95 protein-coding genes, 38 pseudogenes and 3 other annotated features (1 of these 136 running past the window's edge) are annotated in these 115,343 nt (G+C 36.0%); of the genes and pseudogenes, 38 read left to right on the forward strand and 95 right to left on the reverse strand.

The annotated features are described in order from the left end of the window. The 4 genes and pseudogenes from FTU75_RS13630 to FTU75_RS13645 all read left to right on the forward strand — a co-directional run. Positions 1 to 5,862: cadherin-like domain-containing protein (locus FTU75_RS13630; RefSeq protein WP_180116201.1), on the forward strand; the 5,862-nt coding region annotated here is incomplete at its 5' end. A 304-nt stretch (positions 5,863 to 6,166) separates the two neighbouring features. Beyond that, positions 6,167 to 7,400 (forward strand): annotated as a pseudogene (locus tag FTU75_RS13635) (IS3 family transposase). Next, positions 6,442 to 6,558, forward strand: a sequence feature (AL1L pseudoknot). (Overlaps the previous pseudogene by 117 nt.) A gap of 102 nt (positions 7,401 to 7,502) precedes the next feature. After that, positions 7,503 to 8,297, forward strand: a complete 795-nt coding sequence (locus FTU75_RS13640; RefSeq protein ID WP_180109922.1) for a tetratricopeptide repeat protein — start codon at positions 7,503 to 7,505, stop codon at positions 8,295 to 8,297. A gap of 93 nt (positions 8,298 to 8,390) precedes the next feature. Continuing rightward, positions 8,391 to 8,914 (forward strand): annotated as a pseudogene (locus tag FTU75_RS13645) (helix-turn-helix domain-containing protein); the annotation flags it as partial. A gap of 6 nt (positions 8,915 to 8,920) precedes the next feature. Here the strand turns inward: FTU75_RS13645 and FTU75_RS13650 are convergent. The 4 genes and pseudogenes from FTU75_RS13650 to FTU75_RS18610 all read right to left on the reverse strand — a co-directional run bounded on the left by FTU75_RS13650 (position 8,921) and on the right by FTU75_RS18610 (position 10,926). Then, positions 8,921 to 9,890 (reverse strand): annotated as a pseudogene (locus tag FTU75_RS13650) (IS481 family transposase). Between the two features lie 46 nt (positions 9,891 to 9,936). After that, a complete protein-coding gene (locus FTU75_RS18485; protein ID WP_257223786.1) occupies positions 9,937 to 10,095 on the reverse strand; it encodes a hypothetical protein in 159 nt (52 codons plus the stop codon). A gap of 203 nt (positions 10,096 to 10,298) precedes the next feature. Then, the gene (locus FTU75_RS13660; protein WP_180109923.1) at positions 10,299 to 10,622 is read right to left on the reverse strand and encodes a DNA-binding transcriptional regulator; all 324 of its coding nucleotides are present in this window, start codon (positions 10,620 to 10,622) and stop codon (positions 10,299 to 10,301) included. Then, positions 10,603 to 10,926 (reverse strand): annotated as a pseudogene (locus tag FTU75_RS18610) (transcriptional regulator). Before FTU75_RS18610 ends, FTU75_RS13660 begins: the two are co-directional and overlap by 20 nt. 231 nt (positions 10,927 to 11,157) lie before the next feature. Between FTU75_RS18610 and FTU75_RS13665 the strand changes: the two are divergent. The 3 genes and pseudogenes from FTU75_RS13665 to FTU75_RS13675 form a co-directional block, all read left to right on the forward strand. Then, positions 11,158 to 11,534 (forward strand): annotated as a pseudogene (locus FTU75_RS13665) (transposase); the annotation flags it as partial. 13 nt (positions 11,535 to 11,547) lie between these two features. After that, entirely contained in the window at positions 11,548 to 12,066 is a 519-nt protein-coding gene (locus tag FTU75_RS13670; protein ID WP_257223798.1) for an acetamidase/formamidase family protein, read from the forward strand. Beyond that, positions 12,062 to 12,154: pseudogene (locus FTU75_RS13675) on the forward strand (IS3 family transposase); the annotation flags it as partial. The gene FTU75_RS13670 and the pseudogene FTU75_RS13675, both read left to right, overlap by 5 nt. Before the next feature lie 44 nt (positions 12,155 to 12,198). Here the strand turns inward: FTU75_RS13675 and FTU75_RS13680 are convergent. Together FTU75_RS13680 and FTU75_RS13685 are read right to left on the reverse strand one after the other, a co-directional pair. After that, entirely contained in the window at positions 12,199 to 13,461 is a 1,263-nt protein-coding gene (locus FTU75_RS13680; RefSeq protein WP_227591938.1) for a type II toxin-antitoxin system HipA family toxin, read from the reverse strand. Further along, on the reverse strand, positions 13,451 to 13,789 hold the full coding sequence (locus FTU75_RS13685) for a helix-turn-helix domain-containing protein (RefSeq protein WP_111886070.1): 339 nt from the start codon (positions 13,787 to 13,789) through the stop codon (positions 13,451 to 13,453). The genes FTU75_RS13680 and FTU75_RS13685 overlap by 11 nt, the downstream gene beginning before the upstream one ends. A gap of 458 nt (positions 13,790 to 14,247) precedes the next feature. Here FTU75_RS13685 and FTU75_RS13690 point away from each other — a divergent pair. After that, positions 14,248 to 15,421 (forward strand): annotated as a pseudogene (locus FTU75_RS13690) (IS3 family transposase). On the opposite strand, the gene FTU75_RS18490 reads toward FTU75_RS13690, so the two are convergent. Both FTU75_RS18490 and FTU75_RS18495 read right to left on the reverse strand, forming a co-directional pair. Further along, positions 15,389 to 15,964 (reverse strand): hypothetical protein, encoded by a 576-nt coding sequence (locus FTU75_RS18490; protein WP_227591939.1) that lies wholly within the window; start codon positions 15,962 to 15,964, stop codon positions 15,389 to 15,391. The pseudogene FTU75_RS13690 and the gene FTU75_RS18490 overlap by 33 nt on opposite strands. A 200-nt stretch (positions 15,965 to 16,164) precedes the next feature. Next, positions 16,165 to 16,389, reverse strand: a complete 225-nt coding sequence (locus tag FTU75_RS18495) for a hypothetical protein (RefSeq protein WP_227591940.1) — start codon at positions 16,387 to 16,389, stop codon at positions 16,165 to 16,167. 73 nt (positions 16,390 to 16,462) lie between these two features. Between FTU75_RS18495 and FTU75_RS13700 the strand changes: the two genes are divergently transcribed. Both FTU75_RS13700 and FTU75_RS13705 read left to right on the forward strand, forming a co-directional pair. Further along, complete coding sequence (locus tag FTU75_RS13700; protein WP_180109925.1) at positions 16,463 to 16,873, forward strand: hypothetical protein; 411 nt, start codon at positions 16,463 to 16,465, stop codon at positions 16,871 to 16,873. Further along, entirely contained in the window at positions 16,870 to 17,388 is a 519-nt protein-coding gene (locus FTU75_RS13705) for a hypothetical protein (RefSeq protein ID WP_227591941.1), read from the forward strand. The genes FTU75_RS13700 and FTU75_RS13705 overlap by 4 nt, the downstream gene beginning before the upstream one ends. Before the next feature lie 137 nt (positions 17,389 to 17,525). On the opposite strand, the gene FTU75_RS13710 is transcribed toward FTU75_RS13705, so the two are convergent. The 5 genes from FTU75_RS13710 to FTU75_RS13730 all read right to left on the reverse strand — a co-directional run bounded on the left by FTU75_RS13710 (position 17,526) and on the right by FTU75_RS13730 (position 20,917). Next, entirely contained in the window at positions 17,526 to 18,785 is a 1,260-nt protein-coding gene (locus tag FTU75_RS13710; RefSeq protein WP_180108329.1) for a type II toxin-antitoxin system HipA family toxin, read from the reverse strand. A 4-nt stretch (positions 18,786 to 18,789) separates the two neighbouring features. Next, the gene (locus FTU75_RS13715; protein WP_111886029.1) at positions 18,790 to 19,092 is read right to left on the reverse strand and encodes a helix-turn-helix domain-containing protein; all 303 of its coding nucleotides are present in this window, start codon (positions 19,090 to 19,092) and stop codon (positions 18,790 to 18,792) included. 318 nt (positions 19,093 to 19,410) lie between these two features. Further along, positions 19,411 to 19,671 (reverse strand): helix-turn-helix domain-containing protein, encoded by a 261-nt coding sequence (locus FTU75_RS13720; protein ID WP_180036186.1) that lies wholly within the window; start codon positions 19,669 to 19,671, stop codon positions 19,411 to 19,413. A 417-nt stretch (positions 19,672 to 20,088) separates the two neighbouring features. Beyond that, positions 20,089 to 20,565 (reverse strand): hypothetical protein, encoded by a 477-nt coding sequence (locus tag FTU75_RS13725; protein WP_180109926.1) that lies wholly within the window; start codon positions 20,563 to 20,565, stop codon positions 20,089 to 20,091. Between the two features lie 85 nt (positions 20,566 to 20,650). Further along, positions 20,651 to 20,917 carry a hypothetical protein gene (locus FTU75_RS13730; protein WP_180109927.1) on the reverse strand — a complete coding sequence of 89 codons (267 nt, stop codon included), beginning with the start codon at positions 20,915 to 20,917 and terminating at the stop codon, positions 20,651 to 20,653. Between the two features lie 186 nt (positions 20,918 to 21,103). On the opposite strand from FTU75_RS13730, the gene FTU75_RS13735 reads away from it, so the two are divergent. Next, entirely contained in the window at positions 21,104 to 21,247 is a 144-nt protein-coding gene (locus FTU75_RS13735) for a toxin C-terminal domain-containing protein (protein WP_180109928.1), read from the forward strand. 5 nt (positions 21,248 to 21,252) lie between these two features. Continuing rightward, the gene (locus FTU75_RS13740; RefSeq protein ID WP_180109929.1) at positions 21,253 to 21,648 is read left to right on the forward strand and encodes an Imm41 family immunity protein; all 396 of its coding nucleotides are present in this window, start codon (positions 21,253 to 21,255) and stop codon (positions 21,646 to 21,648) included. Between the two features lie 55 nt (positions 21,649 to 21,703). Here FTU75_RS13740 and FTU75_RS13745 read toward each other — a convergent pair whose 3' ends face one another. The 6 genes from FTU75_RS13745 to FTU75_RS13770 all read right to left on the reverse strand — a co-directional run bounded on the left by FTU75_RS13745 (position 21,704) and on the right by FTU75_RS13770 (position 24,649). Further along, complete coding sequence (locus tag FTU75_RS13745) at positions 21,704 to 22,018, reverse strand: BrnA antitoxin family protein (protein ID WP_070155399.1); 315 nt, start codon at positions 22,016 to 22,018, stop codon at positions 21,704 to 21,706. After that, the gene (locus FTU75_RS13750) at positions 22,005 to 22,292 is read right to left on the reverse strand and encodes a BrnT family toxin (protein WP_092818268.1); all 288 of its coding nucleotides are present in this window, start codon (positions 22,290 to 22,292) and stop codon (positions 22,005 to 22,007) included. The genes FTU75_RS13745 and FTU75_RS13750 overlap by 14 nt, the downstream gene beginning before the upstream one ends. A 229-nt stretch (positions 22,293 to 22,521) precedes the next feature. Then, complete coding sequence (locus FTU75_RS13755) at positions 22,522 to 23,025, reverse strand: hypothetical protein (protein ID WP_016803256.1); 504 nt, start codon at positions 23,023 to 23,025, stop codon at positions 22,522 to 22,524. Between the two features lies 1 nt (position 23,026). Continuing rightward, complete coding sequence (locus tag FTU75_RS13760) at positions 23,027 to 23,650, reverse strand: hypothetical protein (RefSeq protein WP_180109930.1); 624 nt, start codon at positions 23,648 to 23,650, stop codon at positions 23,027 to 23,029. 5 nt (positions 23,651 to 23,655) lie between these two features. Beyond that, positions 23,656 to 24,207: a PAAR domain-containing protein gene (locus FTU75_RS13765; protein ID WP_180109931.1), complete on the reverse strand. Its 552-nt coding sequence runs from the start codon at positions 24,205 to 24,207 to the stop codon at positions 23,656 to 23,658. After that, complete coding sequence (locus FTU75_RS13770) at positions 24,200 to 24,649, reverse strand: PAAR domain-containing protein (RefSeq protein WP_078426712.1); 450 nt, start codon at positions 24,647 to 24,649, stop codon at positions 24,200 to 24,202. Before FTU75_RS13770 ends, FTU75_RS13765 begins: the two co-directional genes overlap by 8 nt. 224 nt (positions 24,650 to 24,873) lie before the next feature. Between FTU75_RS13770 and FTU75_RS13775 the strand changes: the two are divergent. Further along, positions 24,874 to 25,365, forward strand: a pseudogene (locus FTU75_RS13775) (helix-turn-helix domain-containing protein); the annotation flags it as partial. Here FTU75_RS13775 and FTU75_RS13780 read toward each other — a convergent pair. The 10 genes and pseudogenes from FTU75_RS13780 to FTU75_RS13825 form a co-directional block, all read right to left on the reverse strand. Further along, positions 25,319 to 25,477: pseudogene (locus tag FTU75_RS13780) on the reverse strand (IS5/IS1182 family transposase); the annotation flags it as partial. The pseudogenes FTU75_RS13775 and FTU75_RS13780 sit on opposite strands and share 47 nt — an antisense overlap. A 697-nt stretch (positions 25,478 to 26,174) precedes the next feature. Continuing rightward, a complete protein-coding gene (locus tag FTU75_RS13785; RefSeq protein WP_180109932.1) occupies positions 26,175 to 26,618 on the reverse strand; it encodes a hypothetical protein in 444 nt (147 codons plus the stop codon). Beyond that, on the reverse strand, positions 26,618 to 26,905 hold the full coding sequence (locus FTU75_RS13790; RefSeq protein ID WP_227591931.1) for a hypothetical protein: 288 nt from the start codon (positions 26,903 to 26,905) through the stop codon (positions 26,618 to 26,620). Before FTU75_RS13790 ends, FTU75_RS13785 begins: the two co-directional genes overlap by 1 nt. A gap of 71 nt (positions 26,906 to 26,976) precedes the next feature. Next, a complete protein-coding gene (locus FTU75_RS13795) occupies positions 26,977 to 27,408 on the reverse strand; it encodes a hypothetical protein (RefSeq protein ID WP_180109933.1) in 432 nt (143 codons plus the stop codon). After that, entirely contained in the window at positions 27,401 to 27,646 is a 246-nt protein-coding gene (locus FTU75_RS13800; RefSeq protein WP_227591932.1) for a hypothetical protein, read from the reverse strand. The genes FTU75_RS13795 and FTU75_RS13800 overlap by 8 nt, the downstream gene beginning before the upstream one ends. Positions 27,647 to 27,749: 103 nt before the next feature. Beyond that, complete coding sequence (locus FTU75_RS13805; protein WP_180109934.1) at positions 27,750 to 28,169, reverse strand: hypothetical protein; 420 nt, start codon at positions 28,167 to 28,169, stop codon at positions 27,750 to 27,752. Between the two features lie 2 nt (positions 28,170 to 28,171). Further along, on the reverse strand, positions 28,172 to 28,609 hold the full coding sequence (locus tag FTU75_RS13810; RefSeq protein WP_180109920.1) for a hypothetical protein: 438 nt from the start codon (positions 28,607 to 28,609) through the stop codon (positions 28,172 to 28,174). A gap of 47 nt (positions 28,610 to 28,656) precedes the next feature. Continuing rightward, positions 28,657 to 28,992: pseudogene (locus FTU75_RS13815) on the reverse strand (transposase); the annotation flags it as partial. Between the two features lie 119 nt (positions 28,993 to 29,111). Continuing rightward, positions 29,112 to 30,047, reverse strand: coding sequence for a hypothetical protein (locus FTU75_RS13820; protein WP_180109935.1), 936 nt, complete (start codon positions 30,045 to 30,047; stop codon positions 29,112 to 29,114). 364 nt (positions 30,048 to 30,411) lie between these two features. Then, the gene (locus FTU75_RS13825; RefSeq protein WP_180109936.1) at positions 30,412 to 30,618 is read right to left on the reverse strand and encodes a hypothetical protein; all 207 of its coding nucleotides are present in this window, start codon (positions 30,616 to 30,618) and stop codon (positions 30,412 to 30,414) included. Positions 30,619 to 30,878: 260 nt separating this feature from the next. Here FTU75_RS13825 and FTU75_RS13830 point away from each other — a divergent pair. Together FTU75_RS13830 and FTU75_RS13835 are read left to right on the forward strand one after the other, a co-directional pair. Beyond that, positions 30,879 to 31,755 (forward strand): annotated as a pseudogene (locus tag FTU75_RS13830) (IS5 family transposase). Next, positions 31,749 to 32,375 (forward strand): hypothetical protein, encoded by a 627-nt coding sequence (locus FTU75_RS13835; protein ID WP_180116203.1) that lies wholly within the window; start codon positions 31,749 to 31,751, stop codon positions 32,373 to 32,375. Before FTU75_RS13830 ends, FTU75_RS13835 begins: the two are co-directional and overlap by 7 nt. A 270-nt stretch (positions 32,376 to 32,645) precedes the next feature. Here the strand turns inward: FTU75_RS13835 and FTU75_RS13840 are convergent, their stop codons facing one another. The 7 genes and pseudogenes from FTU75_RS13840 to FTU75_RS18500 form a co-directional block, all read right to left on the reverse strand. Beyond that, positions 32,646 to 32,948: a hypothetical protein gene (locus FTU75_RS13840; RefSeq protein ID WP_180109938.1), complete on the reverse strand. Its 303-nt coding sequence runs from the start codon at positions 32,946 to 32,948 to the stop codon at positions 32,646 to 32,648. Positions 32,949 to 33,792: 844 nt separating this feature from the next. Next, positions 33,793 to 34,856 (reverse strand): annotated as a pseudogene (locus FTU75_RS13845) (IS3 family transposase); the annotation flags it as partial. Continuing rightward, positions 34,609 to 34,726: a sequence feature (AL1L pseudoknot), on the reverse strand. Its footprint overlaps the pseudogene before it by 118 nt. A gap of 226 nt (positions 34,857 to 35,082) precedes the next feature. Beyond that, on the reverse strand, positions 35,083 to 36,447 hold the full coding sequence (locus tag FTU75_RS13850) for an NAD(P)-binding domain-containing protein (protein ID WP_180036244.1): 1,365 nt from the start codon (positions 36,445 to 36,447) through the stop codon (positions 35,083 to 35,085). Between the two features lie 512 nt (positions 36,448 to 36,959). Then, entirely contained in the window at positions 36,960 to 37,445 is a 486-nt protein-coding gene (locus tag FTU75_RS13855; protein ID WP_180109939.1) for a tetratricopeptide repeat protein, read from the reverse strand. A gap of 121 nt (positions 37,446 to 37,566) precedes the next feature. After that, a complete protein-coding gene (locus FTU75_RS13860; protein ID WP_180116213.1) occupies positions 37,567 to 38,565 on the reverse strand; it encodes a hypothetical protein in 999 nt (332 codons plus the stop codon). After that, entirely contained in the window at positions 38,546 to 39,565 is a 1,020-nt protein-coding gene (locus tag FTU75_RS13865) for a DUF6708 domain-containing protein (protein ID WP_180109940.1), read from the reverse strand. Before FTU75_RS13865 ends, FTU75_RS13860 begins: the two co-directional genes overlap by 20 nt. Before the next feature lie 13 nt (positions 39,566 to 39,578). Next, complete coding sequence (locus FTU75_RS18500; RefSeq protein ID WP_227591933.1) at positions 39,579 to 39,887, reverse strand: hypothetical protein; 309 nt, start codon at positions 39,885 to 39,887, stop codon at positions 39,579 to 39,581. A 615-nt stretch (positions 39,888 to 40,502) separates the two neighbouring features. Between FTU75_RS18500 and FTU75_RS13875 the strand changes: the two genes are divergently transcribed. Continuing rightward, positions 40,503 to 41,453, forward strand: coding sequence for an SUMF1/EgtB/PvdO family nonheme iron enzyme (locus tag FTU75_RS13875; protein WP_218948105.1), 951 nt, complete (start codon positions 40,503 to 40,505; stop codon positions 41,451 to 41,453). A 20-nt stretch (positions 41,454 to 41,473) separates the two neighbouring features. On the opposite strand, the gene FTU75_RS13880 is transcribed toward FTU75_RS13875, so the two are convergent. After that, positions 41,474 to 41,860 carry a hypothetical protein gene (locus FTU75_RS13880; RefSeq protein ID WP_180116204.1) on the reverse strand — a complete coding sequence of 129 codons (387 nt, stop codon included), beginning with the start codon at positions 41,858 to 41,860 and terminating at the stop codon, positions 41,474 to 41,476. Positions 41,861 to 42,177: 317 nt separating this feature from the next. Here FTU75_RS13880 and FTU75_RS13885 point away from each other — a divergent pair. Continuing rightward, positions 42,178 to 42,546, forward strand: a pseudogene (locus FTU75_RS13885) (SUMF1/EgtB/PvdO family nonheme iron enzyme); the annotation flags it as partial. Positions 42,547 to 42,721: 175 nt separating this feature from the next. On the opposite strand, the pseudogene FTU75_RS13890 reads toward FTU75_RS13885, so the two are convergent. From FTU75_RS13890 to FTU75_RS13955, 14 genes and pseudogenes are all read right to left on the reverse strand, one after another. Next, a pseudogene (locus FTU75_RS13890) lies at positions 42,722 to 43,666 on the reverse strand (IS5 family transposase). A gap of 374 nt (positions 43,667 to 44,040) precedes the next feature. Further along, positions 44,041 to 44,481 (reverse strand): hypothetical protein, encoded by a 441-nt coding sequence (locus FTU75_RS13895; RefSeq protein ID WP_180109942.1) that lies wholly within the window; start codon positions 44,479 to 44,481, stop codon positions 44,041 to 44,043. Further along, on the reverse strand, positions 44,465 to 44,905 hold the full coding sequence (locus FTU75_RS13900; protein ID WP_180109943.1) for a hypothetical protein: 441 nt from the start codon (positions 44,903 to 44,905) through the stop codon (positions 44,465 to 44,467). Before FTU75_RS13900 ends, FTU75_RS13895 begins: the two co-directional genes overlap by 17 nt. Then, positions 44,902 to 45,348 carry a hypothetical protein gene (locus tag FTU75_RS13905; RefSeq protein WP_001031991.1) on the reverse strand — a complete coding sequence of 149 codons (447 nt, stop codon included), beginning with the start codon at positions 45,346 to 45,348 and terminating at the stop codon, positions 44,902 to 44,904. Before FTU75_RS13905 ends, FTU75_RS13900 begins: the two co-directional genes overlap by 4 nt. After that, the gene (locus FTU75_RS13910) at positions 45,341 to 45,724 is read right to left on the reverse strand and encodes a hypothetical protein (RefSeq protein ID WP_180109944.1); all 384 of its coding nucleotides are present in this window, start codon (positions 45,722 to 45,724) and stop codon (positions 45,341 to 45,343) included. The genes FTU75_RS13905 and FTU75_RS13910 overlap by 8 nt, the downstream gene beginning before the upstream one ends. A 40-nt stretch (positions 45,725 to 45,764) precedes the next feature. After that, positions 45,765 to 46,148, reverse strand: a complete 384-nt coding sequence (locus FTU75_RS13915) for a hypothetical protein (RefSeq protein WP_373685878.1) — start codon at positions 46,146 to 46,148, stop codon at positions 45,765 to 45,767. 40 nt (positions 46,149 to 46,188) lie between these two features. Beyond that, positions 46,189 to 46,620, reverse strand: coding sequence for a hypothetical protein (locus tag FTU75_RS13920; RefSeq protein ID WP_180036255.1), 432 nt, complete (start codon positions 46,618 to 46,620; stop codon positions 46,189 to 46,191). A 2-nt stretch (positions 46,621 to 46,622) separates the two neighbouring features. Then, positions 46,623 to 47,519 carry an RHS repeat-associated core domain-containing protein gene (locus tag FTU75_RS13925; RefSeq protein WP_373685879.1) on the reverse strand — a complete coding sequence of 299 codons (897 nt, stop codon included), beginning with the start codon at positions 47,517 to 47,519 and terminating at the stop codon, positions 46,623 to 46,625. Beyond that, positions 47,499 to 47,576: pseudogene (locus FTU75_RS18695) on the reverse strand (RHS domain-containing protein); the annotation flags it as partial. The gene FTU75_RS13925 and the pseudogene FTU75_RS18695, both read right to left, overlap by 21 nt. Positions 47,577 to 47,712: 136 nt before the next feature. Next, positions 47,713 to 47,970 (reverse strand): hypothetical protein, encoded by a 258-nt coding sequence (locus FTU75_RS13930; protein ID WP_180036256.1) that lies wholly within the window; start codon positions 47,968 to 47,970, stop codon positions 47,713 to 47,715. Positions 47,971 to 48,060: 90 nt separating this feature from the next. Continuing rightward, positions 48,061 to 48,393, reverse strand: a complete 333-nt coding sequence (locus FTU75_RS13935) for a hypothetical protein (protein WP_180036257.1) — start codon at positions 48,391 to 48,393, stop codon at positions 48,061 to 48,063. 369 nt (positions 48,394 to 48,762) lie between these two features. Then, positions 48,763 to 49,885 (reverse strand): annotated as a pseudogene (locus FTU75_RS13945) (RHS repeat domain-containing protein); the annotation flags it as partial. Positions 49,886 to 49,945: 60 nt separating this feature from the next. Then, positions 49,946 to 50,770 carry a tetratricopeptide repeat protein gene (locus FTU75_RS13950; RefSeq protein ID WP_180109946.1) on the reverse strand — a complete coding sequence of 275 codons (825 nt, stop codon included), beginning with the start codon at positions 50,768 to 50,770 and terminating at the stop codon, positions 49,946 to 49,948. A 100-nt stretch (positions 50,771 to 50,870) separates the two neighbouring features. Continuing rightward, complete coding sequence (locus FTU75_RS13955) at positions 50,871 to 51,818, reverse strand: IS5 family transposase (RefSeq protein WP_180036260.1); 948 nt, start codon at positions 51,816 to 51,818, stop codon at positions 50,871 to 50,873. A 12-nt stretch (positions 51,819 to 51,830) separates the two neighbouring features. Here FTU75_RS13955 and FTU75_RS13960 point away from each other — a divergent pair, with 12 nt between their 5' ends. Further along, on the forward strand, positions 51,831 to 52,421 hold the full coding sequence (locus FTU75_RS13960; protein ID WP_306669724.1) for an SUMF1/EgtB/PvdO family nonheme iron enzyme: 591 nt from the start codon (positions 51,831 to 51,833) through the stop codon (positions 52,419 to 52,421). A 467-nt stretch (positions 52,422 to 52,888) separates the two neighbouring features. Here the strand turns inward: FTU75_RS13960 and FTU75_RS13965 are convergent, their stop codons facing one another. Both FTU75_RS13965 and FTU75_RS13970 read right to left on the reverse strand, forming a co-directional pair. Further along, positions 52,889 to 53,332 (reverse strand): hypothetical protein, encoded by a 444-nt coding sequence (locus tag FTU75_RS13965; RefSeq protein ID WP_180109947.1) that lies wholly within the window; start codon positions 53,330 to 53,332, stop codon positions 52,889 to 52,891. 53 nt (positions 53,333 to 53,385) lie between these two features. Further along, positions 53,386 to 53,811, reverse strand: a complete 426-nt coding sequence (locus FTU75_RS13970) for a hypothetical protein (protein ID WP_180036304.1) — start codon at positions 53,809 to 53,811, stop codon at positions 53,386 to 53,388. A 253-nt stretch (positions 53,812 to 54,064) separates the two neighbouring features. Here FTU75_RS13970 and FTU75_RS13975 point away from each other — a divergent pair. Further along, positions 54,065 to 55,011, forward strand: a pseudogene (locus FTU75_RS13975) (IS5 family transposase). 225 nt (positions 55,012 to 55,236) lie between these two features. On the opposite strand, the gene FTU75_RS13980 reads toward FTU75_RS13975, so the two are convergent. Further along, entirely contained in the window at positions 55,237 to 55,614 is a 378-nt protein-coding gene (locus tag FTU75_RS13980) for a hypothetical protein (protein ID WP_180116205.1), read from the reverse strand. A 255-nt stretch (positions 55,615 to 55,869) separates the two neighbouring features. On the opposite strand from FTU75_RS13980, the pseudogene FTU75_RS13985 reads away from it, so the two are divergent. Next, positions 55,870 to 56,817: pseudogene (locus tag FTU75_RS13985) on the forward strand (IS5 family transposase). 149 nt (positions 56,818 to 56,966) lie between these two features. Here FTU75_RS13985 and FTU75_RS13990 read toward each other — a convergent pair. Both FTU75_RS13990 and FTU75_RS13995 read right to left on the reverse strand, forming a co-directional pair. Further along, positions 56,967 to 57,422, reverse strand: a complete 456-nt coding sequence (locus FTU75_RS13990) for a hypothetical protein (RefSeq protein ID WP_180036300.1) — start codon at positions 57,420 to 57,422, stop codon at positions 56,967 to 56,969. 7 nt (positions 57,423 to 57,429) lie between these two features. Further along, positions 57,430 to 57,810 carry a hypothetical protein gene (locus FTU75_RS13995; RefSeq protein ID WP_180036299.1) on the reverse strand — a complete coding sequence of 127 codons (381 nt, stop codon included), beginning with the start codon at positions 57,808 to 57,810 and terminating at the stop codon, positions 57,430 to 57,432. 41 nt (positions 57,811 to 57,851) lie between these two features. Between FTU75_RS13995 and FTU75_RS14000 the strand changes: the two are divergent. After that, positions 57,852 to 58,800 (forward strand): annotated as a pseudogene (locus FTU75_RS14000) (IS5 family transposase). On the opposite strand, the gene FTU75_RS14005 reads toward FTU75_RS14000, so the two are convergent. The 4 genes and pseudogenes from FTU75_RS14005 to FTU75_RS14020 form a co-directional block, all read right to left on the reverse strand. Beyond that, positions 58,750 to 59,010: a hypothetical protein gene (locus FTU75_RS14005; protein WP_180109948.1), complete on the reverse strand. Its 261-nt coding sequence runs from the start codon at positions 59,008 to 59,010 to the stop codon at positions 58,750 to 58,752. The pseudogene FTU75_RS14000 and the gene FTU75_RS14005 overlap by 51 nt on opposite strands. Positions 59,011 to 59,111: 101 nt before the next feature. Beyond that, on the reverse strand, positions 59,112 to 59,249 hold the full coding sequence (locus FTU75_RS14010; protein ID WP_180036297.1) for a hypothetical protein: 138 nt from the start codon (positions 59,247 to 59,249) through the stop codon (positions 59,112 to 59,114). Between the two features lie 99 nt (positions 59,250 to 59,348). Then, positions 59,349 to 59,687: a hypothetical protein gene (locus FTU75_RS14015; protein ID WP_180036296.1), complete on the reverse strand. Its 339-nt coding sequence runs from the start codon at positions 59,685 to 59,687 to the stop codon at positions 59,349 to 59,351. A 492-nt stretch (positions 59,688 to 60,179) separates the two neighbouring features. Beyond that, a pseudogene (locus FTU75_RS14020) lies at positions 60,180 to 60,401 on the reverse strand (RHS repeat-associated core domain-containing protein); the annotation flags it as partial. 507 nt (positions 60,402 to 60,908) lie between these two features. Here FTU75_RS14020 and FTU75_RS14025 point away from each other — a divergent pair. Continuing rightward, positions 60,909 to 61,857: pseudogene (locus FTU75_RS14025) on the forward strand (IS5 family transposase). A gap of 66 nt (positions 61,858 to 61,923) precedes the next feature. Here FTU75_RS14025 and FTU75_RS14030 read toward each other — a convergent pair. The 4 genes and pseudogenes from FTU75_RS14030 to FTU75_RS18505 all read right to left on the reverse strand — a co-directional run. Next, positions 61,924 to 62,427, reverse strand: coding sequence for a tetratricopeptide repeat protein (locus tag FTU75_RS14030; protein ID WP_180036306.1), 504 nt, complete (start codon positions 62,425 to 62,427; stop codon positions 61,924 to 61,926). Between the two features lie 604 nt (positions 62,428 to 63,031). Beyond that, positions 63,032 to 63,775 carry a tetratricopeptide repeat protein gene (locus FTU75_RS14035; RefSeq protein ID WP_180109949.1) on the reverse strand — a complete coding sequence of 248 codons (744 nt, stop codon included), beginning with the start codon at positions 63,773 to 63,775 and terminating at the stop codon, positions 63,032 to 63,034. Between the two features lie 43 nt (positions 63,776 to 63,818). Continuing rightward, a complete protein-coding gene (locus tag FTU75_RS14040) occupies positions 63,819 to 64,697 on the reverse strand; it encodes a tetratricopeptide repeat protein (RefSeq protein ID WP_163146125.1) in 879 nt (292 codons plus the stop codon). A 606-nt stretch (positions 64,698 to 65,303) separates the two neighbouring features. Further along, positions 65,304 to 66,014, reverse strand: a pseudogene (locus FTU75_RS18505) (RHS repeat domain-containing protein); the annotation flags it as partial. Positions 66,015 to 66,025: 11 nt separating this feature from the next. Between FTU75_RS18505 and FTU75_RS14050 the strand changes: the two are divergent. Beyond that, positions 66,026 to 66,355: pseudogene (locus FTU75_RS14050) on the forward strand (transposase); the annotation flags it as partial. A 60-nt stretch (positions 66,356 to 66,415) separates the two neighbouring features. Here the strand turns inward: FTU75_RS14050 and FTU75_RS14055 are convergent. From FTU75_RS14055 to FTU75_RS14090, 9 genes and pseudogenes are all read right to left on the reverse strand, one after another. Next, entirely contained in the window at positions 66,416 to 66,877 is a 462-nt protein-coding gene (locus FTU75_RS14055; RefSeq protein WP_180036286.1) for a hypothetical protein, read from the reverse strand. Next, complete coding sequence (locus FTU75_RS18510) at positions 66,877 to 67,401, reverse strand: tlde1 domain-containing protein (protein ID WP_227591947.1); 525 nt, start codon at positions 67,399 to 67,401, stop codon at positions 66,877 to 66,879. The genes FTU75_RS14055 and FTU75_RS18510 overlap by 1 nt, the downstream gene beginning before the upstream one ends. Beyond that, positions 67,393 to 69,330: pseudogene (locus FTU75_RS14060) on the reverse strand (RHS repeat-associated core domain-containing protein); the annotation flags it as partial. The gene FTU75_RS18510 and the pseudogene FTU75_RS14060, both read right to left, overlap by 9 nt. A gap of 101 nt (positions 69,331 to 69,431) precedes the next feature. After that, positions 69,432 to 70,280 carry a tetratricopeptide repeat protein gene (locus FTU75_RS14065; RefSeq protein ID WP_180036288.1) on the reverse strand — a complete coding sequence of 283 codons (849 nt, stop codon included), beginning with the start codon at positions 70,278 to 70,280 and terminating at the stop codon, positions 69,432 to 69,434. Positions 70,281 to 70,932: 652 nt separating this feature from the next. Beyond that, positions 70,933 to 71,693, reverse strand: a pseudogene (locus FTU75_RS14070) (RHS repeat domain-containing protein); the annotation flags it as partial. Positions 71,694 to 71,739: 46 nt separating this feature from the next. Beyond that, positions 71,740 to 72,018 carry a hypothetical protein gene (locus FTU75_RS14075; RefSeq protein ID WP_180036263.1) on the reverse strand — a complete coding sequence of 93 codons (279 nt, stop codon included), beginning with the start codon at positions 72,016 to 72,018 and terminating at the stop codon, positions 71,740 to 71,742. Between the two features lie 18 nt (positions 72,019 to 72,036). Then, positions 72,037 to 75,717 (reverse strand): annotated as a pseudogene (locus FTU75_RS14080) (RHS repeat-associated core domain-containing protein); the annotation flags it as partial. Between the two features lie 77 nt (positions 75,718 to 75,794). Beyond that, positions 75,795 to 77,018 carry a hypothetical protein gene (locus FTU75_RS14085; protein WP_180109951.1) on the reverse strand — a complete coding sequence of 408 codons (1,224 nt, stop codon included), beginning with the start codon at positions 77,016 to 77,018 and terminating at the stop codon, positions 75,795 to 75,797. A 66-nt stretch (positions 77,019 to 77,084) separates the two neighbouring features. Continuing rightward, the gene (locus tag FTU75_RS14090; RefSeq protein ID WP_180109952.1) at positions 77,085 to 77,981 is read right to left on the reverse strand and encodes a hypothetical protein; all 897 of its coding nucleotides are present in this window, start codon (positions 77,979 to 77,981) and stop codon (positions 77,085 to 77,087) included. 251 nt (positions 77,982 to 78,232) lie between these two features. On the opposite strand from FTU75_RS14090, the pseudogene FTU75_RS14095 reads away from it, so the two are divergent. Further along, positions 78,233 to 78,748: pseudogene (locus FTU75_RS14095) on the forward strand (transposase); the annotation flags it as partial. Positions 78,749 to 78,989: 241 nt separating this feature from the next. Here the strand turns inward: FTU75_RS14095 and FTU75_RS14100 are convergent. The 5 genes and pseudogenes from FTU75_RS14100 to FTU75_RS14115 all read right to left on the reverse strand — a co-directional run bounded on the left by FTU75_RS14100 (position 78,990) and on the right by FTU75_RS14115 (position 85,082). Next, positions 78,990 to 80,480 carry a hypothetical protein gene (locus FTU75_RS14100; RefSeq protein ID WP_180109953.1) on the reverse strand — a complete coding sequence of 497 codons (1,491 nt, stop codon included), beginning with the start codon at positions 80,478 to 80,480 and terminating at the stop codon, positions 78,990 to 78,992. An 8-nt stretch (positions 80,481 to 80,488) separates the two neighbouring features. Beyond that, the gene (locus FTU75_RS14105) at positions 80,489 to 82,906 is read right to left on the reverse strand and encodes a DUF2345 domain-containing protein (protein WP_373685876.1); all 2,418 of its coding nucleotides are present in this window, start codon (positions 82,904 to 82,906) and stop codon (positions 80,489 to 80,491) included. 30 nt (positions 82,907 to 82,936) lie between these two features. Beyond that, positions 82,937 to 83,149: pseudogene (locus tag FTU75_RS18515) on the reverse strand (IS5/IS1182 family transposase); the annotation flags it as partial. A gap of 233 nt (positions 83,150 to 83,382) precedes the next feature. Then, entirely contained in the window at positions 83,383 to 84,294 is a 912-nt protein-coding gene (locus FTU75_RS14110; RefSeq protein ID WP_180109956.1) for a ParB/RepB/Spo0J family partition protein, read from the reverse strand. 11 nt (positions 84,295 to 84,305) lie between these two features. Further along, the gene (locus FTU75_RS14115; protein WP_130075507.1) at positions 84,306 to 85,082 is read right to left on the reverse strand and encodes a ParA family protein; all 777 of its coding nucleotides are present in this window, start codon (positions 85,080 to 85,082) and stop codon (positions 84,306 to 84,308) included. A 942-nt stretch (positions 85,083 to 86,024) separates the two neighbouring features. Between FTU75_RS14115 and FTU75_RS14120 the strand changes: the two genes are divergently transcribed. Beyond that, positions 86,025 to 87,203 carry a replication initiation protein gene (locus FTU75_RS14120; RefSeq protein WP_104442428.1) on the forward strand — a complete coding sequence of 393 codons (1,179 nt, stop codon included), beginning with the start codon at positions 86,025 to 86,027 and terminating at the stop codon, positions 87,201 to 87,203. 481 nt (positions 87,204 to 87,684) lie between these two features. Here the strand turns inward: FTU75_RS14120 and FTU75_RS14125 are convergent. After that, a pseudogene (locus FTU75_RS14125) lies at positions 87,685 to 88,855 on the reverse strand (IS3 family transposase). A 252-nt stretch (positions 88,856 to 89,107) separates the two neighbouring features. Here FTU75_RS14125 and FTU75_RS14130 point away from each other — a divergent pair. Then, a complete protein-coding gene (locus FTU75_RS14130; RefSeq protein WP_180109957.1) occupies positions 89,108 to 89,404 on the forward strand; it encodes a hypothetical protein in 297 nt (98 codons plus the stop codon). Next, positions 89,404 to 90,054, forward strand: a complete 651-nt coding sequence (locus tag FTU75_RS14135) for a DUF1911 domain-containing protein (RefSeq protein WP_257223789.1) — start codon at positions 89,404 to 89,406, stop codon at positions 90,052 to 90,054. Before FTU75_RS14130 ends, FTU75_RS14135 begins: the two co-directional genes overlap by 1 nt. 57 nt (positions 90,055 to 90,111) lie before the next feature. Here the strand turns inward: FTU75_RS14135 and FTU75_RS14140 are convergent. The 5 pseudogenes from FTU75_RS14140 to FTU75_RS18705 all read right to left on the reverse strand — a co-directional run. Then, positions 90,112 to 90,408: pseudogene (locus FTU75_RS14140) on the reverse strand (IS30 family transposase); the annotation flags it as partial. Positions 90,409 to 90,417: 9 nt separating this feature from the next. Further along, positions 90,418 to 90,907 (reverse strand): annotated as a pseudogene (locus tag FTU75_RS14145) (IS5 family transposase); the annotation flags it as partial. 34 nt (positions 90,908 to 90,941) lie between these two features. Beyond that, positions 90,942 to 92,283, reverse strand: a pseudogene (locus FTU75_RS18700) (IS3 family transposase). Next, positions 91,892 to 92,008, reverse strand: a sequence feature (AL1L pseudoknot). (Overlaps the previous pseudogene by 117 nt.) A 50-nt stretch (positions 92,284 to 92,333) precedes the next feature. Further along, positions 92,334 to 92,567: pseudogene (locus tag FTU75_RS14160) on the reverse strand (IS982 family transposase); the annotation flags it as partial. Between the two features lie 212 nt (positions 92,568 to 92,779). Beyond that, positions 92,780 to 92,869: pseudogene (locus FTU75_RS18705) on the reverse strand (IS1 family transposase); the annotation flags it as partial. A 599-nt stretch (positions 92,870 to 93,468) separates the two neighbouring features. Between FTU75_RS18705 and FTU75_RS14165 the strand changes: the two are divergent. From FTU75_RS14165 to FTU75_RS18710, 6 genes and pseudogenes are all read left to right on the forward strand, one after another. Continuing rightward, positions 93,469 to 94,374, forward strand: a pseudogene (locus tag FTU75_RS14165) (BapA prefix-like domain-containing protein); the annotation flags it as partial. A gap of 240 nt (positions 94,375 to 94,614) precedes the next feature. Continuing rightward, on the forward strand, positions 94,615 to 95,073 hold the full coding sequence (locus tag FTU75_RS14170) for a hypothetical protein (RefSeq protein WP_019383657.1): 459 nt from the start codon (positions 94,615 to 94,617) through the stop codon (positions 95,071 to 95,073). 4 nt (positions 95,074 to 95,077) lie between these two features. Next, positions 95,078 to 97,423 carry a hypothetical protein gene (locus FTU75_RS14175; protein WP_227591935.1) on the forward strand — a complete coding sequence of 782 codons (2,346 nt, stop codon included), beginning with the start codon at positions 95,078 to 95,080 and terminating at the stop codon, positions 97,421 to 97,423. After that, complete coding sequence (locus FTU75_RS14180) at positions 97,420 to 100,587, forward strand: site-specific integrase (protein ID WP_180109960.1); 3,168 nt, start codon at positions 97,420 to 97,422, stop codon at positions 100,585 to 100,587. Before FTU75_RS14175 ends, FTU75_RS14180 begins: the two co-directional genes overlap by 4 nt. Before the next feature lie 161 nt (positions 100,588 to 100,748). Continuing rightward, positions 100,749 to 101,082 (forward strand): annotated as a pseudogene (locus FTU75_RS14185) (class I SAM-dependent methyltransferase); the annotation flags it as partial. Next, complete coding sequence (locus FTU75_RS18710; RefSeq protein WP_373685880.1) at positions 101,024 to 101,251, forward strand: hypothetical protein; 228 nt, start codon at positions 101,024 to 101,026, stop codon at positions 101,249 to 101,251. The pseudogene FTU75_RS14185 and the gene FTU75_RS18710, both read left to right, overlap by 59 nt. On the opposite strand, the gene FTU75_RS14190 is transcribed toward FTU75_RS18710, so the two are convergent. The 3 genes from FTU75_RS14190 to FTU75_RS14200 form a co-directional block, all read right to left on the reverse strand. Next, positions 101,248 to 101,736 carry a GNAT family N-acetyltransferase gene (locus tag FTU75_RS14190; RefSeq protein ID WP_180109961.1) on the reverse strand — a complete coding sequence of 163 codons (489 nt, stop codon included), beginning with the start codon at positions 101,734 to 101,736 and terminating at the stop codon, positions 101,248 to 101,250. The genes FTU75_RS18710 and FTU75_RS14190 overlap by 4 nt on opposite strands. Further along, positions 101,726 to 101,992 carry a DUF1778 domain-containing protein gene (locus FTU75_RS14195; RefSeq protein WP_026094019.1) on the reverse strand — a complete coding sequence of 89 codons (267 nt, stop codon included), beginning with the start codon at positions 101,990 to 101,992 and terminating at the stop codon, positions 101,726 to 101,728. Before FTU75_RS14195 ends, FTU75_RS14190 begins: the two co-directional genes overlap by 11 nt. Before the next feature lie 188 nt (positions 101,993 to 102,180). Then, positions 102,181 to 103,398 carry an RNA-guided endonuclease TnpB family protein gene (locus FTU75_RS14200; RefSeq protein ID WP_180109962.1) on the reverse strand — a complete coding sequence of 406 codons (1,218 nt, stop codon included), beginning with the start codon at positions 103,396 to 103,398 and terminating at the stop codon, positions 102,181 to 102,183. Between the two features lie 39 nt (positions 103,399 to 103,437). Between FTU75_RS14200 and tnpA the strand changes: the two genes are divergently transcribed. Further along, a complete protein-coding gene (tnpA, locus tag FTU75_RS18715) occupies positions 103,438 to 103,836 on the forward strand; it encodes an IS200/IS605 family transposase (RefSeq protein WP_152873595.1) in 399 nt (132 codons plus the stop codon). Positions 103,837 to 103,951: 115 nt separating this feature from the next. On the opposite strand, the gene FTU75_RS14210 is transcribed toward tnpA, so the two are convergent. Beyond that, positions 103,952 to 104,701 (reverse strand): metallophosphoesterase, encoded by a 750-nt coding sequence (locus tag FTU75_RS14210; RefSeq protein WP_019383650.1) that lies wholly within the window; start codon positions 104,699 to 104,701, stop codon positions 103,952 to 103,954. 581 nt (positions 104,702 to 105,282) lie between these two features. On the opposite strand from FTU75_RS14210, the gene FTU75_RS14215 reads away from it, so the two are divergent. The 4 genes from FTU75_RS14215 (at position 105,283) to FTU75_RS14230 (ending at position 109,612) form a co-directional block, all read left to right on the forward strand. Beyond that, the gene (locus tag FTU75_RS14215; RefSeq protein WP_180109963.1) at positions 105,283 to 106,917 is read left to right on the forward strand and encodes an HNH endonuclease; all 1,635 of its coding nucleotides are present in this window, start codon (positions 105,283 to 105,285) and stop codon (positions 106,915 to 106,917) included. Between the two features lie 79 nt (positions 106,918 to 106,996). Next, on the forward strand, positions 106,997 to 107,581 hold the full coding sequence (locus tag FTU75_RS14220; RefSeq protein WP_180109964.1) for a class I SAM-dependent methyltransferase: 585 nt from the start codon (positions 106,997 to 106,999) through the stop codon (positions 107,579 to 107,581). Continuing rightward, positions 107,574 to 108,581 carry an HNH endonuclease domain-containing protein gene (locus tag FTU75_RS14225; RefSeq protein WP_180109965.1) on the forward strand — a complete coding sequence of 336 codons (1,008 nt, stop codon included), beginning with the start codon at positions 107,574 to 107,576 and terminating at the stop codon, positions 108,579 to 108,581. Before FTU75_RS14220 ends, FTU75_RS14225 begins: the two co-directional genes overlap by 8 nt. Positions 108,582 to 108,598: 17 nt before the next feature. Further along, complete coding sequence (locus FTU75_RS14230; protein WP_180109966.1) at positions 108,599 to 109,612, forward strand: competence protein CoiA family protein; 1,014 nt, start codon at positions 108,599 to 108,601, stop codon at positions 109,610 to 109,612. Positions 109,613 to 109,942: 330 nt separating this feature from the next. Here FTU75_RS14230 and FTU75_RS14235 read toward each other — a convergent pair. The 7 genes and pseudogenes from FTU75_RS14235 to FTU75_RS14275 all read right to left on the reverse strand — a co-directional run. After that, positions 109,943 to 110,874, reverse strand: a pseudogene (locus FTU75_RS14235) (IS5 family transposase). A 49-nt stretch (positions 110,875 to 110,923) separates the two neighbouring features. Beyond that, a pseudogene (locus tag FTU75_RS18520) lies at positions 110,924 to 112,144 on the reverse strand (IS3 family transposase); the annotation flags it as partial. 15 nt (positions 112,145 to 112,159) lie between these two features. Continuing rightward, entirely contained in the window at positions 112,160 to 112,813 is a 654-nt protein-coding gene (locus FTU75_RS14255) for a 3-oxoacid CoA-transferase subunit B (RefSeq protein ID WP_180037005.1), read from the reverse strand. A gap of 21 nt (positions 112,814 to 112,834) precedes the next feature. Then, positions 112,835 to 113,503: a 3-oxoacid CoA-transferase subunit A gene (locus FTU75_RS14260; RefSeq protein ID WP_180102730.1), complete on the reverse strand. Its 669-nt coding sequence runs from the start codon at positions 113,501 to 113,503 to the stop codon at positions 112,835 to 112,837. 139 nt (positions 113,504 to 113,642) lie between these two features. Further along, the gene (gene catA / locus FTU75_RS14265) at positions 113,643 to 114,563 is read right to left on the reverse strand and encodes a catechol 1,2-dioxygenase (RefSeq protein ID WP_180109969.1); all 921 of its coding nucleotides are present in this window, start codon (positions 114,561 to 114,563) and stop codon (positions 113,643 to 113,645) included. Between the two features lie 125 nt (positions 114,564 to 114,688). Further along, a complete protein-coding gene (gene catC, locus FTU75_RS14270) occupies positions 114,689 to 114,979 on the reverse strand; it encodes a muconolactone Delta-isomerase (protein WP_180079175.1) in 291 nt (96 codons plus the stop codon). 30 nt (positions 114,980 to 115,009) lie between these two features. Further along, positions 115,010 to 115,343, reverse strand: the final stretch of a protein-coding gene (locus FTU75_RS14275) for a muconate/chloromuconate family cycloisomerase (RefSeq protein WP_180037009.1). Its footprint extends 776 nt past the window's final position; only the last 334 of its 1,110 coding nucleotides appear in the window; its start codon lies off the right edge, out of view; it ends in the stop codon at positions 115,010 to 115,012.

Below are 115,343 nucleotides of genomic sequence, written 5' to 3' on the forward strand. Positions count from 1 at the left end.
ATTACAAAAGCCGAAGCCGATGGTGCGATCAATCCGACCGAACACAAAGCCATGCTTGATGCGCTTAAAACCGCACAAGATGCCAAAGAAGTCGCTGCTGAAGAAGTTGGTAAGCTTAAAGACAGCTTGATTAAGACTGAGCTTAAAGGTCGCCTAGAAGACCTGAAAGATCCAAACATCCCAGCGATTAACGATGCGGACAGCAACGGCACACCGGATGACTTTGATACAGCACAAGAATTATTAAATGAAGCACAAGCTGCAGTGACAGCGGCTGAGAATAAGTTAATCACTGCGCTTGAAGACGATGAATTGACTGAAACTGAAGTTGCTGCACTTGAAAAAGCGATTGCTGAGGCAAAAACTAAGTTAAATTCGGCGGTTGAAGCGATTAATAAACTTCCAGTAGGTACAGCGAAAGAGGGCTTAGAGTCACAAGCTAAAAATATTCAAGATCGATTGGATGTGACGGATGCATCAACCTCTGTTGTAGTGGCTGAGCAAGCTTATGCAGATGCGGAGACAGCTATTGCAAATGCGAAACAAAATGGTTTGACACCAACTCAAAAAGCTGAACTTGAGCAAGCTGTAAAAAATGCAGAAAGCTTAAAAGCAATAGCTCAAGATAAAGTTGATGGTTTAGCTCCAGGTGCACAACCAGAACTTCAAGAGCGCTTAGATGACTTATCTAAACTAGATATTCCAGTAAATCTGAATATATCTCAGTTAACGCCTGTAGATACGGATGAAATGGCGGACGGTGAAGCAGATCGGCTGATTGTCAAAGGTCAAACCAGTGAAGCAAACACCACGGTTATCATTAAAGATCACGCTGGTGAAGAAATTTATCGCGGTCAAACTGATGCAAATGGTGAGTTCTCATTCACAGTTGATACCACGAAGGTTCAAGCGGGCAATCAAGTTCAAATTGAATTGGTTGGAGAGCAAGGCTCACTTGCAAATACTACAGCAACAGTGGGTGACTTAGAGTTTGTAGATGATACAGCGCCATCAACACCAACTGTGACAATTGGAAGCAATGCTGATGCATTTATTAATGCGACAGATATTGATGAAAATGGTCAGGTTACAGTCACAGTCACATTGCCAAGTGATGGTTCTGTGCGTGCAGGAGATACATTAACGATTAATGGTGAGGATCAAATCTTAACTGCTGAACAAGTTGCGGCTGGGAAAGTACAAGTCCAATTTACAACACCAAGTGAAGATAAGACATTAGCGTTATCGGTCAGCTTAACAGACCAAGCGGGTAACATTTCTAAGATTGTTAGTGCTACAGCAGTGGTTGATACTTTTGCAGATATCAAAATTACAGATTTTGCTGAAGATAATCTTGTACAGTGGAGTGAAAAAATAGAAGGTTTCACCATTAAAGGCACTGTCGATGGTGTGTCTGAAGGTGCAACTGTGACCTTAACTTTCAAAGATGCTCAAGGTCAGCCAATTCTTGGTGAAGATGGTGCACCAATCATGGTAACTGCGACAGTGAACGCAGAGAAAGGTTGGACAGCTGAAATTTCATCTGAGGTCTCTAAACAGCTGAAAGATGGTCAAGTTCATGCAAAAGTGACGGATACCGCAGGTAATATCGCCCAATCAACCCAAGATTATACTCTGGCTGCACCACCAAAGTCTGTGATTGAAATTACAGGCTACTATGACAATATCGGTAGTGTTTATAATAAAGTGACAGACACAGGTATCGCTGCAGATGGTCAAGGTAAACTAACAGGGAAAATTACTAATAAGTTTGGTCAGGTGATAGAGTTTGAAGAGTCTTCAGGTTCTAATGATCTTTCAGGTATTGGTGAAATAACTTTTAATACAGATGGTTCATGGGTTTTGAATATTGCGGACATTCAAGAGCAACTAGACAGTTCTAATGCGCCATTACATGCAACCTTTACTCTTAAAGATACATTAGGTCACAGCTATCAAATACAGTTCTCTGTTCGTAAGGATGTTGATTTTGCAACTACAGGTAAAGTCAGTGTTACAACGACGACAGTAAGTCTTGTTGATAAAGAGGTGGTTGAGAGTGATGGCGAGACTCACACCCAGCTTACCAATGATGTCTTAGGCGAGCTGACTGGTAAAGTCGATTTAGCATTAGTGCAAAATGGTAAAGCTACTATTCGCCTCTATGTCAATAAGTTTAATACATCTGACACAGAGTCTTCGGTCGAGCCGTATCCAAATGGTGCGGATGTTGAGGTAAATGTTGAAGCAGATGGTACGTGGAGACTGACGGAAGCGGACTTGCAAAAAGTCTTAAATGAAATTTGGGCAGCAGATGAATTACGTGAAGATAATATTTATATTCAGGTTAAAGTTTACGACCCGGTCACTGGAAAGTTAAGTGAGGTTACTGACAAGTACACCTTTAAGACAGACATCACACCGCCAGAGGCGACCAATGTTGGCTTTGATGCAAGTCATGGCGAGCATGGCCAGGTGACGGCTTTAATCACCAAGTCAGGCGAAACTTCTGCCGAAACAGGTAATATTGTCACGGTATTGTACGATGGTAAAATCGTGGGTACAGGTGTAGTAGGTGAAGATGCACTTGGATTTAATGGTTACTTAGATATTAAAGTGAGTCTTGATCAAGCTATTGAAAACTATGATCCACTTAAGTTACAAGTGTTTGTTGAGGACAGTGCGGGTAATGTTGGTGTCAATAATGGTAAGACGCTTAACCCAGAGTTGAGCTTAGCCACTCCTGAAGTAACAGCTTATGTAGACAATGTTATTGGCGGTATTGTTGGAAATATTGCCAATGGTGGTATAACCAATGATGCACAAGGGGTGATCAAAGGTACAATTGACCTTGGAACAGATGGTTTAGTCAGCCAAATTTGGGTGTATTTACATAACATTAACACCCCAATTAAGATTGATATTCCACAGGGTGCAACGGGTGTTTATGAATGGAATGTACCATCTGATCAACTTTCTGCTGCAGTGACCACTGGTAAGTTGGTAGGTAACGTTAAAGTTACCGCAAAAGCTTATAATGATGAAACTGGCTTGCTCAGTGATGCATCAAATGAGTTCAACTTTACAGTCGATACTACACCGCCAGTGATTGAAAATATCGTTGTCAGCAACCAAATGGCAGCGGATGGTTCGGTTGCAAGCACCATAATGACAGTAAAAGTCAATGCGGATGCACAACAGGTGTATACAACGCTTGATGGGGTGAAATACACTGCGGTTGCAACAGGTGTTGCAGGTGAATATAAATTAACACTTCCTGCGCTAGCGAAAGGTAAAACACTTGATATCTATGCTGAAGATGCTGCAGGTAACGTTGTGGTTTCAAAACAGTCTGGTCTAAACAACCAACCGACTGCGCCAGGCACGTCTTTCAATATCAAAGAAGATCAATCGATCATCTTGACACAGGCAGATTTACTGAAAAATGCCAAAGATATTGATGGCGATAGTTTGAGTGTGACTGCAGTGACTCTGGCAGACCCAAGTATGGGTAAAATTGTAGCCAATGCAGATGGTACATGGACATTCACACCAAAAGAGCATTTTGCGCATGCCAATACTACGGATGCTATTGTGCTGAACTACACAGTTTCTGATGGTACGCAGCAGATATCGACTACAGCAAAAGTTAATGTTGAAGCAGTAGCTGATGGTGCAAACATTATCTTAAATGCCAATATTTGGGATAACTCAAGCACAGGTGGTACAGCTGGTTCAGGTGTTGCATTAAAACCAGCACCTGCTTCAACAGGTCTAATTTTTAAACAATATAATGGCCTGAGCTTAAGTAATAGTAGTAAACCTACGTTTGATTCAAGCCGACTTGAAGGTTTACTCGACACTGCTAAGGTAAATAGCACTGGACGTGCCAACGAGTTTGCAGGCAACTTTAGTGGTAGTAGTGTTGCTAGTTCAAGATTTGACGCTGTGTCTTATACGGGCTTAATTTACCTAGAAGCTGGGCGTGAGTATAGCTTTGAAGGTTATGCCGATGATGCAATGCATATTGAGCTTGGAGGTAAAGTTCTAGCACAAACTACTGGTGACGCCTATGGCGACTATCATCCGACCATTATTGGCGGAGATGGTAAAGGTACCATTAATATCAGCAGTTTTGTACCTGAAAAAACCGGCTTTTATACTTTTGAAGCTTATTTTGCCAATCTAAATCGTGGAGGTAAATATAACATTAGCGTTCTAGAAAAAGGCAAAGGACAAAGTTGGGATCAGGCAACATCGAAACTATTGACTTCTGAAAACTACAAACTTTATGGTAGTGCCGAAGAGTTACTGACTTTAGGTGCGGACGTGGGTGGTTTTGTAAGCAACACGACTGGTAAACCTGATGGGGGTTACTTCTCTGCTGAAGCGGTTGATAATGGTATGCAAGACACACCAATCAAGTTATCGGGTATCCAGATTGATTTGATTGATAAAGATGGATCTGAAACGTTAACAGCACTTGAGCTCAGTGGAATTCCAGTTGGTATTACCATCACCGATGGTGTACATACCTTTACTGCTAAAGCGGGTCAAACAGGTTTGAGTATTAAAGACTGGAATTTGAATAACCTCAGCTTAATACCAAGCAAAGGCTTTACTGGTAAGATTAACTTATCTATTTCAGCAACTACGACTGAAAGTAGTAATTCGCACAGTAAGACCACAACTAAAGCGTTGGAAGTAGAAGTACTTGACTTTAATAAAGCAACGACAGGCTTAGACAAAGATATCAAAAATACAGATAACTTGTTTCAGAATGGAACTGCTGCTAATGACCTTGTTGGTCATAAGCTGACCGCAACTGTCAAAGGCGAAACAGGTTCAGGTACTCCATGGTCATTGCAATATCATAATGACAAACCAAATACTTCAATTACTAAAGTGGTGATTGATCTAAGTGGTTCTAAAACTTCTGATGTGCATTTTGGTGCTGCCAATACTGGACGCTTAGATACTGATAAACAAGGTAATCAGTTTAAGTCAGATAGCCCGAGTCATAAAGCTATTATTAATAATAGTATGGTGCAAAGTTACGAGATTAAACGTAAAGGCACAAATGCAGATCGACCAGAACTCTTAGAAATTGACTTTAAGGCTGGGCAGTTTACTGTAGGTAAAGAGTTTAATTTTGCTGCTGATACAGATAATAGTTCTTTCTGGTTTTCTAGAAATGACAGTTATGCCAGTGATATGAAAGGCTCCACAATTACGGTTTACTTCAGTAATGGCACGAGTCAAACCATGACCTATTCAGGTTCAGGTAATGGTTCATCAAGTGTTTCACAGGCGGTAGATGGTATCGGTTATCAATACTACAACGGTGGTGCAGGTGATGACACGATCTTTGGAACGACTTTAGATGATTACTTGGTGGGAGGTGATGGTAATGACTTTATTGCTGGTGGTGCCGGTAATGACTATCTGCTGGGTGGTGCCGGTAACGATATCCTCTATGGTGGTGCAGGCAATGATACTTTCGTTGGTGGTTTAGGTAGTGATACTGCAGTCTATGATGTTTTAGTTGCTGCCGATGCGACTGCTGGCAATGGTACCGATACATGGAATGATTTTACCGTTGGTAAGATTGGAGCGAATGTCAATGCCGATAAGATTGAGTTTAGCCAAGGATTCTTCCAAGGATTACTGGATGTCAATCAAGGCGATATCGGGCAGTACATTAAAGTCGAAGATGTGAATGGCACAGCGACGGTGAAAGTGGACCGTGATGGTGCTGCAGGTACGCATGATTGGGCAAACCTATTGGTACTTGAAGGGCATAAAGCTGCCGATGTAAATTTACAAACTTTATTAGATAATCAACAGATTATTATTGGATAAAGTGAATTGAATCCATGCCTCGGCATGGGTACAATAAAAAGCTGGTTGGTTGCAACCAGCTTTTTTTATTTTAAGAGTGTGATATTGTTTTTCTATCTCTTATTGAATATTTTGCAGCGAATGATAATACTATAGGATGAGATACCTAAAGTTTGTATCATTACATTTTATTCGAGTTTTCGAGGCGTTCTATGTCCCTGCTGCGAAGGTGGTTTGATCCAATTCGTTCCAAATGGTATTACAAGCAACTACAGTGAACCGTACCGGGTTTGTCGGAGACCAAGCTTTCTGAGAGAATGTCCCGATGAAAAAAGTAAAATATACCCCCGAAATTAGAGAAAGAGCGGTTCAATTACTAATTGAATCCGAAAAAGATTATCCATCGAATTGGGCTGCAATCACTGCTATTGCGCCTAAGATAGGTTGTACTCCTGAAACACTACGTGTTTGGTATCAAAAATATTTAGATCAACAAAATCCTATCAAAGTACAACAGGCATCAGATCAAGAAAAAATGAAGCAGATGGAACGTGAAATCAAAGAATTAAAGCGTACCAATGAAATTCTACGTAAAGCAGCTGCTTTTTTCGCCCAGGCGGAGCTCGACCGCCCACACAAATAATAGTGGATTTCATCCATAGCAATAAAGACTTATATGGTGTTGATGCGATTTGTAGGATTTTACCGATCGCAGCTTCAACCTATTACCGAACTTTAGATCTCGCGGACAATCCAGAACATCGAGCGAAACGTGCTCTGCATGATTTACATCATGCAGAGCAAATTAAACGTATTTGGAAGGAAAGTTTGGGCCGATATGGTGTTCGTAAAGTTTGGCAACAACTGAGACATGAAGGCTATGTGATAGCACGCTGTACCGTAGTTCGCTTGATGCGAAAGCTAGATATACAAGGTGTTTGGCGTGGTAAGAATAAACAAACCACCCGTAGCCGAGAGGATCAAAAACAAGCAGATGATTTAGTGAAACGTAATTTTAGTGCTGATCGACCTGACCCTTGCGAAGCAGTGCTTCTCAGGTCAGTGACTTTACGTATATTCAAACCAAGTCAGATTGGGTGTATACCGCATTTATTATTGATGTGTTTTCACGAGCAATTGTTGGATGGAAAGTATCGACACGCATGAATACAGATATGGTACTTGATGAATTAGAACAAGCTTTGCATGATTGAGGTATGCCAAAGAATGTAATTCATCATTCAGACAGAGGTTTGCAATACCTCTCTATTCGCTACACCAATCGTCTAGAAGCAGCAAATTTACGAGCGTCAGTCGGTACGACCGGTGATTCGTACGATAATGCTTTGGCTGAAACGGTAAATGGCTTATACAAAACAGAGGTGATTGAATATTTAAAAGCAGATTGGCAAGGTTTAGCGGATGTACAACTTGCGACACTAAATTGGGTAGATTGGTTTAACAAAAAGCGTGTACACAGTGCACTGGGTTATGTATCGCCTTTTGAGTTTGAAGCAATGTACTATGATAAGATTAATCCGTTAGGTCACGTGGCCTAACTTAAATAAAAATGTCTCCGACAAACCCGGTACGGTTCAATTTTGGTGGCTATTCACTATGCTAGAATGGCATATAAATTATTCTGACTAAGTGAATGAAAAATGAATGTAAAAAAAACAGCTTTTTTTTTAGTATTTTTGAGTTTACTTGGTCTTAATAGTTGTACAAAGACTGTACCTCAGAAAGAAAAAAATCTTGTTAAATCAGAGTCTTTATATAAACAAGGTCAAAAATATTTTTTAGGTGATGGTGTAGAACAAAACTATCAAAAAGCTTTGGAATATTTTGAAAAAGCTGCAAATGAAGATTCTGTAGTTGCTCAAAATGATTTAGCAGGTATGTACTTCAAAGGAATAGGTACACAAAAAAATGAAGCTAAAGCTTATTATTGGTTTAATGAAGCATGTAAATTAAATTCTTCTGAAGCTCAGTATAATTTAGGTGTAATGTATGACAATGGATATTATGTAGATAAAGATCGAACAAAAGCTTTAGATTATTATAACTTATCTGCAAAACAAGGATATGCTCGGGCTCAATTCAGCCTCGCTAATGCATATCTTGATGGAAATGGTATTGAAAAAGATATCAATAAGGCCATTAGCTTGTATACCGATGCGGCTAAACAAAATTTACCAGATGCTCAATACAATTTAGCCAACATATATGAAGAAGGAGCTATAGTTCCAAGAGATGAAAAAAAAGCGCTCGATCTTTATATACAAGCAGCAAACCAGAATTTTCCTATAGCTCAAAATAATTTGGGTTATATGTATGCGAATACCTATAATGATCTAGAAAAAGCAAAATATTGGTTTCAACGGGCATTTGAGAATGGTTATAGAGATGCTGGGGATGCACTAAAAAAAATAGAATCAATATCTAATTTGTATTAGTTCAGATTTGATCGTACATTCTTCTTGAAAAAGAGAAAGTTACCCGTTTTGATAAAGGTGTCGAAATCTTAATCAAATAAAGGTAACTTTCTTATGTTGCATACTAACAATCAAATCATTAAACACAAAGTAGAGGTCTGCTCAATTTAGCTAAAGAGCTTCAGAATGTATCCAGAGCATGCAAAGTGATGGGTGTTTCAAGAGATACATTTTATCGCTATCAAGAGTTAGTGAAGTCTGGTGATATTGACGCACTGATCAATAAATCCCGTCGAGTACCAAATTTAAAAAACCGTGTAGATGATGCTACTGAACAGGCTGTTATTGATTTCGCAATTCAATATCCCGCATATGGTCAGCACCATACTAGTAATGAATTACGCAAGAAGGGTGTATTCGTTTCAGGGAGTGGGGTTCGCTCTATATGGCTTCGTCATGATTTAGAAAACTTTAAGAAGCGTTTAAAAGCACTTGAGGCTAAAGTGGCACAGGATGGTATTGAATTAAATGATTAGCAGATTGCGGCACTTGAACGTAAGCATGAGGATGACGTTGCTTGTGGTGAAATCGAAACAGCTCATCCAGGCTATTTAGGCACACAAGACACCTTTTATGTGTATGATTCATAGAGATCGTTTCAATTTAGCGATCTCTAAATCCATTTTGTAATTGGCATGTTTAATCCGTTCATTGGATGGGTTGTATTGCTTCAGAACCTCGTCTGAGAAAGGAGTTTCTTCACATAATTCAAAGTACCTTTCCATCGGTATTTTACCTTTCAAAGCTGAATGTGGTCTCATCCAGTTATAGTAATGCTGCAATTCGGCTAGCTTGTCTTGGATAGCTTCAGAATTAATATCTACAGTAGCGTAGAACTCAGATTTATCAGTCTTTTGTGAGCGCTCTACTTTGTGATTCAGATGAGGTTAACCTGGTTTATTTGGCCTAAATTTTATCCCATGCTGCATCATTTTTTTCTGTACTTTTTCAGCAAAGAATTCCCGCCCTCGATCGGTCTGTATTCGCTGTATGGGAAAAGGCATTTCTTCAATTACGCAATCTAAAAAGTCGAGAGTATTCGCTGCTGTTCGGTGTTTATATATCCTTAAAACGCGATATCGTGTGTAGTCATCGATAGATGTATACTGATATAGCCCAGGACCCAGTTTACAGGTATCCATTTGAATTCTATCGTCTGGTAATGGGCGTTCATAACGAATAAAATCTGCTTTACGACGAAATTTTTATTGGTTTGGCTTGATGGGAGGATAGTACTTTATGGATAGACGCTAAGGACAGCGAGACTCCGTGCAGCCTCATCAATTCTGTTTGCAAACGTCGGGCACCAAGATTTCTGGCTGAACGTATTTCTAATATTTAGACTTCTAGCTCAGCACTGATTTTAGTATTTGGCGATTTTAAGGGACGTCTACTCTGGCTACTTAACCCATCAATACCTTGCTCAGAATATCGTTTCCACCACTTGCGTAACGTTGGTCTGGAAATGCCACATCTCCGACAGACTAGGCCAGCATCATTGGTCTCTTCAAATAATTTAACCCATACGAGTCTTTGTTGAATTTCTCTGTTCATAGACACCCATTAGATTGAAATGATGTCTATGAATCACCCCCCTAAACTAAGGCTGATCGGCAATCAATTCACATTGGTTAATGAGCTTAATCAAAGTGTTTTGCACATATTCTTCAAACTCAATACCTTGTTCTTCCGATATTTTTTCAATTTTTTTAAGAACATCACTATCTAATTCAAATTCTATTTTCTCTGATGTTTCCATTAGTAAATCATAGTTATTTTCGACCATTTTTTGAACATTTCTTCTAAGTTGTTTCTCGATGATACTTTGAAAGATAGTCGTAAAGAGCTATTAATAATTTCAACATGAGTATATCCAATATATTCAGTCAATTTTCCTACAAATCCTAAATGCTTCATAATCATGCTCAAATATACTGAAAGGAAATAGCTCTCTACTAATAGCTATGTAAATTTAGCTAAACTTTCCTTTACAAACGTTGGATCAACAATAAATAACCTAATTAATGATGTTGCTGCACCAGAAGGTCTTCTCACACCTTGTTCCCAAGATTCTAATGTACGTTTGGAAACACCAAGGAGCTTAGCAAACTGTTCTTGTGTCAGCTGTGCCTTTCTACGTGCTAAAGCTACATCTGTTTCAGTAATTACTGTTCTTTTTGCAGCATTATTTGCCAACATATCATCGATGCCTTGTAAGATTTCAGCCTCAATATCTCTTGTTGCTTCAAAGGCTTCTAGTTCTTTTTCAGTCATTAAACGAGTCATTTAATTTCTCCACGAATACTTGAAGGGTTTTCTTACTAAGTTGTACCGTTTGCTTTTTACTGTACAAGGTTAATAACCAAATCTCTCCATTCGTTAAACGATTAAAGTAGATGACTCTGACACCACCACTTTTGCCTCGACCACCGCTAGTCCATCTGATCTTACGAATGCCACCCGAATTAGGTTCGACATCCCCGGCCTCAGGATTTAATGCCAAGAATGTTTTAAATTCCTCATATTCTTCCTGAGTTCAATAAACAAGACAGTATTTGGTAAATAAAGGGGTTTCACATATTGTATACATTGCTTGTGTTTATACTACCTTGTAGTAGTTTATTTTATACTACTTTGTGGTACTTTTAAATATGAATGTGTAATTCGTAGGATGAAAGATGATATATTATTTTACAGAAGAGCCCTTCTAGGTAGTGTTATCTAGGAGGAAAAATGAAAAAACTGAAACTGATCCTAGCCAAAATAATGGACAGTACTTCCCTCTAAAGATAACGTAACGTTAACTTTGGAGATACAAGAAATGGCCAAACGTTTTAGTCCTGAATTTAAACAGCAAGCAATTGATTATGCACTTTCAAACTCACACGAGTCAGTAGCTGCAATCTCCCAGAAATTAGGTGTGGGTTATTCAACATTAGATAAATGAATTCGTGAAACCAATCCGGCAGGTTCAAGCAAACGTCAACTTTCACCAGAACAACAGCGGATCCTAGAATTAGAGAAAGAAGTCAAACAGCTCAGGAAAGCCAATGACATCTTAAAAAAAGCGCATGTGTACTTTCTGACAGATCATGCCAAGAAAAGTACACGGTAATTCAAGATCTAGCTGTGAATGGAGTCACTGTATCTTCTGTCTGTAAATGCCTGGGTGTCAGCACTTCAGGCTATTATGCCTGGGGTTGCTGCGCATATGCGTCCATTCCTCGGAAATATTAGTACGACACCTTCACGTGACTTACCAGACTCTCAAAACTGCCACGACTTTGGTCAGTATTTGATTGATGCACCGCATAAATTCGGAATGACTGATGAAGAACTTATCGCAGCCAAAACAGACGGTCACATGGATACCAATTCGATTCATCCAGGCTGTATTTTGATTTGTCCTGTGAAAGTACCAGGTGCAGGTGTCTACATGGGGGATATGCATGCGCAACAAGGCAATGGTGAAATTGCAGGACATGCCATGGACGTTTCAGGCGAAACAGAATTACAAGTAGAAGTGATTAAAGGCTTAACAATTGACGGCCCAATTTTACTTCAAGCACCAGATGACTTACCACCAATGGCACATCCATTTACCAAGGAAGAGCGTGAAAAAGTGAAAGCTTTAGGTGCGCGTTGGGGACAAACTGAGATTGAGGAAAGTGCTCCAATCACATTTATGGGAACAGGTAAGAACCTCAATGATGCAACGGACAATTCATGATTACATCCATTATTATAATCATGAAAGAATACAACTAAATTTAAAAGGATTGAGCCTTGTTCAATTCAGAACTCAATCCTGTTGTTAACTAAACTGTCCAAGATTTGGGGTTCAGTTCAAATGGGCGGTTTTTTAGTTGCCTAGATTGTAGTAATGGTCCAGTTGTCTCATTTGGTAGTCGCTCATTTCAGCATCCTTAAAGAATTCATCTCTTGACTCAAGTACATCTCGAACATCCTTTATGATCTCTTTTGCCTGAAACTCGGTTAACCCAAAGGCATTGCAGCGACTCAATAGATTTTGCGCCGTTCCGATTCGGCCTTCTTCTCCCACGGCGATCGCATGTTCTTTTGGGTAAGATGCGCGAGATCCGTGCGGTAGAACATCAAATAGAGGGCTGAGTGAATAATGATGATTTTTCATGTCATGCATTAAGAAGCCATGGTTTTTTAAATGATCATCTGTATTACTGATCATCACATTCAAGACCATGCGCTTATATAGCTCTAATTGATTGCTGATTGCGTCATGGCAAATTTGACTGCAGATCTTAGACAAATGCATATAAGACATCTTTAAGTCGTCTACGCGCACTTTACGAATGTTCATAAGGCTGTGTGCGCTGATGTAGTGTTTCTTTCGCTCAGGGCAGTTACGATCAAAGCGCTCAACAAGCAAAATAGGGTTGCCTTCAACTTCTTCAAGCTCGACATTGCTGACATTCAAACCTAAAGCTTGCGCCATCTTCATTGATGCATATTCAACTTTTGCATTATCAAAGAGGTCATCGGATTTATTGAATTTCGCAATCCACTCAATGCCTTTGTGCTGTACGACCACTTTAGGTCGCGCACCCCCCATTGATGACCCATGGTGAATGAGTTTTGATAAATAATTATCGGTCATCATGCTGATCATGTTCGGGTCTTGGTGCTGATCAACTGCTTTAGATAATTTTAAGTAAGCCTGTAAGTCAGAGAATTTAACAAAGGATTCTTTGCCAACGGTTTTGACCGCTTTAGAAGACAAACTCGCCACTAAGCACCCAACTGCATTACCACGTGCCGCAATAAGCCATTCAATTTGATTGAGTGGTACGCGAGTGTGCTGGGTTAACGTAAGCTTACGACCCCAATTGTCGGGCGTAGCATCTGCAAGTACGCCAAAGCCATCTTTAGCTGCAGTGGTGTACGCCGTGTTGGGTGTAATAAATGGTAGGTTAATTGGATCAAGCTCAAATGAGTTATTGAGATCCAAATAGCTCTTACCATAAATAAAATTATAGATTGAATCTTTGAGCGCATATTGAGCAACAACTTGCGGCGTATCGCCTGTATCCAAAAAAATGTAGCAGCTCTTAATTTCTTCTTGCATGGATAGGTTTTTAGAAGTCATCACTCATATCCTCTGATTTATTATTAGCGCGGACTCGAACTTTTTTGGTAGCGAGTGCTTTTCCAACTTCGTCATTTTGTGGGTTCGCAATACTAAGCAAACTGTCTTCCAAGCCAAATACAACGAGAATGGAAATAAGATTTTTTAGGTTAGAGCTGGGTTTGCCGCTTTCAAGTCGTGAGATTGTCTTTTCATCCACATGCACACGGTTAGCCAATTCGCTAATCGTCATATTCCGGTTCATGCGTGCTGTTTTAATGTTACTCCCGATCTGAACTAACAGATCTTCAACACCCTCAAGCATAAAATCACTTGCTGCTCTTTTCATGAAAAATCTCCTCAATACGGTCATTATATACCGATTAACCGACTTAAGCAGTGTTTTATGGGTGTTTTTAAATTATATTTGTAAGAGATTTTAAGCTCTTGAGCCTATTTGCAGGGTTGGTGCATAATTTAAATTGACTTGAGAGGAAGTGCGCTGTGTAAGTGTGAGAAATAAAAGAAAGGTAAAGTAATGGATCAACCGAAAATTCTTTTGGAAATGGAGCAATTTTGTGAAACTAATAGCAATGTAAGGTTAATGCTCAGGGAAGTAAGTCGTTATCCTTTAGGTGAATGCGTCATGGAACGTATGTCATTAAAAACGCAGGCCATACAGCGCATAGATGACATGGTAATGTTTCATAGGTTTGCAATGTCTGTACATAAACAGTGATCTTAGCCAAAATAATGGACAGTACTTCCCTCTAAAGATAACGTAACGTTAACTTTGGAGATGTAAAAATGGCTAAACGCTTTAGTCCAGAATTTAAACAGCAAGCAATTGATTATGCGCTTTCAAACTCACACGAGTCTGTAGCTGCAATCGCCCAGAAATTAGGTGTGGGTTATTCAACATTAGATAAATGGATTCGTGAAGCTAACCCAACAGGTTCAAGTAAACGTCAACTCTCACCAGAACAACAGCCCATTCTAGATTTAGAGAAAGAGGTCAAACAACTCAGGGAAGCCAATGACATTTTAAAAAAGGCGCATGTGTACTTCCTAACAGATCATGCCAAGAAAAGTACACGGTAATTCAAGGTCTAGCTGTGACAGAAATTAAGGTTTCATCTGCCTGTAAATGCCTAGGTGTTAGCACTTCGGGATACTATGCTTGGCGGAAGCGACAGATTTACGCTACTCAAAAATATACTGATTTAAAAGCTGTATATTGGCAACACCATGCTCGCTTAGGAGCACCTTCATTAGTTCATGACATGCATGATTTAGGTTACTGCATGAGTGAACGTACAGTTGGAAGGATGCTAAAAAAGCTTGGTTTACGCAGCAAGATTTCCCGCAAATATAAGCATACAACTGATTCAAATCATCGTTTGCCGACGGCACCGAATTTGTTAGATCGCCAGTTTACAGTCACTCGGCCAAATAGAATTTGGACGACCGACATAACGTATATTCACACCAAAGAAGGTTGGTTTTACTTATGCGTGATACTAGATTTATTTAGTCGTCGTATTGTGGGTTGGCAAACCAGCCATCGAATAGACCGTCAATTGACGTGTGATGCATTTAATTATGCAATGGCTCGTAAGGGGTATCCAATGGATGTTATGGTCCATTCTGACCAAGGCTCACAATACTGTAGTCGAGATTTTAGAGCGCTATTGTTGACGAATAACTGCATTCAAAGCATGTCTAGACGAGGCCTTGCGCAGTATACTGCTCATGGGATAATGCGGTGACGGAAAGCTTCTTTCATACATTGAAAGGTCATGTGGTACACGGGAGTGTGTTTACTACCCGAAAAGAAGCCAATGCTGTCTTGTTTGAATATATTGAGATTTACTACAATCGAATTAGACGGCATTCTGCAAATGGCTGGTTAAGCCCAGAAGCTTTTGAACAGAATTATTTCAAGAATTTAGAGGGACCGATTGTCCACGATACTGTCTAGGATCATCTCTGCATTAGTCACAATAATGTCCCAAATTTCACGCATTTTATTGGCTTTACTAGTTTTTTTCCCTTGTATGGTACTGCTTGGCTTTTGCGTATTTTGTGGTACAGCCCTTGCTTTACAACCACAATCACTTGTTTTGGGATCCGCAGATACTCGAATCATCGCAAGTTTTGTGCTACTACCTAAAAATCTTGTGTAGTTAGTCATTTGTTTTTGATCAGGAGGGTCTTTGCTGTCCAAAAACTTAATTTCGACCCAATGTAAAATATTATCAATCGTTGGCACTTTCATAATATCTTTCACCACAATGACATCAGCCCCTATTCGATGATCTCCTCCTGGGGTTTCCATAAATTTATGTCGCGGAGGATTAGCCCCTGAAACCATCAATGGTTGTTTGCTTTTTATGTCATAAATCACTTCTGCTTTAATTGGACATTTATGTTCCATCACAATATCTACCAAGGCAAAAATCACTTGTACCGCTTTTTGTCTAAGATGGCGTACCCCCCATAAACTAATCACCTTATCAGCCATGGTTTCTTTTCTTGGGGCTTTTCCTGTTACACCACCAATCTGATTGCTAAAACAGCAAACTATACAAATCACTGATTTAAATAAAATTGGTTTCTTGGTGTAAACCTCATACTACGCCCCCGACCCTTGAAGCTTGTGAAGGTGCTGTAGGTTTAGTTGAACCACTCGGTTGTGGTGTTGTTGAACCTCTTTGCTCTTTTTTAATATCCGTTGCAACTTCTGTTGCAAAAGAAAAAAATAAACTCAATCAACTCTTGGGCTATATCTGCGCCAATATCTTTCAAAAAGGTAATTAGATGTTTTTTTACCAGTTCGGTGGTAGCTTTAGCTGCCTGATTTAATAACTTTTTTAGGACATAGAGTAAAGCTCTTAATAAAAATGCAAGTACAACATAAACAGCAGCAGCAATAACTGGAGCAACCATAATTTTCTCTTATTCTTCTATTTCTAAATCAATATCATCAAATTCATCTTTTGATCCAGTCAGTGAAAAGCAAATGGCTTTATCTGGATGGTCAACAATAAATGCTCAATGCGCACCAACTGCTCGTTTTGTGATGTTTGGTTGTAATACAGCATCTGATGACAAAGTTGTTAGAGTGTTTGCTAAAGATTTATCTGAATGTTCTAATTTTCAAAATGTACAAGTATGGGGACAAACTGGACCTGCAAAACCTTCATTTTATCCAGATAAGAGAGATAGTAGTGTCTTAAGAAATATGGGAACTGGTTGGACAGTCAACACTACTTATATGGTGGCTTCTACGCCAGGTGATGGTTTTGCTGCAACTCGTGGTGTGCCACTATTTTCTCCACCTGCTCTACCCATGAAAAAATTTATCAATGGTGTATTAATAGAAACAGCATTCCAAAATCAATTTAATGATCATAGGAATAACGTAAATTGAAGAAAAAAATTGGAATTTTTATCATCCTTATAGGCCTAATTATGGTAATAGCTACTAATTTTGAAAAGAAATATGAAACTCAGATCAGTATTGACTTAGATGAAGATGTAAGGAAAGATAATTTAAAAATAATAATAAATACATATGGTTATTTACTAAATGGTTATGAGTCAAGTAAACATATTGGTCAGACAAATACGTATTTATTTTTATATAAGGATGCTCAGATTCAAGATTATAGAAATACTAAAATCAATAAATATAGTGATTATTATATCTACGCTAAATATGGAAATAAGTATGCAAAAATGAAGTATACAAACTCTTTAGTTATGGGAAATAATGTAACTTCTATAAAAATTTTTATTAAAAAATTTAATGATTTATATTACATTTCTTCAAGTAATATAACGCCCAGTATTGAAGCTATTTCAGAAAATTCCTTTAAAGACATAGATGCTTTCAAGAGTAATAAGCATGACATTAAGATGTTAGGCTATCTAGATAAGCCTTAATTATTATGTTTACCTTAAGTCGGTTTTGTTGCACAAAGATTTCATAACTATATGATTTTAAAAGTTTTGATTATTTTTTGATACAAAATTAAATTTATTTAAATCAGATGCTTACATATTTATGCAACAAAGCCTATTCAATTCAATAAATGAATATTATGCTCAATCCTATTTTGGATCATTTGCAGAGTCTCTGCTTGAATTTGTCCAGGTAATAGATCATGAGCGATATTGCTGAATCGGATTGCAACCTTACAAATAGAGCCAATAATTTCATCGACTTCTTGAGCAGAAAGTTCTGCTTCCTGAGTACCAAGTTTTACAAGAGCTTGTCGAGGAATATCCAGTGCCTCACCCATGATATCCATTTGATGATATCCACCTGGCCCTTCACAGAAAGTAACATCATAGGCAGGGGCGAGTTTCCATTGCCCATTTTGAGACATCAGAAATGAAAAGTTTTTGCAATGATCATCTCGATTATTGAAGACTACATTGAAAACAGCTCGCTTGAATGCAATTGCTTTTTCGCGAACATCATTGGTGCAAAAGTGTGCAGCGCGAAGAAAGTTACTGTAGTCTAAACTCCCTGGTGATTTAAAATCAGCTCCGGTGAAGGCAGCTAAACTTTGCATAGGGATACGCATACCATCATGGCGGTCAAATCTTTTTGATGCAAATGCGGTTAATCCATTCGGAAGAGTAAAATATTGAGTATCAGGGGTGTCAATATCACAATGACGTAAACATTCTGCATAAACAGCTTCAATTGCACAAACTTCAGGATGCTCTTGCTGAGCGGGAAATTTGATCAGCCAGGCTTCATGTTGATGTGAGCTAACTGTTGAGAATTCGTTGGTGACAGGATCACGATAGACGAGTGCTTTTGGCCTTGCACCTTGTGGTGATCCACCCATAACTAATAAATGCTGTAAAAATTCAGCACCTTCTCCTTTGAGAACTTCCTGGACTTCTTGGGCGAGTTTAAGCAGTGGAATATTTTCAGTTAATGCTAACTCAGGTGCTGAAGGTTCAAAGGATAATGCCCCCATCGCATGTGTATTAATATACGTTAGTCTTTCTAATGGCCCAATCCGTGCTGGATTGAGTCCATTTTTTTTAAATAAGCGATCCATAAGGAGCATGCCCCAACCATCGGGTAGGGCATCATATATAGGACCTGGCAATCCCATTTGATGTGCAGGAAAGTTCGTTCTTAATGGGTCACCTTTTAACGGAAGTAGGTAAGAGGAAAGTTCTAAACCTTTACTGATCGCTTCTGCACTGTATTCAAAGGCGATTAATGGTCGACCTGTGATTGCGGTTGAGGAGACCAGTGTACCCCAAAGCCAATATTCACCCCATCCATTGTAGTAAACATTAAGTTTTTTGAGCATGGATTTATTTCCTTTTGATACGTTGGCGAGCCGTATTGCTCTCATAGCGGAGAATGTCATCTACACTGTTTAAATGAGGTTTAAAGAGTTCCTCTAATTCTTTTAATCGACCCAGTACCATGGCAACGCGTACTAAATTTTCAAATGAAACATTTCGACCAGCTTCCAAATTAGATACTGTATTTACACCAATACCAGCACGTGTAGCGACGTCTGCCTGAGTCATTTCCAGATAAAGTCGTTCCTTACGAAGCCTTTCACATAATAAAGTAACAACTTCTTCAGGTTTTTTGAATATTAAATCCATAATATTGGGTCTTATGTCTATATATGTGTATTAAACCACAAAATAATGGAGTTATAAAATAAACCGACTTAGTCGGTAAGGAGGGTACTTTATTGGCCTGATTAGATCCTATTAGATTAAAGAAGTCTAATTAGACATTTACAATCTAATAGAGTCTAACAACTTGCTTTAAGCTCAATCAGTTTCGCGTGGTGTCGCGAGGAACCGTGATTTGCTATCAGTTCAATCTGGAATATCTGACACAAGTGGTCTGGAGTAATGAGGTCGATGGGCAGCTCTTTGCCTTTCTTGATACCTTATTCAGTACCGATTTACAATTTATTCATCATCTTCCGCAAACATTGCTTCAATTTCATCCCAGTGCGGAAATTTATACTTGTTTTTATTCACTTCAAATTGCAGGCCTACTGCATTAAGTATAGATTCAAATATGCTAAATGAGCCTGTAAAGTGGCCATTTTCTATCTCTGAAATTGTTGTTTTATTAACGTTCGTTTTTTCTGAAAGATTTTTCTGTGTATAGCCCAGAGCTTTTCTTGCCAAACGTATTTCTTTACCTATTTCTTCTCTTGAAGCCATATCAATTCTAACCCTAGAAATTTGTTCGCTATATAGCAAACTTTTATAGTGATTTTTGAATACCTTTGAATTTATAGGGTTCGATGTTGCCTTAAATTATTTGAATAGAGCTCATATGTGTATAGGATTTTTAATCCTTTAGAATTAGGCTAGCCTGTCTCTTGATGTAAAATCAATAATACTTGGACATCTATTCTTGTTTTATCTGGACATTTTTTTCTGCTTTAGGGTTAAATGAAACTACACAAAGATGTGGAACTTTGATTAAAGAACAGGCGTGGAACAGTAAAATTCAACAAAAAAGCCGTTCCAGTGCGCTGTTTACTGGAACGGCTTTAGTTAAGATATTGATAATTATAGGAAAATTCAAGCATTTCGTATAACGCGTATTATGTTAATTTAGCTTACTCTATGACATTATTCAGGAATATTAACCAAACTAAAATCCTCTAATTTTGTTTGTTCATTAAAAATATGGCTATTAAATTTATATGATTCTTTTAACCTAAATTTTTTTGTATGCTCTGTTTTATTGCTATTATGGTATTGATTATATTTAAAAAAAATATCACCATCTTTTTCATATGGATAAATTAAAACCTCACTACTTCTATCGTTATTACCTCTTATTGAATATTCATCTTCAATAAAATAAATATTTTCTCCAGAAATATAAGCAAATTTATTATTCTTTTTGACAAATATCTCATACATTTTAAAATCATATTTATTATTTAGTGGATAATAGATACCATTTCTTAGTAGTGTAAACATATGATTCTTATTTGAATTAATGTTGTTCATATCATTAATTTTTCTAATATTTATTTGAATCTCTTTATCTATATGATGATCAGTTAAAATTTTAAAACTAAGTGTAGGCTCTGTGTTCATAGTTTTTTGTATCCTATTCCAAATAAATACGCTAGAAAAAATTAATAAGATTATAAAAATCAATGGATAAATTATTTTTTTCATTTTATCTTCTTAATATAGCCTTTGGTTTGGGATCATAATTAAAAAAAGATTGATCTTTTTCATAGAGTAAGTTTCCATTCTTATAAAATCTCATAGGTTCTGCTTTTACACCAAAAAAATGAGCTTGTTTACCTTTTCCTGGTTTTGAATCTACCATATAAGTATCAGCAACAGACCAAGCTAAATCGTTACTTCTAGCAAAAGACGTAATTCTTTTAGAAGGGGAAAAGGATGGAAAACTTGAAGCACTTTGTCCGCCGACTTCCACATTTAAAAAATTAGGTAAGCAAGAAATATTTTGAGCGAAACTTGGGTTATTTGCAGAGTTACATCCAAAAAAAGTGCACCTAACATTACTAGAACACCAAGGCGTTGTTGCACAAAGATTTCATAACTATATGATTTTAAAGGTTTTGATTATTTTTTGATCCAAAATTAAATTTATTTAAATCAGATGCTTACATATTTATGCAACAAAGCCGATACTACAGGACACATTGGTGGAGCTTGGAAAGAAGCAAGTAGTGTGGATGCATTAAATAGAAAAAGTACTAGAAATGGGACTTTTGATGTAAATATGAAGAAAGTTGGAGATTAAATAGCGTGTTAGAAAATTTCAATAGGAATGTTACGTTTTTAGATGACTATGATCCTAATTGTTTTATAGGTTTATGGATTGATGAATGTGTTTGGTCTGATAAGGAATACTGGAAGTTAGAAAAAGATCTTTTAAGCATCAATTATCATTATTCCAATAATGTGGCTATTCCTAGAAATATTTTGTGTGGAATAATGAGAATTACCCAGTTAATGATTATTCCAAATTGGAATGATTTTGAAATTTATAAAGAACATGAGTTGTATACACTAAATGAAGATTGGGTAGTTCCAACAATTTTTGATAGATATGAAAGATTCAAATATTTATTAGGGATTTTGTTTACAGAAGAAGTTAGCTTAGAAAAGTTAGATTTTGGTTATAATCTGAAATCTAATTAAAGTTAACATAATACACGTTATGCGAAGTCAAAAATGGGAGCTTAAGCTCCCATTTTTATTGATGATTTTTTAATTCTTTCAGCATAGCATCCCGTAAAATTTCATTCATTCGTGTTTGATAACCTTTGCCTTGTGCTTTGAACCAAGCAAGTACATCAGCATCTAACCGAATTGAAGTTTGTTGCTTCACTGGGCGGTAAAATTGATTTGGGCGTACAGCACTGCTCCAATCGGTAATTTCAGGAATATCTGATAGATCTAGCTGATCATCCGGAACCGTGCCTTTAGCAAGCAAGCGTTGAATTTCAGCATCTTGCTTCTCACTAAATTTCTCATTCAGCTCTTTGCGTGAGTATCTAACCATGCTCATATTTGTTTCGCTCCGCTTTAGTCACTTGCCTTGCACTAATGATTCGTATGATTTCACAGTCATCTTCATCAAAAATGGTGTGAGCCACCAATAACATTAGTACGCCTTTAACTCGTCCAATGGTTTGCCAACGTTCTTCACCATCGGTATGTCTGTCTTGGATTGAGATCCTTAATGGATCTTCAAAAACAAGGCTTGCAGTTTCGAAAGAGATATCATGCTTTTTCTGATTCTTTCGATTCTTAGCCTCATCCCATTCAAAATACTGTTTCATAAAAAACATTCAAATTTGTATATACAATAATGTATCACAAAATTGTATCACTCAACCCAATTGGTGTAATTTTTAGTCAAAATTATTGGCAAAACACTCCAAAACCGCTCATAAAAAAGCCGACTTGTTTCCAAGTCGGCTTTTGAACATCATCGAGCAAATAATTTATATCATAAGTTTTTGATTTTTATATGTTTCAATTTGTGCATTTCGTATAATGCCCATTATGTTAATTAATTACCTTCTCAAAATTATATGTTTTACAATCATATAAAGTATCTTTTGGTAGTTTACTATTTTCTAAATACTTCAATAAAAGTTCCTGTTTATGATTAATCCAATCAAAAGTATCTTTATCTGTAGGTAGTACCGCATTTGGATTTTTTTCTTTATATAATATTAAAAATTTGTTAATTAAGCAGTAATCATTTGCAATATGTGGTCTATATGTCATTTGTTCATTAACAGAAAATCCTTCTTTTCCTGCTTCCTCTAAGCCTTTCAGTGAAGCTATTTGAAATAAAACATGTCTAAATATAGTATCTTTTAGATCTATAGGTGTTTTTGAATCTAATTTATTAATAAGTTTCAAATTATAGGGTAAAAATGTTAGTACAACACTTGCTGAATGTTCTGCTTCCAATTGAGCAGCTTTAAGATTATCCTTATATTCATTAGCGAAACTACAGCTACTTAACTGAAAACTTAAGACTAATACCATTAATTTATTCATATTAATAACCTAATTTTTTATAGCTTTCATTCAATCCATCACCCTTATAAGTTCCATCTTTTCTAAGTAACTCTAACATTCCAGCATGATAATCTTGATTAAAAACTTTTTTATACATAGCCCTATTAATCGTTAAAGGCCCTTGATTTTCAACTAATTGCCTTGTATCTACCACAGTTTTAGCAACACTAATCTTATCTTTGACATCTAAAATTAATTGAGCAATATCATAAAACCCACCTATAGACTTAGTTGTTCTTAAAGCAAACGTATCAGACTGAAATTCTGCAACTAATTTTGCCGCGTCTTTAAGCGCATTTTGTCTCACATATTTTTGAAAATTAATATAATGTTGAGTATGAAAAGATGCTCTATACCACATTTCCTCTGGAACCTTATTCATATCATATTCGAGACCAAATCTAGCTGCTAATAAGAGTTCAATATCATTAGTAACTTCTTCCCAATATTCCTTTGCCATCATAAAGTTATATGGTCTTGCCATATAATAACCAACAACTTTAATGTAAGAATTGCACAATGGAGCTGTTAATATTTTTGTAGGATCACAGGCTTTCTGCTCAACAGGCCAATCTACATTTTTTCCATTTATATATTGAGCCATTATATTTAATCCATTGGTGGTAGAGGTTTTGAAAGATCATAAGTTAAGAACTGAATATCTTGTGCTCTTGATCCAGTAGTTATTTCTTTTGTGTGACCATTTTCATCAGTTTCTCCTTCAATAACATTTCCATCAGGATCAACTAATTTATAATACATATTTGCTACGGGTTTATTAGAATGCTCATCTAATAATTGATAAACCATACCATGTATTATTTCTTGATTAGTTTCGACAAAACTATTTTCAATGGGAATAATACTCGAAGCAGCAGATGAACCATAAGAAGAACCACTATCACCAACGACATGGACTTGATTAGGCATTAAAGTTGCGCCACACGTGAACTTATCACCCACATAAGCGACAGCTTTCCCATCGAAAATCACATGATCATTGCTCTTAATCAAAGTTGACCAACATTTACATTTTGGACAGGCAAATCCATCACCAGCTCGAAGAAATAGATTCCCCATTTGTGAGCTACGTGACTGAGTTGAAATTACTACTCCACCATGGTCAGTGGTTGAACCATGAATACCAGAACCTTTAGACATTCTTTGAGTCTCCAAGAGTTGGATTCATAAATCCTTCAGGAATCATTGCATCATGATATAAACGTAAAATATGTGATGTGATCGGACTATCAATGATTTCATCGCCATTTTCTAATGGTGAACCAACGAGTGCCGCGGATCGATCATGAACAGTGATAGCACTGCCAGCGCCAGAGATAATTTTTGCAGTTGAACCATCAGCATATATGGCTTCATCACCAACTAGAGCTAAAGAAATGCCTTTGACTTTATAGGTGTCGGTAGAGGCTCTTATCAACCCACCTTTTTTTGTTTTAGCTCCATTAAATGCAGCATAAAATTTGGTATACGGTTTATGATCCCAATAGAGCTGTTCTGCTTGCTGAATCTTTTGAATATCATTTTGAGAAAGTTTTTTTAACTGCTCTTCTGGCAGTTGATGTAAAAAAGTAGGGCTAGTCATGCTAGATCCAATTATTTTAATTAAGTAAAGAATAACAAAAGAAAAAGTGAAGCAAAAATTAAAAATGTAATGGTTCAAATTTCTACTAAATATGAGTCCATTTAACATAATCTATATTATACGAAATTCTTCTGTTAGAACCCAATCAAAGTATCTATATCCTCACCAATAAAAATGTCTAGTTTATGATGGTTTTACCATCATGGACTGGATATGAAATATGGATGCTGATCACTATGTCTGACAAAGAAATTCAACGCCTTGCTGTTCTACAAGACGTTCGAGATCACCGTATTACTCAAGTCCGTGCTGCTGAAATCCTTAATCTTTCAACCCGTCAAATTACCCGGTTATTACACAAGCTCAATCAAGATGGTGTTTCAGGTATGGCTCATGCTAGTCGTGGTCAACCTGGTCATCGTCGCCATGATGACTTGTTAAAATCAAAGTGCCTCTCCATTATTTCTGAACATCTGTTGGGATTTGGGCCGACCTTGGCTCATGAGAAACTCAGCAGTATGTTTGCTCTAGATATTCCTGTAGAAACGCTACGTCGCTGGATGACAGCCAATGAGCTTTGGATCCCGAGATCTAAGCGCCTTAAACGCCCATACCAGCCACGCTATAATCGTGATTGCTTCGGTGAGCTGATCCAGATCGATGGCTCATATCATGATTGGTTTGATTTCGCCCTTGTTTGCCTTTTGATGGCGTATACCATTGCGTAGCAGGATCAAACCAAAGGGCAATATTTCCGCGACTCATGAGTGCTCGGTTATATGCGGGCCAATTGGTTGTGCGGTAGATTTTGTGTGTAGGCTTCTTCATTTGAAAATTATATCGCTGAAAAAGCCTTTACAGATAGGTTTGTGCAACAAAGCCCAATAGAACTCTAAATTTTAAAGATACTGTTCTAAAAAGTATGCAAAAAATAGGAGGAATGTACCTGAAATACCTGACATAATAACCAAATAATGTAAATGAAAGAATAAGGGATAATTTTTCAACATTTCTTTTAGTTGTGAATCAGCTATTTTGTGATATCTATCATTCCCATAAAAAGCTTTAAATGAGGTATTAAATTTTATATTTGATATTTCTCTCCAGTAAGCACTGGGAAACATACTCAAATAAAAGAAATCAAATGGTTCCATTAGTCTTTTAAATTTTCTCTCATCCTTATATATAATTTTACAAATTCCTTTTAGATAAATATTGGTATAGATATAAAGACTTATGAAGAAGATCCACAATAAAATAAAGAATAAAAGCCCGACCATTCCGATGAATGTTGTAGGTTCAGTTTTATATAACTTAATAATAAATTCTATCATTTATTTTCCATAACTTTTTCAACTAAATCGTATGATTTACCAGCATAGTGACCTGCAATCTCAGATGTACCTTTAGCGGCAATAGCAGCTCCAGCAGCAACAATACCAATAACAATTAATCCTGTTCCACCTGTCGCAAGACAATTAAATAACTAGCTTTTTTAGAAGAAACCTCGGTTTTCGATAGAACTCTAATTTTTTTTAAAATACTGATCCACAGAGTAGCCAAGAAACAAAAAGATCAAACTTAAAATTCCAGATAGCATAAATAGATAATGAAGATAAAAAAACATTGGGTAATTTTTCAAAAACTCTTTTAACTGATAATCACCTATTTTTTGATATATATTATTCCCATAGAAAGCTTTAAATGAGGTATTAAACTTTATATTTAATATCTCTTTCCAATATGCACTAGGCAAAACACTTAAATAAAAAAAATCAAATGGCTCCATTAATCTTGCAAACCGTTTCTCATCCTTATACACAATTTTGCAAATTTCTTTTAGATAAATATTAATATAGATATAAAGGCTTATTATAACCACCCATGCCACTACAATAAATAAAATACCAACTAAAATAATAAATAAACCAGGTCTATCTTTAGACATAGATAATAGAATTTCCAACATTATTTATTCCTAATTTCGTCAATATAGTCATAGGCTTCACCTACGCCATATCCTGCAATTTCACTAGCACCCTTTGTAGCCATTGCTCCTGAAGCAGCCACAATACCTATTACAATCAACCCAGTTCCACCTGTGGCGAGTCCAATCACAATAGCACTCACTACTGCTCCAGCAACCAAACCAGTACCGACTTTGGCAGTCTCAACAATCGTTGTTCTTGCTTTGTCTTCTGGCGCGGCTTCATATACATTTACACCAGAACTCACAACATCCGTAGTAATAGACACATAGCCTGCTATTTTAAGAAAAAACCGAGACATTAACTCGGTTTTAGTTTTTGATAGAGTTTCAAATCTTTTTAAAAATAATGTGCATGAATGTATGCATAAAGCATAAATAAAGTACCTAAAATACCTGACACAATGATCAAATAATGTAGATAAAAAAATACGGGATAATTTTTCAACATTTCTTTTAATTGGGAATCACCTATTTTTTGATATACATTATTCCCATAGTAAGCTTTAAATGAAGTATTAAACTTTATATTTGATATTTCTCTCCAATAGGCACTGGGCAACATACTCAAATGAAAGAAATCAAAGGGCTCCATCAATCTTGTAAATCGTTTCTCATTCTTATATAAAATTTTGCAAATTCCTTTTAGATAAATATTGCTATAAATATAAAGGCTTATGAAGAAGACCCACAACAGAATAAAGAATAAGAAACCAAAAGCAAAGAGTGCAAATATATGATCTGAAACCAATAAGTTGATAATTTTATTCATTTATACTTTCCACTTTATCATACATATATCCCGCACCAACGCCAGCAATTTCTGATGCACCTTTCGTAGCAAGTGCAGCCGATACTGCTACAATTCCAATAACAATTAATCCTGTGCCACCTGTAGCCAAACCGACAATTAATGCTGCTGTAAATGTGCCAGCAACAATTCCAGTTCCTAGCTTTGCTGTCTCAACCACTGTTGTTCTTGCTTTATCTTCAGGTGCAGCTTCATACACTTTTATGCTTGAACTCACGACATACGTAGCGATAAACACATAGTCATAAAACTTAATAAAAAGCCGAGATGTAATTATCGATCTCGGCTTTTAACACAATTATTTAACCTAGTTCAAAATAATATGACGCCAACATTAGTGACATAAATAAAATTCCAGAAAACAGAATCACATATTGTAAAATAAAAAAAACTGGGAAGCTTGTTAGTAAGCTCTTTAACTGCTCTTGATTCATTTTTAGGAAGAAATCTTTTCTATAAAGACTTTTAAACTTTATCCCTTTCTTTAAATGCAACAGCTCCCTCCAAAAAGTAGTAGGTATAAAGCTAATGTATATAAAATCAAAAGGCTCTAATGGTGCTTTGTACTTTCTTTCATTACCAAAAGCAATCCTGCAAATCCCTCCCAAATTTAAACAAACATATACATACATAACAAAGTATAGTAAAAACATCGCTATAAGGAAAAAGAATGCTAGTGCCCCCATAGGCATTTTTTGAAATACTAAAATAAGTTTATCCATTGTTATTTATCAGCCACAATGTCATACAATCCACCAGCAACATCCCCACTAATATCACCAAAAGCTTTAGATGCTCCAGCTCCCGTTAACGCTACAATCCCAATGACTATAAGTCCAGTTCCACCAGTTGCAAGACCAACAACAATAGCACTTACCACTAATCCAGCACCAATGCCTGCGGTAACTTTAGCAGTCTCAACAACCGTTGTTCTTGCTTTATCCTCAGGTGCAGCTTCATACACTTTTACGCTTGAACTCACAACATCCGCACCAATAGACACATAACCAGCTATTTTTAATTGTGTCGCAAACTTACCGATTTTACCCATTTCTTTGGCGTATTCTTTGAGTCCGCCTTTAAAGTTATTGTCTCTAACCAATGCCGATTGCTTCAACATACGGCGTATATTGGTAGTTTTAATCGACTGATCCCAACGCAAGAATTTCTTAGTTCCTTCGTTATCTAACTCCCTATACAAGTTTGCATACTTCTTTGGTAGCTGATTACAATATCAATATGCTTTTGTCTTCTACAAAGCGTGGTGTAATCTGGAGCTATCCAATTTAATCCGCAAAGTTTAATCAGACTTTGCACAAAGCCTTTGACCATTCGCAAAGACAATTTAAATAAAGATTTGATCATTAATCAGCATTGAATAGCAGTATCGGAGTAAGTTTGATTTCGTCCATGTTTGCCTTGTGATTGTGCATACCACTAGGTCTTTGGATCGAACCAAATAGTAATATTCCCACGATTAATGAGGGCTCTGTTATATGCGGGCCAATTGGTTGTGCGGTAGATTTTGTGTGTAGGCTTCTGCATTTGAAAATTATATTGCTGAAGAAGCCCTCAAGAACAGCTTTGTGCAACAAAGCCTATCAATACTCATAATTAAATAGCTTTGCTAAATAAAACTATGGATTAAAAATATCATTTAAAATTTAATTGATCCATTCTTGAGGAACTTGAGGGATTTTAGATGTTCTCACACAAAGCCTTCTAATTAAGAATTGAGGAATACCAAAAATCAAAAGATTTAAATTAAAGTCTGAAGGTAATTTCACTTGATCTGTGAAATAATCTCGCTCTGAAAATCTTAGTAGTTTAAGTCTAAACCAAGTTTCTCTTGCTATCTCTTTACGGTCAATGACATTCGGGGCATAGTAATGAATATTATTTTTTAATTTTTCTAAGTCTTCACCCGCCATATAGCGTCTAAAAAACTCCCAATGACCTTCAACCAAACTTAAGCTACGAAATCTAAATGGAAAGACGACCACTTGTTGAATGATCTCATTTTGATCAATCAGTGAAGCATTCACAGCGTATTCATGATTTTCATTAATATTTATAGAAAAATGATAATCACTCCATGGAGCTGAAATCCATTTTTTTTGGTAAGGCTCAAAATAGTGTAATTCTTGCTTTTTACGGTTAAAAATTAACGGGTAATGTGTATAGCCAAATAATTCGCGACCGAATGAAATATTAAATATTTTTATTAAAAGATAAGTACTTCCAATCAGGGCAAAAGTCCCTATTATAAGAGCAAAAGATATTTCATTTTTAAAAAGTGCATAAAATAGAAAAAAAAGTAAAGAAGAACTGATTATTAATAATATGATGGAGAACCATATAGAAAAAATTGATGGCAATCCTCTAATTTCGTCCCAAGCATCAGTACAAACTAGGTAATCATCATTAACTTGCTGGATATTAAAATATGGAATCAACTTGTTTTTTAATTTTTCTTTAGGATCTAAATTAAAATTAATCAATCCTCGTTCATTAATATAAGTTAATATCTTTGGTCTTTCATGATTAATTTTTAACCCTAGTATTAAATTCTGATTCTCATAACCATAGTTACCGCTCATAATCTTCCTTTTATTTCTTAAGATCTACTATTCTTCAATTAGAACTACTAACTTCTTCAACGGCCATTATATAATTTTTTTCAAGTTGATCTAAAGAAAATCCTGCATCAGATACCCCCCAAGCACTTTGTTCAAGCCATTGTATAAGCTGTTGCCTACGATTATAGTCAGCATAATAATCAATTCCAAAACCAACTATAATTAAAGCAACTCCCCATCCAGTCGCTCCTAACCCAGTAAACGAGCTGACATAAACGTTGTACCTTTACGTAAAAGATAAGTTGAAGCTATTAGCGAGATTCCAAATGCTCCATCAAAAATCTTGCTAGTTTTATTATTTCGATTAAAAGAAATCCAAGCATTTTTAAATTCTAAAGCAGCAAAAATGGTAGCACCACCATATAAACCAAAGCGAGCGATTCTCGTGGTCCAACCTTTTTAAATATCTTAATTTTGCTGATTCACCAACCTGCAATACTTTCATTTGAAGCTGACGGTTTAACACATCCGCAACCTTGCCAAATGTTGCCGCAATTACACCAATAAAATTAGTCCCCGTTTGTAAATTCACTTCTGTAACCATGCCTTACGTAGTGCTAAACCATCTAGATGGCCAAACACTACAAATGGGAGAGCGCTTAACCGTACGGCATAGTCATGCTCACCCAGTACAACCAATAGATTTTCCTGAAAGATTTAAAGGGGTAATTAATCCAAACTTTGACAACTCTGTCCGCTGTGTAGTAAACCAAACTAAAAAAATTATGTAGTCTCACCGGCTTTGTTGCACAAACCTATCTGTAAAGGCTTTTTCAGCGATATAATTTTCAAATGAAGAAGCCTACACACAAAATCTATCGCACAACCAATTGGCCCGCATATAACCGAGCACTCATGAGTCGCGGAAATATTGCCATTTGGTTTGATCCTGCTACGCAATGGTATGCTCCATCAAAAGGCAAACAAGGGCGAAATCAAACCTACTCCGACGCAGCTATCCAATGCTGCTTAATGATTAAATCCTTATTCCGTCTATCTTTACGTATGGTCACTGGCTTTGTGCAAAGTCTGATTAAACTTTGTGGATTAAATTGGACCGCACCAGATTACTGTACGCTTTGCAGAAGACAAAAACATATTGATATTGCGATTAATTATCAAAAAAAGCAGTGGTGGGCTTAACTTGCTGGTAGACTCTACCGGTCTAAATTTTTTAGGTGAAGGTGAATGGAAAAGGAAGAAACATGGACCTGAATATCGTCGCCAATGGCGTAAACTTCATATTGGTATAGATGCTGAAACCCTTCAAATACGCGCCATTCAACTCACTACAACTAATGTGAGTGATTCACAAGTGCTTGGTGATTTACTCGATCAGATTCCACAAGATGAGCAGATTGACTCTGTTTATACCGATGGCGCTTATGACACCAAACAATGTCGTCAGGTCATTGCAGATCGGCAAGCGCATGCGGTGATTCCACCTAGAAAAAATGCGAAACCATGGAAAGATACAAAGATCAGCTCGCTAGCGCGAAATGAATTACTTCGAACAGTTAATCTTGCGAAGCAGTGCTTCTCAAAAAAAGCAGGAACACCATATAAAGTATTTCCAACAGATCCAAGTAAATATACGAAAGAAGATCCTAAAAAATTAATTAAAGAGTATTTTCCTGCAATGAATGATTTGGATTATATAAAATGGTAACTAAACATGCTTTATTGATATTATGTTTTTTTGCACTAATGGGTTGTCATGAAAAAGATAATCCTGCTGAGAACCATCAGAAGATAAATATTATTCCTAAAATTGAGAAACTTGTTGTGACAAATGATGAATATGATAAAGAATATTTTGGATCTCTAAGAGATTGGATATCAGAAAATGATTTTTTGAAAATATCTGAGTATGTTATAAAAAAAGCAAAAGAAAATAATTTTCAGGATATTGATCCTGTTTTAGGAAAAAAAGAAAAAATGTATAGCAAGGATTTTAGCGATCCTTATATGTCTTATCATTATATTAATATTCCTAATTTACCTCAAACGGAAGTTTATTTGAAATATAAAAAAGATAATAATAAATTAACTTATATTTCTTTATCCTCTGGTGGACCAGTAAGCTTTATTTTGAAAAATTCAGATATAAATGTATTAAATGAATTAAAATTAAAACTATTGAAAAAAGAAAAGCTTAGTTCCTCAAATCAACTAGCGGAATATCAACTGAGTGACGGAACTTTAAAGTATCAGGTAGTAGCAAAAAATACCCTAGATGATACAAGCTTACCTAAAGAATTCTATAGCTTTGATATATATATAGAATAGTTGAAAATAAATTTTTGAGACTGTTCTAAATTTTGTGTAAATGCTTAATTTTAATTTATCATTAAAAGAATAATTACAAAAGGTACTTCACATAGAAAACAATATAAAGTCATTCGTAATTAAGTTGATTATTTTCAGTGGTTCTAAAGATTTCCTAAAATTAACATAATACGCGTTATACGAAAGGCCCTATTTACAGGCCTTTTAATCATCTGATTAACATAAAATCTCTTATGCGAAATCAAAAATGGGGGCCTTATAGCTCCATTTTTATTGATTTTTGCTTGATAGAGTATGAGCAATAAAAATTCCTATAGCAGCAGCTACGCTATACGTAATATAAAATTGAGTTTGAAAAAGAGCTTCTCTTGTTATTATCCAGATAATAAAAATTATTAAACTCGTAGAGATTATTGCAAGGCTAAAATTTTTATAAGGAGCTAATTTATATGATAAAAAACCATATCCTAATAAGCCAAAAATATTTAAGTAGTCTTTCCCATCTAGCAAATATACATCCATTACAACATTGACGATTAAAAACAATAAAGGAAAAAAAAGAAATTTAAACATGAATATAAAAACCTATATTTTTAAGATAGTTACAATTGGCAATTGTAGTTTAAATGAATGACATGCATTTTATAATTATCATTATTTCTTTATTTGAATTTGAGTATAGTTCTGGATTTTGTACTTCACCATCATATTTGGTTAAATATTCTCTAAAATTAACATAATACACACTATACAAAGCTCTATAAATAACATTAACCTAATGATTTAAAATAGTTTTTCAATAAAAAAGCCCGACATCCTGTCGGGCTTTTTCGTATTGGTTCGCTTGGCATGACTCCTGTCGTACCGCCGATCCTTGTGCGATTATTTATTTTTATTCTGCGGAACGTCCTGTTCTCTTATGACTTCATGATATTGAATACAAGGGATTGTGAATATCCGCAAAACCCCTAAATTCATGTGCGCTCAGGCGTACAAAATTGGTGGATTTTTATCCCAAGAGTTGTCCGCAGAAATTGGGGATTATTTCTAAACTGTGACCCTTGAGAAATCAGGAAAAAACGCAAAAAAGAATATTTTTTGATCAATTTTATTGGCTAAAAGTATCAAAATTGCTTAAAAAGAAACCGACTTGTTTCCAAGTCGGTTTTTTGTTGTTTTTCAGGGGGATGAAAATTTTTTAACTATATGAAAAACAAGGATATTTTAAAAAGCATTTCGTATAACCTCTATTATGTTAAATTAAGTATACTTGAATATTAGCGTTAGTGTATCAAGCATTAAAATTTAGCGCCTACATTCAAAGGCGCTTTTTTATTAAAACTTAATTTTTTTTCACTATAGAGGCTTTCATTAAATTTGAAGCGTACCGGGTTTGTCGGAGACATTTTTATTTAAGTTAGGCCACCTGACCTAACGGGTTAATCTTATCATAGTACATTGCTTCAAACTCAAAAGGAGGTACATAACCCAATGCGCTGTGTACACGCTTTTTGTTAAACCAATCTACCCAATTTAATGTCGCAAGTTGTACATCCGCTAAACCTTGCCAGTCTGCTTTTAAATATTCAATCACCTCTGTTTTGTATAACCCATTCACTGTTTCAGCCAAAGCGTTATCGTATGAATCACCATTTGTACCGACTGACGCTCGTAAATTTGCTGCTTCTAGACGATTGGTATAGCGACTGGAAAGATATTGCACACTTCTATCGGAATGATGAATCACATTCTTTGGCATCCCTCGATCATGCAATGCTTGCTCAAGTGCATCGAGCACCATATCTGTATTCATCCGTGTAGATACTTTCCATCCAACAATTGCTCGTGAGAACACATCAATAATAAAGGCGGTATAGACCCAGCCCGAATGAGTTTGAATATACGTAAAGTCACTCACCTGAGATACCGTCTTGGTAGTCAATCAGGTTTTGAGATTATTCGACCAATAAATAATCTCTTTGATAGGCAGTCAGATGTTTTAAAACGCCATAACACCTTGTATACCTAGCTTCTGTATCAATCGAGCAACTGTACAACGTGCGATAACATAACCTTCACGTTTCAATTGTTGCCAGACCTTAAGCACACCATATCGGCCTGAACTTTCTTTCCAAATTCGTTTAATTTGTTCAGCATGATGCTCATCATGTAGATCTCGTTTCGCTCGATGTTCTGGATTGTCAGCGAGATCTAAAGTTCGTTAATAGGTTGAAGCTGAGATCGGTAAAATCCTACAAATCGCATCAACACCGTATAACACTTTATTATTATGGATGAAATCCATCATTATTTGTGTGGGCGGTCGAGCTCCGCCTGGGCGAAAGCACGCTTTAATTCTTTAATTTCACGTTCCATTTGCTTCATTTTTTCTTGATCAGATATCTGTTGTACTTTAATAGGATTTTGCTGATCTAAATGCTTTTGATGCCAGGCACGAAGTGTTTCAGGAGTACAACCAATCTAACGGATGGCTCTAGTCCTCCTATTTTTCAAGTCAATTTCTTATCCGCGATTCGAGTTATATAGAAACTTTTTAGATGAATATTCAATCTTCTAATATTTTATTAGCAATTTTCAAATGTGATTCTGTACCTTTTAGATAAACTTACTCGTGTATATGAATTTTATCGTATAAAAATGGGAGCAAAGCTCCCATTTGACTTCTAGCTACTTTTCTAAATTTTGGCTAAATAAAATTTTTCTCTTTAGCACCTTCTGAATCTAAATAGTTCTCTAAAGAATCATCGAGAGCTTCTAACCAAGGCGTATGATGTGGTCTTGCCATTTTTCCAGTCATAACTGAACGATACGTTTTATCTCTAAATTCCATAATATTTTCTTTCTTGTGCTTTTTCCACTGCATGAAAATATTATGCACCCCATCAACGTCAAAATTAGGGTAATCTGTTTCACTAATTAAATATTTCACATATTCACCTTGGAAACGTGCTTTCTTTTCATCTGTACTTAGAGCTTTCTCTTCTAAATGCTTCTTCTCAGTATGATGTTGCATTTCCATGATATTTGGCAAAGAAATTTTACCTAATATGATATCTCTAACATACCAAGCTTGGGCATCAAACATATTGAAGGTATACCATTGATCTTGCATACCTAGATAAAATAAACGGGGATTTTTTTCCCATACCACACCTTGGTAAAGATCTAGTGGATATAAACAATTGTGTGTTCTTAAACGCAATTTATCTTCGATAAATGGGAAATGATGAAGATAACCAGTACACAAAATAATCGCATCAACTTTTGCCGAAGTACCATCTCCAAAATAAGCTTTACGTTCATCTACACGTATTAGCTGTTTTTTCTCAGACCAATTTTTCGGCCATCTAAAATCCATCGGTTTGTTACGATAACAACTATAGATTTGCTTCGCGCCATATTTGTAGCATTGTGAACCGATGTCTTCAGCCGAATAGCTACTGCCCACAAGCAGTACCGTTTTATCTGCAAATTCACGGGCATCACGAAAATCATGGGCATGTAAAATACGACCATGAAAACGATCAAAGCCTTTATATACGGGTACTTTTGGTGTCGAAAAGTGCCCTGAGGCTACAATCACATAGTCAAACTCTTCCACATAGTGTCTTTGGTTCTTGTAATCTTCTACTTCAACAGTAAATTTCTTTTTATGTTCATCGTAGCAGACATGCTGCACCGCGGTATTGAATCTGACCAAATGTTTGATCTTGGCTTTTTCCGCACGACCCTTAATATAATCCCACAACACTTCTCTTGGTGGGTAAGAGGCGATGGGCTTTTTAAAATGTTCGTCAAACGTATAATCCGCAAACTCTAATGCTTCTTTTGGCCCATTAGACCACAAGTAACGGTACATACTACTATGAACGGGCTCTCCATTTTCATCTACACCTGTACGCCAAGTATAGTTCCATTGCCCACCCCAATCACTTTGTTTTTCAAAACATATAATTTCGGGAATTTCTAGACCTTTGGCCTTTGCTGATTGGAATGCTCTTAATTGTGCCATGCCACTAGGACCTGAACCAATAATTGCTATTCTAGTCATCGCTATCTCCATTAGTTTTAATAGCTTCGCCTATCTCCAATTTTGATTTTATTTAGGATCGTAAGAATAGTTTATGTACAAACCTAAATTTATAGATTAAGGATAATCCACTCAAAATAGGATGCGAAGTAAAAAAAAATATTGTAGGCTACATTTATATTGGATATATAACATACAGAAAAGAATAAAAACTATATCATAAAAACTCATATAAAAATATAATATAAATAATAATATTAAATATAACAATTTAACTTCTAAATTTTTTTAATTTAATTTTGAATAACCTGAAGATCAGTGTAAAAAATCCTTACAATATAAAGCTTTAATGCAGAAGATTATCAAACAACGTTTCATATCCTAGAATTTTAATCGTATATTTAACATAAAATCTCTTATGCGAAATTAAAATTGTAACTCCAAAAGGCTTTGTTGCATAAATATGTAAGCATCTGATTTAAATAAATTTAATTTTGGATCAAAAAATAATCAAAACTTTTAAAATCATATAGTTATGAAATCTTTGTGCAACAAAGCCTTCCTAAAGTAAACTGAGCTTCTGAAAGTTCTTTTTTTGACGACTCCTCAAAATATTTTAATGCTTGTACATCATCCTGCTTTACGTACTTACCTTCTTTATACATAACTCCGAGGTTATACAAACCTATTTCATCATTTTTCTTCGCTGCTTTTTCAAACCAATAAAATGCTTTTTCATAATTTTGATTCACCCCTACCCCATCATAATACATACGAGCAACTTCAGTTTGAGCTTTTGAATGGCCTAGCTCAGCTGACTGCATCAGTAATGAAAAAGCTTTTTTATAATTTTTTTCCTTACCATTAAGACCTAGGTAGTAATCACCAGCTTCAACATACAACTGCTCTGAACTTTTATTATCTACATGTGTACCTTTTTGAAAATTACTTTCTTTAGTACAAGCGGCAAAAAATAGACACATTATTGTACAAAATAATATCAATCCAATTTCTTTCATACTCTTAACCTAACCTTTAATCTGCACCAGATGGGTGATTTTCTAATCCAGGATCTTTTTCAGTAGCAGTCCGATTCAGCAGTCGCCTTAAGTTCTTTATAAAAAGCCCGGGTGGGCTTTTTTATTTATCCATCATTTTAAACATCGTAAATTCAAAATTATCTTTTGCGCTGACTTCCTCTGGGCGCTCTAAATCCATTTTGTTTTTTCGTACTACATCTTCATGCCAAACGGGCAATGGTTTGATATGCAATAAAATTCTTCGTGCAACAAAGTTACACACATCAAATGGATAAGCAAATAAAGCTGGAACCCAATTATAATGATAAATGATTCGAAATGATTTCCATGTATCTCTCCAACTTTCTTTTGCACCCACGACCTTTTGACAATAGGTTAGTTGGGTAAACGGATCGATGGTACCGTACATAGGATGCGGTTTGGGGTAAAGCTCCTCTGGTCCTTTCATCATAAAATGACAAATAAAAGTCCATAAACCTTGAGTACGAAATATTCCAATCATTGGAAAGCCAATCACAAAGGTATGTTTTAGGATGCCGTCTTCGATGATATGTGCCCGAAGCTCTCGTAATGGAATGCCAGACAACCCAAAACTACTGCCCATAATATAAACTACATCTGTCCATTTCTTTTCTATATATTCTTGATCATTAATATAGAAAAAAACTTTACCTGTTTTTCTATTAAAAAGAACAGGCTTACAAATAGGTTGTTTATGATCATATTTAAAGTAAGGACGTAGAAATGCAACACAAGGAAGTCCTATTACAAAAAGTACAGCTATAAGGAAAAAAAAAGCCTCTCCTACACTAGAATTATCAAGAAAAGAAAGAATACCAATGTAGTAAAATAAAAATAAAAATAATGGAAACATTGGAATTAATAAACTTATTCCTTTTCCTAACCTTGCATAAGATTGATCAATCAATTCAATATAGTCATCATTCAATCTGATAAATGACCAATTATGATTACGTTTATATTTGGTCGTATCGTCAGGTTTGAGTAAAACATCACCTTCTTCCAACTTGGAAAAGGGAATGTTCTGTTCAAAAATATCATAACCAAAGATATGTTTTTTAATTTTCAATATCTGGATCTTTTATATACACTTTTCTTGACTTCGCATCGTAATGAAAATGCCTATTGATGTCAGCATTAACGATATAAGGATCATCCTTATCAATCGTACAATCGTTTAAAATTGATTCTGGCCACATTGGCACTTTGCAATCCCACATAGCATACACTCTTCCCCACTTCCAGAATACAGACTCTAAGATAAGGAAACGTAAATAGTAAAAGAACTTCGAACCAAAACTATTAATATCCACACGGTAATAACTAAATTCACGAGATTCTTTTTTTCCGACAATGTCATTACAAAATGTGACTTTAGAAAAAATCTTATATTCATCATTTTCTAGTGATTTTATATCTTTGGGATAAAGCTTTTCTGGCCCCTCTGCCATATAGATACAAATCATCCCCCAGAAAGACTCTAACAATTCTATTGAAGGTACAGGTGGACCAATCGCTACAGTATGTTCAATGAGTTGAGATTCTTTATTTAATATAAAACCCCAAATTTCATAATCACCTTGGAATGAATTTGGTTGAACAATACAAAATTTCATATCTTGCCAATTTCCAGATTGAAATTTTCCCTGCATATCTAAAAAATAAACACGTTGATTTTTACGATTAAAGCGAATAGGGAAATGTGTAAAGTTATTATTATCAGGTTTGTAGTTAAAAAATAAAGGATATATAACAAAAAAAATGGAACCACCGAGAAAAGCTGAAAAATAATAAATAATATTAAATCTTTCAACTGATATTTGATATATTAAAATCAAAATCATAGAAATGAGAAAGAAAAAAAGAAAATAAAGATTTTGTGCATTGAAATGCCCTTTATGTGTATAAAATTTATTTTCGACATCTAAAAAAGTACTGTTCATTTGAGTAATTGCAAACAAATGATTACAGTGTTCAGCATCAATCCTAGGACTTTGTTGTAAATTTTTTTCAGGGTTTAATTTATTTATTAGGATATTTTTTCGATATTTAGGCCATTGACCTACTGATGTTGGCATAACTCATCAACTCTTATGAAAACACTTTAGAAAAATCTTTTTGTTGCTGTGCATAGGATGTATATGGAACGCCTTTTAACCCTTCTTTATTACCAACGAAAGATAATCGAAGCCACTGCTGAAGGCTACTTTCTTTAATTTTAGCATTCCAATATAAACCACCGCGAGCAATTCTCGTGGCCCAACCTTTTAAATATCTTAATTTTGCTGATTCACCAACCTGCAATACTTTCATTTGAAGCTGACGGTCTAACACATCCGCAACGTTGCCAAATGTTGCCGCAATTACACCTATAAAATTAGTTCCCGTTTGTAAATTCACTCCTGTAACCATGCCTTACGTAGTGCTAAACCATCTAGATGGCCAAACACTACAAATGGGAGAGCGCTTAACCGTACGGCATAGTCATGCTCACCCAGTACAACCAATAGATTTTCCTGAAAGATTTAAAGGGGTAATTAATCCAAACTTTGACAACTCTGTCCGCTGAGTAGTAAACCACACTAAAAAAATTATGTAGTCTCACCCAATACAGCTATATCATGCTTGATGGAGTTGTATTTCCTGATTTTCAAATAATGCACACGTTAAATGACATTCATTCATTCCCGAGTCGAGACACAGGTTTTAAATATATTAATAATGGCATTTTACATGTTACAAAATACTTGATCTTTACGTCCAAACCACTCATGCTAATTGTCATATCAAACAAACAAGCAGTTCGAGTTGTCCAGTGTAATCCCCTTATAGATCAATATCCCCTTGGTTTCGAGTTAAGTCGAGTTTGAGATAATGCTTGCATGACCTTGATGTAAACTTAAGCTGTTAGACCTATTCAGAGTGGCTCAATAAATAACAAAAACTCTCTTTTTGAGATATTAAATTTTCTTTATTCTTTGGCAATATTTTAACAACTCTATAATTTTTAAGAATATGATCAATCAAAACCTAGCCATTATTTTACTATCAACCTTTGCTTTAAGTGCTTGTGCAAAAACCACCAACGAGACTCAAGCTCCTTCTACTCATCAAAAAAATGTTTCTCCCGAATTACAAGCACAAATTCAAAAATTGCTAGAAAAAACCAAGAAGAATATGATTTTTGTGGAAGGTGGTACTTTTATGATGGGAGATTTTGATCATTACGACAGCAAGATTGATAGCAAACCTGTTCACAAAGTAACTCTAGATAGCTTTAGCATGTCTGCTTATAAAGCCACCTATGCAGATTTAGACATATACAGTGCTGCAACCAATACACCCAAAGTGGTCTCAACTGAATCCTTATCTTCAAAAGCAAGATATCCTAACTCGTCTGCTGGTGTCTCTTGGCAAGAGGGACGAAATTATTGCCAGTGGTTAGGTATACAGCTAAAACTTGACATAGACCTCCCGACCGAAGCCCAATGGGAATATGCTGCTCGTAATAGAGGTCAAAAAATTCATTTTCCAACCAATACAGGAAAAATTGAGAATGGTGTAAATGTATGGAGTTTTGAGCAACGTATACAGTTACGTAAAAAATATAAAGCACCTAAGTCACTTATCTCTGAAGTAGGACAATACCCACCTTCAGCTCTAGGTTTTTACGACTTAATGACTGACAACTATGAATGGATGCTCGACTGGTATGCAGCAGATTATTATCAATACTCCCCAGAAAAAAATCCGCAAGGCCCTAAAGCAGGAACCAAGAAAGTTCTACGTAGCGCTAAACCTCTAGATGGCCAAACACTACAAATGGGAGAGGGTCTAACCGTACGACGTAGTCATGCTCACCCTAATCAGCCCCTCGATTTTGACGAAGAATTTAAAGGGGTAATCAATCCAAATTTTGAAAATTCTGTACGCTGTGTAGTAAACCAAACTAAAAAAATTATGTAGCCTCACCCAATACAACTCTATCAAGTTTGATAGAGTTGTATTTCCTGATCTTCAAATGGCGCTAGAATATCTAAATTTGACGCTAAAATTGCTTCATTTCCTACGTAGCCGTCCATATAATCCAATTGCTTGAATTGAATATCATCTTGATTTTTTTCAATTAAATGATTCAAAGGATAGCCTTGTATCGGTTTTGCCTGCTTACGGTATTTCAGGAAATCTTTTAACCATTGGTTCTCTCGACCACCTGCATAGTCTTGCCGCGAATTGAGCGCAATAATAATATCTTCAGCAATACTGACATATTCACCATAGTTTAAAAAGCGAATAATCTGCCCTTCAATCTTTCTCATCGCTTCTGGTGTGTGCTTATCTCCATCAGGGCTAACATGTTGAAGCACATTCATCCATTCCCCGAGTCAAGACACATGTTTTAAATATATTAATAATGGCATTTTACATGTTACAAAATACTTGATCTTTACGTCCAAACCACTCATGCTAATTGTCATATCAAACAAACAAGCAGATCGAGTTGTCCAGTGTAATCCCCCTATAGATCAATATCCCCTTGGTTTCGAGTTAAGTCGAGTTTGAGATAATGCTTGCATGACCTTATTTTACTATCTACTTTTGCTTTAAATGCTTGTGCAAAAAGTGCGAATGAGCCACAAACTCCTTCAATGGCAAGTATGAAACAGGTCGTAATGTCTGGAGTGATGAGCAAAGAGATCAAGTCAGTAAAAGTTTAAATTTTAGTGCTACTGTTCCTTTGCTAGGTCATTTCCCACCAACACCTTTGGGGTTCTACGATATGGCAACCGATAACTATGAATGGATGTCCGATTGGTTTGATCCACAGTATTATAAAAACTCACCTGAACTCAATCCACAGGGTCCTAAGTCGGGTAAATTAAAATCCGTAAGGAGTACACGTCAAGAAGGAGCAGCACAAAGTTTAGCTACGGGAGGCAGTGTTACTACGATTTATAGGGATGGAATGGAACCAAATCCTCAATCAACTAGCCCCAATATAAATCAAAATAATAGTACATCTGTGCGCTGCGCTTCCAATTCAACGAAACCTTTTTAAAGCAATAAATTTAAATTTTCCAACATCGGATGGCTTATGCCATCCGAGTTTTATCAACATCTTTGTGACTATACATAGCCACATCCAAATCCTCAATTGGTTTTGGTGCTTGTACTAAAAAACGGCTTTGTTGCACAAAGATTTGAAATGCAAAGCGCCCCTAATGGAGCCAAATTTAAGGCGTAACTTGGGTAAGTGGTCGACCTAATTCCGTAAATCTGTTAAGGACTGCTACACGTGCATGGATCTCATTCACTTGGCTATCAAAACTCCTTGCACAGAGTTTATCTCCTAATAATTTGATGCAATGCATCTTAGTTTCAACCAAACTTCGCCGATGATAGCCTGACCATTTTTTCCATAGTGTCCTGCCTAAACGTTTAATTGCTCGAAGTAATTCATTTCGCTCTAGCGAGCTACTCTTTGTATCTTTCCATGGTTTCGCATTTTTTCTAGGTGGAATCACCGCATGCCCTTGCCGATCTGCAATGACCTGGCGGCATTGCTTGGTGTCATAAGCTCCATCAGTATAAACAGAGTCAATTCGTTCATCTAAGTGAATTTGAGAAATTAAATCACCGAGCACTTGCGAATCATTCACATTGTTTGTAGTGAGTTATGTTGCACATATTTGCAGGGTTTCAGCATCTATACCAATATGCAGCTTACGCCATTGGCGACGATATTCAGGTCCATGTTTCTTGCGTTTCCATTCGCCCTCACCTATAAACTTCATGCCTGTAGAGTCTATGAGTAGTGCAGCCCATCGCTACTTTTTTGGTAGCTGATTACAATATCAATATGCTTTTGTCTTTTACAAAGCGTGGTGTAATCTGGAGCTATCCAATTTAATCCGCAATAATCAGACTTTGCACAAAGCCAGTGACCATACGTAAAGACAGACGGAATAAGGATTTAATCATTAAGCAGCATTGGATGGCTGCGTCGGAGTAGGTTTGATTTCGCCCTTGTTTGCCTTTTGATGGCGCATACCATTGCGTAGCAGGATCAAACCAAATGGCAATATTTCCGCGACTCATGAGCGCTCGGTTATATGCGGGTCAATTTTAGAATGCCGTTGACAGGTTGTACGGTAGATTTTGTGTGCAGGCTTCTTCATTTGAAAATTATATCGCTGAAAAACCCTTTACAGATAGGTTTGTGCAACAAAGCCTTTACGCCTATACAATAGGTTTCAGAACCTATTCCAGCTCCTTTATAAGTCCAACCATCTTTTCTCAATAATTCAATAATTCAATAATTCAACAATTTTAGAGGTCTTATCTGACTTTAATGGCAATTCCAAATAAGCTAATTGAGCCTCCGCACGGTTTAACGAATTAACAATTTTTACATCATTACCTACTACTTGTTTCATTTTAATCAAGAACATATATTTGTCAGCATCTTCTTTATGAGTTCGTTTATAACAACCAACTTGCAATATAAAAAAAAAGCAGAACTAGCACTGAAAATATTTTTTTCATTAGGAATTTATTCACACATATCTATTCCCCATTTATCATACATGTAAGACACACCATTCATATTATAGCCCGTTATATTTAATTCTCTTCCTTTATAGTCATAAACATTATTTGATATAGGAACAACAATATTCATTTTATTATGTAAGCCTAAACAGTAAGTATCTATGCCTTGACCATGTCCTTTTAGTACCCAACCATCCTTTTTTAACTGACTAACTACTTCATCTATCTGATTAGTATTTTTTGGTAAATCAAAAGAAGAAATTTGAACTTCTACTTTACTCAATGAGTTCACAATTTTAAGATTATCACCTAATAAAGCTTTCATTTTTACTTCAAATGGATACTTATCTGAAGGCTGCTCATATATTCTATTAGAACAACCTATTTGAATTAATAAGGAAGAAATTAATATAATTTTCAAAAAATCATTCACACAAATCATCCCCCCACTTATAGTAACGATACAAAACCGTATTAACATTATAGTTAGTTATTTTTAACTCCCCACCTTTATAATCTTTAATTTCTCCAAAAATTGGATTAACTATATTAATTTTATTATTTAGACCTAAACAATATGTATCAACTCCTTGTCCCTTCCCCTTTAATACCCATCCATCTTTCTCTAAATACTTGACTATTTTATCTAATTTTCTAGAGTCTTTAGTAAATTCAAAATAAGAAACTTGTGCTTCATATTTATTTATAGAATCTATAATTTCAAGATTATTCCCTAATAATACTTTCATTTTTTCTTCAAATGGATATTTATTAGAAGGTTGCTCATGTACTCCATTAGAACAACCTATTGGTATTAACAAAGAAAATGAAGATATTAATTTTAATAAATTTCTCATATAAATCATTTACATATATCCAAACCCGATTTATTATAACTATAAGAGACTATATCTTTATTATAATCAGTCATATATAAATCACCGCCTTTAAATGTAGTCACAGTTTTAGAAGTAGGGCTAACAATATTTATACTATTATTTACGCCTATACAATAGGTTTCAGAACCTATTCCAGCTCCTTTATAAGTCCAACCATCTTTTTTTAATAATTCAACAATTTTAGAGGTCTTATCTGACTTTAATGGCAATTCCAAATAAGCTAATTGAGCCTCCGCACGGTTTAACGAATTAACAATTTTTACATCATTACCTACTACTTGTTTCATTTTAATCAAGAACATATATTTGTCAGCATCTTCTTTATGAGTTCGTTTATAACAACCTACTTGCAATATTAAAAAAAGCAGAACTAGCACTGAAAATATTTTTTTCATTAGGAATTTATTCACACATATCATCTCCCCATTTATCATAGGAATATAAAACAGCATTCACAGAGTAATCTATTCGTTTTAATTTCCCACCTTTAAAATCATAAAGTCCACCAGAAGTTGGTATAACAACATTAATTCTATTATTTCTCCCTAAGCAATAAGTATCAACGCCCCGCCCTTTTCCTTTCAATATCCATCCATCTGTTTTTAACAGACTAATTACTTTGTCTATTTGATTAGTTTCTTGGGGTAAATCAAAAGAAGAAATTTGAACTTCTGCTTTACTCAATGAGTTCACAATTTTAAGATTATCACCTAATAAAGCTTTCATTTTTACTTCAAATGGATACTTATCTGAAGGTTGTTCATATATTTGATTAGAACAACCCATTTATATTAATGAAAAAAATATAAATATAATTTTCCAAAAATCATTCACACAAATCCTCACCCCATTTATTATAACTATAAGATATAGCATCAGAATTATAATAAGTTATATTTAGTTTACCCCCTTGATAGTCATAAACACCAATTGCAGTAGGACTAACAATATTAATACTATTATTAGCTCCTAAACAGTATGTATCTACCCCTTGTCCATGCCCCTTTAATACCCAACCATCTTTTTCCAATTGATTAATTACTTTTTTCAATTTATTAGGATCTTTTTCAAATCTAAAAGAAGAAATTTGAACTTCTGCTTTACTTAATGAGTTCACAATTTCAATATTATCGCCTAATAAAGCTTTCATTTTTACTTCAAATGGATACTTATCTGAAGGTTGTTCATATATTTGATTAGAACAACCCATTTGTATTAATGAAAAAAATATAAATATAAATTTCCACAAATCATTCACACATATCATCTCCCCATTTATCATTGGAATATAAAACAGCATTCACAGAGTAATCTGTTCGTTTTAATTTTCCACCTTTAAAATCATAAAGTCCACCAGAAGTTGGTATAACAACATTAATTCTATTATTTCTCCCTAAGCAATAAGTATCAACGCCCTGCCCTTTTCCTTTCAATACCCATCCATCTTTTTCTAATAAACTTACTATACTTTCAATTTTGTTATTATTCTTAGGTAATTCAAAATATGAAATTTGTACCTCAGCCTTTTTCAATGAATTTATAATTTCTATTTGATTACCGAGTAATTCTTTCATTTTATTTTCAAATGGATATTTATCTGAAGGTGGTTCATAAACACTACTACTACATCCGACTAATAGTAAAATAGTAACAATTCCAAAACTCAATTTATTTAATTTCATATTTAGTCCTTAATCGTTCCCGTAATAGTTCTGCCTTGCGCCTCAACACCATATCCAAAATTAAAATCTGCACCAGGTGTACCTATACCAACCTCGAAACCTTTCATAGTCTTTGAGGTAAAATATGCTTTTATCTTATCACTTACAGAACCAGAGTCTGTATCAATAGGGAGTACAACACCCACTCGCACTCCCCAAATCCCTCCACTAGCACTTCCAGCTAATCCACTTAAGAATCTATCAGTACTATTAACATCTGTATCATCAACAGGTTTATTAAAAATATAACCCGCCATACAACTTGCTGAAAATTTACCTTTTAACTTGGAAAGATCAGAAGCACCTAATTTTCGGCTACCATCAATTATCGAAATCGCGTTACGACCAATTGCTTTCGCTCCTTTTGCATCTGGCGTCGAAGCAGCGCCTACTTGAAAGACTTTACCATTATGTAAGTTCGTGATTTCTGCATACGCCAAAGGCCCCACGCCACCCGAACAATAAACATAGTCAAACAAAGGAGCAGCTTGAAGCCTACACGTTTCACCTGTTTTTAACCAACAGTCATAATTGCGATAGGCTTCATACTCTAAATTGGATGCAGCTTGCGGACTTAAACCTATGAATTGTCCACCATAAGTCGGATATAGACCAAGTGCATCCACCCATAAAGTAGGGTTCAATACGTAGGCATGATGGTTTAAACCTGCATATAAATCGATTGGGTCTTTAGTTATATATCTCGCACTATGTGGTTCATAATAACGATAGCGGTTATAGTGCAATCCTGTTTCCTGATCATAATATTGCCCTTGAAAACGTAAATTATTTTGTTCAAATGGATTATCTTGATTTACTGCTTTAATTTCTAATGCCGTTCCCCATGTGTCTTGCTTAATTTCCCATATACATTCACCTAACTCATTTGTTAAAGTCTGCGGTGTTCCAATTTGGTCACAGTGATAAAAGGAATCAGCTAAAGTTTAGCTCTATTTTTACAAGTAACTGTAGATCAAATTTATGTCTTTTGTGCAGTTAATCGGTTCCTTTATGCTTTTAAAACCGTCACACCAAGCGTTTATGTTATTAGTATTATTTTTTAGTGAACCAAGTAAAAAACATAAAAAATAGCCCTCCTATTATTCCTATACCAATGCAAGTAATGAAATATAATATTATCAAATATGTTTCCATAACTTTATCATTAATAACATCAATCAACATCCCCAAGAGGAAAGCTGATATACCTAAAACTATTCCCTTTATAAAACCTACTAGATAAGGATAATTTTCAGATTCATAATTGGATATAAAAAATGATAAAATTACTTCAACTAGAATTGTTAACATTTTATTTATCCTGCTTCTTATCATCAGAGGTGCTACTATTAATTGCTCTAGATGATGTTTGTTGTAATGCAAATTGATTTGCCCAAATTACTAATCCACCAGTATTTTTCCAGCAATGGCTGTAGGCACACCCGTTGTACCAACAAATGGAACTTTAGCTGTTTGTGCCATCGCCTCCCCCCAAGCTCCAAAAGCAGCTCCCGTACCTACGGCAACTAAAGATCTAGATCCATCCCATTGTAAACATTTACATTTATACATATCTTTTGCTTGTAAACTACTATCCACCAGTACACTACCACCAGTTGTTTTTACCACAGCCTGTCCCACTGGCGTTGCCGATATATTTTTCGCATTTTGTAAAACCGCTTTCGATAAACTCGGTATACTTTTTATTCCTTCTCGACCTACTTTTAAAACCACTGGTGCTGCCTCTTTTCCACCTACAATAGCATAAGGGGCATAACCCGCTCGGCTACTGCTCCTAGGTTATTTATTTCTCATAGCACCTTGAGCCTTTAAATCCTGAGCGAATTGCGGATCTTTAGCCAAAGGTGACATAGTATTTGGAAGTAATTTTGCTAATACTCCACCGTTACTGCTAACTCTACTATTATTGATTACAGGAAAATCATTCCTTTGACTTTCTGTAGAACTTACAGCAGGCATCTTTGCTCTTAAAATCCTCCCTCTTTCTCCATCACTTTGTATTAATTCTAGTTGAGTTTTATTATTTGATTTTTTTCTAGATTGCTGCACCATATTCTTAATTTGATTGTTGCCTTCCTCGCTGGCAGAATCAGTTAACCAAAATAATCCATTATCTTTCCCACCCATCAACCCCATCGGATCTACCCACTGATTCGGATCACTTACCTAACTACTGTTATTTTCTCCCCCAAACAAGCCTATTGGATCCTTACTCAAATACCTTGCACTATATGGCTCATAATAACGATAACGGTTATAGTGCAATCCTGTTTCACTATCGTAATATTGTCCTTGGAATCGGATATTGGTTTGTTCAAGTGAGTTTTCACTCGCTTTGATCTCTAAATAAATGCCCCATGTATCCTGTTTGATTTCCCAAACGCACTCACCTAACTCATTACTGAGTGTTTGTGGTGTACCCACTTAATCACAATGATAAAACATAACGCGTTCTAACTCTGCTTTATTCTTTCTCGTTTCTACTTTCCATACAGGGTCTTTATAGATGGAATAAGGTTCTGTTTGGAACCTTGAGTAGTCTGGTGTTTCAATTAATTTAATAAATCCTGTATAACCCGTTTGCAGCAGCGGTACAAAACTCTGCGGTTCATAGACATAATGCTTAGTGTAGTTTTCTTCAACGTCATTAGATTGCTGTGACTCCCAAATCATCAGGTCTCCGTCCCAGCCGAATAAGGTCAGGGTTTGCGCATTTTGATTTTTCTTGTATAAACGCCTTCCAAATACATCATAACCATATTCAGTCGCCTGACCATTAAGCTCACTTTGGATCAAACGGTTCAGGTTATCCCACGTCAGTTTTAATGTTTTACCTGCATGGCTGCTTTCAATCACATTGCCTTGCGCTATGCACACTTTGACTCTGTATCAAACGGCCAACCGCATCATATTGATAATTCAGCTTGCATAAATGGCTGTCGTCCACCTGCGTGAGTAGATAATTTTGATCATAATGATACTGCCGTTCCGCCTGATGCTGTACTCGCCCTAGAGTCTCTTGCTCTGGCTGAATCAACTGCGAACTGAGTAAGCCTACATCATTATAATTCTTGACTTGAATTAAACCATTTGCCAGTATCTGCGCCGTTTCACGGTGTAAATCATCACGATGGAATGCCATCATATCTTGTTGATTAAAAGTAATTCCATAGCTATGTCTTGAACTAATAATAAGGTTGGTTTTGATTTTTCAACGGGAAGAATAAGGATACTTAAGCCATCCTAACTCCTCCCATTCATAATTTTAATATTTTTCTAGTTCTGAATAGTAATTACTTTTATTCAGATCTCGATACTTATGATCACCTTTGTAAAAATCGGCTATAATTTCATATTTTCTCGGATCATCTATAAGAAGAATTATAAGATCAATATATTTTTTTGCCAAATCTATATCGTAAAATTCTGAATCTTCATATTTTGAATATAAATTTACACATCCATCATAATACTCTAATAAATAACCATATTTCTTTAATTTTTCAAAATCATTCTTAGCTTCATAAAAATTACCTTCACGTAAATTAATTTCTCCCAACCCATAATAACCATTCATAAACCCCAAGCTCACAGCCTTTTTAAAGTTAAATCTAGCAGTTGATAAACTCACAAAACCATCTTCAAATAAATATATTTCCCCTAGATTAATATAAGAACTCAAATATCCAGCTTCAATTGATAAATTGAAATATTTTATTGCCAGCTCAACATCTTTTTCGTCTTCATTATAATTATAAAAATAACCAAGCCGATAAAAAGCCTCGGGATTCCCAGCCAAAGATGCATCCTCAAAATACGATTTTGACAACTTATAATATCCATTTGAATATAATATTGCTCCCACTCCAACTTTTTCATCTACATTAAACTTATGTGAATAACTAGAAATCAAATAAAAAGCCTCTTTGGTTTTTTTTGCATGAAATAAATCATTTATTTCATATACAATTGATTCATTTTTTTTAAAATTATACATTCTAGCCTCCTCATCCAAGATATTATTTTCACCTTTAGCACCAGAAAATAATGGAATAATTAAAATAATAAAAATCAACTTAAATAAATTCATATCAATTAACCTTTCATTTGTTTTTTTTTCTTTTCTTCATCTTTCATCGGCTTTGTTGCACAAAGATGTAAAAATTAAGATTGCCCATATCTACTCAAATTTAAGGCATAACTTGGGTATGTGGTTGACCTAACTCGGTAAATTTATTTAACACGGCTATACGTGCATGGATCTCATTGACTTGGCTATTAAAGTTCCTTGCACTGAGTTTATCGCCTAATAATTTGATGCAGTGCATCTTGGTTTCCACCAAACTTCGGCGATGATAGCCTGACCATTTTTTCCATAGTGTCCTGCCTGAGAAGCACTGCTTCGCAAGATTAACAGTACGAAGTAATTCATTTCGCGCTAGCGAGCTGATCTTTGTATCTTTCCATGGTTTCGCATTTTTTCTAGGTGGAATCACCGCATGCGCTTGCCGATCTGCAATGACCTGACGACATTGTTTGGTGTCATAAGCACCATCTGTATAAACAGAGTCAATCTGCTCATCTAAGGAAATTTGATCGAGTAAATCACCAAGTACCTGTGAATCACTTACATTGTTAGTTGTAAGCTGAACTGCACGTATTTGGAGAGTTTTAGCATCTATACCAATATGTAATTTACGCCATTGACGACGATATTCAGGCTGATGTTTCTTCCTTTTCCATTCACCTTCACCTAAAAACTTTAGACCAGTAGAGTCTACGAGTAGATGGAGACCACCACTACTTTTTTGATAACTAATCGCAATATCAATATGTTTTTGTCTTCTGTAAAGCGTACTGTAATCTGGTGTGGTCCAATTTAATCCACAAAGTTTAATCAGACTTTGCACAAAGCCAGTGACCATACGTAAAGATAGACGGAATAAGGATTTAATCATTAAGCAGCATTGAATAGCAGTATCGGAGTAAGTTTGATTTCGTCCATGTTTGTCTTGTGATTGTGCATACCACTGGGTCTTAGTGTCAAACCAAATTGAAATATTTCCTCGATTTATTAATGCTCGATTATAAGAAGACCAATTGGTGGTACGATAAATTTTAGGTGCAGGCTTGTTCATTTGGAAATTATATTGTGGAATAAGCCCTTAACGATAGGTTTGTGCAACAAAGCCGATTATTGTCAATGGTTAGGTAAGCAAGTCGGCATTCCTATGAATTTACCTACTGAAGCCCAATGGGAGTATGCTGCTCGAAATAAAGGACAATATATAATTTCCACCACAGATAATGGGAAGTATGAAGTGGGTCGTAATGTTTGGAGTGATGAGCAAAGAGATCAAGTCAGTAAAAGTTTAAATTTTAGTGCTATTGTTCCTTTGCTAGGTCATTTCCCAACAACACCCTTAGGGTTCTACGATATGGCAACTGATAACCATGAATGGATGTCTAATTGGTTTGACCCACAGTATTACAAAAATTCACCTGAACTCAATCCACAGGGGCCAAAGTCTGGATTATTAAAATCCGTAAGGAGTACACATCAAGAAGGAGCAGCACAAAGTTTAGCATTAGGAGGTGCAGCAACCACTATTTATAGAAGAGGAAAGGAACCAAATCCTCAATACGAAAAAGGTGATGACAGTATAGATTATATTAACATTAATAACAGCACATCCGTGCGCTGTGCTTCAAACTCACCGAAACCTTTTCCTAAGCCATAAGTTTAGATTTTCGAATGTTGGATGGCTTATGCCATCCAAGTTTGATTAACATCTTCGTGACTTATACATATCCAAATCTAACTCTTCGATTGGTTTTGGTGCTTGTACTAAAAAACTTTCAGGTTTTTCTAAGCCTTCAGCTATTTGTATTTGTCTAAACTCAGGCGAGTCAATACAATGCTTATGACTTTAATGCAGGCTTGGGTGGTAGTCCGATTCAGCAGTTGTCTTGATTTATATTAAAAAAGCCATGAGGGGCTTTTTATTTCATTCTTTATCAAATTTGTAATTAAGACCACTAAAAAAATAAAATCTTTTCAATGTAAATTCCCAGAATATTAATACCATCAAGATTATGGCATATATCGAAAGATTTGACTTAATACCAGACATCATTTCACCAGCATAAAATTCAAATGGTGAATTAATGACTATAAAATACGGTCCAATAAAAAGCATATATGAAACTATAGCCATTTGTGAAAAAAGACTACCCCCCAAACTTTTCCATTTTTTTCTTCAAAATCAGCAGAATAACCATCTAAATTACCATCCACAACAAAATTATCATTTTTATATTTTTTCTGCATTTTTTTTATCTTACTTAAACTTAATAATATATCCAGTATAAAAAACAAGAACATATATTTTAAAATGGCTACCCAACCATTATTTAAAGTTAAATATACAGCACCTAGCATTAACAATGAAATCATAAAAATAATTAAATATAGAAAAATAAAATATTTATTATTGTAATTTAAATGACCAAAAAACCAAAAAACACAAATAGTTAAAATGCCTAGAAAAAGAATCCAAAAATAACCATAATAAAGATAAGACCAAAATGGCAACAGAAGGAATGCTACGGTTGCTAAAAGGGATTTATTAATTAATTCAAATTTTTTCATTACAATCTTAATTCAAAATAAAACCAAAATTATACCTTTCAAAAAAAACATAATTAAATATCACATATCTTTTTATTAAATGGAATTGTAATCAATTCCTTGTTTTTTAAATTAACATATTTATACTCATACACAATATCCAAATTAGATAAGATAGCAATTGATTCACAAATTTCATCTATCTTTGGCTTAGAATAATAATATTTCCTCATATCAGCCGCCTGATAATCACTAATACTTTCAAATGAAACCATGTAAATATAGGTTAATTTATTATCAGAAAATTTAAAATCCACCCATCTAGTATAATTATCTACATTCACAGGTAGTTTATTCTTCTGTTCACCAACATACTCTCTTACTAACTTTAACTCATTTTGTACCTCTTTTCGATCAACATCAACACCGTTCACAACCTTATTTTCAACACACGCGCTAAATTGAAGACCAATAAGAATAAGCATTATTACTTTATTCACAACATTTAAACCTTTTGAATTTTTTCCCAAACACACCATCTTTAATAAAACCTAATAAACACCAATTCAAAATATAATATGCCCCAGATATAGAAAATAAAAAACAATTCCTTTTAACAACCCATTAAGTGTAAAATATATCCTCAAACTTAATCATGCAATCAACTCCCTTAAATTTCTTAATTTTTTATGTTACTATGGCTTTGTTGCACAAACCTATCGTTAAGGGCTTATTCCACAATATAATTTCCAAATGAACAAGCCTGCACCTAAAATTTATCGTACCACCAATTGGTCTTCTTATAATCGAGCATTAATAAATCGAGGAAATATTTCAATTTGGTTTGACACTAAGACTCAATGGTATGCTCCATCAAAAGGCAAACAAGGGCGAAATCAAACCTACTCCGACGCAGCTATCCAATGCTGCTTAATGATTAAATCCTTATTCCGTCTATCTTTACGTATGGTCACTGGCTTTGTGCAAAGTCTGATTAAACTTTGTGGATTAAATTGGACCGCACCAGATTACAGTACGCTTTGCAGAAGACAAAAACATATTGATATTGCGATTAATTATCAAAAAAGCAGTGGTGGGCTTAACTTGCTGGTAGACTCTACCGGTCTAAATTTTTTAGGTGAAGGTGAATGGAAAAGGAAGAAACATGGACCTGAATATCGTCGCCAATGGCGTAAACTTCATATTGGTATAGATGATGAAACCCTTCAAATACGCGCCATTCAACTCACTACAAATAATGTGAGTGATTCACAAGTGCTTGGTGATTTACTCGATCAGATTCCACAAGATGAGCAGATTGACTCTGTTTATACCGATGGCGCTTATGACACCAAGCAATGCCGTCAGGTCATTGCAGATCGGCAAGCGCATGCGGTATTCCACCTAGAAAAAATGCGAAACCATGGAAAGATACAAAGATCAGCTCGCTAGCGCGAAATGAATTACTTCGTACTGTTAATCTTGCGAAGCAGTGCTTCTCAGGCAGGACATTATGGAAAAAATGGTCCGGCTATCATTGCCGAAGTTTGGTCGAAACTAAGATGCATTGCATCAAATTATTGGGGGATAAACTCAGTGCAAGAAAATTTGATAACCAAGTCAATGAAATTCATACACGTGTAGCAGTCCTCAACAGATTTACGGAATTAGGTCGACCACTTACCCAAGTTACGCCTTAAATTTGGCTTAATTAGGGGCGCTTTACCTTTCAAATCTTTGTGCAATAAATCCTATGCACCATCATAATTATTATTCTTTAAAAGCTCACAATATTTAGAAAATTTTTTATATTTTTTAAATATACCTATAGATAGAATTTAACGTAGACACTCCAAATTCAAATCTAAGAAATAAAAAAACGATAAAAAAAATCCATTTATACTGCAATTAACCCCAAAATATAATTAATCAAAAAACAAGTATGTAAGAGAAATTAAAAACAATAAGACACTCGAAACAAAAATAATAAAGTTAGATTTTATAAAACTGTAATTTTTTTCTAAGAAAAAAATTATCTCGCCTTTATTAAAACCCTCTAGCAAAAGACTATCCTCAACCAATGGAAGTGATTGATTTTTTTTATACTTTAAATTATATTGAACAAATAAAGCATAAAAAAAGGCCTGAATTTCAAATAATTCATAAATATCATATTCATTATTTTTCGGAGGGAAAATTTTCTCAATAAAACAATTCTTTTTAATAAATTTTAAAAAATTTATATAACTAAATATAAAAAACAATACAAACGTTAAAAAAATACCAAGATATATAAAATTCATTTACACAACCCCATTCCTTTATATAAAGCTTTATCGACTAGAAGAGATCCACCTACTGCTCCTCCCATGCCTAAAACTGTCATTAATACCTGCCCCGCTCTAGCATATGGATTTATGCTAACGGCCATATAAAGGACTCTACCTGTAAATGTCCCAGCAGCTCCACCAACAAGTGCGGCTTCAACTTTAGCAGTTTCTACAGGCTTTGTTGCACAAACCTATCTGTAAAGGCTTTTTCAGCGATATAATTTTCAAATGAAGAAGCCTACACACAAAATCTATCGCACAACCAATTGGCCCGCATATAACCGAGCACTCATGAGTCGCGGAAATATTGCCATTTGGTTTGATCCTGCTACGCAATGGTATGCTCCATCAAAAGGCAAACAAGGGCGAAATCAAACCTACTCCGACGCAGCTATCCAATGCTGCTTAATGATTAAATCCTTATTCCGTCTATCTTTACGTATGGTCACTGGCTTTGTGCAAAGTCTGATTAAACTTTGTGGATTAAATTAGACCGCACCAGATTACAGTACGCTTTGTAGAAGACAAAAGCATATTGATATTGCAATCAGCTACCAAAAAAGTAGCGATGGGCTGCATCTACTCATAGACTCTACAGGCATGAAGTTTCTAGGTGAGGGCGAATGGAAACGCAAGAAACATGGACCTGAATATCGTCGCCAATGGCGTAAACTTCATATTGGTATAGATGCTGAAACCCTTCAAATACGCGCCATTCAACTCACTACAAATAATGTGAGTGATTCACAAGTGCTTGGTGATTTACTCGATCAGATTCCACAAGATGAGCAGATTGACTCTGTTTATACCGATGGCGCTTATGACACCAAGCAATGCCGTCAGGTCATTGCAGATCGGCAAGCGCATGCGGTGATTCCTCCTAGAAAAAATGCGAAACCATGGAAAGATACAAAGATCAGCTCGCTAGCGCGAAATGAATTACTTCGAACGGTTAATCTTGCGAAGCAGTGCTTCTCAGGCAGGACATTATGGAAAAAATGGTCCGGCTATCATTGCCGAAGTTTGGTCGAAACTAAGATGCATTGCATCAAATTATTGGGGGATAAACTCAGTGCAAGAAAATTTGATAGCCAAGTCAATGAAATTCATGCACGTGTAGCAGTCCTCAACAGATTTACGGAATTAGGTCGACCACTTACCCAAGTTACGCCTTAAATTTGGCTCAATTAGGGGGCTTTGTATTTCAAATCTTTGTGCAACAAAGCCAGTGTAAAATATATCCTCAAACTTAATCATGCAATCAACTCCCTTAAATTTCTTAATTTTTTATGTTACTATTAAAAAACCATTAGCTAAAATTAAAATCAATCAATTGGACAACCAGTTAATTGCTTATTTCTATCAACATCTTTATAGAAAGCAACCCAAACATACACCCTATTATTATCTAAATCATCCCGGAAATAATTACCCTCCCTATCTTTTAATACCTGTTGGTTGGGATATAAAACTCTTATAGATTCATTTTTACCCCTACAAAAAACCCAATATTTATTATCTATTATGTAGTTTAAATACCATCCATTATTTAAAATTTTTTTTATTGTTTTATCAAACCTTTCATTTGAAAAATTTTTCTTTTCCAAACTTAAGGTAACCATATTATAGTATGAATTACCACTATATGATTCAACAACATAGCCATCATTAAAATTTTCTTTTAAATCTTTAGAAAACCTACCATTATATTCTTTTTCATTGGTAATGCATCCTACCTGCAGAACACTACAGAATAATATAAAAATTAATAATAATTTCATTTTAACCTCAAAAAGATTTATGCCATTGATCAAGAACATTCCCTATACTAGCCCCTTCAGGTGCCTTATTAAGAATACGTTCTATTTCTTTTGCTTCCACTTCTCTATTTATTTTTTTCAAATAGTCTACAGGAGATAAGTTTTTGTCACTTACTCCTCCGAAACTTAGATCCCATCCTGGTGTACCAATACCTAACTCAAATGCAAATGGTTGTTTTCCATTTATAGTATTCGCTACCATATCTTTATTTACAACGGTACTTCCCCCAAACTTAATTAATGCACCAGCATTTCCAGATAAAGATGCTCCTTGAATAAAGTTATCTGTAATTTCTGTGTAATTTGAGCCTTGACCATTAAATATACGCCCCATCAGGCTTTGTTGCACAAACCTATCTGTAAAGGCTTTTTCAGCGATATAATTTTTAAATGAAGAAGCCTACACACAAAATCTATCGCACAACCAATTGGCCCGCATATAACCGAGCACTCATGAGTCGCGGAAATATTGCCATTTGGTTTGATCCTGCTACGCAATGGTATGCTCCATCAAAAGGCAAACAAGGGCGAAATCAAACCTACTCCGACGCAGCTATCCAATGCTGTCTGATGATTAAATCTCTATTCCGTCTGTCTTTACGTATGGTCAGAGGCTTTGTTCAAAGTCTCATTCATCTTTATAGATTAGATTGGACAGCCCCAGATTATTCCACTATTTGTAGAAGACAAAAGCATATTGATATTGCAATTAACTATCAAAAAAGCAGTAATGGTCTCCATCTACTCGTTGATTCTACTGGCTTAAAGTTTTTAGGTGAAGGCGAATGGAAACGTAAAAAACATCAGCCTGAATATCGTCGCCAATGGGGTAAATTACATATTGGTATCGATGCTGAAACCCTTCAAATACGCGCTATTTAGCTCACAACCAACAATGTGAGTGATTCACAGGTGCTTGGTGATTTACGGGATCAGATTCCACAAGAAGAACAGATTGACTCCGTCTATACAGATGGGGCTTATGACACCAAGCAATGCCGCCAGGTAATCGCAGACCGACAAGCGCATGCGGTGATTCCACCAAGAAAAAATGCGAAACCTTGGAAAGATACAAAGACCAGCTCGCTAGAGCGAAATGAATTACTTCGAACAGTTAAACGTTTAGGCAGGACACTATGGAAAAAATGGTCAGGCTATCATCGCCGAAGTTTGGTAGAAACCAAGATGCATTGCATCAAATCTTACGAAGCAGTGCTTCTCAGGTGATTGGCTTAGTACAAGGAATTTCAAAAGCCAAGTCAATGACATGCATGCACGTGTGGCAGTATTAAATAAATTTACGGAGTTGGGCGGACCTCACACCCAAGTTGTCACTTAAATTTAGATAACTTGGGGAAAGTTTAGCTTTTGAATGTTTGTGCAACAAAGCAATTATAATCTGAAAAATTAAGCTCATTTCATTCAAATATAATGCTTCGCTTTTATTCACTTCATTTTTCAACTGACTTAAGATCTGCCCTCTTTCTATTTTATTCTTTTCACAACTACATAAGAAAAAAATTACTGTAATCATTAAGAATAATTTCATATTATAGCCCTCCAAAAGAGCGCATTAATCTAATTGCATAAAGCTCGGTATCTTTAGTATTTCCTATTAATTTACTGTGTGAAAAGTCAAAATACGTTAAACTAGGTGTGGATATAAGCTCCTGTATTTACTTGAACTTCACCACTCGAAACAGGCACATCAGCACCGACAGCAACTCCACAAGGAAAACCAAATGAATTTCCATCTAAAGTTTGATCTGTTAGATATTCTCTATTCACCTTGGAATCTAACTCAAGTTATTTTTAGCGACAGAACCAGTGAGCTAGCAGCCTAAAATTTCCTAAGTGGAAGTCTCCTGTTATTTCAGCACGCATCAATCATTTAAAATACCCCAAAGCTTTTAACTTAGGAACAAATTTTTTATTAAAATAAATTATTGAAAAACTACAAACTAATGCAAAAGAAATCAAAGTAAAAGCAAAATAAATATTGTTTTGATCAAAATATATATGGAAATCATCTACAAACTCATGAATATGAAAAAAAGGAAAAATAAAAGCAATAGCAAACAGTAAATATAATAAAGAACTAAATACCACTTTAAAAAAATGACCAAGTATACTTACTTTAATTAAAGCTTTAGCATAAAAATTTAAAATTAAAATCATATAAATCATATATAACAAGAAAAACATAGCCGTTTTAAACCAAATCATTAACTATCTCACTAATTATTTTGCACAAGATGGCAAGGTTATTTTCCCAGTACCCATTAATTCACCAGCACCTGTTATTTTACCCTCTAGTAATGCTCCTGCTAGTTTGCCTGGAGTTCGATTAATTCCAGAAGTACCCAATGGTTTATTCATCAAATCTACTCTCATATATGGAGCCCTTTGAATTACTGCCTTATTCACAGATCCTCCAATGCCACCACCAACCATAGCTCCTACTACAGCACCAGCATCATAATTACACATATTCGCAACTTCCTTCTTCGCAGCAAATAATCCCACACCTTGACCCAGCACTGAAGAAACTCCTGCACCTCCTGCTGCACCTACAGCATGTGATGCCCAAGGATTTACAGCCCCCACTGCACCTCCTGCAACACACCCAATTGCAGCACCTTTCCACTCTCCTGTTGTATAACCACCAACAGCACCAGCTATGCAGCCATATGCAGCACCAGCAGCATTTAAGGGAGTTAATCCCAATTGATCGACCCACAGATTCGGATCACTGACATAAGCAGAATTATTTAATCCACCAAATAGTCCAATCGGATCTTTACTCACATACCTTGCACTAAACGGCTCATAATAACGGTAACGGTTATAATGTAATCCAGTTTCACTATCGTAATATTGCCCTTGAAAACGAATACTTGTTTGCTCTAATAAATTGTCACTAGTCTTAATCTCTAGCGAATGGTGCAAGTGGTATTAGTAAGCTTATTGCAGCAACAATTGCGCAGAAAAAAGCTGTCGATAACAAAATTTTACTCCATCCAGCAATTAATCCCCCCATTAATGTGCATATATCAGTATCATCACCTGCTATGTACTCCATAATTTCACCCAAAGTCACACAAACTATTCCTACAACTGATGCTTTAGCCAATTTAGCAAAGTTTTTAAGTGTGCCAAGTGATTGTTTTACACCTAGCTGCGATACTCTCTGACCTAAAGCTTATTAATGATGTATTAAGTAAAAGTTTTAACCCTAGCATGTGCTAAAAGGCCTATAAGCTTATGTCCATTAATTGTTTGTTGTACTACTATTTTAATTTCATCTTTCACGATCCCACTTAAACTAAAAAATGGAATTATTATAGTTTGGACTAGGGTCTTTGCATGAATTTCATCATTTATATATCCAACGGCTTTGTTGCACAAACCTATCTGTAAAGGCTTTTTCAGCGATATAATTTTCAAATGAAGAAGCCTACACACAAAATCTACCGCACAACCAATTGGCCCGCATATAACCGAGCACTCATGAGTCGCGGAAATATTGCCATTTGGTTTGATCCTGCTACGCAATGGTATGCTCCATCAAAAGGCAAACAAGGGCGAAATCAAACCTACTCCGACGCAGCTATCCAATGCTGCTTAATGATTAAATCCTTATTCCGTCTATCTTTACGTATGGTCACTGGCTTTGTGCAAAGTCTGATTAAACTTTGTGGATTAAATTGGACCGCACCAGATTACAGTACACTTTGCAGAAGACAAAAACATATTGATATTGCGATTAATTATCAAAAAAGCAGTGGTGGGCTTAACTTGCTGGTAGACTCTACCGGTCTAAATTTTTTAGGTGAAGGTGAATGGAAAAGGAAGAAACATGGACCTGAATATCGTCGCCAATGGCGTAAACTTCATATTGGTATAGATGCTGAAACCCTTCAAATACGCGCCATTCAACTCACTACAAATAATGTGAGTGATTCACAAGTGCTTGGTGATTTACTCTATCAGATTCCACAAGATGAGCAGATTGACTCTGTTTATACCGATGGCGCTTATGACACCAAACAATGTCGTCAGGTCATTGCAGATCGGCAAGCGCATGCGGTGATTCCACCTAGAAAAAATGCGAAACCATGGAAAGATACAAAGATCAGCTCGCTAGCGCGAAATGAATTACTTCGAACGGTTAATCTTGCGAAGCAGTGCTTCTCAGGCAGGACATTATGGAAAAAAATGGTCCGGCTATCATTGCCGAAGTTTGGTGGAAACCAAGATGCATTGCATCAAATTATTAGGCGATAAATTAATGGCAAGAAGCTTTCCTAGTCAGGTGAATGAGATTCATGCACGTGTAGCAGTCCTCAACAGATTTACGGAATTAGGTCGACCACTTACTCAAGTTACGCCTTAAATTTGGCTCAATTAAGGGCGCTTTGCATTTCAAATCTTTGTGCAACAAAGCCGTAAATAGACCAAACTACTTATCACTCTCCATAAGAAGTTTTGTATCATCTGGTATTTCATTATTTTTTATTTTCTGTAAATAACTTTTAGCAATTTCTTCATTATTACTTGCAGCAAGTGTTAGCCACTTTTCTGCTTTTACCAAATCTTGAGTTACTCCATTAGTTCCAAAAAAATAGGCTGTACCTAAATTAAGTTGAGCAAGTGAAGACCCCTTAGATGCAGCTAACTCTGACCAATAAATAAATTTCTCTCCACTTTTTGGTACGCCCTCACCAAATGCATATAATCCAGCCAATTCATTTTGGGCAATTACATCCCCACTTTCAGCAGACGTTTCTAAAAGTTTTAAATAATTTTCCTTATCGCCAGCTTCAGAATATTTCTGTATTTTTTGATATGAATCTTGCTCCGTTGATGTAATCTTTTCTGAATCAGGAAGTGTATTCGTTGATGTACCATTACTACAACCACTTACCATCAATAGGCTGAAAAAGATAGAATAAGAATATTTCATTTACTAACTCCAAAAATTAAAAACTTGACGGAAACCATTGAGAACTCGGAGGTACATTTAAATACACAGGATTTTCTTCTTGATATCTTTTCCCCAGTTCTTGTAATCGCTTCATTTCAGTACATTTGCCACTTGAGTTGCATTAGGCATAACTAATGCAGCGGTCTTTTGCTTCATCCAATAATGTAGATGCGCCGACAGGACTTGTATTAGTATAGACTACCCACCCATCGAAAATGCTTATGGTGAGGCAGGTAAACTATAATTAGCTAATGCTGGTACTGCTACTCAGCATGCTGAGTTATATTTTCTTGCACACTGCTTTTTTGGTCATTATCACTACACCCAGTTAACCCCAATAAAATTGCTAGTAAAAGTATTTCTTTCATTTATTTCTCCTTATTTTCAGTTATTTTACTTTTTAATAAATGACTATAATTGGTAAGAAATAAAAAAACCTGCTAATACTTTTCTCTTTAGTTACAAAAACAAGAAAATAATTTTATTTAAAAAACCTATCAAACAGTATCTTTTCATATAACCCCGGAAAATAAAGCTTCATTATTATAAAAATGATTACATAATGAAGCCTTTCCATTTATTTTTATCTAAGAATATTTAAATTATTAATTGCGTTCAAATGTCCTTGCTTAGCTGCTTTTTCATACCAAAACTCAGCTTGCTTTTTATCTTTTTTTACATACACGCCTTGCTCAAAGAAAACCCCTAAATTATATTGTGCTTCAGGATTACCTAGTTCAGCAGCTTTTCCAGAGAAACTAAATGCCTTTTCATAGTTTTCCTGATCCAAGTACATTTTTGATAACCCCTCATATGCCCGTGAAGGATTATCTTGGACTCCTAATAAATACCAACGCTCTGCTTTTTCAAAATCTGGTGATCGACCAAAATCTTTAACTCTATATAGTTCTGCCAAGTTCAATTTAGCATCTTTGTTACCATACCTATTTGCTTCTAAAAAACATTCTTCAGCCTTTTGAAAATCCTTATCTTTTCCTAACCCAGCAAAATAAATCATACCTAATGAATTTATAGCTTCATGGTTATTAGCTTTTGCAGCCTTTTCAAACCAATAGTAAGCTTTATCATAATTAGGTTTGATATTATCTAACCCATTTAGATAGACCCATCCCATTAGATTCTCTTTTTCATCTAAGGATAAATCTTTTAAATTAAGAATTTCACACTGCTTACTACTACTTCCTGCTAATTTACACTCTTCCTCGAGCGTAGGGAACTTGTCCTGTTTATTCAAATTTGTACAAGCAATTAAGCTACATATAACAATGCTTATAGCGGAAATAAACAGAACTTTATTTTTGAGCATTATTATGCTATCTCTTATAAATTACAGAAAATTATTTGAATACTTACTGTTTTATCTTTTCTTTAGCACTTGAGATGCCTTGCTCATATGCTTTATTAAAGTAAAATTGAGATAAACTTTCATTTAACTTATTATAATCTGGAGATGAATATATGACCCCTAAGTTATAAGATGCTTGTCCTTTACTCATTTTACTAGCTAATTCAAAATACTTAATAGCTCGATCCACATCTTTAGTGATACCATTACTATTTATCAAATTAATACCCAAATTTAAAGCAGCCTCAGCATTATTTAATGATGCAGATTTTTCCCAGTAATTATTACAAATTTTATAGTCTTGTTTAACAACCACACCTTCGCAATATATCAACCCTAACTCAAATAATGAAAGAGCATCATTTTTTTCGGCTGCACTTTTTAAATAATTTAACCCTTCTTCAATATTTCCTTCTTCAATATAAATAGAGCCTATAGAGCCCATTGCATCAACATCATTCAACTTAGCAGCTTTAAGATAATATTTTTTTGCATTTTCTATACTTTTTTGAACTCCAGTTCCAGTGTAGTACTTAAAACCAGTATTATACATAGCGGAGACATTTCCATTATCTGCCGATTTTTTTGTCCACTCAAATGATTTTTTAGTATCATAAGTTCCACTCAGCGCTTTAAAATAAATATCTGCCAATATTAGTTGAGCATCACTATTACCCTCTTTTGCCAAGTTTTCATAAATAGGTTCGAGTCTTTTATAATATTCTTTCTTTTCATCAGAGTTTGATGGTGCAGCTTCTGCTTGTGATCTTAACTGCTCAGCTTGTTCAAATGTCATATTTAAATCAGATGATGTATTTGAAGCATTACAAGCAGTAATACATATACTTACAGCTAGACTCACTAATAATTTCTTTTTCAGCATTTTGTACATAACCTCTTAAAAACTCATTTTGTTAAAAATGTCATTAATGTTGACATTATTTGGCGGAATATGTGCATGAGAGCGAGGATCATACTCAGGAATGGTTTTGGGATCGATATATGATCGAGGCTTTGGTTTAGGTACACTTTTTTCACATCTACCATTTCGACCATTACAAATGGGCCCACGTGGGTCATTTGTAAAACAAGCTTCAACCTTATAGCTAGATAAACTAGGTATAACATGTCCACTTGAAACTCCAGCACTAGCAGCGACTCCTCTATCATATGTCGACATTAAGCCATCACTAGATGCTTCACCTAAACCAGTTTTACCAAAACCTATACCTCTAAATAATACAACACTAGCACTTACATCTCCCCACCCACCATTCAATGCGTCTTTATAAACACCATCATATGGGTCATGAAAAGTTACTGATCTACTTCCTGCCGCTCCTAAAGTGCCCCCCCGCCCATATGAGCCACCACCAACAACTATTGATGCGACACCTCTTTCATTATTTAGGCATTGGGATCTTAAATCATATTTAATTCCTGTTCCGGCAAGAACACTAACTTGATAACTTGAACCAGTCCATTCAGTTAACCCCATCGGATCAACCCACTGATTCGGATCACTCACATACGAAGAGTTATTCAACCCACCAAACAATCCAATCGGGTCTTTACTTACATATCTTGCACTATACGGCTCATAATAACGGTAACGGTTATAATGTAAGCCAGTTTCGTCATCGTAATATTGGCCTTGGAAACGAATATTAGTGTCTTCAAGCAATGCATTAGTGGCTTTTATTTCTATAGCTTCACCCCATGCATCCTGTTTTATTTCCCAAACACACTCACCTAACTCATTAGTCAATTTTTGTGGCGTACCCACTTGGTCACAGTGATAAAAAGCAACTCGTTCCAACTCAGCTTTATTCTTTCGGGTTTCTGTTTTCCAAATCGGATCTTTATAAACCGAATAATCCTGATGCTGAAATTGGGCATAGTCAGGCGTTTCTAAAAGCTTGATAAACCCTGTATAGCTTGTTTGCAGTAGTAGTACAAAACTCTGTGGTTCATAGACATAATGCTTAGTGTAGTTTTCGTCTAATTTATTAGATTGCTGTGACTCCCAAATCATCAAGTCACCATCCCAGCCAAATATAGTCAGGGTTTGCGCATTTTGGTTTTTCTTAAATACGCGTCGTCCAAATACATCATAACCATATTCAGTCACCTGACCCTGATGATCACTGCAAATCAATCTATTCAGGTTATCTCATGTCAGTTTTAATGTTTTGCCTGCAGGGCTGCTTTCAATGCAGACAAGTCATTTTAGATCGAGATGCACATGCGATCATTCCACCTAGGAAGAATGCAAAGCCGTGGAAAGATCAGCAAGCGAAGTCAGTAGCGCGGAACGAGTTATTAAAAACAGTCAAACAGCTAGGTAGATCGCTTTGGAAAAAATGGTCAGGCTATCATCGGCGAAGTTTGGTTGAAACTAAGATGTACTGCATTAAATTATTAGGCGATAAACTCAGTGCTAAGAACTTTCAAAGCCAAGTCAATGAAGTACATGCCCGTATAGCCATTTTAAATAAATTTACAGACTTAGGCAGATCACATACCCGAGTTGTCACTTAAATTTGAGTTGCTTAAGGGAGTTTTACTTTTTAAATCTTTGTGCAACAAAGTCATTACTTACTAATTACCTTGTAAAATAGCTTTTATGTAGCTTAGTTTCTCTAGATCTTCCAAACTTTTGGTTTTCATATAAGTGCTATTTTTCATAAATTCTTCTATTTTTTTTTCAACTTCTGACTTTTGCACTGTACTTAAATTATCAAGAATAATTGAAAATTCAGGTCTATTATAATAAAAATTCATTACAACCACTGCTATTAATTCAGTAAATGTTTCATCATCTACTTTATACGGTAGTCTATTAATTTTATACATAAAATCATCAGAATCTTCACATACAAAATTATACCCTGTATCTTCAAACACTTTTATTGATTTTTCACTAATATTCAATATTTTACTTTGAACTTTGAATTTTTCAATAGAAATTTCACACTCTTTATCGATAAAATACCCACTACCAATTAAATATATAAATAAAATAGTGCAGCAAAAAATAACAGTTATAAAAAATTTTTTCATTACTCAACATCCAATATTCCATAAAGGTCAACAAAATCTGGCTTGTGTCCAAATTTCCTTTTGCTTTCTAAATCCCCTCCTTTAAAAACAAGCGCTTTATGCTTGTTCGTTTTTTGTATAAAACTAGATAATTTATCCCACTTCACATTTCCATTTTTTGCTCCCATTGAAGAGGGAATAGTCACACAGCCTGTACTATAAGTTCCTGGATGAAGTCTAAAATAGCCTCTCATTTTCTTGTTATTAAAATCATAAGTAAAATCATCTGTATGCATATCGACTGCATAAAGCTTGTACCAATGCTCTTTACCTTCACCCTCATGTGGGATTATCCAATATCTCCCTCTTGGAATAGCTTGCGACTCATCTAGTGATAAATTAGTTACTTGTTGAGTCATATGATCTACACTTGCATATCCACCTGTGAAAACGCCATTTATACCTATTGTTTCTTTTGAATCTAAATCAGAACCTTTAATTGTTCCATTCGATTTGTTAAAAACAATATGTACAATTAGTCCCATAGGATCCACCCACTGATTCGGATCACTGACATAAGCTGAATTATTTAAGCCCCCCATCAACCCAATCGGGTCTTTACTCACATAACGTCCACTGTACGGCTCGTAATAACGATAACGGTTATAGTGCAAGCCTGTCTCAACATCATAGTATTACCCCTGAAAACGGATATTACTTTGTTCTAACAAATTGTCACTGGCTCTGATTTGCTGCGTATTGCCCCACGTATCCTGCACGATCTCCCAGACACATTCACCACGTTCATTACTTAAGGTTTGCGGTGTTCCCACTTGGTCACAATGGTAAAAAGTAATACGTTCAAGCTCAGCTTTATTCTTTCTCGTTTCAGTTTTCCAGACTGGATCTTTATAAACTGAATACGGTTCATTTTGGAATCTTGAATAGTCTGGTGTTTCGATCAGCTTGATAAAACCTGTATAGCCTGTTTGTAGCAAGGGTACAAAGCTATTCGGCTCATAAACATAATGCTTGGTATATTGCGCTTGTTCATTACTGGATTGTTGTGACTCCCAAATCATTAAGTCACTATCCCAGCCAAATAACGTTAAGCTGTTTTCTATCGGGCTATGTTTATATAAGCGTCGCCCAAAAACATCATAGCCATAAGTCGTGACTTGGCCATTATTGTCACTTTGAATCAGGCGATTCAGGTTATCCCAAGTCAGTTTTAGCGTTTTGCCTGCATGAGTCGTTTCAATCACATTGCCCTGTGCATCGTATTTATAGTGTTTGCCTTGATATTGCGTAATCAGGTTATTTTTCACTTGTGATGATTGTGTTGCAATCGGATCAATCAAGTTGCCTGCTGGATCAAAGCTAAAGTTTTCTGTATGTTGTGGGCTTTGGCTTTTGATCAATCGTCCAATTGGGTCATATTGGTAATTGAGTTTACCTAAACGGCTATCTTCTACTTGGGTCAGTAAGTAGTTTTTATCGTATTGATAATGACGTTCTGCCTGATGTTTTGGTTGTTGTATTGGGTTTGGAGTCTCTTGTTCTGGTCGAATGATTTGTGAACTGAGTAAACCAACTTCATTGTAGTTTTTAGTTTGAATCAATCCGTTTGCCAGCATGCGTACTGTTTCACGGTGTAAGTCATCTCGTTGGAATGCCACCATGTCTTGTTGGTTAAAGGCAATTCCATAGATATGCCCTGAACCATAAGTCAGATTGGTTTGAACTTGTCCATCTGGGCGGATAGTCTTGCTTAAGTTGCCCAGCTCATCGTACTCATAACGAAGTACTGCAGTTACCGGTTTCAACTTGGGTACTTTATAGTGCTGATGTTCGCGTACCAACTGCCCGAGCGGATTTCGATAAAAGTTGATTTAGCTTTCTTTGTTTGTCGCTTGGCTGAGTTGGTTATTGATATTGTATTCGAATTCTTCGGTTTGGCTATGTCGTGTTTGTAAATGGGTATAGGTTTTTGAAGCAATTGAACCATCTGCATGATAACCCAATTGGGTCAGGATATTCGGTTGTCGGATTTGGAGCAGTTGTCCATTTTCATTGTAGCTATAATGCTTTTCTTCACCATCAAAGCTTTGTTCATGGATTAGTTGTCCAAAGCAGTTAAACTTGTACGATAGGTAAAATCACCTAAGTCAAAGTAAGTAGATTGCAACATCATAAACATAAACTTGACATAGGAGAGAATGCCATTCTAAGCGAGTTTTAAAAACCCCATCATCCGCCCATTCTGCAATAGCTTTGGTTATGACCTCTGTTGCCCCATAACGAAGATATACCCACGTCCAGCCTGATCTGTAAACGTATCAGTTGTGTACTTGGTTATATTCATAAGTGCGTACATATCCATTTTTATCAATCACTTTCAGCAAGTTACCTTATGCATCATATTCATAATGTGCCAAAGGTTCTGGCTGTTCATCAACAAAGGCTACTATCACTTTAGTTTGGTCATTAAAGGCAAACTAAAGCTGTTGTTTACCACGTTTTAATTGGAAGTCGATTGATTTTAAATAATCGAATTGTTCGAATAAAATATAATTTAAAATAACTTTTTAAGACTCATACAAGCTTTTTCTTCTTTCATTGAACATGACTCTTCCAACCATTTTCTAGATAGCTCATAATTTTTTTCAAAACCAAATTTACCTTCGAAATAATATAAACCTATATTAAGTTTTGCTAAACTATCCCCATTATTTGCGGCATCATTTATTAATTTTCGACCTTCTTTATAATTTTTGTTTACACCTAAACCTAAAAAATACATAGTAGCTAAGTTAGTTTTCGCTTTAATATGCCCAAGGCTAGAAGCTTTCAAAAATAAATTGAAAGCCTTTTCATAGTCTATTTTATCTGAAGTATAGTAAACACCCAAATTAAATAAAGCCTCAGGATTATTTTTTTTAGCAGATAGCTGGTATAGCTCTAGTGCTTTATCAATATTTTTATCCACACCTTTACCTAAATCATACATTACTCCTAAATTATACTGAGCTTCATCATTCCCACTTTCAGCAGCCTTTAAATATAAATTAAAAGCCTTACTATAATCTTGTTTAACATATATACCGGCGTCATACATTTTCCCTAAATTCAAACTTGAATAATAATTCCCTTGTGATGCTGATTTATTATACCAATAAAATGCTTTCTCATAATCTACATTAGCGCCTAACCCATTAAAATACATCACACCTAAATAATATTGAGAATTACTATCTTCTGAATGACTATTAAAATAATTTAGCGCTTTATCGTAATTTAAGCTTTCACTTTGTAAAATTATATTTTGTGCTTTTTCAAAATTTAAAGTCTCAGTATTTGAATTATAGCTACAAGCATTTAATATCAAAATAAAGAAAAAAATAAAAATAAATCGTAAACCCATAATTAACCTCCTCCTAGATAGATAATCTACTTCATTTTCCTTTATTACTAATTTTAACAGGCTTATGGTACAGCTGAGTATCTGCTTTATGATGGGTAAATCCACCACCAACTTCTGTTAAAGGACTAACTCCATAACCAATTTTTTGTTTAGTATTTGAATTTTGGTGAACACGGAAACAAACAATTATTGCACAAGTTTCAGATGTATCAGCTCTACCTGTAAATCCTGAAATATCAGTATCATACCAATCAATACCAGCACCTAAACTTCCACCAGTACCAATTGTTTTACTTCTAGTTCCACTAGAACCAACAAATACTCCATTTTTTTCTTGTGCTAAATAAATACTTGATGATGCTCCATAACCTTTGATTGCACTTGAATCTCCACCAGCAGAAATTGCTATCACTGAAGGTTTAAAAGGCTTATCATTTTCTGGATAAACATACCCTGCAACACCTCTGGAAACAATAACCCTTGATGGAGTCCTAATATTATTTTCCAATTTTTTATATGCTTTATTTTTTTCATCCATATCTCTTTCCATCGCAGCCATTCTTCCCCTTGCATCAGCAATTTTTAATTTGTCTAATTCAGGCTGCAGCCAAGGTGATGAACCTTCAGGAGCTTTATAAATATCTTTTGCCATTAACCCCATCGGATCTACCCACTGATTCGGATCACTTACATAAGCTAGGTTATTAAATCCACCTTCTAGTCCTATTGGATCTTTACTTACATACCTTGCACTATGTGGCTCATAATAACGATAACGGTTGTAGTGTAAGTTTGTTTCTTTATCATAATATTGACCTTGGAATCGAAGGTTGGTTTGTTCAAGTAAGTTTTCGCTCTCATTGATCTCTAAAGCTGTGCCCCATGTATCTTGTTTAATTTCCCAAATACATTCGCCTAACTCATTACTCAATGTTTGCGGTGTGCCGACTTGGTCACAGTGATAAAATGCAACCCGCTCTAACTCAACTTTGTTCTTTCTCGTTTCAGTTTTCCATACAGGGTCTTTATAAACTGAGTACGGTTCTGTTTGGAACTTTGAGTAGTCTGGTGTTTCGATTAATTTAATAAATCCGGCATAGCCTGTTTGTAGCAAGGGTACAAAACTATTTGGTTCAAAAAATAATGCTTGGTGTAACTTGTATGCTGTAAGTTCTCTTGTATTTTATTATTGCTTTGAGTGTAATGTTGCGACTCGAAAATCGTCAAATCACTATCCCAACCAAATAATGTCAGGCTGTGTTCCACTTAATTTTGATTAACTATTTGACTTTGTTCAGATATTCGTCTTCCAAATATATCATAACCATAAATGGTGATTTGACTATTGTGATCACTTTGGATTAAGCGATTAAGGTTTCTGCTTATTTGGCTGGTTTCAATCACATTTTTTTGGTAAATTTAATACACATATTTTTCAAACACCTACACCTAAAATATTTTAAAAGTCTTCGTTTTTTTTATCTGGAAACAAATATTCAATTATAAGAAAAATTACTGAAACTACAATACCTATCGTTTGAGTTATTAAAAAGAAAAACATTAGATCATTAAAAGGCATTATATAATCATCATTAAAATAATTATAAATAACGGCTAAAAAAAATCCTGTCAACCCCAGTAAAACCCCCTTTATAAAACAAAACAAATAGGGATGATTATCTGCTTTCAGATTAGATATAAATGTACCTAACACAATTTCAATAATTATATTGAACATATAAAAGTACTTCCTTTATTATTTACTGTACTGTGGTTCATCTAACTTTAGACTCGGATTCTCTTTAATAGGCTTTGTTGTAATAGATTTTACTGCTGTTTGACCATAAAATATTCTTTTTCCAATAGTATTTGTAGTATTTTTATAGAAATTCATAGCTGTAACATATTCTACTCCATTTGCTTTTGCAAGATTTGCGCCAACTCCTCCTGCTAATGCTCCCACACCAGCTACACCAAGAGTTCGCTTATAATTATAGGCATTGCATTTACATCTAACACTATCAAATGTTTGAAAACCACCGTCTACTGCAGCAGAACCAACAGCACCCATTATTGGTGCCTTTGCACCTGCTCCAAAACCGCCACTAATTACTGTAACTCCATATGGTAAAGTAGCGGCGGCAGCTCCAACTGTACCTACATTTCTCATTCCTTGCTGATTTCTTAAAACATTTGCATCTTGCTTATTTTTCGCAACACTTGACATAGTTCCTGGCAATAATGCACCCAATATTCCAGTACTTGGTCTATTTTGTTGTTTGGATCTTGCATCTTTTATTTTTGAAACTTGCCAAGCAGCTTTTTGTTGAGCGAATCTTTCAGCTGCATGCTTTTCAACTAACGCATTATTCGCAGCAACTTTTTCCCTTTCCCCTTGTGCCATCAACCCCATCGAATCGACCCATTGATTCGGATCGCTCACATAAATTGAATTATTTAACCCACCAAACAACCCAATCGGATCTTTACTCACATACCTTGCACTATGTGGCTCATAATAACGATATCGGTTATAATGCAATCCAGTTTCATGGTCATAATATTGACCTTGGAAACGGATATTGGTTTGCTCTAATAAATTATCACTAGTATTAATCTCTAAAGCACTACCCCATGTATTTTGTTTGATTTCCCAAATACATTCGCCCAGCTCGTTACTCAAAGTTTGTGGCGTCCCCACTTGGTTGCAGTGATAAAACGCTACTCGCTCTAATTCAGCTCTGTTCTTTCTCGTTTCGTTTTTCCATATCGGGTCTTTATAGATTGAATAAGGTTCTGTTTTAAACTTTGAGTAGTCGGGTGTTTCAATTAGTTTAATAAACCCTGCGTAACCTGTTTGCAGCAGCGGTACAAAGCTATTCGGCTCATAAACATAATGTTTGGTGTAGTTTTTATCATGCTGAGAATTGTCTTGATCTTTGTTTGACTGTTGCGACTCCCAGATCATTAAATCACCATCCCAACCAAATAAAGTTAAGCTGTATTCTGGTTTGTTAATCTTAAATAAACGTCTTCCAAACACATCATAACCATAGCTTGTGATTTGACCATTGTGGTCACTTTGAATCAGGCGGTTTAAGTTATCCCATGTCAGCTTTAAAGTTTTACCTGCTTGGGTCGTTTCAACAACATTCCCTTGTGCATCGTATTTATAGTGTTTGCCTTGATATTGGGTGATCAGGTTATTTTTCACTTGTGATGACTGTGTTGCAATCGGGTCAATCAAGTTACCTGCTGGATCAAAGGCAAAGTTCTCAGTTTTTTGTGGGCTTTGGCTTTTGATTAAGCGTCCAATTGGATCATATTGGTAATTCAATTTTCCTAAGCGATTATCATCCACTTGAGTCAGTAAGTAGTTATTGTCATATTGATAATGGCGTTCGGCTTGGTATTTTACTTGTTGCAACTGGTTTGGCGTTTCTTGTTCAGGTCGGATGATCTGCGAACTGAGCAATCCAACTTCATTGTAGTTTTTGGTTTGAATGAGACCATTTGCCAACATCCGTGCCGTTTCACGATGTAAGTCATCGCGCTGGAACGCCACCATGTCTTGTTGGTTAAAGGCGATGCCATAGATATGCCCTGAACCATAGCTGAGATTAGTTTGCACTTGTCCATCGGGGCGGATGGTTTTAGTTAAATTGCCTAACTCATCATATTCATAACGCAGTACTGCAGTCAGCGGCTTTAAATTTGGTACTTTGTAGTGCTGATGTTCACGTATCAATTGCCCCATCGGATTACGATAGAAATCGATCTGACTGACTGCATTTTTGGCTTGGCTTAGTTGGTTATTCAGGTTGTATTCAAATTCTTCAATTTGGCTATGTCCTGTTTGTAAATGAGTATAGGTTTTTGAGGCAATAGAGCCATCTTGGTGATAGCCGAATTGAGTCAAGATATTCGGTTGGCGAATCTGCAATAATTGCCCCTTATCATCATAGCTGTAGTATTTTTCTTCACCATCAAAAGCTTGCTCAAAAGTTAATTGCCCAAAGCTGTTATAAGCAAATAAATATTCTGCGTGGTTTTGATTGATGAGTTTTTGAATCCGACCTTGCTTGTCCCATTGGTAGCCAATTTGATGCCGATTGGCGTCAATCCGTTGTTCTAATAGACCGACTTGATTGTAACGATACTGAGTGATTAAACCTTTGCTATCGGTATGCTTTAGTAAACGTCCTTCTTCATCATGTTCAAACTGTTCTTTTAAACCATCAGGATAGACAATTGCTCTAAGCTGACCTTTGTCTTTACCTTCTGAGCTGTAGATATATTTAATTTGCTGCGCATTAGCAGACTGCTGGGCCGTCAGTGCGCCTTCTTCATCGTATTCCCATGCGCTTTCTTTACCTGAACAATCGCTATATGCGGTCATTTGTCCCAAATCATTGTATTGAATTTTTTTAGCGCCGCCTTTGGCATCAATGATTTCTACAACTTGATTATCGTTGTTGTATTTATATTGCGTGCTATAACCTAAAGGATTAATTTCCTTCGTTACATTACCGTCTGCATCGTATTCTTTTTTCCAAATATGACCTTCTGGATCTTTAGTTTCCGTCAAATTTCCTGCTTCATCATAGGCAAAACGGATGATGCCTCCATTCGGCTGTACAATTTTAATCAGCTGATCTTGCTCGTTATAAACTTGTTCGGTTTCTAGGCCTGCAAAATCAATTTGACGGGTAATACGTTTTTGACTGTCACGCGATAGCCATTTTTCACGGCCATCGGCTAAGCGTGTGCGATAGGTAAAACCATCTAAGTCAAAATAGTAATAGGTCGGCACATCATAAGCATCATATACAGCAACTTGGCGCAGTCTCGGGTGCCACTCCAAACGTGTTTTAAAACTACCATCATCTGCCCATTCTGCGATGGCTTTGGCATTCGCCTCTTTTGATTCATAACGGATATTTTGCCCACGACCAGTACGGTCGGTATAGCGAGTCAGTTGATGCGCATCATTATATTCATAGCTGCGTACATGGCCATTTTGATCTACAGCCTTAATTAAATTGCCTTGCGTATCATATTCATAACGTGACACTGGCTCTGCCTGTTCATCCACAAAAGCAGCGATAACTTTTACTTGATCATTAAAGGCAAACTTGAGCTGGTGTTTGCCTCGCTTCAGTTGAAAATCAATACTTTGCAGATAAGCCTGCTGTTCAAATAGTAAATAACTTAAAGCAACTTTTTCATCTGTTTCTTCATTGAATTGCTGAATCAACTGATAGTGTTTTCCGCCATTAAAGCTGTGAAAATGAAAACTCCATGCTGAACCAAAATTCAGCAGCAAGTCTTCATTTTCTAAAGGTTCTAACCTAAAGCCTTCATAGGGTGCAGTATGGGCCTTATACAAAGTGGGATTAGATAGCTGATATATATAAAAACGATCAATAAATTGATAATTCCCAGTATTTCAATTTTTTAACTTAAAAACTTTATAACCAAATATATATTAATTAGATAGCTTTTAAAAATATATCAAGGCAATAATGAACTAAATTTAGTTAACTCTCTCGATGACACTTTTCCACCTTTAAGTATAAAAACTTTATTAGTTTTATTATCAAAAGTAGAAGCCTGAATCATATTACCTTCTTCATCAATTTGCCAACTTCGACCTTTATCAAAACTAACCGCTGCTATATCTCTTTGATAAGGGTAGCTATTTGAATTTTTAAAACCTGAACTGTATAAAACTCGATTCTGACCTATATATAATTTACTCAACTGTAATGCATTTCCAATTTTTACTTTTTCAAGCCATTGATATTTATTTTGTTCATTTGGTACGGCAACTAAAAAGGTAGTTTCAGTATCTACATGACCATAGGTTTTTTTCTCAAAATCATAAACCATCCCTAAAACGTAAAGTTTTTCCCCTTCACTATTAATATCCACAATATCTGATTTTGGTAGAGTGAGGATAGGTGAATATTGATCTATACGATTATCTTTGGGATCATCACTCCACGGAAACTTATAAACCACACTTTGATATTGGCCTTGATGATCGAATAAATTAGAAAAATAAAAATCTTTGGTTTTCTCATCAAAATGATAGGAGTTAAAAAACTCATCCATTCTAAATTCATATTTCATCGCATTTAATTGGTCAACAATTTGCTTTGGCATATGGATTTGTATCCATGTTTTTCCTGCATCAGAGGTACGCCACAACGTCTTTTGCTCACCTATGGCATATCCATATACACCAGTTTCATCGAAAAGTACTTGTTTAACTTGTCTAAATGGCGGCCAATTTTTAAGTTGAGTAAAAGTTTCTCCACCATCTATCGATTTAAATATTTTATAACGTCGTGCTTTTCTAATTTGATCTTGTTCAGGAATCGTATCGACGAGTACATAATCTAAAAAATAGGTATTAATATAAATCGTGTTAAGATCAGCTGATTGCCACCATTGTCCAGTCTGAGCTGGTTCTTTAAATACTAATTTGTCTGGCTTTCCTTTTCCCCCTGATAACACCTCAACGGTCATACGGTTTAAAACTTGACTATTGTCTCTCATCCATTCTTCTTTATACTTTGAATCTATAAATTCACCTTTCTCATTTAAGATATCAACAAACTCAATTTTTTCTTGATTGATATAAAATAACAATGCTTTGTCTTTGTTTGCGTTAATCGCTAAGATCCCGCCATTAAAATTATTTTTAGCAAACTCAAATTCAGTTGCCCACATTAGACTGCATCCTGTAAAGAAAAAAAGACTGAGGAGAAAGATAAAGTACTTATTTTTGATCATGGCTTAATCCACAAAAATTGATCGTATGCGTTTTATGGTGTTATCAAATAAGAATTTAGCCGTTCCACCTATAAAGGGATAAACCACCTCTGCTACCTGTACCGCTTGATCCCATGTTTCAAAATCCATCCATTCTTGAAGATTCGGCTCAGCAATAATACGAAGTAAATCAGTAAACGGAATTTCTTGAATGCCACCATCTATATATGCTGGAACATGCGAATTAAATGCAAAAGTTTTAAAGTCTTTATCACTAAGTTCAACGGTTTGCTTTTTAAAAGTCATGTTCTGACTGGCTTTCGGTGCTAACTTACAAGGCAATTTAATCACATCGCCTTTATTATTTTGATCTAAACCAAGATCCATATTTTTTTGTAAATATTTTCTGGCATTGACTAACCATCTTTTCCCCTCAGGGCTTTTCATACTTGGGAGTAAATAAGCACCAAAACGTGAACAGTAATAGTATCCATACGCACGATAATAAGTAGGCGGCAGATGCCCGCAAGTGGCTGTATGACGCTTCATAAAGTCAACGTAACGTGACCAGTTTGGATCAGACCCATCTAATTTAAGCAAAGATTCTCTATTTTTGATGACCTTTAATGCAACCTCTAAAGCGAGTTGCCAACGTTCTTGTGTTTTTGTAACATCGATTAATACATCTGCATGATTTAAGAAATATCGGATATTAATTCCATTTTTATTAACGGTTTCGCCTTTTTTTATAGGATCATCTTTATAAGGAACATAGTAATAACCACAATTTCCATAAACATGGTCTAGTGCCATATTCACAACAGTATTGCATTTTTCTTGTGGATTCACATAGACCTTAGCAACACTATTATTTCCAACTGGTGTCAAACTTTGATTTATACTTTTCTTTTGTTCAGACATCTCATTTCCAGAACTAATTATGATCGTCAATAAATTCAATAGAGTTTATTTTTAACTGTTTAGAAGACAAAGCTGTCTCTGTGTAACCCTTGTCGTCAGTAGTCCCCTCTAACTCACTGCCATCACTTAACGTTAAGAGACATTTAGTATTTTTAACTGCAATATTTTTTACTTCATCAAATACCTTAACTTTTAGAGGCTTTGTTGCACAAACCTATCTGTAAAGGCTTTTTCAGCGATATAATTTTCAAATGAAGAAGCCTACATACAAAATCTACCGCACAACCAATTGGCCCGCATATAACAGAGCCCTCATTAATCGTGGGAATATTGCTATTTGGTTCGATCCAAAGACCCAGTGGTATGCACAATCACAAGGCAAACATGGACGAAATCAAACTTACTCCGATACTGCTATTCTTGGTATCGATGCTGAAACCCTTCAAATACGTGCTGTACAACTCACCGCAAATAATGTCAGTGATTCACAGGTACTGGAAGATTTAATTGCTTAAATCCCTTTAGATGAACAAATCGATTGTGCCTATACAGATGGTGCTTATGACACAAAACGATGCCGTCAGGTCATTGCAGATCGGCAAGCACATGCGGTGATTCTACCTAGAAAAAATGCGAAACCATGGAAAGATACAAAGAGTAGCTCGCTAGAGCGAAATGAATTACTTCGAACAGTTACACGTTTAAGCAGGACACTATGGAAAAAATGGTCAGGCTATCATCGGCGAAGTTTGGTTGAAACGGCTTTGTTGCATAAATATGTAAGCATCTGATTTAAATAAATTTAATTTTGGATCAAAAAACAATCAAAACTTTTAAAATCATATAGTTATGAAATCTTTGTGCAACAAAGCAAACCTTCGTTATAATCAAATAAAATACATCTTGAATATTCAGAGTCATCATCCAAATTATCTAAAGAAGCGCTTAGATAAACAAGATTATCAGAGATCACGCATGCACTTTTAAATGTTACTGGAGATATTTCTGTCATAGTTTTTTCCCACCACTTTTCATACTTGTACCAATTTTTCCTAAATGACTTTTATCAATAGTCAATTTACCACTGGGATCAGCGCGTACTTTGAAGTCTCTACTCATACCCATAGATTCGTGATAAATCCGGAGGGTAGCTAACATTTTTGCACGATCACATTTTAAAACTTTTGAAACAGAAACAGCTGCAATATATTCTAATTGCCATAATTCTGTGCCCCCAACAGGATTTGAAGTTTTCCCCATTACCCTTTCTTTTTTATCATAGTATGCATGAACTTGACCGTGTTGTAATTGTTTACCAGCACCGGTTACACATACTACTAATCCATTGTTTTCAGATATTGCTCCTGGAATTCTCTTATTAGTTTCACTTCTTTTTCCATATTTAAAAGCTCTATCTGGTACGACATGATGACCTTTTTTACCGAAATCACCACATGTGTCTGGTCGGTATGGTCTTAATCTACATGGATCATCCTTATCTTTAGATGGTTTTTCTTTATCGGGTGTCTTTTCTTTTTGGGTATGAGTCGTTGAGGTAGATTTACCCGATTGTATATTTACATCATATCTACCGGTGGGAATGTTGGCCCCATTCGCACCAGCCATACCCAATTGAGGTTGAGGTAGTAATTCCTGAAATTTTCTCTGAATTTCATTGCAGAGATCGCTAATGTATTTTTTTATCGCATTCTTTGCATTAGTAATCTCAACTTTGAACTTTTCCAAAGCCGATTTTAAACTACCGCGAACTTTATTGAGGAAACCATTAATAGCTTGAATTAAACGATCAATACATTTGTTTAATGCATTTAATGCTGTTTTTCCCATCTTTTGCCATGGCTTAGACCTGAGCCATGCTTCAGGAGCATTGTTCCATGGGCTTTTTATTTTTAGTTTTTTGAAGGCACTCTCAAAGCCTTCCATCAATTTAAAAATTTTTAATTTATTAGCTTCCTTTGATCTTGCGGCTTTGACAATGGTTTTAACAGCCGAACCAATTTCAGGAATGACTCCAAATGCAGTAAGAGCCAACGCTTTATAGTTATCAGATGATTTACCATTTTCTTTTGAAAGGTCTATTAGATTCGCTATTAGGTCTCTAACATCACAAACCTGATCAACCACAGGAATCATACTGATTAAACCACTAACAATGATTTGTGACATCGTAGGATTCTTATTGAAATCACCCTTTAACATTCCCCAAATCCAGCTACTTTTATCTATTACAGCCACCGCAATATTATGATTTGTCACACTCTCGTTAATCGCAGCTTGACCTTGATAAAACAATATTTTTTCCCACCACGATAGATTCGGATCTGGTTTACTTGTGTCATATTCTCTATATGTAAGATAGTTAGCTGGGCTATCCTGAATATGTTGTGCAAGTTTTTCAGCACCGTACCAAAACTGTTGCTGTATATCAGTAGAACGGTTAGCAATTTTATTCCAAAAAGCTTGATTTTCTGTCGACATTTTATTCACTAATTTTCATTATTATTCGATATTTCTAAGTCTTGTTGAATAAACCAATCATCAATTTCATGAGGAGGAAAGTCATCTTCAGACTGATCTTCTCCATATTGAATTTTGGCTCTACCAGCTGGAACACCTTTAACAACAGCTTTGCCTTTATCGTCTAATTTACCTTTTTTTCGACTTCCATCTGAAAGTAAAACTTCAAATTCAGCATCTTTTACAGGTGAGCCATCACTATGTAAATATTCTAGAACTAAGTCATCCTTTTTGATTTCAGTAAGTGGTAAGTGTGGTAAAACATAATTTGTTTTACTCCCCCCCCCCACAAACTTATGCTGTCCAGCTTTTACCTCAAACTTGCCACTAGTCGTAGGAAATATACCTGAACCATTAATCTTGAGCTGTGAACCGCCTCCAGTCAGGATGAGTTCTTTCGGACTAGTGATATAAACCGTATCTTCTGTTGAAATAATTTGAATCCCTTTACGGGCAATCAAATCCGCTCCATCCCCCTGAGCTTGTATTTCAATCTCCCCCTTACCAGCAAACAATCTTGCACCTTCGTGAGCTGCAAATAAACTGATTTTACTTTGTGCATGTACAAGTAGACTCTTTTGTGTACTCAAGTTAATACTATCACCAGCGCTATGACTGATTTGACCATCTGCTGATAGATGTACATCTTCATTGGTCGTTAGTGCAATAGAGTTTGGTGAAGTTAATACCATAATGGCTTGTTTAAAGGCTTTTGCTTTAGCCTCACTTTCTTGTTCAATTTGTTCTATAAATTGTTTCAGATTGTCTAATACTTCTAAAGGATCGGTTTGTTGATTTTTGGCTACTTCACTGAGGGCTTTAGAATTATTGAGATTGGATTCCAATTGCGATTTGGTTTCTGCTACATCCAATTGATTGCCTGATGCATTGTCTTGTTTATAGGTAGAAAGGAGTAATCCTTGCTTAGCTCTCAGTGCTCCCCATTGATCTGTTCGCAATTCAAAACCTTCACCACGTCCATCACTCGTGTCTGTCTCTTTCGGATGGCTAAGATTACCTAGATTGAGCTGTGATGCCTCATGACTACTTTGTAGTTGTGTGCTGATCTGTCCAGTCGTATCGTCAAAACGAAGTTGGCCAAAGCCATCGCCTTGGACTTCTTTGGAGCGAATCCCTGAAAGCTTCATGGTATCGGGAAGTTGTCCTTTTTGATCAAACTTAGTTGGACTACGATGTGCTTCATGAATGCGACCAACGACATATGGTTGGTCGATATTGCCATCAAAGAAATTAATCACCACGATCTCACCAATACGCGGTAAGAACCGTGAACCATAACCTTCTCCTGCCCAAGGGGTGAGCACATCTACCCACGCTGAGTCAGTGTCAATATTATTCGCGCCTGAACCATTGTCATGCATATGGTCATCTGTTCGAGTAAACAGAAAACGGATTTTAATCCGTCCCCATTCATCGACATGAATTTCTTCACCCTCGACGCCTACGACTTTGGCACGTTGTGGGTGGGTCTTAGGGCGATCTTCAAGTGGCCTGTAAGGTGGAACAATGTCAATGTTTCGACGTTGTAAAATAAGGTTATTGGCTTGGCGCTCATCTTGATTGTTGGTATGAATTTCGGGCTGTTGCCAATGGCTTTCTTTGAGTAAGGCGGTGACTTGGTCAGATAGATCTTTAGGCAAATTATTTTGGTTATAAAAGGTCTTTGCTGTGATTAGAAACTCTTGATCGGAACCTTCATGTTGATCAATTTCAGGATGTTCTTTTAACTTAAACCAATACCCGACATGTGCATCACGTACTGTTGAAGTCGCACTAAAGTACTTGGCTTGCGAATTGAAGTATTTGCTTAAATTTTCATTCAGTTTTTCAATTTGTTTGTTGCCAGACTGAGTTGCACCATCTTCACCTTTGAGGTCTTGTATCCATGCAGGACTGATGTGAAAGGCTTGTTCTAAGCCTAAACTTACTACATCTTGATTATCTGAATGCTGATGTTTTGTGAGTACCGAGCCTGCACCTTTTTCTTGTGCTAAAGCATCTGCTTGCCATCTTTGAAGGTGTACCGCAGTTGGTTGTAGAGAACGCAATCCTGTGAATGCTGTGATACTGTCTTGTCGTTCTGTAGCACTACTTCGATGAAAACGAATATTGCGACGATCTAATGCTTGAAATTGGGCATTATCATCAATTAAGCGTAGCTTTTGTGGTTTGATCTGTTCAGATGAACTCCATACTTGATGCTGTGCTTCATCAATCAGTGTAGTTACACCTTCAGAAGCTAAAAGTCGTTTAATAAAGTCGTAGTCGGTTTCATTGCTCTGCATGATGAAGGGACGAACATCATAGCTTTTGCTTAATCCGCTTTTATCTACGGTTAAGCTAGAAGCGAGTAATGGGCTTTTCACTTAAACCCAAAACATCAAACAAATCAGATGCACTTTCACATCATGGGTCTTGCTATCATTAATAATAAATTCAGTGGGATTTCCATCCGCATCCACAACTAAATGGATTTTAGAACTATTTCCACCAACGTTATTAGAAATAGCTTGGTCTTTCACTCCGGTCGTATGTTGATGCACTCGCATATGAGATGCATCAATAGAAACCTATTCTAGATTTGCATCATTTGATAATAATTTAAAGACTTAGACCATTGATTATGCGCCAGCATTGTTGTAATACATAACAAGAAGGAATGTGGTTTGTCGATTGAATTTTACTTTCTCACTATTTTTTATACAACAAATGTCAACAGCATCTAACTTTTATAAATATATATTATAAAAAAATTGTTTTTAATTAACATTAATTTTATTACTAGGTATCACCAAGATTATACTATCAGACATATTTTAAAGAAAAGAAGTGTAGCAAGTTGCTACACTTCTTGATTTTTCTCTACCAACTCTTTCAATAGATTTTCTAATTTTTCTAAACTAGCATCATCAAAATGAGAAATTTTTAAAGAAACCTTTAATAACTTATCATTAAATTTAATATTCCCAGCAACTTTCCCAGCATATTCAATTTTTTTTACAAGCGATGTTGATGGAGAATCGTTATTATCTTGAACTAGATATTTCGTAGCTTGTGTAACAGCCTTAGTTTGCTCAAGTTGGCCATTCTTTACTTTTGTCCAAACAGTTAACAAGGCTTTTTCAGCACGTTGTTTTATTTCATCGTGATCTGCAAGAAATTTTTTAAAAGCTGTTGCAGCAGTTCGACCTAATAATTGGGGTTCATTTACCAAATCATTCAAGATGGCTTTAGGCAACTTTTCAAAAGATAAATATTTATACATGTCTTCGCGATTTAAGCCTAAAGACTTCGCTAAACGTTGTTTATTTTTCTTTAAATTTTCATCCAAGCCTACCAGACCAATATAGATTTCGAAGTCTGTTAAATCCTGGCGTTTTAAATTTTCAGCTAGTGTAAGTAGTGAAGCTTCTTCATTATTTGCATCAATAATAATGGCTTCAATGGTCGATTTTTTTAGAATTTCATGCGCACGTAATCGACGTTCACCTGCAATCAGTTCAAATTTTAAATTTTCAAGTTTACGAACAGTGATGGGTTGCAACAAACCAACTTCATCGATCGATTCAGCCAGTTCTTTGATTTCCTGCTCATCAAATTTTCTACGCGGTTGATAAGGACTCCGTGAAATGTCTTCAATAGGGACATTTCGTCTAAATTCCTTTAATTCCTTGATATTATCTTTTTGAGCTAATTGATGCTTTTGAGTATTTTGTTTCAGCTTTTGAGCTAAAAGTTCTTTTGCAGTTGCCATAAAATTCTCAATCAGTTAACTTTAGCCAAAACTTCTTTAGCTAAACTTTCAAAAGCCTTTCGGACCTTTCCACTTTTGTCTAGCTTAAGTAAAGACTGCTGCATAATTGCGGCTTGATTTACTTTTGTACTTTGTGGAATAGTCGTTTCCATAATATAGCCCACTTGCTTAAATGCTTCATCACGAATGAGTTTACAAACATTTTGTCTCTCATCGTGCTTAATAAGTAGTGCACCTAATAATTGTAGCTCCGGATTGATTCGCTTTATTTTTTCTAAATGATTAAGTAAGTCTGTAACACCATATAAACCATATTGTGAGCCAGATTCAATCGGGATAATTACATGTGTTGAAGATGCTAAAGCATTACTCGTCAATAGTTTTAAACTTGGAGGGCAGTCAATTAAAATAAAATCATAAAGATCTTTTAATAGTTCTAATTTTGTAGTGAGTTCTTCTGATGGTCTTGGCGCATCTTCTTTTAATTGGTCCTCAGTTTTTCCTAAATTGAGAGAACCATAAATTAGTGAAACATTATCAAAATTAGTATCTTCTTCTAAAGCGTCAGTAAGTAATGAGACATCACCTACTAATAACTCAGCGGTTGTTACTCCAATTTCACTTGGATGTTTTAAACCAATATGCAAGCTAGCATTTGCTTGAGGATCTAAATCGATTACAAGCACTTTTTTTCCTAAGTTTGCTAGCTCAGAGGCTAAATGAACAACTGTTGTTGTTTTACCACAACCACCCTTGTGATTCGCAACAGCAATAATTTTTGCAGACATACTTGTCAAATCATTCTATATTTACAATTACTATTAATATAAATAACTTTGGGCTAAGTTACTACACCTTTTAAATTTAAAACAGTCATTTGTATAACGCTAAAGCAATTTTAAATTTAAAGTTTTATATAGCTAGCTTATTTAATAATTAATAGTAATTAATAATTAAGTAAATTAATAATTAAGTTGATATTTTTCATTTAAAAACAATAGCATATCAGCTTTAAGGTGGAGGGTTTGTCACCTTAAAGTGGAAGAGTTGTCCTCTATAAGTGGAAAGATGATCACTTAAAAGTGGAATATCTGTCACTGTAAAGTGGAATATTTGTCACTTAAAAGTGGAGTATTTGTCACTATGGTGGAATGTTTTTCACTGTTAATTATAAAATATATGTATTATCATTTAAAATATATATAAAACAATTACTTATAATGTTGATAAGTTAGTGAATTTAAGTGCAAGAGTGGAAAAAAAATCACTTACAAAAATAATATTGTGGATAAAGTTGCAAGGCTTTTTTTTACTACACCATTTTTTGATATATTCATTGATCTAAGAGTGGAAAGAATTTCACGCACTCACCCTAGAATGCAGAAATTTTGTTCTTATGACTAAACTCGATATTTTTTTTCAGTGATCTGCGTTTTTAAAGGTGGAAAACTTGTCATATCGAAATAGGTTAATTGATTATTTAAAATCCATTATGGGTATTTATTCATCAATCCGTATTTCTATAAAGAATCAAAAACATCTAAAAGTGGAGTATTTGTCATCTTGGGGTGGAATTTAAAAATATATTTCCACTTTAATTGATTTTTACCTAAATTTAGTGACAAGTATTCCACCTTAGGTTTTTTAGGTGAAAGTGTTGAATCTTTTTCCACTTTTTTATATAACATGCATAATCAAGTTAAGCACACTTAAAATAGTTAATACACTTTATGTCAGAACTAAGCCATAACAAAGAAGAGCTGGATTCAATCCCGTACTGCATAGGTAATATTCGTCACAATGGGGTTGTAAGTACTAGCAATCGTTTGATACGACCTATTGAATTGTCAGCGAATGAATATAAAGCACTTTTATATGCGATGGCTGTTGCCAATTACGGTGAGAAGAATCATATCGATAAAGAGATTAGTGAACAAACATACATTTATCTGTATAAAGATGATTTAGCTGAATTACTGGGATTAAGTAAGCGAAATTCAATTAATGTAGCCATTGATCGAATTTACAAAGAACTTTCATCCCGTGTGGCGCACTTTGTAATTGAAGAACCTGTAGATGATATAAAGAAAAAGACTAAAAGAGTTCACTCGGTTGTCCCTATTATCCGTGAGTTAAGATGGGAAGATGATTCAAAGAATGCACTTCAAATCAGATTTACCAGTGAAGTATTACCTTACTTTACTCAATTAGCTGGTGGTAATTTTACTACATACCAACTAAAACATTTATTTGCTCTAGATTCAGTTGCAAGTATGAGTCTTTATACCTATTTCATAAAAAACGAATTCAAATTTAAGACTCAAGAAATCTACGAAGTTCCATTATTATTAGAGAATCTCAAAGCTCTAATTGATATAAATGAAACTAAATATGACCGTTGGGTCGATTTTCGACGTTATGTATTAGATAAAATTGTAGCTGAAATTAATGAAAACACTGATCTACAGTTAGAATATGAAACAATTAAAAAAGGACGCCCTATTGTAGGCGTAAAATTTAAACTACATCATCGTGGTTTTGAAAAGCCTGTAATTGAAAATAAAAAGGCCGAAAAATTAAAGATCTACTTAGATGTTCCATTTGAAGATAATGCTGAGGTAAAAGATCTAGGTGCAAAATTCGATACCACTGTACGTTCATGGTATATTTTTAATGATGATGCTAATTATTTACAGCTTGAAAAGTGGTTTAAGACTGTAGGTTGCCTCACAGACTCTCAAGCAAACGTTGTTATCAATGATTCATTATTTCAAATGGATTTTGCTGAAGTTGGAATGAGCTTAAGTGACTTTAAGAGAAAAATGAAAAATAAATTGAAAACTGATAGTAAATTTGTGGAAGACATCAAGGATCGTCTAAATGAAATTTTCGGAAAGGATATTATCTAGGAGTGTAGCAACTTGCTACACTTTTATCGGCTATTCTTAGTTCAAGAAACCACTTATAACTTTAATTAGAAAAACAATTTTACGACATGTTGATCTAATTCATAAACGATCTGTAGGTTAAAGGTGATAAGAGTATTTTTTGAAATAAATATTGAAATTAGATAAAGTGGATTTTATCATCGATATGATTGAATATTAAATTTAAGATGAAAAATGGCGATCTAGTAGTTAATATGTTGAAGGAATTCTATTTAAATCACCATTTTTCTAAAGAATTAATTTATAAATCTTAGATTCTCAAATGAAGTGCAACAGAGATTAAATTATTGTAAAGAAGCAAGATAAGCTAGCATTTTGCTTCCGACCGACCAAAGTCAAAGTTGTATCATGGACTATACTCATCTTACCCAAGAAGAAAGATATCAGATTTCTACATTGTTACGTGAAGGATTTTCTAAACGTTACATTTCTTGGAGTGATCCTAGACAGTATCGTGGACAAAAAATCCCTCTAAATTCTTGAAATATTTCTGTTCAAAGGCTTCTGGGCTTAACCAGCCGTTTGCAGAATGTCTTCTGATCCGATTGTAATAAATCTCAATATAGTCAAACAAGACAGTATTCGCTTCTTTTCGAGTGGCAAACACACTGCCATGGACCACATGACCTTTCAATGTATGAAAGCTTTCGGTCACTGCATTATCCCAACAGTTCCCCCTGCGTGACATACTTTGAATACAGTTATTAGTTAATAATAGCGCCCTAAAATCACGACTACAGTACTGTGAGCCTGAGAAGCACTGCTTCCAAGTGAATGTACCATGACACCCATTGGATACCCCTGACGAGCCATTGCATAATGAAACGCATCACACACCAATTGACGGTCTATTCGATAGCTGGTTTGCCAACCGACAATACGACGGCTGAATAGATCCAGCATCACACATAAATACAGCCAACCTTGCTTAGTACGGATATAGGTAATATCCGTTGTCCAGATCTTATTGGGTTCATTGACCGTAAATTGACGATCCAACAAGTTAGGCGCTGTAGGCAAACGATGTTTTGAATCTGTCGTATGCTTGTATTTACGTGCAATCCTGCGACGTAAACCAAGCTTTTTAAGCATTCTTCCAACGGTTCGTTCGCTCATGCTGTAACCTAAATCATGCATGTCATGTACCAATGAAGGTGCACCCAATCGTGCATGATGCTGCCAATATACGGCTTTTAAATCATTATATTTCTGCGCTGGATTGGCCTGGCGTTTTCGCCAGGCATAATAGCCTGAAGTGCTGACACCCAGGCATTTACAGGCAGAAGATACAGTGACTTTATTCACATCCAGATCTTGAATTACCGTGTACTTTTCTTGGCATGATCTGTCAGAAAGTACACATGCGCTTTTTTTAAGATGTCATTGGCTTCCCTGAGCTGTTTGACTTCTTTCTCTAATTCTAGGATCCGCTGTTGTTCTGGTGAAAGTTGACGTTTGCTTGAACCTGCCGGATTGGTTTCACGAATCCGTTTATCTAATGTTGAATAACCCACACCTAATTTCTGGGAGATTGCAGCTACTGACTCGTGTGAGTTTGAAAGTGCATAATCAATTGCTTGCTGTTTAAATTCAGGACTAAAACGTTTGCCCATTTCTTGTATCTCCAAAGTTAACGTTACGTTATCTTTAGAGGGAAGTACTGTCCATTATTTTGGCTAGGATCAAAAGAGCTTCTAGGCGATTCTAAAGATAAAAATGGTGCAGATAAACAACAGGCAGCTACCTTTGGGGGTACTGGGCGTAGAAACCGAGGTGGTGGATCAACTACTAGTTTAAACTCAGGAGGTGGCATAAAAGATATTAGTGGAGAACGCGGCCGAAACACTGATGGTTATGTTACACAAATGAGTCATAACTGGATCAGAAGTAGGCTTCTCAAAGCTGTTTCACAAAAGCAGTCAGTTTTTTCACAAATAATGCTTCATGGATATTTTAGGCTGGTAGTTTTTTTTAGTATTCCGCAAGTAGTTAGCCACGCATATGTATTGATTGAATATGGAGCAAAAAAAGTTCCAAATGATGCCTTACATACTACACACCAACCTACTCGTATTTGGGGAGACTCTGATATAAGTAAAGTTGTTGATAATGAAGGTGGTTTAACAGGTTCTAATCGAAGTAATTTAGGTAATCGAAGATAATGACTTTACAACAATTTGAACGAAGACAACAATTTCTGACACCTCAAATGTACGAAACTTTAAAGGCGGAAACTCTGAACACTATTGAAACTTTTAAAGTAAATCCTACAGGTGTTGGTGATTCAATAGAAGAAAGAAGGGTATACTCTTATGCTATCTTAGCAGAGAACTATTTAAATCTGCTTATATTGGAATATACAGTTGGCAATAGTTTACCTTTTATTAGAAGCCAAATTGAAATAGTTATTGACTATTATGAGCAATATGGAAGTAAATTAAGAAGTTATCATAAAAATATAAACTTACCAGTTTTTGAATTATTTACTATTGATGGATATTGGGCTTTTGAGGCAGCTTGCGCAGTTATTTTGTTAGAGATAGAAAATGATAAAGTCTTACAAGAATATTTATATTACCCTAAAGATTTAGTTGATTTTTATCAAACGTTTACGCTCAAAAATTCAGAACTAAATTTTCTTAAAAATCATAATAAACTTTCGATTAAAGCAGGGGAAAAATCTCCTCAACAAGGTTATTGGTTCACAGTTGCTAAAGTTAACTCACGTCAACACTTTAACCTGGGAGATGTTTTTCCTGATTTTGAAAGTGATTGGGGCGATGTGTATTGGCAGTTTGATGGTGAAGAGTAATTTATGCCCTTCGGGGCTTGATAATATTGGATTTCTAAAAAATAAAAGTAGGCGAATTCAAACATGAGGTGCGACATTTTCAAAAGCCTTATGATAATCAACAAGCTGAGCAAACTTTTCTAATGGTGTAAGCCAATCTAACGCTTTTCTAGGACGAGTATTCAGTGACATGGCAACTTGATTTAAATAATGCTGATCTGCCTGATTTAAATCAATCCCTTTAGGTAAATATTGCCTAATTAAACCATTCATATTTTCGCATGTGCCTTTTTGCCATTGTGAATGTGGGTCACAGAAATATACTTCTATGCCTAAATCTTCTTCGAGTATTTTATGTTCTGACATCTCACGTCCGAGCCAAATTTAAGGCGTAACTTGGGTAAGTGGTGGACCTAATTCCGTAAATCTGTTGAGGACTGCTACACGTGTATGAATTTCATTGACTTGGCTATCAAAACTCCTTGCGCTGAGTTTATCTCCTAATAATTTAATGCAGTGCATCTTAGTTTCAACCAAACTTCGCCGATAATAGCTTGACCTTTTATTTGCATAGTGTCCTGCCTAAACGTTTAACTGTTCGAAGTAATTCATTTCGTTCTAGCGAGCTACTCTTTGTATCTTTCCATGGTTTCGCATTTTTTCTAGGTGGAATCACCGCATGCGCTTGCCGATCTGCAATGACCTGACGGCATTGCTTGGTGTCATAAGCTCCATCGGTATAAACAGAGTCAATCTGCTCATCTTGTGGAATCTGATTAAGTAAATCACCAAGCACCTGTGAATCACTGACATTATTGGTTGTAAGCTGAACTGCTCGTATTTGCAGGGTTTTGGCATCTATACCAATATGAACCGTACCGGGTTTGTCGGAGACTTTTTTATTTAAGTTAGGCCACCTGACCTAACGGGTTAATCTTATCATAGTACATTGCTTCAAACTCAAAAGGCGATACATAACCCAGTGCACTGTGTACACGCTTTTTATTGAACCAATCCACCCAATTTAGTGTCGCAAGTTGTACATCCGCTAAACCTTGCCAATCTGCTTTTAAATATTCAATCACTTCCGTTTTGTATAAGCCATTTACCGTTTCAGCCAAAGCATTATCGTACGAATCACCGGTCGTACCGACTGACGCTCGTAAATTTGCTGCTTCTAGACGATTGGTGTAGCGAATAGAGAGGTATTGCAAACCTCTGTCTGAATGATGAATTACATTCTTTGGCATACCTCGATCATGCAAAGCTTGTTCTAATGCATCAAGTACCATATCTGTATTCATGCGTGTCGATACTTTCCATCGGCTTTGTTGCACAAAGATTTCATAACTATATGATTTTAAAAGTTTTGATTATTTTTTGATCCAAAATTAAATTTATTTAAATCAGATGCTTACATATTTATGCAACAAAGCCCTTTCCATCCAACAATTGCTCGTGAAAACACATCAATAATAAATGCGGTATAGACCCAGCCTGAATTTGTTTGAATATAGGTAAAGTCAGCAACCCACAAGTGATTAGGCTGATCAGCTCTAAAATTCCGTTTCACCAAGTCAGGTGCTCGTTTTTGATCCTCTCGGCTACGGGTGGTTTGTTTGTTCTTACCTCGCCAAACACCTTGTATACCTAGCTTTTTCATTAATCGAGCAACACGACAGCGTGCAATAATATAGCCTTCACGTTTCAGTTTTTGCCAGACTTTACGCACACCATATGGACCTGAACTTTCCTTCCAAATTCGTTTAATCTCCTCAGCATGATACAAGTCATGTAAATCTCGCTTTGCTCGATGTTCTGGATTTTCGCAGAGATCTAGAGTCCGGTAATAGGTTGAAGGTGCGATCGGTAAAATCCTACAAATCGCATCAACACCATATAAATCTTTATTGTTATGGATGAAATCCACCATTATTTGTGTGGGCGGTCGAGCTCCGCCTGAGCGAAAAAAGCGGCTGCTTTACGTAGAATTTCGTTAGCACGTTGCAGTTCTTTATTTTCGCGTTCCAGTTGTTTGATACGTTCTTGGTCTGAAAGCTGCTGTACTTTAACTGGATTTTGTTTATCTAAATATTTTTGATACCAAACACGTAGTGTTTCAGGAGTACAGCCAATCTTAGGAGCAATTGCTGTGATTGCAGCCCAAGTAGAAGGATAATCTTTTTCGGATTCAATCAATAATTGAACCGCTCTTTCTCTGATTTCAGTGGTATATTTTAATTTTGTCATCGGGATAGTCACTCAGAATATTGACTCTCCGACAAACCCGGTACGGTTCAATTAGGAGATGATCCCAATTTTGGAAACCATTCTAAGTAATTGTGTTTAAAATATTTCCAGATATTTTTATCAGAATCCAATCCTAAAAATTCACCTACAATTTGTATCGTAATTATTTCAATATCGGCTAAAGCTGGAGGGAATCCTCTCGTTCTAAATGGCTTTGTGACGATAAGTGAATAGCAAGAGTCTATGAATAAATACACAGAAATGATAAATTCGTAAATGGACATAACATGAGGTAGTTTTCTTAGTCGAAATCTAAATTGTGTTATGTCCTTTTTATTTCAAGAGTTTAGAAAGTTGAGATTCGCGTATTGTTTGTATGACAATGTGACACTCCTTAATCCAAATTAAATTGGGATGTGGTGTCGTACTTCAAGTTTTAGGCTGTCTTCTTATTCCCGATAAAAGTCCAAAATTCATCTATTTAGAGATAGCCATAATGATTTTGTTTCCCATCTACTTTGAGACCATATTTCTTTATATTGTTACTGAGGCAGGTTGGACATTTGATTTCTAGAGTTATTTGCATTTCTCTATTTTGTCAAAATTTAACCTGTCTTTTTCAGCATACTTTTTGAAACATCACCGAATTATCTTCTGTCACAAAAGTGGGAAAAATTATAGTGCGTAAGTCCTATTTAAGTCATATAATATTTTTTGTTTATATTTTAGTCACTTATGGATTGGCAAAAAGTATCACATTTTTAGGCCAATTTTTCAGTCAAAAAAAGTGAATATTAAATTTTTTATTATAAATTATTAAGTTAAATTAACTAAATAATGAGATTGATCTCTTTATTTTTAAGGTTGAGTGATTTAGTCGGGTTTATTTGTTAGTTTATATATATATATTAAAAATTATGTGATTTGTGTTAAGTTTTTCGTAGGAGGTGTTAATTTCAACAATAAAGTAAAATTCTTAATATAAAAAATAAAATATATAAATTAACCGCCTGATTTTTTTAAAAAATACAATATATAACAATAACTTATATTATTTTTTAGAAAAATAATAATTATTAAAACTATTTAAATTATATAGGAGCTTTTGCAATTTAAAAAAACGATTAAATCAGCTATTTATGCAATGTCAAAAAAGCAATTGCAATGCATAGAGGGATGATTTTCATGGCTAATGTCCAAGTAGTTTCGAAAGAAACTCATGTTGTTTTACAACAGAGTTCGGAAAGTAGAATTCTTTTGACTGAAAATTCAGTGGTTAAAATTGAAGTTAGTAAGAACATGGTAGAAAGTATTACTCGAGATGGTAACTCTGCTGTAGTAAAATTAAAAAATGGCGAAATTATTATAATAGAAAGTTATTTTGATGATTCCGTAGGTGCTCATAGTCTTGTTTTTGAAGGAGACGATGGACTGTATTGGGTTCAATTTACTGATGAGTCTGGCAATATTTTATCAAATATAATCTACAATCCTTTAGAAGACATAACTCCTTTGCTCTATAGCAATACAATAGATGGAATTAGTCCTTGGGCTATTGGCGCAGGACTGCTTGGTGGTATAGCTGCAGGTATTGAAAGCTTATCTGAAGATAAATCGGACTCTGACAGCGATAGCGACTCAGATTCAGATAGTGACTCTGATTCAGACAGCGACTCAGACTCGGACAGCGACTCGGATTCGGACAGCGATAGCGACTCAGATTCAGATAGTGACTCTGATTCAGACAGCGACTCAGACTCGGACAGCGACTCGGATTCGGACAGCGATAGCGACTCTGATTCAGACAGCGATTCGGACTCGGATAGCGACTCAGATTCAGATAGTGACTCTGATTCAGATAGCGATTCAGACTCAGATAGCGATTCAGACTCAGACAGCGATTCGGACTCGGATAGCGATTCGGATTCAGACAGCGACTCTGATTCAGACAGCGATTCGGACTCGGATAGCGATTCGGATTCAGACAGCGACTCTGATTCAGACAGCGATTCGGACTCGGATAGCGACTCTGATTCAGACAGCGACTCGGATTCGGACAGCGATTCGGACTCGGATAGCGACTCTGACAGTGATAGCGATTCAGACTCGGATAGTGATTCGGATTCAGACAGCGATAGCGATGTAGATACAGAAGCACCTGAAGCGCCGACAAATGTCGTTCTGAATAACTAAAAACTATAAAAAATTGGAAGAATAAAATTTAAAAAGATATTTTATTACAAATGCTTACTAAATTTATTTTGATTTGTGAAATAAAAAATAAAAAAAGTGTTATAACTATTTGTATTAATATTTTGAGCTAATTTTGTCATGAGTTTTGATCAAACGATAAAAAATACTCTCGTATTTTTTTATCAATTTGTTCTACCCTTATCAACCAAAACAGAAGACTTGGAATACATCAAAGCTAAGCTGAAACAACTAGAAAAAATCAGGCCAGGCAACAACAAGAGTAAGCAGAATAATTTTAAAAAAATTTATGTAAAACTCTGGCATCGTATTTTAGAACTTTTGAAAACAGATAGAGCAGTACGTGCAAATGTCCAATATATTCCGCAGATTCAGCTTATTTGCGATATGGAAAAATATATCGATTCAAAAATGGCATTAGAAATTTTTAATACACGTAAGGAACTCACTACACCATTACTACTTCAATTTTTTGACATACGTAACGATGAAACGAGACAAAAAGTCATGGAGAAATGTTCTAAGAAGCAGCTTGGTATGATCGAGACTTCAACTTTAATCAATGCAGAGCAAGAGTGAACGAATGGAAGTTCAAAAAAAGAGAGAACGGAGACAAGATCTCTTTTTAACACAATACCAAGAGTACAGAACAAAGTTTATTTCGCATGCTGTATTTGATGATTTAGATGAAAGTGATAAGCAGACTTTTAGTGATTTTGGAAAAACTGCGCATAAGGTTTTTCACGAGATAATTAAAGCGCGTAAACTGGGTGAAGAATATCGAGTTGCGGCCTTAAGCTTTTTTGCTTCGGGTGATGTATTAGACCATGCTGGATGGTCATACCTCATTTTGAGAACGAGTTATTTTGTTGAAGCGCTTTATATAAAATTAGCCGTTATCCCAGATTCCCAAGCTAAACAAAAAGAAATTTTTGATTTATTTCGATATATTGCAAAATCAATTCTACAACAAAGTGAAGGAAGTTCTTTAAAAGACGAGAGTCAAAGGCTCTTAGAATACTTTATAGAATATATGTTAGAACTCGAACAGGACAAGGTGACGAGTGACTGGGAGAGTTTCCTTAAGAATAAAATAAATCAAAATTTGCCCGAGTTCACTCAAACTAAGGTGCTAAATTATATAAATGACTTAAAAATTATCTTTAAACGATTAAAACAAGGGAGGATTGTAAAACGCTCGCGTCGTAAAAAAATAAAAATTTCAGATTGGCCGACAAAGAAAAAATTAAGAAGTTTCCAAAAGAAGAGAGAACAAAGACAGCTTATTAAAGGATATCCAGCATATATTCAAGCTCGACAGGAGATCTTTTATGCTGATGATGGAGATGTTGAATTTATAGATGAGGGGATTGCTGTACATACAACATCTAAATCTACAGCTCGTTTTAATACAGTATTGAACAATCATAGTGAACATTTGATGAGGCATCGTCAAAGACGTCTACAACCGTTTGTAACCAACACAAATTACATGAGCAAAGATGTGATTCAACATCTTATCTATATTTTGAAGGGTGAGTTATATAATGCTCCTACTCAAGATTCAGCGATTGCAGCAGCATGCTTATTGAGTTTAGCGACGGGTTTATCACCAAGGCATTTGCTTCAATATAAACAACTGATTGATGAGGGAGTGCTTATTAAAGGTGGTAGTTCTAAAAAGCCGGAGTATCGACTCAGATTACATTTAGATATTACAAAACAAAAAGTTGAAACTTTAAAGATTCACCAACTGAATAAAACAGTGACGCATGATCTCCATGTATCAAGCAGTTGGTTTGAATATCTTATTTTGAATGGATCACAACAGGTACTTACAGTACAAGAGATCAATCAAAGACTCAAAAAATGGACTCAGAATCAGGGGCTAGGTTCAATTACTGTTGAGAAACTCCAAGCCCAGCTGTATTTCTATATTTTTCACCGTACTTTTAATGAATATATTGCCCATGTGCTATCGGGCAAAGATAGCACCCATGAGCTACCGAGTAGTTTCTACAATGGTGTGAGCGCATCGGAATTGAATCAGCATTATTTGATCTACTTAGAGACACTCAGTGTTGAAGAAACGAAAACAGAAATTGAAATGCTTAAAGAGCAGTTTGTTAAACATGAACCTGCGTCTATATCACGTTTTGGTAGCCAATTAGCACTCAATCAAAATTATGTTGGTCAATTTTTTACACGATTACATGCCATTTGCGTTGATAAAATACAGATACATCAACATATAATTGAGCGAATTAATGCCTATAGTGCTTGGATGTGGCATATCAGCTTATTGTGTCTAACACGCCGTCCTCGGGAAAACTTATTAGGGAAGTATAGTGACTACGATTTAAAACTAAAGTTGTTGTATGTAGATGATAAGCAAAACAGTCAATCACGAAAAGATGGTCGCTATATACCGCTCCCAGCATTTTTTATCCAAGCTTTTAAACGTTATACGCAATTTTTAAATACGGTCACTCAGCAGTATGAAGAGCTCCTCCGATTTGTGTTTGGGAAAAAGATTACATTGCAAGATTTGTTTGGCCAAGTGATCCATTACCCGAAATCGTTACCGACCACTGCTGAGGAATGGGCAAGTAAGAAAATTAAGATTGCTGCGCTTAACCGAAGTTGGATTAATGACTATATTGAAGGTCATCAACTCAGCAGTTTATATAATAACTGGCTACGACACTTTGATATGAATATGTTGATGAAGCAAGGTTTGGCTTTTAATGTCATACAAGCAGTTTATGGGCATGATCAGCGTAATCAGGAGCTCTTTTATCGCTATTCATCTGCATCTTTACCACAATATATCAATCAATTTACCCAAAATATTGATCGCATGATTAAGCAATTGCAGATTGAGCATCTGTCATACATTTCAGTACTTCAATCTGAGGGCTTATCATGAGTATAGATGAGTCATTGATTCAAAAAATTCAGGTTCAGGTTGATTCTGTATTTGCCGAAATGAAAAGTCAGATTAAGAGTTTAAGAGACCGACCTGAATTATTAGATAACACACTAAATAGCTTGTGGTACGAGTTTTATGATGAATTTATTTGTTTTTTAGAGCAGAAGAAATTTACTCGGAAAGATGCTCAAAAACCGTATATTCAAGCTATTGAAAAATATTTTTTATCTTTGCGTCAGACCTATTTATCTCAAGCAAAGAATGCGTATCCAATCAAAGTATGGCCTAAAACTACTTTTCTAGAACCTATACCCAGACAACTTCGTAGTACTGAATCACATCTTCGGCAAGGACAAAAACATTATCATATTGCTATAGCCTTAAAATCCTATTGGAATTGTCCATACAAGGATGAAGTTACTCCGGCATGGTTATGGGGGAATTTTTATTTAAGTCTGATGTACTGCTCTGGCTGTACTGATCTAAGTCAATTAACAGCAATTGGTAATACCCTGGTCAACGCTATTGTCAAAGATGAACTCCAAATCTGTACTAAACTTTATCATGCTGGATATAAAACAATCATCCAACCACTCGCACTGCATTATCGAGTACCACAGCGTGCTTATGGTAATCAAATCGAAAATAGACAGGTGTATCAGTGGCGTTATATTTGGCTTAATCCCTATGCACAGTTGTTTATACAAGGGATAAAACAGCATGGCTCTCAAGCCTTGAATCAGCAGATGCCACGATATGTTTTGGAGTCTATCTCTACTGTATTAGGGAAATTACCTAAAGAAATTGATCTGAGTCATCAGTTCGTAGGTCTGAAAAAACTACTACGCCGTAATGATAAACAGTTAGCAGAGCTTCGTTCACTTACACCTTTTGATCATTCAAACTTAGCCATTGAGCTTGACTCTTATTCGGGCTTAGATATGTGCTTAAGCGAGGTTATGCGAGGTCGTCTCAAAACGGTGTCGTTAACACCTATTGATCAGGCGAGAGCATGGTTAGATCACAACATCTTGCAGACGCAGTTAACACATATTGAGCGGTATATACCACTACAGACAGAAAAGGCGGTACCAGACTTAATTACAGCTCACCAGCAACTCAAAGAAATTCCATTTGAATTGATGCTATTTGAAAAAGATCAGACTGAAGTTGATAAGCGTCAGAAACGGCAGCGTAAAAGTGAACGTGTGAAATGGATCAGATGGACAAGCATTCAGAAGCGACTAGAAGAAAAGAAGCCTCACGTTGGCCTGTATGAAAAAAATCTAATAGAAGCACAGCTCAGGCTACTGGGTTGGATTTTTCATCTTAAGTCTCAAAAGATGAAACTCAATAGTATCGAGCGGTATTTAAGTAGTATCGCTAAAGATTACTTATTCCATGTCTATATGTTCCCAGGTGATATAGATAACATGGATCAAGAAGATTGTGAGGAACTGTACGACGCTATCTTAGATAGTATTGATGATCGAGATCAAGCCAAACGTGAGACTGATCCTAAGGCCAATCACGGACGTGCACAGTATGCATTTGGCAGACTTAAAGCATTTCATCAGTTTTGTATGAAACAATACCGTGTCCCTAAGGTCGGTACCTTTCAATACAATGATTATCATCGTGTACAATTTTGTCATGCCAAATTAATTAGCCCAAAATTGTTCAATCAGCTTAAACAGGTACTAAGTTTAAAGATTGAAAAATGTCAAACAACTAAAGAGCAAGCGTATCTTTTTCAGCTACAGCTCATGTATTTACTCGCATTTCGTTTGGGGATGCGATTGAATGAAATTAGGGGACTTACATTGGCAGAGGTCATTTGTCCTGAACTGATTTGGCGTAATGATACGCTGACCAAACCTGTGCAGATCCGTTTTAATTTACGTAACAATGTTTATCGGAAACTCAAAAGCCAAAACGCAAAGCGTCAGCTTGATCTGAACGCCGTCATGCTCGATGAAGAGTTGGCATTGGTACAGCAATATCTAAAACAATGTATTACACATAATCCAGCGAAAACTAATCATGCGGACAAATTGATTTTTGCCCAAGATGGCGAAATTTTAAGTGAAGCTTATATTAGTGAAATGACCCAAGTGATTTTTGATGAGATATTGGGTGAAGGGCATGGTTATACTTTCCATAACTTTAGACATAGTGCCGCGAATCATTTAGCAATCGCTTGGTTAGGCTCAAAAGAGATGATCATGACCTATACGGATTACACTTGGAGCCGGTGTAAAGTCATGCGTCAGCATTTATTTGGAGAAACTGCAATTCAGCATGAAGCTGTCATACAGCATAAGTGGCGGTTACTAGCTGACTGGATGGGGCATGCAAACATAGAGCAAACAGCATCTCACTATCTACATGTGCTGGATTTGTTGGTGATAGATCGAATTTATCATTTGCCTTGTACAATTCATTGGGACACGATCAAACTGATACTTCAAAATGACTTAACAAGTGCTAACACAGAAATTGTGGATCTTAATCATATAATACGAAAAGGCCAGTATTTCGATTTTTATCATGCCACATATGCACTCAAAAAAGTGGATTCAGTTAAACCTGTTCAGCCTAAAATAAGTAAAAATGTATCTGTATCTACCATCATACATGATTACATTAAATATAGAGCCTATGAGGACCATGATTGGGTATTACGCAGTAAAAAGCTCGCTACTAAGTGGATGGCGGTAAAAAAGCCTCAAAATAATGAGGATTTTAGTGAAGATGAACTCATCTCCTTATATGAAAAAGCCTTAAAGAAAGGTTTTGAAGCAAAGCAATGCGTAGAGATTTCAGCACTGCCAAAGCGGGTTCAACATCAGGTTTTAGAAGCCTTGAGTATTTTAATTGAACATGGAAAGCTGAGAAAAAACTTTATTCATTTTCAATATCGTTTTGATAAGCAAAATAGGCCACGTGTCGATTGGTCCATTCAACATCTGATTACGGGACTGAAATATTTACTCCCTGAGGATACGCAGCTAAAAGTTGATAATGATCCACCGGATAAGTCACAAAAAAGTCGTGAAGTGAAATTAAGCTTTATCAATGAAAACAATAAAAATACGACACTTTGTATTGCGTTTATTATGTTGATACATGCGATTCAGCAAGAAAAATTGAGCATTTAAAATGAATTGTTTTAATGTGTCTAAGGCGAGCTGTATTGAATATAAATCAATATAGAAAGGGACGAGCGATATCGTCGCTGAAGTTGTAGGTTAAAATCGTTTCTCAATGATAAGCGAACTCTGATATCGTATATATACATGGCTGAGATGTATCCAACTGAATGAAAACAATAGATTATTACAATAAACAGGCTGATCAATTTATAAAGTCGACCTTGAATGTGGATATGGAAGCACTATACCAACCTTTTTAGAGCAATTAGCACATGATGCCTACATTTTAGATTTAGGTTGTGGCTCAGGTCGGGATACTTTGGCTTTTAGAAAAAAGGGCTATTACGTAGATGCGATTGACTATTCTGAAGAACTTGTAAAAAAAGCGACTGAACTTACAGGGTTGAAAGTACGTTATCAAAGTTTTTATGACTAGCAGAATATGAAACATATGATGGTATTTGGGCATGTGCCTCTTTACTACATTGTGCTCATAATAGACATCTCTGATGTTTTAAAACGTATTCATGCTGCATTAATGAATAGTTCATCTTCATATCAGCATGTTGAAGAGCAAGATCTTGAAAAATTTGCAGATTATTGGATAGGTCTGTCACCAATTCTCATTCATAGTTTACCAGTTACTTGTATTCCTAGTAGACCACTTTAATTAAAATTAGGCATTTCATTCACTGGATATATTAATGTTAATGGATTTGATGTTAAAGAAATGAAGCCAAAACGCTGATAAAATTCCATCGCTTTTTGATCTTTTGCATGTATTACAACAAAATTTACACCAATAATTTGAGCAACTTTTGAAACTTGTTTGAGAGCATGTGCTAAAAGCACTTTTCCAATTCCTTGCCCTTGAGTCACTTTATCAACGGCAAAGCGACCTACAACAACACAAGGGAGTGGATAACGAGGTAAGCGTTTGGTGAGTACGGTATCTACTAAATCGAATCCAATAGAGGTACTAGATAGACAGTAAAACCCTATCACATTTGAAGCATGATCAACAGCAACATACGTTTTACTTGTCCCTGATTTCTGATGTTGGGACGCATATTGTTTAATGAACTTATTTAAGTCATCTTGCCCACAATTAAATGATTTTCTTTGGTGATGAGTTTGTAAAATCTCAATTCTCATCTAATAAACTCATTAATTTCTTCATTTCATCGTTTGCAGGGCGTGGATTTTCAAGCAAATTCATTAACATATCACGATCAGCATTATTTACTTTCAACTCATGGTTAGATTTAAGTAAGTCTTTTGCTCGTTCAAAGGAGGATTGCAGCATAAAAGAACTTACACTGAGGCCTAATAAATTCGCAGCTTGCTCAATCACATTCTTTGCATCTGCTGTTGAACGAACATTAATTCGTTCAGTTGCTAAATTAGCCATTTCTTCACCAATAAGTACATCATTTTGATGTACAAATTATAACATATCAAGATGTAGCATCAAGACTTGACATACTCCCACCACCAAGCTAAGAGCTATGGTGGGGGAATCTTTGCGACCCATGCAATCTTAGAGATTGCACCTTTCGATACCGCACTGCGCTGACAGTATGGCGGTACAGGAACTCTTTATACAGCACTATGTCCTAGTGCATCAGCTAAAGCGAAATTGCGTATATTCAAGCTTGCATTCAAATCACGATCATGCACTGTTTCACAGTCAGGACATTGCCATTCTCTTATGCTTAGTGGCAATTTTGTCATAGTATAACCACAACATGAACATGCTTTAGAACTTGGAACGAATCTTCCAATTTGTAGCACATTCTTACCGAACCATTTTGCCTTGTATTGCAATATCGTAAGAAATTGACCCCAAGCCACATCCGAAATGGACTTGGCTAGTTTTCGATTTCTTACCATATTTTTTATCCCTAAATCTTCTACAGCATACGTGGTCGCTTGGTTTTCACAGATCAAGTAATGCGTGAGTTTGTGATGTAGGTCTAAGCGTTGCAGGCGCACTTTTTCATGGATGAATGCAACACTTAATTTTTGACGTTGATAATTCTTTGATTCTTTCTTCTTTCGAGCAAATATCTTCTGCTGTATGGATAGTCGGTTTTGAGCCTGTCGCAAGTATTTTGGATTTTCAACCTTATTACCATCGGATTGAATGAGCATGTGATTCAAACCCATATCAATTCCGATGGTTTGATCAGCTTGAATTGTTGTTGATGCAACAAGTTCTAACTCTGACTCGACCAAAATCGAAGCATAATACTTACCTGTCGCTGTTTTGCTAATGGTGACAGTTTTGATTTTCCCATTAAATACCCGACTAAATACAGTTTTTATCCCTTTAATTTTAGGTAGATGAAGTAATCCGTTCTCAAAGCTCACTGTTGCGTGCTGAGGGCATTGATAAGACCGTTGCGGTATTTTCTTGGATTTGAGCCGTGGGTAGCCGACAAGATGACTTAATGGGCGTTTTTCATCAGGATTTGGTTTATATCCTTTGATCTTTCTGAATTCAACCTTGCCTTTCTTTAATCGCTGAAAAAAGTTGTTGTAAGCAGTGTGTAGGTGAAGTAACCCACTAAGAAGTGATTGACTATTCACCTCGTTCAACCATTCGAATTCAGGTTGTTTTTTCATGGCAACTAATTGGTCTTGAATATCCTTTTTTGATAATAATTTTTGAGTTTCAGAATGAGCTTTAGTTTGAAGTGCTAAAGCCCAATTGAAAATAAAGCGAGTGCATCCGAAGTGCTTTTCAAATTGCACTTTCTGCTCAGAAGTAGGATAGATGCGATATTTATACGCTTTCAAAAAAGGTTGTTTCATGGTTATAATTTAGCAAATTAATTGCTTAGTGTAAATGTAATGAAGTCACATTATCACTGTGTTTATAAACTTACATATCATTTAGTGTTGGTAACAAAATATCGCAAGAAATGCCTTTCAAATGAGATGATCAATCGGCTTGAAGAAATTGTAAAAAAGAACTGTGCTGATTGGGAGATTGACTTGATTGAGTTCAATGGTGAAGCTGATCATATTCACTTATTGTTAGATATGCACCCGAACATCATGCCAAGTAAATTCATCAATAATCTAAAAACTGTATCAAGCAGACTGATACGCAAGGAGTTCGGTGAAGAACTAAAACCTTATTATTGGAAACCTGTGCTTTGGACGAGGGCATACTGTCTACTTACAACAGGTGGAGCGACAATTGATGTAATTCGAGAATACATCCAAAACCAAGAGAGACCCGACTGAAAAGGCGTGCTATCCATCTCCATCTAAATCACAGATTATAGATGGAGAATTCCGCACATTTAGTTAAAATCGAGTTATCTGACGCTTTAAAAAAGTTTCAGAAAAATATATCTATTTAAACTTCGATGATCAAATTTTCTCTAAACCCATTTTTACCTTGCTCTGGTGGATAACCCAAAGGATTGATCACTAATCTACATCCATCGACTACAGTATCCACTGATGTATGCGTATGTCCTGCAATCCATAACTTAAAGCCTTTTACATCTAGGTCATTAATAAAATAGGGATTGAGGGCTGATGCAACAGGATGCGTACCCCAATATGGATCAAGACAAGCTAAATGAGGTGGAAAATGCGTAATAACAATCACATGATCTTGCCCTCTAAACTGCAAAATATTTTGATGATATTTTTTAAATAGTTTTATGTAGTCATCGGCGGTTATAGGTCTATTTTCATTGCTAATCATGATTTGATCAAAATCATAAATCGATTGTTCAGCATCTTTTTGGGACTGTAAAAGTACCTCAGGAGATGTAAGTGGTGAATTGGAGCGAAAGTTCGTAAACAGCGTGCCACCTACAAATATTTTATCTTGAATTTTGATATGGTTGTCATCAACTAGTGCATTTTTTGGGTAGTTTTCTTTCAAGAAATTCACGACTGAACTATAGTTAGAGCTGTAGTAATCATGATTACCTAAAACAAAGATAAATTTTTTATTCAGAGATTTACATTTTTCGGCAAACTCAATTGTACCACTTAAGCGATTAGAAAAATCGCCAGCGTGAATAATGACATCAGCTTGCTCTGATATTGAATATTTAGAATTGTGAGTATCAGATAAAATTTGCAGTTTCAATCTACTTCCTTTATTAAATCACGCTGCTTAAATATATAGAGTTTCATTGCGATCAGTTTACAGCAACTAAATATAGTAGAAATTATAAGATACTTATCTGTATTCTTAAGCCTCTAAAAATATAGGTAATTATTTTTGAATCAATTGATTAAATATTGATCATAAAATTTGACCAATTGAATTTATGCACATAAGATAAAGATGTTACAGCAAAATCTGTGACCAGGCGTGGAAACCTGTTACTCAACGAACTAAAGAGTCGCTTTTAGTGGCTCTTTTGTGTCTACATGGCGCTTTTATGGTAAGCCAGGTAGGGCAGTCTTTGACTGGCCGTTTCGTTGAGCGGTATTTCCACACCCTATTTGGTTTGCCTCCATCTCGTGGAAAGGATATTGGCAAACGACAATCTATCAACGAGGTTTAAAATGCGTCTTTATATTATTTCTATCTGTTTTTTCTCTAGCAAAAAGATACTTCTGAGTTAATGAGTTTTTAATTCATTTATCACTGATTTTAATTTTAATTACTTCTAATTTCGTAATCTCACGAGATCTAGAGAAGTATTGCCTAGAGAAAATAAAATGGCTCGTACTAAGCTTTTAACCAATATTATTCAAAGAAAAATGATGCTGCTTGACGAAATGTCACACTCAAATCTGCACAATAATTTTGAAATATCACTTTATGACTTCGCCAACCATGAGATTCTAGAAAAACTATATAAGGCAGACAATCAACGCTCCACAGAGTGTTGGAGCCCTGCTGAAATTCAGAAGTTTATTCTAAAATGTTTGAATGATCGTAATGTCAATTTATGCGTTCGCTATTGGAAAGATGCCACTGGCAATATTTATATTATCGATGGTGGGCACAGGATTTCAATCATTTATGCTTGGATCAAAAGATACTTTATTGATGAGCAAGTAGCAGGAGCCCCAAAATTCACGGCACCACAAAAACGAGATATTCGTCAGATTCGTAATCGATTAGGTGGATTAGCTGATTTTCAAGAGTTATGTAGCGATTCTGAGTATCAGCAAAAATTAAAATCAACCAAAATTAATTTTATTAAAGTCATTGGGACACCTGAGGAAGCTCGAAAAGCCTTTTGTTCAATCAATTCGGATACGAAACGATTAGATCCAGATGAAGAATCTCATTTACAAAATAGGGGAAGTGATGCTTTTTATGTGATTTATGCGTGTTGTTATATAAACGATAATAAATCCAACTTGGCTGAACTGAATTACGAGCGGATAAATGAAGTGATTACTTTGGGTGAGCAAATTCATGATCATCTTTTTAAGATAATACTTTTAGAGCCAGATTTAACACACGGTAAAAAAATCGGCTTGGTCAATGAACTCCTGAATATCATGTTTGGTGATACTTGTCAGAATACTGTGAGTATAGACCAAGGTCAGCGTGTAGAAAATTTAATGCTAAAACTTAGAGTTGTGCTGTGTCGTATCGCTACACCACCAATTAGTATTCGGATTCCAAGTTTGGGTCTACACCCAAAACTATATTTTTATAAAGATAATCGTTTTCAAGTGACATCCTTTTTGGCCTGGTTCTCTATCGTCTGTGAAATTGAAAAAGACTGTTTTGAAATACAGAATAAAAAGATAGATTTTATTGGATTTACTCGAGCACGCCGTGGTGTTGAAAGTTTAATTGAAAAAATTCCTGTGGCGATCAAAGAAACTGTAGGTAAGTTTGGTAGCGGGATCAGATCACATGAGCGATTGAAGAACGTGTATCAAGCCTTTATCTGTATTGGACTCAATATGAATTTAGATTTTGAAGATGAAGTTTGTTTGAACACGGTCATTCTTTCGATGAGTCAATCATTTGATTATATTAATTTTAATGATTTTTACCTTGACCGTTTTGGTGGTGATTATGATGAGAGCATTGTGGATGATGTTGTGAGCTTTGTGAAATCAGTAAGACTAACAAAGAAGAAAAAACCTCTAAATTTTTCACTCGCGACCAAAAGAAATCTTTATCAACGTGAGGAAAGGAAAATATGGAGCTATTGCGAAGTATGTGATAGCGCTTTATACCTTGAGTCAACTGAAGTAGATCATCGAGAATCGAAAGCAGAAGGTGGTTACGGTGTTTTAGAAAATGGAGCAATTATTCACCCGATATGTAATCGCTTTAAGTCAGATCGTGCTTTGGAAGAAGTAAGAGCAGATTTATTTGACTAAAAAGATAAGGGAGCAAATGCTCCCTTATTTTTTTGTTTTTTAGTAGACTGGGGGTCAGTGTTTAGCCTAAGCAACCAATATGAAAACAATAGACTATTACAACCAATACGCAGATCAATTTTTACAAGCCACGTTGTATGTGGATATGGAAAGCCTATACCAACCATTTTTAGCTGAGTTACCAGATTCAGCACGCATCCTGGATTTAGGCTGTGGCTCAGGGCGTGACACTTTGGCTTTTAAAAATAAAGGCTATCAGGTAGAAGCGATTGACTATTCAGAAGAGCTGGTCAAAAAGGCAACGATACTGTCGGGTGTTAAAGTGAAACTCCAAAGCTTCTATGATTTAAGTGGGGTTGCTATCTATGATGGAATTTGGGCATGTGCATCTTTGTTGCATTGTGAGCGCAGTCGATTAGTTGAGGTTATTGGAAAATTAATCTCTGTTTTAAAGCCAGGCGGTGTGCTGTATATGTCATTTAAGTATGGCAATAGTGATCGAGAAAAAGAGGGGCGTCAATTTACGGATTTAGATGAGGCTCAAGCAAATGATTTACTTGAGCAGTTTGATAATGTTCAACAGATACAGCAATGGATCACGGTAGATCAGCGACCTGATCGACAAGAAAAATGGCTTAATCTTCTTTGGAAAAAACATGCCTGACTTTATTCCTACTGCGCTGGAACAGCTTAAGTTCCTTAAAAATATTCAGCTGATTTTACAGTCAGGTAGTTTTAGTAGCACTTATAAATTTGCATTGCTAATTAGCCTAAGCCGATTGGCAATTGAAAAAGGTGAAGACTTAGGCGAGAGCTTAGCTCTTGAATATACCGATATTGCTGAAAAATTTATTGAGTTGTATTGGAAGCAGGCTGTGCCATATACCTTTAATGATGAAGGGCAACTCATCTTAAATCAAAATAATGGTAAACAAGCTGCCATTGTGAATCGCATTATACAGCTTCGGCAAAGCTACTCTTCTCTGGGGTTATTAAGACGAGATTCATTGGTGTGGTTGAAGCTAGTTAAAGATGTCGCTCGCACTGTAAAAGACATGCCAGTCCGCTACTTGCAAAACATCAATGGTCAAAATTTTGAGTTTTTATATCAGCTTGATCGGTGTGGAAAGCAGCTCATCCTTTTGCCTCAAGTCATGTTTTGCTTACGACAGTTCAGTGAAATCATCGAAGAGCTTTGCCAGAAACGTTGGATTGACTATATCCGTAAGAACAGCAGCAATGCACCTATTTTGAATCAGTTGCCGAATCTTGAACAATTCATGTTTGAGCCGAGTCGGAACCAATTAAATGCTGTGGCTAATGTGTTGGTCGAGCTACAGAACTGTAAATGCTTCTACTGCAATAAAACGATGCGCAATGGCAATTACGCCGTTGATCATTTCATTCCATGGTCTATGTATCCATCAGATACAGGGCACAACTTTGTACTTGCTGATTCAAGTTGTAATTCTAAGAAAAGTAATTTACTGGCATCAGATGAGTTTTTGCATAAGTGGCTAGAGCGTAATGAAGAACAGGATTTGATTATTGTGGATCGGATATCAGTGCTCGGTTTTTTGACGGATAAAGAGCGGTCGCATAAGGTGGCTGAGTGGGCTTATGCACAAGGAAAAGAAAATAATTATTTGATGTGGACGGGTTAAATTTATAAGGAAGTGAAATGGCACGGTATCAATATGCAAAAAATGAACATGGTGAAATTGTCAAAGCAGTTGATTTAGTCGGACAAGAAGAAAAATCTGAATACATTTGCCTTGGCTGTGACAATCCTTTAATTGCAAAGGTAAATGGAAAAATCAAGAAACCGCATTTTGCCCATAAGACGGTACTCGACTGTAATGGTGAAACGTATTTACACCGTTTGGGAAAGCGTGCTTTTTTTGATACTTATCAAAGATGTTTAACTGAAAACGAACCATTTTATATTACGTTCAACGTGCCCAAGAAATGTCATAAATTTAAAAGATCCATCCGAAAACATTGTGATCTTGGATATGTGGTGAAACGTTTTGATCTCACAAGTTACTTTTCAAAAATACAAGTTGAAAAAAGGCACGATCATTTTATTCCCGATCTATTGTTAACTCGTCAGAATAATGTCGAAGATTGTATTTATATTGAAATTGCTGTGACGCATTTTTTGAGTGAAAAAAAGGAAAACTCAGGCAAGCGAATTATTGAAATACCATTGGACTGTGAAGAGAATGTCGAAAAAATTTATCAGGCAGACTTAAAGCAAAGTGATGCTCTTTTTATTGGGTTCAATCAGGAAAGTGCTCCAATTGTAGATGCTGATTGCAAGTGTATGCATAAGCGGTATTTCTTATTTCTAGTTTGGGATTCAGGTAAGGCTTGGCTGGGTTTGGAATATTTAGCAGATATAAAAGCTAAATTATCGAAGTATCAAGATAAAATTGAATATAGCAATATTATTGAAACTGATTTGGAATTTGAAAACTCAAATGTACTCATGGGCTATGCACATGGAGATATGTTTATCTCGCAGTTAAAACTTGTAGTTGAAAAGAAAATACCTGTGAAGAGTTGTTTTCTGTGTAAATACAGTGGTGATAATTACAACTATACAGAAGGGTTACCTATTTATTGTAAAGCCAAAAAGAAAGCGTGTAATTCAAATCAGGCTGCGGAATGTGATTGGTACCGATTAGCATAAAATATTTTCTTGATTACTTTTTATACTGATTTGAATCGTTTACGGCAAAATTAAAAAAATACTTCTTCCATAATGCCTCGATCAGCTCGATATGAAGCTGAATCTACATGAACTAAGGAGAACATAATGAGTAAAGCAGGCTGGCCAAGTACAACAGGGAATCCTTCTGGCGGTGGTCGCGATAACAATCCACCACGTAAGTAAGGAGTAAAACAGATGCACTTAAGATTACAGGTTTCAGGGCCAAAAGGCGTCAGTCTTTTTTCTCCTGAAACGGCTTTGTTGCACAAAGATTTGAAATGCAAAGCGCCCCCTAATTTTGAGCCAAATTTAAGGCGTAACTTGGGTAAGTGGTCGACCTAATTCCGTAAATCTGTTAAGGACTGCTACACGTGCATGGATCTCATTAACTTGGCTATCAAAACTCCTTGCACTGAGTTTATCTCCTAATAATTTGATGCAATGCATCTTAGTTTCAACCAAACTTCGCCGATGATAGCCTGACCATTTTTTCCATAGTGTCCTGCCTAAACGTTTAATTGTTAGAAGTAATTCATTTCGCTCAAGGGAGCTACTCTTTGTATCTTTCCATGGTTTCGCTTTTTTCTAGGTGGAATCACCGCATGCCCTTGCCGATCTGCAATGACCTGGCGGCATTGCTTGGTGTCATAAGCGCCATCAGTATAAACAGAGTCAATCCGCTCATCTTGTGGAATCTGATTAAGTAAATCACCAAGCACCTGTGAATCACTGACATTATTGGTTGTAAGCTGAACTGCTCGTATTTGTAGGGTTTTAGCATCTATACCAATATGAAGTTTACGCCATTGGCGACGATATTCAGGTCCATGTTTCTTGCGTTTCCATTCGCCCTCACCTAGAAACTTCATGCCTGTAGAGTCTATGAGTAGATGCAGCCCATCGCTACTTTTTTGGTAGCTGATTACAATATCAATATGCTTTTGTCTTCTACAAAGCGTGGTGTAATCTGGAGCTATCCAATTTAATCCGCAAAGTTTAATCAGACTTTGCACAAAGCCAGTAACCATACGTAAAGACAGACGAAATAAGGATTTAATCATTAAGCAGCATTGGATGGCTGCGTCGGAGTAGGTTTGATTTCGCCCTTGTTTGCCTTTTGATGGAGCATACCATTGCGTAGCAGGATCAAACCAAATGGCAATATTTCCGCGACTCATGAGTGCTCGGTTATATGCGGGCCAATTGGTTGTGCGGTAGATTTTGTGTGTAGGTTTCTTCATTTGAAAATTATATTGCTGAAGAAGCCCTCAAGAACAGCTTTGTGCAACAAAGCCGCTGAAAGAAGCTTTCTGCAACAGCATTGTCATGGCAATTGCCTCTACGACTCATACTACTTTCAAGATTATGATGCCTGAGAAATGTCTGCCATTCATGGCTGGTATATTGGCTACCTTAGAAGCATTGCTTCGCAAGAGAATGGATTAGGACTTTGTTCTTTGGATTCCTTCGCCACAAAGCCATCAGTAGTGCATCTAAAACTAGATCTGTTGTGATTCTAGATTTCATTGACCAGCCAACAACAATACGTGAAAACAAGTCAATCACAACTGCCAGATATAACCATCCTTCATGAGTACGGATATCTTGCGAAGCAGTACTTCTCATGTCCGTCACCCATAATTGGTTCGGCTCAGTTGGATTAAACTGTCGATTTAAGCTGTTTGCGGCAATGACAGCCGGAGTACCAGCGTAAGCTCTAGGCTTACGATAACCACGCTGTGATTTAAGACCATCTGCTTTCATCAGCCGATGTACTCGATTAATCCCACAACTTTCGCCAACATCTTTCAAATCACAGTGAATCTTGCGATAGCCGTAAACTCCACCAGATTCCAGCCAGAATTGTTTAATCAATCCTGAAAGCTGTTGCCGTTTCTTGGCAGTTTTACTGGTGGGTTGCTTTAACCATGCGTAATAACCACTGTGATGAACATTTAACGTTGAACATAAACGACGAACAGGCCATATGTGCTGATTGTCCTGAATAAAGGTGTACCTCATTTGGATTGGCTTGCGAAGTACACCGTGGCCTTTTTTAATATGCCCCTTTCTTCAGTAACCCGTTGTAGTTCTTTTTTTAACTTTGCTAATTCTGCGCTTGGATCATTAGATTCTATTATCTTGGGCTGCTGTGGATCATAACGTTTAATTCAGGCATACAGACTATGGGTGAGTGGTTCCTAAACGTGTAGCAATGGCTACCGCATCGAGTGATGAACCGCATAGACGGTTAATCGTAGTTGCCGGTACCTGATAAGGCACACCTGCCAGCAGGGCTGACATACGACCCACGTTGCGGTTATCTTCACCGGCCTGGTTGGCACAGCCATAGATGACGTCATCTACTTTTTTCCAGTTGATACTTGGGTTGCGTTCCATTAAGGCTTTAATCGGGATCGCGCCAAGATCATCAGTACGAACAGGCGCCAGTCCACCCGCATAACGGCCAAAAGGGGTGCGGATAGCATCGATGATATATGCGTTTTTCATATGATCTTTCTTCCCTTAACTTTGTGTCGCATCAATCAGCTTCGCACCTGTCATAGACTGTAATTCTTCAAATGAGAGGCCCTCGACTTTTTCAATGACTTTCATGCCATCAGCAGTGACATCAATCACACATAGGTCGGTATAGATCCGATCGACACATTTCAAACCAGTTGCAGGATATGAAAGCTCAGCCACAATCTTGGGTTCACCTTTTTTGGTCACATGGTCTGTTGTAATGAATACTTTTTTAGCACCTACAGCTAAGTCCATGGCCCCACCAACAGCAGGAATTGCATCCGGTGCACCGGTATGCCAGTTGGCCAGGTCACCATTTGCAGCGACCTGGAAAGCCCCCAAGACTGCGATATCTAAGTGACCACCACGCATCATCGCAAAAGAATCCCCGTGATGGAAAAAAGCACCGCCTTCAAGCATGGTGACGAATTCTTTACCAGCATTGATCAGTTCAGGATCACGGTCTTCTTGAGCAGGGGGTGGACCGAAAGCGAGTAAGCCATTTTCAGAATGCAGGAAGACATCTTTGTCTGAAGGCAGATAACTTGAAATTTTGGTTGGTAAGCCAATGCCTAAATTGACATAAGCCCCATCTGGAATGTCCTGGGCAACACGTTCAGCGATCTGGTCACGGGTTAGTTTGGTATAGCTCATCTTTTATCTCCTAATCCGTGATTATTGTGCAGGCTGTACTTGTACAACGTGTTGAACAAAAATACCCGGGGTAATGATGTGTTCAGGATCGAGTGTACCGAGTTCAACCACTTCAGATACTTGAGCAATGGTCACATCTGCCGCCATCGCCATGATTGGGCCGAAGTTACGGGCAGATTTTCGATAAACAAGATTGCCCCAACGGTCGCCTTTAGAAGCCTTGATCAGTGCAAAGTCTGCCTTGATTGGATTTTCCAGCACATAGTCCTTACCTTCATAGTTTATGGTCGGTTTACCTTCAGCCAGCAAAGTGCCAAAACCGGTTGGTGTGTAGATTGGACCTAGGCCCATGCCAGCAGCCTGGATACGACAGGCCAGGTTACCTTGTGGTACTAGTTCCAGTTCGATCTTGCCGGCACGGTATAACTCGTCAAAGACCCAGGAGTCTGACTGACGAGGGAAAGAACAGATAATTTTGCGTACTGCTTCAGCTTTAAGAAGCTTTGCAAGACCATAGTCCCCGTTACCGGCGTTATTATTGACAATGACGAGATCTTTAATGCCCAGCTCAATTAAGCCGTCGATGAGTTCAGCTGGTTGACCTGCTGTACCGAAACCCCCAATCATGATGGTTGAACCATCTTTAATTTGGGAAAGAGCTGCTCGTAATGATGCTGATTTATCAATCATAAAAATTACTCAAACAAATATAACTGTATATTTAAATCACTATTAATCATTATCTTATTAATAGTGATTAGTAATGATTTAATTGAATTAGAGTAGGGGGAAGAATGGATAGTGGAGACTACCCATTCTTGGAGAATGATTAAGCGCTTACGCGGCGACGCTCGATTTCTGTAGTCGGTGCTGATTCAGTTTCTTTCACAAGTTCAACGTTGAATTGGATAAACTTAAACGGTTTATCAACACCACGACGTGCGATTTCTGCTTCATCAGTAACATCAACAGCAGTAGCAACTAAGCCATCACGTGTAGCGAATGCAAAGTCGTCCCAAAGATATTCATCACCTTCAATATTAAATTGAGTTGTTAATTTTCGATATCCAGGTGCAGATACGAAATAATGAACATGAGAAGGGCGATTACCGTGTCGACCTAGTTTATTCAACACAAATTGGGTGGTCCCTTCTGGAGGGCAACCATAACCGACTGGCATAGTCGTTTGAGCGACATATTTACCATCTTGATCAGTAAAAATTGTACGACGGAGATTAAACTCTGATTGAGACTTATCAAAGAAGGAATAATTCCCTAAGCTGTTGGCATGCCATACTTCAACTTTGGCACCTTCAATAATATTTCCCTCAGCATCCGTTACGGTACCTTCAATAAATAAGGTGTCGACTGTATCTAGTTCTGATCCATCGTCCATACGTGCGAAGCCTACAGATTCAGGTGCCCCAGCAACGTATAGAGGACCTTCAATTGTACGTGGTGTACCCCCAGTAATACCGGCTTTTGCATCAGCTTCATCCGCACGAAGGTCTAAGAAATGTTCTAAGCCTAGACCTGCAGCAAGAAGTCCAAGTTCATTGGCTTGGCCAGCATCTGTAAAATATTCAAGACCTTTCCAAACTTCTGATTGAGATAAGTCTAGATCTTCAATTGCTTTAAATAGATCTGAAACCAAACGAACAACAACTTGCTGTACACGTGCATCTACAGATCCAGTTGCAGTGTCTACGTTCATTTTTTTAACTAAAGCATCGATTTCTTGATGGTTCATGCTACTTACTCCTTAAGTATTTTTTGTTAATTAGGACAATTCTTACTTTTGAAAAAATCTTGTCCTAGTCCTTCTTGCTAACTGTTTTTCGTGTTTATAAATTGATCTCAAAATTTTGAAATAAATTAAGTATCATCATCTCGAATTGAAGATGGATGACGATTTAATGCCATGACTTCAATCTTCATAAACGGATAAAGTGGCAAACCTTGTAAAAGGTTATGTAGCTCTTCATTAGTTTCGACATCAAAAATACTGATATTCGAGTACTGACCTGTAACTCGCCAAATATGACGCCATTTGCCTTGGCGTTGCAGCTCTTGTGAGTATACTTTTTCATTAGCTTTAATTTCGTTGACTTGTGCTTCAGGCAAGTCACGAGGAATATTTACATCCATTCGTACATGAAACAGCATATTTCACTCCTTAATCCGTTACAGTGTCGCTTATTTGCGGCGAAGGTTATCGATTTTGTCTTCATCCATTTCAATGCCGAGTCCTGTGCCTTGAGGCAGGTGTAATGCAAAGTCATGGTATTGCAATGGTGTTTTCAGAATTTCTTCAGTGAGCAGTAATGGGCCAAACAGTTCGGTACCAAATGCCAGATTTTCAAAGGTCGAGAACAGGTGAGCAGAAGCAATCGTTCCTACAGAACCTTCTAGCATGGTGCCGCCATACAGGTCGATCCCTGCAAGGTTAGCCACAGTGGCTACATCACGGCCTTCAAGCAAACCACCCGATTGCGCCACTTTGACTGCAAATACCGATGCTGCATTGGTA

Origin of the sequence: Acinetobacter sp. YH12140, assembly GCF_013418475.1 — a bacterium.
Classification (GTDB): domain Bacteria; phylum Pseudomonadota; class Gammaproteobacteria; order Pseudomonadales; family Moraxellaceae; genus Acinetobacter; species Acinetobacter amyesii.

What these genes read in the sequence shown, in the direction of transcription:
- FTU75_RS14175 (WP_227591935.1), top strand. Translation starts at nt 95,078, where the DNA reads ATGGAAGTTCAAAAAAAGAGAGAACGGAGACAAGATCTCTTTTTAACA.
- tnpA (WP_152873595.1), top strand. Translation starts at nt 103,438, where the DNA reads ATGAAGTCACATTATCACTGTGTTTATAAACTTACATATCATTTAGTG.
- FTU75_RS13660 (WP_180109923.1), bottom strand. Translation starts at nt 10,622, where the DNA reads ATGACTCGTTTAATGACTGAAAAAGAACTAGAAGCCTTTGAAGCAACA.
- FTU75_RS14115 (WP_130075507.1), bottom strand. Translation starts at nt 85,082, where the DNA reads ATGTCTGCAAAAATTATTGCTGTTGCGAATCACAAGGGTGGTTGTGGT.
- FTU75_RS14260 (WP_180102730.1), bottom strand. Translation starts at nt 113,503, where the DNA reads ATGATTGATAAATCAGCATCATTACGAGCAGCTCTTTCCCAAATTAAA.
- FTU75_RS13725 (WP_180109926.1), bottom strand. Translation starts at nt 20,565, where the DNA reads ATGAACACAGAGCCTACACTTAGTTTTAAAATTTTAACTGATCATCAT.
- FTU75_RS13865 (WP_180109940.1), bottom strand. Translation starts at nt 39,565, where the DNA reads ATGCCAACATCAGTAGGTCAATGGCCTAAATATCGAAAAAATATCCTA.
- FTU75_RS13805 (WP_180109934.1), bottom strand. Translation starts at nt 28,169, where the DNA reads ATGGATAAACTTATTTTAGTATTTCAAAAAATGCCTATGGGGGCACTA.
- FTU75_RS14135 (WP_257223789.1), top strand. Translation starts at nt 89,404, where the DNA reads ATGACTTTACAACAATTTGAACGAAGACAACAATTTCTGACACCTCAA.
- FTU75_RS14195 (WP_026094019.1), bottom strand. Translation starts at nt 101,992, where the DNA reads ATGGCTAATTTAGCAACTGAACGAATTAATGTTCGTTCAACAGCAGAT.
- FTU75_RS13785 (WP_180109932.1), bottom strand. Translation starts at nt 26,618, where the DNA reads ATGTTGGAAATTCTATTATCTATGTCTAAAGATAGACCTGGTTTATTT.
- FTU75_RS13720 (WP_180036186.1), bottom strand. Translation starts at nt 19,671, where the DNA reads ATGGCTTCAAGAGAAGAAATAGGTAAAGAAATACGTTTGGCAAGAAAA.
- FTU75_RS14085 (WP_180109951.1), bottom strand. Translation starts at nt 77,018, where the DNA reads ATGTGGGCAACTGAATTTGAGTTTGCTAAAAATAATTTTAATGGCGGG.
- FTU75_RS14220 (WP_180109964.1), top strand. Translation starts at nt 106,997, where the DNA reads ATGAAAACAATAGACTATTACAACCAATACGCAGATCAATTTTTACAA.
- FTU75_RS13745 (WP_070155399.1), bottom strand. Translation starts at nt 22,018, where the DNA reads ATGAGCATGGTTAGATACTCACGCAAAGAGCTGAATGAGAAATTTAGT.
- FTU75_RS14170 (WP_019383657.1), top strand. Translation starts at nt 94,615, where the DNA reads ATGAGTTTTGATCAAACGATAAAAAATACTCTCGTATTTTTTTATCAA.
- FTU75_RS18485 (WP_257223786.1), bottom strand. Translation starts at nt 10,095, where the DNA reads ATGGAAACATCAGAGAAAATAGAATTTGAATTAGATAGTGATGTTCTT.
- FTU75_RS14225 (WP_180109965.1), top strand. Translation starts at nt 107,574, where the DNA reads ATGCCTGACTTTATTCCTACTGCGCTGGAACAGCTTAAGTTCCTTAAA.
- FTU75_RS13990 (WP_180036300.1), bottom strand. Translation starts at nt 57,422, where the DNA reads ATGAAATTATTATTAATTTTTATATTATTCTGTAGTGTTCTGCAGGTA.
- FTU75_RS14035 (WP_180109949.1), bottom strand. Translation starts at nt 63,775, where the DNA reads ATGCTCAAAAATAAAGTTCTGTTTATTTCCGCTATAAGCATTGTTATA.
- FTU75_RS14120 (WP_104442428.1), top strand. Translation starts at nt 86,025, where the DNA reads ATGTCAGAACTAAGCCATAACAAAGAAGAGCTGGATTCAATCCCGTAC.
- FTU75_RS13980 (WP_180116205.1), bottom strand. Translation starts at nt 55,614, where the DNA reads ATGAATTTTATATATCTTGGTATTTTTTTAACGTTTGTATTGTTTTTT.
- FTU75_RS13875 (WP_218948105.1), top strand. Translation starts at nt 40,503, where the DNA reads ATGATCAATCAAAACCTAGCCATTATTTTACTATCAACCTTTGCTTTA.
- FTU75_RS14030 (WP_180036306.1), bottom strand. Translation starts at nt 62,427, where the DNA reads ATGAAATATTCTTATTCTATCTTTTTCAGCCTATTGATGGTAAGTGGT.
- FTU75_RS13685 (WP_111886070.1), bottom strand. Translation starts at nt 13,789, where the DNA reads ATGAAAAGAGCAGCAAGTGATTTTATGCTTGAGGGTGTTGAAGATCTG.
- FTU75_RS13770 (WP_078426712.1), bottom strand. Translation starts at nt 24,649, where the DNA reads ATGACTAGCCCTACTTTTTTACATCAACTGCCAGAAGAGCAGTTAAAA.
- FTU75_RS13920 (WP_180036255.1), bottom strand. Translation starts at nt 46,620, where the DNA reads ATGAAATTAAATAAATTGAGTTTTGGAATTGTTACTATTTTACTATTA.
- FTU75_RS14040 (WP_163146125.1), bottom strand. Translation starts at nt 64,697, where the DNA reads ATGCTGAAAAAGAAATTATTAGTGAGTCTAGCTGTAAGTATATGTATT.
- FTU75_RS13710 (WP_180108329.1), bottom strand. Translation starts at nt 18,785, where the DNA reads ATGCTCAAAAAACTTAATGTTTACTACAATGGATGGGGTGAATATTGG.
- FTU75_RS13930 (WP_180036256.1), bottom strand. Translation starts at nt 47,970, where the DNA reads ATGTTAACAATTCTAGTTGAAGTAATTTTATCATTTTTTATATCCAAT.
- FTU75_RS18710 (WP_373685880.1), top strand. Translation starts at nt 101,024, where the DNA reads ATGAAACATATGATGGTATTTGGGCATGTGCCTCTTTACTACATTGTG.
- FTU75_RS14090 (WP_180109952.1), bottom strand. Translation starts at nt 77,981, where the DNA reads ATGTCTGAACAAAAGAAAAGTATAAATCAAAGTTTGACACCAGTTGGA.
- FTU75_RS14190 (WP_180109961.1), bottom strand. Translation starts at nt 101,736, where the DNA reads ATGAGAATTGAGATTTTACAAACTCATCACCAAAGAAAATCATTTAAT.
- FTU75_RS13700 (WP_180109925.1), top strand. Translation starts at nt 16,463, where the DNA reads ATGGCTTTATCTGGATGGTCAACAATAAATGCTCAATGCGCACCAACT.
- FTU75_RS13755 (WP_016803256.1), bottom strand. Translation starts at nt 23,025, where the DNA reads ATGAATAAATTAATGGTATTAGTCTTAAGTTTTCAGTTAAGTAGCTGT.
- FTU75_RS13850 (WP_180036244.1), bottom strand. Translation starts at nt 36,447, where the DNA reads ATGACTAGAATAGCAATTATTGGTTCAGGTCCTAGTGGCATGGCACAA.
- FTU75_RS13640 (WP_180109922.1), top strand. Translation starts at nt 7,503, where the DNA reads ATGAATGTAAAAAAAACAGCTTTTTTTTTAGTATTTTTGAGTTTACTT.
- FTU75_RS13840 (WP_180109938.1), bottom strand. Translation starts at nt 32,948, where the DNA reads ATGTTTAAATTTCTTTTTTTTCCTTTATTGTTTTTAATCGTCAATGTT.
- FTU75_RS13820 (WP_180109935.1), bottom strand. Translation starts at nt 30,047, where the DNA reads ATGAGCGGTAACTATGGTTATGAGAATCAGAATTTAATACTAGGGTTA.
- FTU75_RS14200 (WP_180109962.1), bottom strand. Translation starts at nt 103,398, where the DNA reads ATGAAACAACCTTTTTTGAAAGCGTATAAATATCGCATCTATCCTACT.
- FTU75_RS13915 (WP_373685878.1), bottom strand. Translation starts at nt 46,148, where the DNA reads ATGGGTTGTTCTAATCAAATATATGAACAACCTTCAGATAAGTATCCA.
- FTU75_RS13760 (WP_180109930.1), bottom strand. Translation starts at nt 23,650, where the DNA reads ATGGCTCAATATATAAATGGAAAAAATGTAGATTGGCCTGTTGAGCAG.
- FTU75_RS14100 (WP_180109953.1), bottom strand. Translation starts at nt 80,480, where the DNA reads ATGTCGACAGAAAATCAAGCTTTTTGGAATAAAATTGCTAACCGTTCT.
- FTU75_RS13765 (WP_180109931.1), bottom strand. Translation starts at nt 24,207, where the DNA reads ATGTCTAAAGGTTCTGGTATTCATGGTTCAACCACTGACCATGGTGGA.
- FTU75_RS14055 (WP_180036286.1), bottom strand. Translation starts at nt 66,877, where the DNA reads ATGAAAAAATTTTTTATAACTGTTATTTTTTGCTGCACTATTTTATTT.
- FTU75_RS13795 (WP_180109933.1), bottom strand. Translation starts at nt 27,408, where the DNA reads ATGAATAAAATTATCAACTTATTGGTTTCAGATCATATATTTGCACTC.
- FTU75_RS14230 (WP_180109966.1), top strand. Translation starts at nt 108,599, where the DNA reads ATGGCACGGTATCAATATGCAAAAAATGAACATGGTGAAATTGTCAAA.
- catC (WP_180079175.1), bottom strand. Translation starts at nt 114,979, where the DNA reads ATGCTGTTTCATGTACGAATGGATGTAAATATTCCTCGTGACTTGCCT.
- FTU75_RS13880 (WP_180116204.1), bottom strand. Translation starts at nt 41,860, where the DNA reads ATGAATGTGCTTCAACATGTTAGCCCTGATGGAGATAAGCACACACCA.
- FTU75_RS18495 (WP_227591940.1), bottom strand. Translation starts at nt 16,389, where the DNA reads ATGGTTGCTCCAGTTATTGCTGCTGCTGTTTATGTTGTACTTGCATTT.
- FTU75_RS13835 (WP_180116203.1), top strand. Translation starts at nt 31,749, where the DNA reads ATGGTAACTAAACATGCTTTATTGATATTATGTTTTTTTGCACTAATG.
- FTU75_RS14215 (WP_180109963.1), top strand. Translation starts at nt 105,283, where the DNA reads ATGGCTCGTACTAAGCTTTTAACCAATATTATTCAAAGAAAAATGATG.
- FTU75_RS13910 (WP_180109944.1), bottom strand. Translation starts at nt 45,724, where the DNA reads ATGGGTTGTTCTAATCAAATATATGAACAACCTTCAGATAAGTATCCA.
- FTU75_RS13955 (WP_180036260.1), bottom strand. Translation starts at nt 51,818, where the DNA reads ATGAACAAGCCTGCACCTAAAATTTATCGTACCACCAATTGGTCTTCT.
- FTU75_RS13965 (WP_180109947.1), bottom strand. Translation starts at nt 53,332, where the DNA reads ATGAAAAAATTTGAATTAATTAATAAATCCCTTTTAGCAACCGTAGCA.
- FTU75_RS13900 (WP_180109943.1), bottom strand. Translation starts at nt 44,905, where the DNA reads ATGATTTATATGAGAAATTTATTAAAATTAATATCTTCATTTTCTTTG.
- FTU75_RS18510 (WP_227591947.1), bottom strand. Translation starts at nt 67,401, where the DNA reads ATGGGACTAATTGTACATATTGTTTTTAACAAATCGAATGGAACAATT.
- FTU75_RS14180 (WP_180109960.1), top strand. Translation starts at nt 97,420, where the DNA reads ATGAGTATAGATGAGTCATTGATTCAAAAAATTCAGGTTCAGGTTGAT.
- FTU75_RS14255 (WP_180037005.1), bottom strand. Translation starts at nt 112,813, where the DNA reads ATGAGCTATACCAAACTAACCCGTGACCAGATCGCTGAACGTGTTGCC.
- FTU75_RS18490 (WP_227591939.1), bottom strand. Translation starts at nt 15,964, where the DNA reads ATGGCTGATAAGGTGATTAGTTTATGGGGGGTACGCCATCTTAGACAA.
- FTU75_RS13855 (WP_180109939.1), bottom strand. Translation starts at nt 37,445, where the DNA reads ATGAAAGAAATTGGATTGATATTATTTTGTACAATAATGTGTCTATTT.
- FTU75_RS14005 (WP_180109948.1), bottom strand. Translation starts at nt 59,010, where the DNA reads ATGAAATTATTCTTAATGATTACAGTAATTTTTTTCTTATGTAGTTGT.
- FTU75_RS13735 (WP_180109928.1), top strand. Translation starts at nt 21,104, where the DNA reads ATGCTTACATATTTATGCAACAAAGCCGATACTACAGGACACATTGGT.
- FTU75_RS13750 (WP_092818268.1), bottom strand. Translation starts at nt 22,292, where the DNA reads ATGAAACAGTATTTTGAATGGGATGAGGCTAAGAATCGAAAGAATCAG.
- catA (WP_180109969.1), bottom strand. Translation starts at nt 114,563, where the DNA reads ATGAACCATCAAGAAATCGATGCTTTAGTTAAAAAAATGAACGTAGAC.
- FTU75_RS14130 (WP_180109957.1), top strand. Translation starts at nt 89,108, where the DNA reads ATGAGTCATAACTGGATCAGAAGTAGGCTTCTCAAAGCTGTTTCACAA.
- FTU75_RS13895 (WP_180109942.1), bottom strand. Translation starts at nt 44,481, where the DNA reads ATGATTTGTGTGAATGATTTTTTGAAAATTATATTAATTTCTTCCTTA.
- FTU75_RS13680 (WP_227591938.1), bottom strand. Translation starts at nt 13,461, where the DNA reads ATGACTTCTAAAAACCTATCCATGCAAGAAGAAATTAAGAGCTGCTAC.
- FTU75_RS14075 (WP_180036263.1), bottom strand. Translation starts at nt 72,018, where the DNA reads ATGTTCAATATAATTATTGAAATTGTGTTAGGTACATTTATATCTAAT.
- FTU75_RS14015 (WP_180036296.1), bottom strand. Translation starts at nt 59,687, where the DNA reads ATGATTTGGTTTAAAACGGCTATGTTTTTCTTGTTATATATGATTTAT.
- FTU75_RS14110 (WP_180109956.1), bottom strand. Translation starts at nt 84,294, where the DNA reads ATGGCAACTGCAAAAGAACTTTTAGCTCAAAAGCTGAAACAAAATACT.
- FTU75_RS14065 (WP_180036288.1), bottom strand. Translation starts at nt 70,280, where the DNA reads ATGGGTTTACGATTTATTTTTATTTTTTTCTTTATTTTGATATTAAAT.
- FTU75_RS13670 (WP_257223798.1), top strand. Translation starts at nt 11,548, where the DNA reads ATGCGTCCATTCCTCGGAAATATTAGTACGACACCTTCACGTGACTTA.
- FTU75_RS13950 (WP_180109946.1), bottom strand. Translation starts at nt 50,770, where the DNA reads ATGAATTTATTTAAGTTGATTTTTATTATTTTAATTATTCCATTATTT.
- FTU75_RS13715 (WP_111886029.1), bottom strand. Translation starts at nt 19,092, where the DNA reads ATGGATTTAATATTCAAAAAACCTGAAGAAGTTGTTACTTTATTATGT.